The organism is Rathayibacter sp. VKM Ac-2927 (assembly GCF_022815525.1).
In the GTDB taxonomy this organism is placed as follows: Bacteria; Actinomycetota; Actinomycetes; order Actinomycetales; family Microbacteriaceae; genus Rathayibacter; species Rathayibacter festucae.
Window position 1 is genome coordinate 509436 of record NZ_JALGRT010000002.1, and the last position, 114365, is coordinate 623800.

A 114365-nucleotide genomic window follows, 5' to 3' on the forward strand; every position below is an offset into this window, starting at 1 on the left:
CGGCGTAGAGCGCGCGGAACAGGTCGTTCTCGACCAGGACGTCGAGCCGGCCGTTGCGGACGAAGGCGGGGGCCGAGGTGATCGACTCGACCGCGAGCCGCATGCTCGGCCGGACGGCGGCGGGCGCGCGTCGGCGGGAGCGCAGCGGCGAGCGCTCGGCGGTGCGGGCGAGATCGAAGAGGTGCTCGCGCTCGGCGCGGTCGAGGCGCAGGGCGTCGGCGAGCGCCGTCAGCACCGACTCGGACGCGCCGCGGAGGTCGCCGCGCTCGAGCCGGGAGTAGTACTCGATGCTCACGCCGGCCAGCTGGGCCACCTCGCTGCGGCGCAGGCCCGGCACGCGGCGGTGGCCGCCGGCGGGCAGCTCGACCTGCTCGGGGGTCAGCCGGGCCCGGCGGGAGGTCAGGAAGTCGCGCGCCTCGGGGTCGTTCGTCATGCCAGTCACGCTACGGCGCGGTGGCGCGCGGAGGGATGCCCTGCGGGGGCACCTCCTGCTGATCGAGGTGCGCGCGGAGCAGCCGAAGCATGGGCCGCTGGAGGACGTGGGTCTCGATACGCCCCTTCGGGGCTACTCGACCAGGATGAGCAGGGCTGCGGGGCTGCTCGACCAGCAGGCAAGGGCCCATGGCCTGCTGCGCGTGGCGATGCATGCTGATCGAGTAGCCCGCGGAGCGGGCGTATCGAGATCCACCACCGTCGGACGGCGACTCTGCAGAATCGCCCTGCTGATGACGGCGGGTCTCGATACGCCCCTGCGGGGCTACTCGACCAGCATGCACGGGCCGACGTCGTGCGACGGCGAAGGCGTCAGGGGCGGTCGAGGCGGGGGGCCGCGGCCAGCAGGCGGCGGGTGTAGGCCTCGCGCGGGGCGCCGAGGACGGCGGCGGCCGGGCCGGACTCGACGAGGCGGCCGTCGCGCATGACGGCGATGCGGTCGCTCATGTGCGCGATGACGCCGAGGTCGTGCGAGATCAGGAGCAGGGCGAGGCCGTGGCGGCGCTGGAGGTCGTCGAGGAGGTCGAGGATCTGCGCCTGCACCGAGACGTCGAGGGCCGAGACCGGCTCGTCGCAGATCAGGACGTCGGGGCGGGTGGCCAGGGCGCGCGCGATCGAGACGCGCTGGCGCTGCCCGCCGGAGAGGGTGCGCGGCGAGCGCCGCTCCAGCGACGCGGCGAGGCCGACGCTCTCGAGCAGGGCCGGCACCGACTCCGCCCCGGCGTCGCGGAGCAGCCGGCCGACGCTCCAGCGCGGATCGAACGACGACAGGCTGTCCTGGTAGACCGCGCCGATCCGCGGGCGGAGGGGTCGCCGCGCGCGCTCGGTCGCCGCCGACCACGGGCCGCCGTCGAACTCGACCGAGCCCGCGTCTGGGCGGCGCAGTGCGAGCAGCAGCCGGGCGACCGTGCTCTTGCCCGAGCCGGACTCGCCGACGAGGCCGAGGGTCTCGCCGCGGCGCAGCTCGAGGCCGACGCCGTCGACGGCGGTGCGGGTGCCGCCGCCGGGGCGGGGGAATCGGGTGACCAGGTCGGCCGCGCGCAGCAGCAGCTCGCCGGGCGGCGCGGGCGGGACGACGGGTGCGTCCGGATCGGTCAGCCGCGAGCCGCGCGGCCGCCCGGCCGGGACCGCGGCGACGAGCGTCCGCGCCTGGACCGACTCCGGCGCGCGCAGCACCCGCTTCGCCGGGCCGTCCTCGACCACCCGGCCGTCCGCGAGCACCAGGATCCGGTCGGCGAGCCCGGCGACGACGGCGAGGTCGTGCGAGACCAGCAGCAGCGCCCGGCCGCGCGCCTTCTGCTCGGCGAACAGCTCGAGCACCCGCGCCTGCACGGTGACGTCGAGGGCGGTGGTCGGCTCGTCGGCCACCAGCAGCGGCGGGTCGAGCGCGATCGCGGCGGCGAGCAGCGCGCGCTGGCGGAGTCCGCCGGAGAGCTCGCCGGAGCGGTCGCGCATCCGCTCCTCCGGGTCGGGCATGCCGACGCTCGCGAGCACCTCGGCCACCCGCGCCGACGCCTCCGCCGCGGACAGCCGGGAGTGCAGGCGCAGCACGTCGCCGATCTCGCGGCCGACCGGGCGCAGCGGATCGAGCGAGAGCAGCGCGTCCTGCGGCACGAAGCCGACTCCGGCACCGCGGAGGCGCCGGAGGGTCCGCGCGCCCGCGCCGATCACCTCCTGGTCGCCGACCCGGACGCTCCCGGTCGCCACTCCCCCGCTCAGACCCAGGAGCGCCCGCGCGGTGACGCTCTTGCCCGAGCCGGACTCGCCGACGATCGCGACGCACTCCCCCGGCTCGATCCGGAAGGACACCCCGTGCACGACCTCGACGCCGTCGAAGGCGACGCGGAGGTCCTCCACCACGGCGGCACTGCCCGCGCGCCCGGCGCTCATCGCGCACCCCGCAGTCGGCCGCCGAGGACCGTCGTCGCGAGCGTGGTCAGCACGATCGCGAGACCCGGGAAGACCGTCAGCCACCAGGCGCTCGAGAGGTAGGTGCGGCCCGCGGAGAGCATCGCGCCCCACTCCGGCGCCGGCGGCTCGGCCCCCAGGCCGAGGTAGCTGAGCGCCGAGGCCCAGACGATCGCCTGCCCGACGCCGAGCGTCGCCAGCACCGCGAGCGGGCCGAAGGTGTTCGGCAGGACGTGCGCGAGCAGGATCCGCGGCGCGGAGTGGCCGAGCACGCGCGCCGCCTCGACGTAGCCGGAGTCGCGGATGCCGAGCAGCTGGGTCCGGAGGATGCGCGCGTAGCCGGGCGCGGTCGAGAGGCCGACCGCGACCGTCGCGGGGACGACTCCGGGGCCGGTGACCACGATGACCAGCAGCGCGAGCAGCAGCGCGGGGAAGGCGAAGAGGACCTCGAGGACCCGGTCGATCACGCCGTCGACGAAGCGGCCGCCGAACGCCGCGGCGACGCCCAGCACGGCGCCGAGCACGAGGCCGATGGCGGTGGCGCTGACGCCGATCAGGAGGGAGGCTCCGGCGCCGGAGATCAGGCGGCTCAGGACGTCGCGGCCCGACTCGTCGGTGCCGAGGAGGTGCGCGGCGGAGGGCGGGTCGAAGGCGTCGCGCGGGGCGATCGCAAGCGGGTCGAACGGGGCGAGGAAGCCGGGGGCGACGGCCGCGAGCAGCAGGAGGACGACGAAGGCGAGGGCGAGCAGCTCGCCGACGCGGAGGCGGCCGGCGGCCCGGCGCGCGGGGCGGGCGGCGCGCAGCTCGAGCTCGCTCATGCGCGGGCCTCCTGCGGGCGGGCGGCAGCGAGGCGCGGGTCGACGAGGCGGGCGACGAGGTCCGTGGCGAGGGTGACGACGATGTAGGCGAGGGCGGTGACGAGCACGACGCCGGTGACGACGGGCACGTCGCGGACGGTCACCGCGGCCAGCAGCGTCCGGCCGAGGCCGGGTCGGGCGAAGATCGTCTCGACCACCACCGCGCCGCCGATCAGGTAGCCGAACGCCCAGCCCGAGAGCGAGACGCCCGGCAGCACCGCGTGCCGGAGCGCGTGCCGGAGCCGGATGCCGAGCTCGCCCTCGCCGCGGGCGCGGGCCGCGAGCACGAACGGCGACTCCAGCGCGTCGAGGAGGGAGCGGCGCATCACCTGGCCGAGGAAGCCGGCGAGCGGGATCGCGAGGGTCAGCGCGGGCAGCACGAGGCCGTTCGCGGAGCCGGTGCTGACCGGCGGGAACCAGCGCAGCGCGGTCGCGAAGACGGCGATCAGCACGGTCGCGAGCCAGAAGTGCGGGAGGGCGGCGGCGGTCAGCTCGAGGCCGGAGCCGATCGCGGCGGCGACCCGGCCGCCTCGGGTGGACCAGAGCGCAGTGGCGAGGGCGAGGATCCAGGCGAGGGTCAGCGCGAGCGCGGCCAGCAGGAGGGTGCCGGGCAGCTGCTGGGCGAGCAGGTCGGCGACGGGGGTGCGCAGGGAGTAGGACGTGCCGAGGTCGCCGCGGGCGAGGCGGCCGAGCTGGGTGAGGTACTGCACGAGGAGCGGCTGGTCGAGGCCGTACTGCTCGCGGACCGCGGCGAGCGCCTCCGGCGATGCCTGCGAGCCGGGGCCGCCGAGGATCGCCTGCGCGGGGTCGCCGGGGATGAGGCGGATGAGGAAGAACACGGCTGTCGCGACCGCCCAGAGCACCACGAGCGCGCCACCGAGGCGGAGGAGGAGGCGGCGGATCATCGGGGCTCCTCTCGGGGTGCGGGTTCTGGCGGGTGGGTCTCGATACGCCGCTTCGCGGCTACTCGACCAGCATGAAGGAGGAGGCTGCGCCGCTGCTCGACCGGCAGGCGACCCCTGCTGATCGAGTAGCCCGCGGAGCGGGCGTATCGAGATCCACCGTGCTGGACACGGCGGGTCTCGATACGCCCGCGGCGCGGCTACTCGACCAACATGGGGGCCGCTGCGGGGCTGTCCGACCAGCACGGGGGCCGCCGCTCGACCGGCGTGCGGATCATGCTGATCGAGTAGCTCTCGCAGAGGGCGTATCGAGATCCACCGTCCGACGGGCGCCGAGCGTCAGAGCCAGGCGTCCGCGAACCAGGGGGTCGAGACGGTGGCCAGGGCGGCGACGCCCTGGACGGCCGAGCGGTGCAGGTAGTGGTTCTGCTGGTCGTAGAGCGGCAGGATCCAGTAGCCCTCGAGCACGATCCGCTGGGCCTGCGAGTAGAGGTCGGCGCGCTCGGTCTCGTCGACGGTCGCGCTCGCCTGCTCGAGCAGGGCGTCGAGGGCGGGGTCGTTCACCTGGGCGTGGTTGGCGAAGTAGCCGCTCGGAGCCGGGGTGATGCCGGAGGACGCGTAGAGGGTGCGCAGGACGTCCGGTCCGACCTTCGTGTACGGCGCGCTGACCAGCTCGTACTCGTTCGCCGCGAGCGCGGTGTACCAGCTGGAGAGGTCGAGCAGGCTGATCTGCACGTCGAAGCCGGCGACCTTCGCCGACGCCTGGATCTGCTCGAACAGCGACTGCTCAGCCGGGATCGACTGGTTGGTGCTGACCGGCAGACGCAGGACGAGCGGAGCGCCGTCCTTCTCGCGGATGCCGTCGCCGTCGGAGTCGACCCAGCCCGCGGCCGTGAGGAGGTCCTCCGCGGCGGCGATCTCGTCGTCCGAGCCGGCGTCCTCGAAGAGCGACGGATCGGAGTAGGCGGTCGCCTCGCTGCTCGACAGCGGCGAGTACGAGCGCTCGGCGGTGCCGAAGAAGAGGGAGTCGATGGCGTCGTTGACGCCGACGGCGCGGATGAACGCCTCGCGCACGCTCTGGTCGTCGAACGGCGCCTGGCCGGAGTTGAGCTCGAGGCGGTTCACCGAGCCGGGGCGGGGCGCATCGATCTCGACGAGGTCGGAGGCGTCGGTGGCGGCCGCGAGCGTGTCGGGCTGGGCGTTGTCGATCACGTCCACCTCGCCCGCCTGCAGTGCCGCGTAGCGGGTGGCGGAGTCGGGGATGAAGCGCCAGGTGATGCTCGAGAGGTAGGCGGGGCCGTCGTGGCCCTCGCCGGTCGGGCCCGTGGCGGCGTCGTAGTCGTCGTTGCGGGTGAGGGTCACGTGGTCCTGCTTGACCCACTCCGTCACCGTGAACGGGCCGGTGCCGACGGGCGCCTCGCAGTTGGCCTCCTCGCCGCGGGCGATGCCGGTGGGCGACTCGATCGCGGTCCACGGCTGCGAGAGCGACTCGAGCAGCGCACTGTCGGGGGCGCTGAGGGTGAAGCGGGCGACGGTCGGCGAGACGGCGGTGACCGACTCCACCTTCGCGACGGCGAGGTAGCCGGTGGAGGACTTGGTCGCCGGGTCCTGCAGGTGCTCGATGTTGGCGGCGACCGCGTCGGCGTCGAGCGGGGTGCCGTCGGTGAAGGTGAGGCCCTCGCGGAGGGTGAAGTCGTAGCTGAGCGCGTCGTCCGAGACGGTCCACGACTCCGCGAGCCACGGGGTGATGGTGCCGTCGTCGCTGCGCGAGACGAGCGACTCCAGGACCTGGGTCGCGAGCAGCGCCTGCGGGTAGTTGCCGCCGACGTGCGGGTCGAGGCAGGTGGGCTCGGCGTCGCCGGTCGCGTAGGTGAGGACGCCGTCGGCGACCGGGGTGCTGGAGTCTCCCCCGGCGTCGCCGTCGGAGGCGGCGGTGCAGCCGGTCAGCAGGAGGGCGGAGGCCGCGAGGGCGGCGAGGGCGGAACGGCGCAGAGTCATGGCGGCTTTCGTCAGGAGGGGGAAGCCGCGTTTCTTGGACCCGGCCCACTAAACGCTACCAGCGCGCTCAGCCTCTGGGCGGAGGTCCCCCCGTTCTGCCCGTCTCCGCGAGATGCCACTTATGAGCGCGACACGCCGTGAGAAGTGCACACAACTGGCATCTCGCGGGGAGGGGCGGACGCGGGGGTCAGCCGGAGGTCGAGGCGCGGACGACGAGCTCGGGCTGGAAGACGACCTGGCGAGGCTCGGACTCGAGGAGCAGCTCGACGGCGGTCGCGCCGATCAGGGCGCTCGGCTGCCGGATGCTCGACAGCGGCACGATGGTCGCGGTCGCGAAGGCGATGTCGTCGTAGCCGATCAGCGCCACGTCCTCCGGCACCCGCACCTCGCCCAGCAGCATCAGCCCCTGCAGCACGCCGACGGCGAGCAGGTCGTTCGCGCAGAAGACGGCGTCGGGGCGGTCGGCGGGATCGCGCTCGGCGAGCGCCCGGCCCGCGGCCCGGCCGTCCAGCACGGTCAGTCCCGGCGTCGGCAGCACCTCGAGCGTCGCGCCCGGCACCGCCGCCACGGCCTCGCGCGCGCCTGCGAACCGGTCCGCGACCTGGCGGATCGACTCCGGCCCGCCGACCACCGCGATCCGGCGCCGCCCGAGCCCGAGCAGGTGCTCGACCGCGAGCCGCCCGCCGGCGACGTCGTCGACCGCGACCGACGAGAACGCGCTGTCCCCCGACTCCCGGTCGACCAGCACGCAGGGGATGCCGTGGGCCCGGAGCCGGTCGAGCCGCGCCGACCCCTCCCCCTGCGGCGAGATCAGCACCCCGCTCACCCGCTGCTCCTCGAACAGATCGAGGTAGGAGTCCTCGCGGTCGGCCTCGGCGTCGGTGCTCGCGAGAAGCACGGAGAGCCCCGCCTCGGCGGCGCGGGCCTGGGCTCCGCGGGCGAGCTCGGCGAAGAACGGGTTGCCGGCGTCGAGCACGACGAGGCCGATGCTGCGGCTGCGCCCGGCGCGGAGCTGGCGGGCCGCGTCGTTGCGGACGAAGCCGAGCTCGGCGATCGCGGACTGCACCCGGCGGACGGACTCGGCGCCCACCTTCTCGGGGCGGTTGAGCACGTTCGAGACGGTGCCGACCGAGACACCGGCGCGAGCGGCGACCTCGCGGACACTGATGGACGGCACATCGTCTCCTCGGGTCGTCGCGGGTCGCAGGGCTGCGCGCGATCCGGGAATCATCTCATCCGGCGGCACCGCAGGCGTGCCCCCTCTCTGCAGGCCTTTGACAGCCCGGGAAGCGGAGCGATACGCTCGGCCCACGGCGCTGTGAAACGATTCATACGGTGCCGCCCGGTCGGCGTCCGCCGCACGGCCGGATCGCCCCGCACAGAAGGACCCCGCCGTGACCGACCTCAGCCCCGACATCCTCCGCCAGCTCGAGCAGCAGGCGATCGAACTGCCCTCGTGGGCGTTCGGCAACTCCGGTACCCGCTTCAAGGTGTTCAGCACGCCGGGCACCCCGCGGACCATCGAGGAGAAGATCTCGGACGCGGCGAAGGTCAACGAGCTGACCGGCCTCGCGCCGAGCGTCGCGCTGCACATCCCGTGGGACAAGGTGGACGACTACGCGGCGCTGGGCGAGTTCGCCGCGTCGAAGGGCGTCGCGCTGGGCACGATCAACTCGAACACCTTCCAGGACGACGACTACAAGTTCGGCTCGCTCACGCACTCCGACCCGGTGATCCGCCAGAAGGCGATCGACCACCACCTCGCCTGCATCGACATCATGGACGCGACCGGCTCGCGCGACCTCAAGATCTGGCTCGCCGACGGCTCGAACTACCCGGGCCAGCAGGACATCCGCGGCCGTCAGGACCGCCTCGCCGACTCGCTCGCCGCGATCTACGAGCGCCTCGGCACCGAGCAGCGCCTGGTCCTGGAGTACAAGTTCTTCGAGCCCGCGTTCTACCACACGGATGTTCCGGACTGGGGCACCTCCTACGCTCACGTCGCCGCGCTCGGCGACCGCGCGCTGGTCTGCCTCGACACCGGACACCACGCGCCGGGCACCAACATCGAGTTCATCGTCGCCCAGCTGCTGCGCCTTGGGAAGCTCGGCTCGTTCGACTTCAACTCGCGCTTCTACGCCGACGACGACCTGATCGTCGGAGCGGCCGACCCGTTCCAGCTCTTCCGCATCCTCTACGAGGTCGTGCGCGGAGGCGGCTACGGCCCGGACTCGCCCGTCGCCTTCATGCTCGACCAGTGCCACAACGTCGAGGACAAGATCCCCGGCCAGATCCGCTCGGTGCTCAACGTGCAGGAGATGACGGCGCGCGCGCTGCTCGTCGACCGCGCGGCCCTCGAGGAGGCGCAGCTCGCCGGCGACGTGCTCGGCGCGAACGGGATCTTCATGGACGCCTTCTACTCCGACGTCCGCCCGGCCCTCGCGGCCTGGCGCTCGGAGCGCGGGCTGCCGGCCGACCCGATGGCGGCGTATGCGGGGTCCGGCCACGCGCAGGCCATCGCGGAGGAGCGCGTCGGCGGCACGCAGTCGAGCTGGGGCGCGTAGGTCTCGGCGGGAACGCGTGCACAACTGAGGATGGAAGGGCCGATCCGACCGTTTCTCGAGGGATTCGGGGCTTTCAGCCTCAGTTGTGCACGGCGGCGGGGTGTGACCGGCCGGCGAGCCGGGTCCTTAGCGCCGTCGGGTGCGGGATCCGGGGGGCCGATCGGGCCGTCCGGCTGACAGAGATGAACTCCGGCTCGCGGAACGAGCTCCGGCACGCTCCTTCGCGGCGTTTCGACGAGCCGAAGGTGCTTCCGCGAGCCCGACGTCGCTTCCGCATGACCTCCGGCACGCGGAACGCGCTCCGGCACGCGAAGTCGCGGCGTTTAGACGAGCCGGACGTGTTTCCGCGAGCCTGAGGTGGCTCCGGCACGTTCCGGCACGCGGAACGAGTGCCGGCACATGGAATCGCGGCGTTTCGACGAGCCGGAGGTGTTTTCGCGAGCCCGACGTCGCTTCCGCATCCTCCGGCACGCGGAACGAGCCTCGGCACGCAGAATCGGCCCGTTTCGACGAGCCGGAGGTGTTTCCGCGAGCCCGACGTCGCTCCGACGCCTTCCGGCACGCAGAAGCAGCTCCGGCTTGTGGAATCGCGGGATTCTCGCGAGCCGGAGGCGATTCCGCGAGCCGGAGGTCGTGCCCGGGGTCAGAGTGCCGCCCGGAGGCCGTCGACCAGGTCGTGCTGCGCCTCCCGGCCCGCGCGGGTCGGCACCAGCGGGTACACGTGCAGCTGGCCGACCGCCTCGTGCAGCTCGAACGGCACACCGGCCGCCGCCGCCTTCTCGGCGAGGACGTGCGCGTCGGGGTTCAGGACGTCGCGGGTGCCGGTGTAGACGCTCAGCGGTCCGAGGCCGGCGAGGTCGCCGAAGAGCGGACTGACGATCGGGTCGAGCAGATCGAGCTCGCCGCGCCACTTCTCGGCGAGCACGCGGCCGCCCGGCGTGCCGAGCCACGGATCGCTCGGCTGCACCTCCGGGATGCGCGGGTTGCTCCAGGAGAGATCGAGCGCGGGCGAGATCAGCGTGGTCGACGGCAGGACGACGCCCTCGTCGCGGAGGGCGAGGGCCGTCGACAGCGCGATCTGGCCGCCCGCCGAGTCGCCGGCGAGCGCCGTCGCGCCGTACCGGTCGAGACTCCGGTGCACCAGCGCGCGGACGCCGTCGCGCGCCTCGAGGGCCGTGCCGAACGGGACCAGCGGGTAGATCGGCAGGGTGACCGCCGCAGAGGCCTCGTCCGCGATGCGCGCCGCCAGCCACCAGTGCTGCGGCGCGATCTCGTTGACCCAGCCACCGCCGTGGGCGTAGACGACCCCGCCGCGGATCCGCTGCGGGCGGATCGTGTAGACCGGCCAGCCGCCGACCTGCTCGACGTCGACGCGCACTCCGGGCCGCAGCCGCGGGGGCGGGCCGAAGCGGGCCGGCCGGAGGGCGTTCTGGCGGATCCGGCGGCGAGCGCCGTCCGCGCTGACGAACGTGCGGTTGGCGCGGGCCAGGCGCAGGGCGAGCGGGACGAGGGCGTCGGGGACGGCGAGGGGCATGCCCCAGCATCTCCCGCAGGGATCAGCGGAGCCTGGGCGCTCCGGCGAGCGGCGGATGCGGGCGCGGGTCCCCTCGGGGCGGGAGCACTGTCCGGCACGGGTGACGAGCGTCGGCTCGGAGGAAGCGGTCGGAACCACGAGCCGGAGGTGATCTCGCGAGCAGGAGGTGGGGAGGACTCCGGTGTCGACGACCGGTGCCACGCCTCAGTCGCCGCCGCCGTCCGCGCCGCCGCCGTCCGAGGAGCCGCCGTCCGAGGAGCTGCCGTCGTCGGCACGGCCGTCGCGGGTGTCCGACCCGCTCGAGGTGCCGTCGGCCGTCGCGGCGGTCGAGCCGCCGTCCCGTGAGGCCGGGCGCGTTCCCGGTGCACCCGCGCGCATCCGCAGGACGGTCGCGATGACCGATCCGACCACCGCGATGGCGACGACGAGGGCGACGAGCGCCGCGATCTGCTGGTTCTCCACGTCCGGCTCCTGACTGCGTGAGTGAATCCTCAGCGTCACCGTAGCGAGCGGGGCTGGACGAGGGCGACGGGACGGAGGCCGCGCAGAACATCAGCCAGGAGTGATTCTCGTCGCCGATGGGCGATGACGGACGCTCTCGGCTGATGTTCTGCCGAGCGGCGGGTCTCGATACGCCCCTGCGGGGCTACTCGACCAGCATGCAGAGGCGCCTGCGGGGCTGCTCGACCAGCATGCGGAGGCCGCTGCGGGGCTGCAAGACCAGCAGGGTGGGCCGACGCGACCGACTGCGCCGGGCGCTACGGTGACCCCATGCCGAGACAGCCGACGATCCGCGACGTCGCGGTCAGCGCGGGCGTCTCGTATCAGACGGTGTCGCGCGTGCTCAACGACAGCCCGCAGGTCCGGCCGCGCACCCGCGACAAGGTGCTCGCGGCCATCGACGACCTCGGCTTCCGGCGCAGCGCCGCAGCCCGGGCTCTCGCGGCCGGCCGCTCCGGGCTGATCGGCATCCTCGCCGCCGAGAGTCACAGCTTCTACGGCACCGCCACGGCGATGGCCGCGATCGAGCAGGCCGCGCGCGACGCCGGCTACCGGGTGCCCGTGGTCAACGCGGCGCCCGACGCGGAGTCGCTGGCCGCCGCGCTCGAGCACCTCCAGCGCGAGGCGGTCGAGGCGATCGTCGTGCTCGCCCCGCAGGAGCGCGCGCTCGAGGCGATCGAGAGCCTCGCGATCGGAGTGCCGTTCGTCACCCTCGGCGCGGCGGGGCGCGGCGCGGATCCTCGGCTCCTCGTCGACCAGGCCGCGGGTGCGCGGCTCGCCGCCGAGCACCTCCTCGCGCTCGGCCACACCCGGATCGCCCACCTCGCAGGCCCGCAGCACTGGGTGGAGGCGCACGCCCGCCTCGACGGGTTCACCGCACGGATGGCGGAGGCGGGGCTGGAGCCGGCCGCGGTGATCGGCGGCGACTGGACGGCGGAATCCGGCTATCGGGCGGGACTGCGGCTGCTCGACGAGGTCGCCGACCTCACCGCGGTCGTCGCCGGGAACGACCAGATGGCGCTCGGGCTGCTGCACGCCTGCGCGGACCGCGGCGTGCGCGTGCCCGAGGACCTGAGTGTCGTCGGCTTCGACGACGTGCCCGAGGCCGCGCACTACCGGCCGCCGCTGACGACGATCCGGCAGGACTTCGCCGAGGTCGGCCGCCGCACGATCGGCGTGGTGCTGGCGGAGCTGCGCGGCGAGCCGGCCGCCGTCGACCGGCCGGTGCCGCCGGTGCTGGTGGAGCGGGACTCGACGCGGGCGGTCTGAGGCGGAGCGCCGGCGACGCCGGGTCTCGATACGCCCCTGCGGGGCTACTCGACCAGCATGAGCACGCCGGGTCTCGATACGCGCCCTGCGGGCGCTACTCGACCAGCATGAAGACGGCGGATCTCGATACGCGCCCTCCGGGCGCTACTCGATCAGCGTGGGACGCCGGGCCTCCTGGGAAAGCTCACCTACTGCGGAGGGGGAAGCCATGTTGATCGAGTAGCCCGCACAGCGGGCGTATCGAGATCCACCCGCGTCAGAAGACAAGTCTGCAGACCGCCCGGCCGGCGACGCCGGGTCTCGATACGCCCCTGCGGGGCTACTCGACCAGCATGACTGAAGACCGCCGCGTGCTTTCCCTCACCGCCGAGACGCGAAGCGGCTTCGCCGGACGGTGGATCTCGATACGCGCCCTGCGGGCGCTACTCGATCAGCAATGGACGCGCCCTGCGGGCGTCCGCTACCGGCGGGCGAGAGCTCCGCGCTTGCCGTCCGCAAGACACTTCGCCTACGCTGGCCCGTGGCTTTGTGAACGGTCACATGGCCCTCAGCGAGGAGTGCAATGGACCAGCGACGGCCCCCCGCCGAGGCGATCACGAGCGGCGCGACCGCCCTCGGGATCGAGCTCGGCTCCACCCGCATCAAGGCCTGCCTCGTCGACGCGGCCGACCCGTCCGTGGTCCTCGCCGTCGGCAGTCACGAGTGGGAGAACCAGCTCGTCGACCGCCGCTGGACCTACTCGCTCGACGCCGTGCACGAGGGGCTCCAGGCCGCGTACGCCGACCTCGTCGCCGACGCCGAGAAGCGCCACGGCGCGCGCCTCACCACGGTCGGTGCGCTCGGCGTCTCCGCGATGATGCACGGCTACCTCGCCTTCGACGCGGACGGCGAGCTGCTCGTCCCGTTCCGCACCTGGCGCAACACCAGCACCGGCCCCGCGTCGGCCGAGCTGACCGAGCTGTTCGGCGCGAACATCCCGCTGCGCTGGTCGCTCTCGCACCTGCACCAGGCGGTCCTCGACTCCGAGCCGCACGTCGAGAGGATCGACTTCCTCACCACTCTCGCGGGCTACGTGCACTGGCGCCTCACCGGCGAGAAGGTCCTCGGAGTCGGCGACGCCTCCGGCATGGTCCCCACCGACCCGGCGACCCGCGACTACGACGAGACCGTCCTCGAGCGCTACGACGCCCGCGTCGCCGGAACCCTGCCGCCGCTGCGCGAGCTGCTGCCCGCGGTCCTCCCCGCGGGCGCCGCGGCCGGCGAGCTCACCGCCGAGGGCGCGCTCCTGCTCGACCCGACCGGCGCGCTCCAGGCCGGCGTCCCGTTCTGCCCGCCCGAGGGCGACGCCGGCACGGGCATGGTCGCCACCAACTCCGTCGCCCCGCGCACCGGCAACGTCAGCGCCGGCACGAGCATCTTCGCGATGGTCGTCCTGGAGCGCCCGCTCGAGAGCGTGCACCACGAGCTCGACCTGGTCGCCACTCCGGCCGGCGACCTCGTCGCGATGGTGCACTGCAACAACGGCGCGAGCGAGCTCGCCACGTGGGTCGGGCTGTTCTCCCGGTTCGCCGCGGCCTCGGGCGGACCCTCCGACAGCGACGCCGTCTACGGCACGCTCTTCGTGGAGGCGCTGGCCGGCGAGCCCGACGCGGGCGGGCTCCTCGCCTACAACCACCTCGCGGGCGAGCCGATCGCCGGGCTCGTCGAGGGCCGCCCGCTCGTCGTGCGCACCCCCGACTCGCGCCTCACGCTGGCCAACTTCATGCGCGCGCAGCTCTACGGCGTGTTCGGCACGCTCGCGCTCGGCATGCGCGTGCTGGCCGGCGAGGGCGTCGTGATCGACGAGATGTTCGCGCACGGCGGCATGTTCCGCACGGCCGGAGTCGCCCAGCGCTTCCTCGCCGGTGCGCTCGACGCCCCCGTCTCGGTCGCCGCGACCGCCTCCGAGGGCGGCCCCTGGGGCATGGCGGTGCTCGCCGCCTTCCGCCTGCAGGAGGGGACGACCCTCGACTCCTACCTGACCGAGCAGGTCTTCGGCGACGCCGGCTTCGAGACGGTGGCGCCCGACAGCGCCGACGTCGCCGGCTTCACCGCCTACCTCGAGCGCTACCGCGCCGGCCTCGCCGTCGAGCAGACGGCCGTCGACACCCTCACCACGCAAGGAGACACCGCATGACCGACAGCACGACCGCTGCGCCCACCGGGTTCGGCCCCGAGGTCGAGGCGGCGATCGCCCGCGTCCGCGAGGACGTCGCCCGCCTGCACGCCGAGCTCGTCCGCTACGGCCTCGTCATCTGGACCGGCGGCAACATCTCCGGCCGCGTGCCCGGCGCCGACCTGTTCGTGATCAAGCCGAGCGGCGTCTCCTACGACGACCTCGCGCCCGAGAACATGATCCTCTGCGACCTCGACGGCACCGTCGTCCCGGGCAGCCTCGGGTCCGAGCGCAGCCCGTCCAGCGACACCGCCGCGCACGCCTACGTCTACCGCGAGATGCCCGAGGTCGGCGGCCAGGTGCACACGCACTCCACCTACGCCACCGCCTGGGCCGCTCGCGCCGAGGCGATCCCCTGCGTCATCACCGCCATGGCGGACGAGTTCGGCGGCGAGATCCCGCTCGGCCCGTTCGCGATCATCGGCGACGACTCGATCGGCCGCGGCGTCGTCTCGACGCTCACCGGGCACCGCTCGCGCGCCGTCCTGATGCAGAACCACGGCGTCTTCACCATCGGCAAGGACGCGAAGGACGCCGTCAAGGCCGCGGTGATGACGGAGGACGTCGCCCGCACCGTCCACATCGCGCGCCAGGGCGGCGAGCTCGTCCCCATCCCGCAGGAGTCGATCGACGCCCTGTTCGACCGCTACCAGAACGTCTACGGACAGAACCCCACCGGAGCACTCGCATGACCCGTTACCAGAGCATCGTCCCCGACCTCGCGACCCGCACCGTCTGGTTCCTCACCGGCAGCCAGGACCTCTACGGCGAGGACACCCTCCGCCAGGTCGCCGAGCAGTCGCAGGCCGTCGTCGCGCAGCTGAACGAGTCCAGCGACATCCCCGTCACGATCGAGTGGAAGCCGGTGCTGAAGAGCTCCGACGCGATCCGCCGCACGATGATCGAGGCGAACTCCGACGACTCCGTCGTGGGCGTCATCACCTGGATGCACACCTTCAGCCCCTCGAAGATGTGGATCCACGGCTTCGACGCGCTCGCCAAGCCGCTGCTGCACTTCCACACCCAGGCGAACGTCGCCCTGCCGTGGCAGGACATCGACTTCGACTTCATGAACCTCAACCAGGCCGCGCACGGCGACCGCGAGCACGGCTACATCCTTAGCCGGATGAGCGTGCCGCGGAAGACGGTCGTCGGCCACGCCAGCGACGCCCGCGTCACCGAGTCGATCGGCGTCTGGTCGCGCGCCGCGGCCGGCTGGTCGGCCTCGCAGAGCATGAAGGTCGCCCGCTTCGGCGACAACATGCGCAACGTCGCCGTCACCGAGGGCGACAAGACCGAGGCCGAGATCCGCCTCGGCGTCAGCGTCAACACCTGGGGCGTCAACGAGCTCGTCGAGCGCGTGGACGCGGCGACGGACGCCGACATCGACGCGCTGGTCGCGGAGTACGTCGAGAGCTACGACGTGGTGCCCGAGCTGCTCCCCGGCGGCGAGCGCCACGAGTCGCTCCGCTACGGCGCGGCGGTCGAGATCGGCCTGCGCTCCTTCCTGGAGGAGGGCGGCTTCGAGGCGTTCACCGACAGCTTCGAGGACCTCGGCGGGCTGCGTCAGCTCCCGGGTCTCGCCGTGCAGCGCCTGATGGCCGACGGCTACGGCTTCGGCGGCGAGGGCGACTGGAAGACCGCCGTCCTCATCCGCATCGCCGCGGTGATGGGCGCCGGCCTGCCCGGCGGCACCAGCCTGATGGAGGACTACACCTACGACATGACGCCCGGCGAGGAGCTCATCCTCGGCGCGCACATGCTCGAGGTGTCGCCGTCGCTGTCGTCGAAGCGCGCGTCGCTCGAGATCCACCCCCTGGGCATCGGCGGCCGCGAGGACCCGGTGCGCCTGGTCTTCACCGCCGACGCCGGCGACGCGGTCGTCGTCGCGCTGAGCGACGTGCGCGAGCGCTTCCGCCTGGTCGCGAACAAGGTGACCACCGTCGAGCCGCCGCAGACACTGCCGCACCTGCCGGTCGGCCGCGCCGTCTGGCAGCCCGCCCCCGACTTCGGCACCAGCGCTGCGGCCTGGATCACGGCCGGCGCCGCGCACCACACCGTCATGACGACGCAGATCGGCCTGGAGGCGTGGGAGGACTTCGCCCGCATCGCCGGCGTCGAACTCCTCGTCATCGACGAGTCGACCACCCTCCGCGGCTTCGAGGCCGACATCCGCTCGAACGCGGCGTACTACCGCCTGGCTCAGGGGCTGTAGCGACACTGCACGACCGACGGCCGGCTCCCCGCGGGGGCCGGCCGCTCGTGTGTCTGCGACGGCTCGCGCCAGACGCCGCCGGAGGATGCTCGGCTGGTACCGTCATCGCAACAGTTCAGCCCGCCCGGTGCATCCGGTGCGGGCTGGATCTCTTTCCGGGGGCGGAACGGGACACACGACGTGGCGACAGAGCAGACGATTCCGGAACAGATCGACACCCTGGTCAGCAGAGGCATGACGATCGACGACGATGCCGATCGATGGCTCCGATATGTCGGCTATCACCGCCTCAGCGGCTACTGGCTCGTCTACCAGCGGCTTGCCGACTCCGCGTGCTCCCCGCAGCGGTCGGAAGAGTTCGATCCCGGCTGTCGCCTGTCCGAAGTCGTCGCGCTCTACGAATTTGACCGTCGACTCCGGACGCTCACGCACGATGGGATCGAGCGGGTCGAAGTGGGGCTGCGTCGGATGATCGTCGAGGTGGTCGTCCGGCGCGATCCACTCGCTCACCGTGACCCGCTCTTCTTCCGGCCCGGCTTCGATCATCAGAGCTGGATGCGCCGAGCCGAGTCCCGGATCGATCGGTCCGCGCGCCGCTCCCGGTCGCTCCAGTCGGAGCTCCGGCATCACGACCGACGCGTGCCGATCTGGGTGCTCGTCGAGCTGCTCGACTTCGCAGATCTGTCTCTGCTCTTCCAGGGGATGAGGGCTGAGGAGCAGTGGGCGATCGCCGGCGAGCTCGGGATCGCGATAGCACCGGAACGTCTTACCGGCAACCAGCGAGCAAAGGCTCTGCGGCACCACCCGCTCGCCAATTGGCTCGAACAGCTCACCCTTGTGCGCAACATCTGTGCGCACCACGCGCGACTGTGGAATCGGACTCTCATCCCTGCGGGGACTTCGGCGATGCGCACCGTCCCCGGGCTCGAATCACTGCCCACTGGCCAGACCGAGAAGGTCTACGGGTCACTCCGTCTGATCGCGTCGGTACTCGCGACTGTCTCGCCCGGCTCGCGGTGGTGGAGCACGATCACTGAGCTCGTCGACTCTCGTCTCGTACTGGCAGCGAGAAGAGCACCGGAAGAAATGGGTTTCCCTCGCAGGGGCGCGGCAAAGCAGTGAAGACGACGCAGATCGGCCTGGAGGCGTGGGAGGACTTCACCCGCATCGCCGGTGTCGAACTCCTCGTCATCGACGAGTCGACCACCCTCCGCGGCTTCGAGGCCGACATCCGCTCGAACGCGGCGTACTACCGCCTCGCGCAGGGGCTGTAGAGACACTGCACGACCGACGGCCGGCTCCCCACGGGGGCCGGCCGTCCGTGCGTTCCCGGGGTCGCCTCATCAGCGGAGGCCGCCCTGCATGCTGGTCGAGTAGCCGCGGAGCGGCGTATCGAGACCCGACGTCGTCGAGAGGGCGGGTCTGCCGGCCCGCGTCCTGATGACGGTGGATCTCGATACGCCGGCTGCGCGATCAGCATGAAGGACCCGTTGCGCGGGCTGCTCCGTCCGCAGGGAGCCTGCGGCGCTGCAGAACATCAGCTGAGAAGGGGTGGCCTCCGCTGTCAGACGAGGGACCCTGCTCTCAGCTGATGTTGTGCGGACCGCATGCTGGTCGAGCAGCCGCGGAGCGGCGTATCGAGACCCGACGTCGTCAGCTCGGGGCTGCAGACCGAGGTCTCGGCGATGGTGGATCTCGATACGCCCGCTTCGCGGGCTACTCGATCAGCATGGAGTGGCCCGCGGCGCGGGCTGCTCCATCAGCATGAGAAGAGGGGCGCGGCGTCAGCCGCTCGATCACCGGCGCCGGCCGCTCGATCACCGGCGCCGCGCCACTCAGCGGGAGGTGGAGAAGGCCGCGTCGAAGGCGTCGGCCGGGGGCGTGATGGCGTTCAGCTTGCGGACGAAGGCGAGGGCCTCCGGGGCGCCGTCGAGACGGTCCATGCCGGCGTCCTCCCACTCGACGCTGGTCGGGCCGGTGTAGCCGATCGCGTTGAGGGCGCGGAAGACGGGCTCCCACGGGACGGCGCCGTGGCCGGTCGAGACGAAGGTCCAGCCGCGGCGCGGGTTGGCCCAGGGCAGGTGCGAGCCGAGGACGCCGTTGCGGCCGTCGAGGTTGGCGATCGACTCCTTCACGTGGACGTGGAAGATGTGCTCGGCGAAGTCGAGGATGAACGCGACGCTGTCGAGCTGCTGCCAGACGAAGTGCGACGGGTCGAAGTTGAAGCCGAAGGACGTCCGGTGGCCGATCGCCTCGAGGGTGCGCTTCGCGGTCCAGTAGTCGTAGGCGATCTCGCTCGGGTGCACCTCGAGGCCGTAGCGGACGCCGACCTCCTCGAAGACGTCGAGGATCGGGTTGAAGCGGTCGGCGAAGTCCTGGTAGCCGGCGGCGATCCACTCGTCGGACGCGGGCGGGAACATCGCCACGCCCTTCCAGATCGACGAGCCGGAGAAGCCGTTGACCTGCTTCACGCCGAGCGCGGCGGCGAAGCGGGCGGTGTCCTTGAGGTCCTGCGCGGCCCGCTGGCGGACGCCCTCGGGGTCGCCGTCGCCCCAGACGCGGTCGCTGAGGATGTCGCGGTGGCGCGCGTCGATCGGGTCGTCGCAGACGGCCTGGCCGGTGAGGTGGTTCGAGATCGCGAAGACCTGGAGGCCGTTCTTCTCCAGGATGTCCTTCCGGCTCTGCACGTACGCCGCGTCGTCCCAGCGGGCGACGTCGATGTGGTCGCCCCAGCAGGCGATCTCGAGGCCGTCGTAGCCCCACTCGCCGGCGAGACGGGCCACCTCCTCGAACGGGAGGTCTGCCCACTGGCCGGTGAAGAGGGTGATCGGTCGCGTCATCGCGGAGTCCTTACTCTCGACTCCCGTGCGCCGTCGCACCGGGAGAGGTAATTTGAAGTTCCAGGCAACATATCAGGCGCTCCCTCGAGCCCGAAAGGAACCGATCATCTCCTCGATCGACAGCGCATCGTCGCGCACCGACCTCCTCGTCACCGCCACCGCCGCTCCCACCTGGGAGGAGGGGCTGATCGTCGGCAGCGGCCGCGTCGGCGCCGTCATGCACGGCCCCGCCGACGCGCTCACGGTCTCGCTCGCGCACGAGCGGTACTTCCTGCCCGTCAATGCGCGGCCCGCCGCACCCGATCTCGCCGGGGTGCGGGAGGAGCTGCGCAGCGCCCTGCTGGCCGGCGACGCCGATGCGGCGAGCGAGGCGCTGACCCGCGGCGCGCGCTCCAGCGGCTACGACGGCGGACTGATCTGGACCGATCCGCTCGGGATCTGCGCGACCGTCTCGATCCGCACGGACGGCGGCGTCGCGTCGAGCCGCCGGCTGATCGACCCGCGGCTGGGCGAGGTCGCGGTCGAGTGGACCGACCTCGACGGCGGGCGGCACGCGGTGCGGCTGCTCGCCCCGCACGGCGGCGAGAGCGTGCGGCTGTGCGTGGAGTCCGACCGGGACGGCCAGAGCGTCGTCGAGCTCGGGCTGGGCGCGGGCGACGCGACCTCGTTCGACACCGGGGTCCCGGACGCGTCGGCGGTCGTCGAGGCGAGCATCGAGGGCGGGGTGGTCGGGCGGCTCGTCGCCCTGGCCGGCACCGGCAGCGCGGAGGCCGGGGGCGAGCGCGTCCGCGCGGTCGTGACCGCCGCCACCGGGGCGCCGTGGGAGGTGGAGGGAGCCGTCACGCGCTCCGTTGCGCCGGTCGCGGCCGGGGCGCCCCGACTCCTCCGCCTCGACCTCTCGCTCCCGGGCGGGGAGCCGGTGGCGGACGACCTGTCGTGGACCGACCTGCGCGCGGCGCAGCGCGACGGTCACGGCCGACTGGTCGGCGCCTCCGCGCTCGACCTGGCCGGCGCCTCCTCCGCCGTGCTCACCGAGGACCTCTGGGACGAGGCCCGCGCCGGCGACGAGGGCGCGCGCCGCCGCGTCGTCGAGCTCGCCTACCTCAGCGGCCGGGCGAACATCGTCGCCTCGACGGGCGAGCTGCCGCCGACGCTGCAGGGCGTCTGGCAGGGGACCTGGCGGCCTGCCTGGTCCGCCGACTACACGCTCAACGGCAACGTGCAGAACGGGGCGATGGCGGGGATGATCCCGACCGGCACGCCCGAGCTGGCGCTGTCGATCCTGGAGCTGGTGCTGCCGCACCTCGACGACTACCGCGAGAACGCGCGCCTCGTCTACGGGGCGGAGGGGATGCTGCTGCCGTCGCGGATGTCGACGCACGGCCGCGCGGACCACTTCGCCGCGAGCTACCCGCACCTGTTCTGGACCGGCTGCGGCGGCTGGGTGCTGCGCCTCGCTGCCGACGCCGTCGCCGCGACGGGCGACCGCGGGATCGTCGACGACCGACTGTGGGAGCTGGCGGAGGGCGTGCTCCGCTTCGCCGAGACCGGGACGACCGTGATCGACGGTGTCCGGCGGATCGTGCCCTCCTACTCCCCCGAGAACACCCCCGGCGGGGCGCGCTCGCCGCTGGCGGTCGACGCGACGATCGACGTCGCGGTGCTGCGCGACGCCGCGCAGGCGACCGCGCTGCTCGGGCAGGCCCGCGGCGACGACTCGCTCGACGAGCGCTGGACGCGGGTGGTCGCCGAGCTGCCGGAGTACCGCGTGGCGGAGGACGGCACGCTCGCGGAGTGGATCGATCCGCGGTTCTCGGAGGAGATCGCGCACCGGCACGCCTCGCAGCTGTACCCGCTCTGGTACGGGGGCGACGCGGCCTTCGAGGGCGACGGTGCGGCTGCCGTGCGGCTGCGGGCCGCCGCGGCGGCGACCGTGGCCGCGAAGATCGCGTGGCGGGCCGAGGCGCCGACCGCTCCCCCGGGGCGGATGGAGATGGCGTTCGGGCTGGTGCAGGTCGGCACGGCGGCCGCGGCGCTCGGAGATGCGGAGTCGGCACTGACCTGCGCGGAGTGGCTCGCGGTCGAGCACTGGTCGCCGACGCTGACGACCCGGCACGACGCGGGGCGGATCTTCAACCTCGACGCGAGCGGCGGGCTGCCGGGACTGGTGGCCGCGATGCTGCTCGGGTCGGACGACGAGTCGCTGACGGTGCTCCCGGCGCTGCCGTCGGTGTGGGCGCGCGGTGCGGTGACGGGGCTGCGGGCGCGCGGCGGGCTCGTGGTGGACCGGCTGGAGTGGTCGCCGGGGCGCGCGTCGCTGACGGTGCGCCGGGTGCCGGGCGCGGAGTGGCTGGTGCTGGCGGGCGGGACGCGGCTGCGGACGCTCCGCGACGCGGTGCTGCGGGTCGACGGGCGCGAGGTGTCGGGCGGGCTGGCGATCGGCGCGGAGGCGGTGCGCGTGGACGTGGAGTGGCGCGACTGAGGGTGCTGGGGTGACCTCCGGCTCGCGGAACGCGCCTGGGCACGCTGAACCGGGCGGATCCGGCGAGCCGGACGCGGAACCGCGAGCCGGAGGTCCCCCGGAGGTCCGCCGGAGTGACCTCCGGCACGTGGAACATGCTTGGGCACGCAGGAACTGGCGGATCCGGCGAGCCGGACGCAGAACCGCGAGTCGAAGGTCCACCGGGGGAACCTCCGGCACGCGGAACACGCCTCGGCACGCCGAAACCGCCGGATCCAACGAGCCGGACGCGGAACCGCGAGCCGAAGGTCGAGCCGGAGTTCAGCCGGGATGACGTCCGGCACGCAGAACACGCCCCGGCACGTGAGAACTGGCGGATCCAGCGAGCCGAACGTGATTCCGCGAGCCGGACGTGCCTGCCGGTCGCCGCCCGGCGTCAGGCGCCGAGCCGCCCGTACCGGTCGTAGATGCGGTTGTGGGCCGCCAGCTCAGCCGGGGGCAGGCGCTGCGCGTCGGCGATCTCGTAGACGCCGAAGGTGTCGCGCAGGCGCGAGGACGGGTCGACCTCGACGAAGGTGCACCAGGGCAGCCAGTGGTGGTGGCTGCGGAGGGTCTGGCTCGCGAAGTCGCCGCTCTCGTGGCCGAGGCCGGGCATCGCGTAGCCGATGCTGCCGTCGACGTCGGTCGACTGGCGGGTGTTGCGGTGCAGGAACTCGGCGACGTCGCGATAGTGGTCGTCGCCGGTGATCAGGGACAGCCGGTAGTAGCTGTACGAGCAGGCCGCCATGTACACGTCCGCCCCGCCGCCGAGGGTGATGATGCTCTGGCCGCTGATCGAGTACCGGTTGAACGGATGCGGCCAGGGTGCGACCACCGGGAAGGACCAGGCGTAGGTCCAGGTCTCCGTGTAGTCGGCGGCGCGGACCGCGCCCTCCAGCCAGCGGTGCTCCTCGGTCAGGTCGTAGAGCGCGAGGAAGCCGAACAGGCCGTAGATGCCGGCCTCCTTGTCCTGGATGTCGGCGTTGTCGCAGGTGCCGCCGCGGTACTCCAGGGTGCGGTGGATGTTCGCGAACGACCACTCGCCGGCGCGCACGGCGGCCTCGCGGTAGCGCGCCTCCCCCGTCACCAGGTGCAGCTGCACGAGGAAGCGGATGACGCTCGGGGTGTTCGAGCGCGAGTCCATCCGCACCGAGCCGTCGGCGTTGTAGGCGCGGTGGAAGCTGCCGTCGTCGTCCTGCACCTCGAGCAGCCAGTCGGCGGTCCGCCGGCAGAACTCGAGCCAGGACGCGCGCTCATCGCCGAGGCCGCGCAGGTGCAGGTAGGCGTCGAGGATCGCCTCGACACCGTCGGCGAGCATCCGCAGGTAGTGCGGATACGGCTCGAAGCCGCCGAGGGAGGGGTTGAAGCACATCCGCGGCGGGCCCGACTCGGGCAGGGCCGTCCGCGTCCAGAAGTCGACGATGCCGACGCCCTGCTCGAACGCCTCGGGCACGCCCTCGCGGTCGCCGTAGCGCAGCAGCTGGTAGCCGATGCCGGGCTGCTGGCCGACGAAGCCGAACTGGAACGAGACGCTCGAGACGTCGAGGTCCGGCAGCTGGCAGGCGAACGGCAGCCCCCAGGAGTCGCCGTAGCGGCGGGTGAGCCGCTGCAGGATCGCCATCCCGTGGTGGAAGTGCCGCTCGTTGTCGACCTCGAACAGGTCGTCGCGGAGGCGCGCGTAGGCGCTGCGCCAGGTGGCGCGCATCATCGTCGCGAAGTCGTCGTGCCGGCCGAGGTCGACGGCCACCGCGTAGCGCTGGCGGAAGCCGACCTCGACCGGGTGGTTGACCCGCTGGAGCGACTTCGGCGCCGCGTCGTAGTCGAGCCCGGAGTAGGGGTTGTCGATCGGTCGCTCGCCGTCGGCGCCGGGGTAGACGTAGTCGATCGAGAGGCCGGCCGGCTCCTCGTCGAGCGGGGTCCGCACGCCGAAGCCGTAGTAGAGGTAGTTCAGCGTGGTGCCCTGCGGGCGGCTCAGGCCGATCGAGCCGACGGTGCACTCCGGGTCGGTGAAATTCTCCGAGCGGACCACGTCCAGGCGCGGCAGCGTGACGTCGGCCGCCCAGCGCGAGAGCGCTACGGTCTCCCCGGTGGCGAGGCTCTGCGCGGCGAACAGCGGCAGCGCGTAGTGCGTCTCGGTGCGCCAGAAGTACTCGCTGCCGGGGTCGCGGCCCATCGCGTCGGCCGGGCCGAAGGCGTTGTCGCGGTACCAGGCGCCGGGCGCGAAGCACTCGTAGTCGCGCAGGTCGGCGGACCCGGTCAGCCCGAGCGAGATCGCCGTCGAGAAGCCGAGGTCGCCGCCGGCCGCGAGCACCTCGACCTCGCGGTGCACGGAGAAGCCGGAGCCGGCGACGCGCCAGACGTCGGTGACGGCGAACGACGAGCCCGAGCGCACGGTGACCGTGCCGGTGGCGGTGAGCGCGCCGTCCGCGATCGAGACGTCGTCGTAGGGCGCGCCGGAGTACTCGCTGATCGCGGTGACGGTCTTCACCGTGACGCGCAGCGGGCGGTCGTTGGCGTAGAGGACGTGCTCGCCCGCGAGCACCTCGAGGCCGCCCGCGCGGGCGCGCAGGGTGTAGTCGCCGGAGCGGAGTTCCACGGTGGTTCCTTCCTGGAGGGTCATGTCAGTGCTTCTCGTCCGCGGGGCTGGTCGACTCCGCCGGCCCCGGCTCGTCCTCGAGCCGCCGCGCGCCCGGATCGAAGCGCCGCGAGCCCGGCCGGAACAGCAGCGCGACTCCGCCCTCGACGAGCGCCGCGACGAGCAGGAGGATCGCGAACGGGATCAGCGAGATCTCGGCCCACGCGCCCATCACCGGCATCACCAGGCCGGCCGCGGTGAAGCTGACCGTGCCGAGGATCGCGGTGACGCTGCCCGCCTCGCTCGACGGGCCCTGGAGCGAGAGGTACTGCACCGGCGCGAAGCCGAGTGAGCGGCCCGCGAGCGCGAAGGTGAGCGCGCCGACGACGACGAGCAGCGGCTGCGTCCCGGTGAGGGCGAGCACCGCGACCACGACGGCGCCGAGGCCCGTGACGATCGCGGACGCGAACATCGCGAAGCGCGGCCCGAACCGCGGCACGATCACCCGACCCGTCGTCTGCCCGACCGCGATGGTCACGAGCGAGGTGACCAGGAACAGCAGCCCGTAGAGGTCCGGCCCGACCGCGTAGACGTTGGTGTAGAGGAACGGCGCGGTCGCCAGGTAGGCGAAGCCGACCGACCAGCCCGCGGCGGACGCGGCGGCGAGCGCCAGCACCCGCGGCCGCCTCAGCATCCCGAACGAGTTCCGCAGCGACGGGCCGAGTCCGCCCTGGTGCCGCCGCTCGCGGGGCAGCGTCTCGGGCAGCACCAGCAGCGCGATCACGGTGGCGAGCGCCCCCCAGGCGGCGACCGCGAGGAAGGAGCCGCGCCAGTCGATCACCTTGGTCAGCTGCGCGCCGACGGAGGGCACCAGGATCGGGAAGACCGACACGATCACGGCGAGGTTCGCGAGCATCGTCACGAGCCGCTTGCCGCTGTAGAGGTCGCGGACGATCGCGGTGACGACGACGCCGGCCGCGGTGCAGGCGGCGCCCTGGACGAAGCGGGCCGAGAGCAGCACCGCCGTGTCCGAGGTCATCGCCGCGACGAGGCTCGCCGCGATGTGCAGCGCCGCCGAGACGCCGAGCGGCCACTTGCGGCCGACCGCGTCGCTGAGCGGACCCGAGATCAGCTGGCCGGCCGCGAAGCCGAAGGTCGCGCCGGTGACGACCAGCTGGGCGGTCGCGACCGAGACGCCGAGGTCGTCCTGCAGCGTCGGCAGGAAGGGCAGCACCAGGTCGATGGTGAGCGGCCCGAAGCCGACCAGCATCGCGAAGATCGGCAGCAGCAGCCGGCCGCGGGGCATCGCCCGGGTGGCGGAGGCGGTGGTGGCGGAGGCGGTCATGAGCGCGGAGCGCAGGTCACGGAGGGGGTCCTGTCCATCAGCTCCCGGCCGAGACCGGGAAGTAGAGCGAGAAGGGTTCGTCGACGACCTCGTGCAGAGGCCGGAAGCGGATCGCGGCAGGCTGGCCGAGGGTGCGGTAGCCGCGGAGCCACTGGGTCCACTGCCGCTCGTTGTCGGGGGCGAGCAGCGCGGGGGCGTCCTCGAGGCGGCCGCGGAGGCTCACCTCGCGGTCGACGAGGCCGGCCAGCACGACCGGCCCCTCGACGAACGCGACGGTGCCGGGCTCGTCCGGGATCGGCACGGCGCGGATCTCGGTGCCGAAGGCGAGGTCGACGCCGGTGCGGCCGCCGGGGTGCGTCAGCAGGAGCTCGCCGTCGAGGCGCTGGACCCGCTCGGTGTCGCCCGCGACGCCCGGCTCGCCGACGGTCCACTCCGGCACCCGGATCCGCACCTGCAGCGCGACCCCCTCCGCCGACTCCACCTCGATGCGGATCCGCGAGGTGGAGGGCCGGTGCGCGTCGCCCGCGGCCCCCGCGTTCGCGTCCGGCCCCACGTAGCCGGCGTTGTCGAGCACCTCGACCCGCACTGATGCCTCGCCCGCGGCGGTCGGCACGCGGACGCTCGCGTCGACGTGCTGCGCGATCGTCAGCTCGGCGTCGCCGCCGCGGTAGAAGACGAGACCGGAGTGGCGGGTGTGCGCCTGCACCAGCGTGCCGTGGCAGCACCAGAAGTCCTCGGTCGGGCTGCCCCAGTCCTTGCGGGCGCCGCCCTCCAGAGGGAGGAAGTAGGCGACCATCCCGGTCCTCGGGTTCTGCTGGGCGAGCAGGCCGTTCCAGAGGTTCCGCTCGATGTAGTCGGCGTAGGCGAGGTCGCCCGTCCAGCGCAGCAGCACGTCGGCCAGCCGGATCATGTTGTAGACCGTGCAGTGCTCCTGCGTCTTCTCGCCGCGGCGGGCGGCGAACTCGAACGGCGGCGTCCAGATCTCGCCCGAGGTCTGGCCGCCGGTGCAGAAGGTGCCGCGGTGGACGACCGCCTGCTCCCAGTAGGCCTCGACGATCCGCCGCCAGCGCTCGTCGCCGGTGACCTCGTAGGCGCGGGCGGCGCCGAGCACCTCGGGGATCGTGGTGTTGGCGTGCATGTTGGTGAGCACGTCGCGGCCCGCGAGCAGGCCCTCGAAGAGCGAGCGGCGGTCGTAGCGCTCGAGCAGCTCCGTGTAGACGGGGTCGCCGGTGATCGCGAGCAGGTCGGCCCAGACCTCGAGCATGCCGCCGGTCTCGACCTCGAGGATCTCCTGGAACGCGGCGTCGTCGAAGCCGCGGACCCACTCCAGCAGCGGGGTCGTCGCCGCCCGGGCCATCCGCAGCGCCCGCTCGTCGCCGAGGTCGAGGTGCAGGTCGACCAGGCCCATCAGCAGCTTGTGCATCGCGTACTGCGGCGCCCAGATCGGGCGGCCGGTCGCCAGGCGGTCGAGGTAGCCGCGCGGGATCGCCCAGATCCAGCCACCGCCGTTCTCCTCCTGGCAGCGCTCGAGGCCGTCGAGCACGGAGTCGATCCGGACGCGGAGCAGCGGGTCGCCGGTGACCGCGACCTCGCGGGCCGCTGCCGAGAGCCAGTGGCCGAGGAAGTGGCCGCGCAGCTGCGAGCCGGGCGTCTCCCAGCCCCAGTGCCGGTCGAGACCGCGGGCCTCGCGCGACTCCTGGGACGGGTGCAGGTGCCAGCCCTGATCGCCGATCCCGGCCTCGATGCGGAAGTTCTGCAGCAGCCCCTCGTCGGTCAGCGAGAGCAGGTAGTCGCGGTTGAGCCGCCGCCGGGCGTCGAGCACCCCGCGCTCCAGGCGGGACTCGTGCGGGGCCGGGTGGGTCAGCGGCATGGATGCTCCTCGGCGGTGAGTGGTCGGGGTGGGTGGATCGAAGCGGGGTGGATCTGCAGTGAGCGGGACGGCGACGGGATCGCCGGTGGTCGAGATCGATCTCTCACTGTACTCAGACCAGGATCGACGGTAGGAATGTCATCATGCAATCCCCGAGAGTGATCCATCTCGTCGCCGATGACGTGTCCGCCCTCCTCACTCAGTCGGGAGGTGACCTGCCCGTCCTGCTGCACTGGGGTCCGCGGATCGAGGCGAGCGACGACGACCTCGCCGGTTTCGCAAGAACCCCCGAGAGGACGGGGATGGACGGCGGTTCCGACGTGCCCTACGAGCCCGGGATCCTCCCCGAGCACTCCTTCGGCTGGGCCGGCCTGCCCGGCCTCCGGGTGCACCGCGAGGGCGCCGGCTGGTCGCCGCGGCTCACCGTGGACGCCGTCTCTGTGGCCGGCGAGGCCCTCGCGGAGGGCGCCGTCGTGCAGCCCGGGAGCGCCGCCGTCACCGTCGAGGCGCACGACGCGCAGGCCGGAATCGGGGTCGTGCTGGAGATCGTTCTCTCGCCCGCGGGACTGCTCCGGACGCGCGTCTCCGTCCGCAACGACGGCACCGGGCACCTCGAGGTGATCGGCGCCGACCCCGCCCTGCGGATCCCGAACGAGGCCCGCGAGATCCTGGACTTCTCCGGCCGCTGGGGCACCGAGAAGATCCCGCAGCGCCACCCCGTCGTCACCGGCAGCCACTCGCGCTCCTCGCGGCGCGGCCGCACGGGCCTGGACGCGACGACGGTCGTCGCGATCGGCACCCCCGGCTTCGACGCGGCCGACGGCAAGGTCTGGCTCTGCCACGTCGGCATCGGCGGCAACCACGAGCACGCCGTGGAGCGCGGCGACGGCTGGCTCGCCTTCCGCGGCGGCGAGCTGCTCCTGCCCGGCGAGGTCCGCCTCGCGAGCGGCGAGAGCTACTCCTCCCCCTGGATCTCCGGCAGCTTCGGCCACGGCCTCGACGCCGCCGCCGCCCGCTTCCACGCCTACCTTCGCGGTGTCTCCCGCTCCTCGCTCCGCCCGCGCCCGGTCACCCTCAACGTCTGGGAGGCGGTCTACTTCGAGCAGGACTTCGCGACCCTCGCCGAGCTGGCCGACCGCGCCGCCGCCCTGGGTGTCGAGCGCTATGTGCTCGACGACGGCTGGTTCCTCGGCCGCAGCGACGACCGCGCGGGCCTCGGCGACTGGACGCCCGACCCCGTCTGCTGGCCGGACGGCCTCCTCCCCCTCGCCGAGCACGTCCGCGGCCGGGGCATGGAGTTCGGCCTCTGGGTCGAGCCCGAGATGATCAACGAGGACTCCGACCTCGCCCGCGCGCACCCCGACTGGATCCTGCGCGCCCGCGAGGAGCTGCCGCCGCGCTTCCGGTTCCAGCAGGTGCTCGACCTGACGAATCCGGACGCGTTCGCGCACATCCTCGGCGTGCTCGACGGGCTGGTCACCGACCTCGGCGTCGCGTACCTGAAGTGGGATCACAACCGCGATCTGATCGACGCCGGCCACCCCGCCACCGGCGCCGCCGCCGTGCACGAGCAGACGCTCGCGCTCTACCGGCTGATCGACGAGCTGCGCGAGCGGCACCCCGAGCTCGAGATCGAGAGCTGCGCCTCCGGCGGCGGCCGCGTCGACCTCGGGATCCTCGAGCGCACCGACCGCGTGCACACCTCCGACAACCAGGACCCGCTGGACCGCTCGCGGATGCTGCGCTGGACCGGGCTGCTCGTGCCACCGGAGATGCTCGGCTCGCACGTCGCCTCGCCGGTCAACTCCGTCACCGGCCGCACCAGCGACCTGCACACCCGCTGCGCGATCGCCTTCCTCGGCCACTTCGGCATCGAGTGGGACCTCCGCGAGCTGGACGCCGAGGAGGAGCCGGTGCTGGCCGGCTGGATCGCGGCGTACCGCGAGCACCGCGGGCTTATCGCGACCGGGCGGGTCGTCGGGAGCGGCGACTCCGATCCCGACGCGCCGTCGCTGCGCGGCGTCGTCGCGACCGACGGCTCCGAGGCGCTCTACACCTTGGTCACGCCGTCGCTGACGGCGGACTCGCGCCGCCGCGTCCGCCTCCCGGGCCTGGACCCGCTCGCCCGCTACCGCGTCGAGGCCGCGCGCCCCGGCTCGCTCGGCCCGCCCTGGCAGAGCCCGCGCTGGCTGGAGGCGACCGTGCCGCTCGACTCCGACGCCCCGGCCCCCGCCTACTCGGGGAGCCTGCTGGGCGAGGCGGGCCTGGACCTGCCGACCTTCCACGCCGACCGCGCGATCGTCCTGCGGCTCGTCCGCGCCGACGCGTGAGCGCCGCCGCCCCGACCACTGCCGACTCGCCCGCCACCACCCTGGAGCACCCCGTGAACACCACCGTCACCGTCGACCTCGACCGGCCCGGCGCCACCATCAGCAAGCACGTCTACGGCCACTTCGCCGAGCACCTCGGCCGCTGCATCTACGACGGCTTCTGGGTCGGCGAGGACTCGCCCCTCCCGAACGCCGGCGGGATCCGCCTGGACGTCGTCGAGGCCCTGCGCGCCCTCGACATCCCCAACCTCCGCTGGCCGGGCGGCTGCTTCGCCGACCGCTACCACTGGACCAACGGCATCGGCCCGCGCGAGGAGCGCCCCGGCCTGATCAACACCCAGTGGGGCGGGGTCGCCGAGGACAACTCCTTCGGCACTCACGAGTTCATGGCGCTCTGCGAGCTGCTCGGCGCCGACGCCTACATCTCCGGCAACATCGGCTCCGGCACCGTGCAGGAGATGGCCGACTGGGTCGAGTACCTCACCGGCTCCGGGAAGTCGCCGATGGCGGACCTGCGCCGCTCGCACGGCCGCGAGGAGCCGTGGACCGTCCGCTACTGGGGCCTCGGCAACGAGACCTGGGGCTGCGGCGGCAACATGCGCGCCGGCGCCTACGCCGACCTCGCCCGCCAGTTCGGCACCTTCGTGCAGAGCGGCAACGACGTGCCGCTGCACCGCATCGCGGCCGGCGCCGACGGTGCGGACACGCACTGGACGCAGACGCTGATGGAGGTGATCCCCGAGATCGAGGGGCACCCCTTCTCCTCCGTGCCGTGGGAGTCGGTCTCGGTGCACTACTACACGATCGGCGGCAGCTGGCACGCGAAGGGCAGCGCCACCGACTTCGACGCGGACACCTACTGGAGCACGATCGTCGCCGCGCAGGGCATCGAGGAGCTGCTGCGCTCGCACGCCGCCGTGATGGACGTGCACGACCGCGAGAAGAAGTACGGGATGGTGCTCGACGAGTGGGGCACCTGGTGGGACGTCGAGCCGGGCACGCACCCGGGCTTCCTCTTCCAGCAGAACACCATCCGCGACGCGATGGTCGCGGGGATCCACTTCGACGTCTTCCACGCCTTCGCCGACCGGCTCTCGATGGCGAACATCGCGCAGACCGTCAACGTGCTGCAGGCGATGCTGCTCACCGACCCCGACGGCGGTGAGATGGTGCGGACGCCCACGTACCACGTGTTCGAGATGAACAAGGGGCACCAGGACGCGACGGTGCTGCCGACCACGGTCGCCGGGCCGACCCACGCGGTCGACGGGCGCGAGATCGCGCTCGCCTCAGCCTCCGCCTCGGTGAAGGACGGGCGCGTGCTGGTCTCGATGACCAACGTCGACCTGGACGAGCCGCTGGAGATCGAGCTGTCCTTCCGCGGCGGTTCCGTGACCGGAGCGACGGGGCGGCTCCTCACCGCCGACTCGCCCCAGGCGCACAACCGGCCGGGCGATGCCGACGCGGTCAGCCCGGTCCCGCTCGAGGGGCTGGAGACCACGGCGACGGGGCTGCGTGTGACGCTGCCGCCGCACTCCTTCGCGACGGTGTCGCTGGAGCTGGCCGACGACGCGGCTGGCTCGCTCGTGGCAGGGTCGGACGCATGATCGCGACACGCACCGAGGCCGCCCGCCGCCCGCCGATGGGCTGGAACAGCTGGGACTGCTTCGGCTCCTCCGTCACCGAGGACGAGGTGCTGGCGAACGCCGAGTACCTCGCCGAGCACCTGCTGCCGCACGGCTGGGACACGGTCGTCGTCGACATCCAGTGGTACGAGCCGGACCCCGGCACGAGCGACTACCAGGAGGTGTCGGAGCCGGTCCTGGACGACTGGGGCCGGCCGCAGCCCGCGGTGGGGCGCTTCCCCTCCGCGGTGACCGGAGGCTTCACCGCGCTCGCCGCGCGCGTGCACGCCCTCGGGCTGCGCTTCGGCGTGCACCTGATGCGCGGCGTGCCCCGCCGGGCCGCCGAGCTCGGGCTGCCGGTGCTCGGCTCCGACGCGACCTGCGCCGACATCGCCGACCGCGGGAACGTCTGCCCGTGGAACCCGGACAACTACGGCGTGGACATGACGGTGCCGGGCGCGCAGCAGTACTACGACTCGGTGATGGCGCAGCTGGCGTCGTGGGGCGTCGACTTCGTCAAGCTCGACGACGTGCTCTACCCGCCGATCCAGACCGACGAGATCGCCGCGCTCTCCCGCGCGATCGACGCGACCGGCCGGCCGATGGTGCTGAGCCTCTCGCCGGGCAAGCAGCTCTCGCTGGAGAACCTGGAGCTGCTCCGGGACACCGCGCAGATGTGGCGGATCTCGGACGACTTCTGGGACGACTGGGGGCACCTGCAGGAGCAGTTCCAGCGCGCCGCGCGCTGGGCGCCGCACCAGCGGCCGGGCGCGTGGGCCGACGCCGACATGCTGCCGCTGGGCCGGATCGGCGTGCGGGCGCACGTGGGCGAGGACCGCCTCTCGCGGTTCACCCCCGCCGAGCAGCGGACGCTCGTGACGCTCTGGTGCCTGCTGCGCTCGCCGCTGATGATGGGCGGGCACCTCCCGGACACCCCGCCCGAGACGCTGGCGCTGCTGACGAACGACGACGTGCTGGCCCTGCTGTCCAGCGAGGGCAGCCGCGAGATCGTCCGCGACGGCGACCTCGTCGTCTGGAGCGCCTGGCAGGGCGACGTCCAGTGGCGCGGCGTCTTCTGGCTCGGCGACGCCCCGCGCGAGTACTCCGCGCACCTCGCCGACCTCGGCTGCACCGGCACCCCCGTCGACGCCTGGACGGGCGAGCCCCTCCCGGTCGTCGACGGCGCGGTCGCCCTGACCCTCGAGCCCCACGGCGCGCACCTGCTCCGCTTCGCCTGACGCGCCGCGCCCCTCCATGCTGATCGAGTAGCGCCCGCAGGGCGCGTATCGAGATCCACCACCGCAAGCACGCGGGGTCTCGATACGCCGCTCCGCGGCTACTCGACCAGCGCGCCGCCGCCAGTGCGCAGAAGTCGCGGTAGTCGGGCGCGACTACCGCAACTTCTGAGTTCTGGGGGCGGGTCAGGACTCCGTGTCGGTGAGGGCGTCGAGGCGGGCGACGTCGTCGGCCGAGAGGGCGAAGTCGACCTGGGCGTTCTCGCGGATGCGCGCGGGCGTGGTCGACTTCGGCAGGGGCAGGACGTCCTTCTCGAGGAGGTAGCGGATGCAGAGCTGCGCCACGGAGACGCCGTTCGCCTTCGCGATGTCGGCGAGGTCGGAGTTCTCCAGCAGGCCGCCGGTCGCCAGCGGCGAGTAGCCCTCGACGAGGATGCCGTTGGTGCGGCAGTAGTCGGTCGTCTCGTCCTGAGTGTTGCCGACGAACCAGCGGATCTGGTTCGCGTGCGGCTTCACGTCGGTCGCCGCGATCAGCGACTCCAGGTCGTCGACGGAGAAGTTCGAGACGCCGATCGCGCGGGCGCGGCCGGAGTCGTAGATCTCCTCCATCGCCTTCCAGGCCGCGATGTTGCCGTCGCGGTGGTCCGAGCCCATGTCCGACCACGGCCACGGCGCGTGGATCAGGTACAGGTCGACATGCTCGAGCTCGAGCGCCGCCATCGTCGTCTCGAAGCTGTCCTTCGCGCCGGCGTGGTCCTTGACCTCGGCGGGCAGCTTCGTGGTGATGAAGACCTCGTCGCGGGGGATCCCGCTGTCGCGGAGGGCCCGGCCGACGCTCGCCTCGTTGCCGTAGCCGCGGGCGGTGTCGATGTGGCGGTAGCCGGCCTCGAGCGCCGTGGTCACCGCGTCGTAGGCGTCGGCGCCGTCCTCGATCTGCCAGGTGCCGAAGCCGATCTTGGGGATCTCGACGCCGTTGGACAGGGTGAAGGTGTCGGTCAGTGCAGGCATGTCTCTCCTCGAGAAGTCCGGCCCCGCGCGCGTCCTCGCGCCGGGGGTGCTGCTGTTCACGGTAGGCGCGCGGGGCGGCGGGCGCAGGCCCCTTGCGGAGCCGCCCCATGCTGATCGAGTAGCGACCGCAGGGCGCGTATCGAGATCCGGCGTCTCCTGAGCGGCGGGTCAGCCGCGGGTCACCGACCAGGGGGTGCGGAGAGCGCGCTCGGCGAGCACGCGGCGCGCGCCCGTCAGGGCGACGTCGGCGGTCTGCGCGGGGTCGGCGGCCGACGGGCCGGCGATCAGGCGCAGCGGGCCCGGGTCGACGCTGAGCGCGCCGTCCTCGCCGGTCGCCGCGAGCCGCGCCGCCTCGACGTGGAAGTGCACGGTGAGCGACTCCCCCGCGGCGATCGGCACGCGCGCGTAGCCGAGCAGCTGCGCGGCCGGCCGCACCACGGGCGAGGTCGGGTAGGCGGCGTACAGCTGCACGACCTCGACGGTGTCCTCGCCGCTGTTGCGGATGGTGACCGCGGCGTCGAGCGCCCCGTCCACCGCCAGCACCGAGGGCGCCGACAGCGCCTCGTACGTGATCGCGCCCCGGGTGAGCCCGAAGCCGAACGGGTGCAGCGGCGTGTTGTCGAGCGCGGTGATCCCGGGGTTCGAGAGCCCGAGCGACGGCTGCAGGTACGTCGTCGACGCCGACGGGAGCCGCGGGATCTGCACGGGCAGGCGCCCGGTCGGCGAGACCCGCCCTGAGAGCACGCCGGCGACCGCGGCCGCCCCGTCCGCCCCGGGGAAGAACGCCTGCACGACCCCGCGCGCCGCTCCGTAGGCGCCGAGCGCGTAGGGCCGGCCCGAGAGCACGACGAGCACGGTCGGCACGCCGGTCGCGAGGACCGCCGCGACCAGCTCGTCCTGAGCGCCCGGCAGCCGCAGGTCGGCGGCGTCGCAGCCCTCGCCCGAGGTGCCGTCGCCGAACAGCCCGGCCACGTCGCCGACGACGACCACGGCCGCGTCGCTGGAGCGCGCCGTCGCGATCGCCTCGGCGATCGAGGAGGTGTCCGCGGAGGTGATCGACCCGCCGGCCGCGAAGCGCACCCGCTCCTCGCCGAGCTCCGTACGCAGGGCGCTCAGCACGGTCGGGATCTCGATCCCGAGGTCGTGCCCCGGGTGCTTGGAGAGCACGTGGTTCGGGAAGGCGTAGCAGCCGACCAGGCTGCGGAACTGGTCCGCCGCGGGGCCGACCACCGCCACGGTGCCGGAGGCGAGCAGTCCGCGGACGTCGTCGTCGCGCAGCAGCACGACCGACTCCTCCGCGATCCGGAGCGAGATGGCCCGGTTGCGCGCGCTGTCGAGGTCCACCGACTCGGCGCCCTCGGGGACGAGCGGTCCGCCGTCGAGCAGCCCGGCCTCGAACTTGTGCCGGAGGTGCCGCTCGACCGAGCGGTCGAGGTCGCGCTCGTCGACGACGCCCTCGCGGATGAGGTGCGGCAGCTCGCCGTACGCCGCGGTCTGCGGCAGCTCGACGTCCACGCCGGCCCGGATCGCCAGCCGCCCCGCGTCGGCGGTGTCGACCGCGACGTGGTGCATCGCCTGGAGGAACGGCACGGCCCAGTAGTCGGCCACGACCGTCCCCTCGAAGCCCCACTTCTCCCGCAGGATCGTGGTGAGCAGGTGCCGGCTCGCGCTGCTGGGCACGCCGTCGATGTCGGTGTACGAGGTCATCACGCTGCGCGCGCCGCCGTGCCGCAGCGCGGCCTCGAACGGCGGCAGCACGGTGTCCGCGATCTCGCGCGGCCCCATGCTCACCGGAGCGTGGTTGCGGGCACCGCGGGAGGCCGCATAGCCGGCGAAGTGCTTGAGTGTCGCGATGATCCCCGCCGACTCGAGCCCGGCGACGTACGCGGTGCCGAGCTGCGAGACCAGGTACGGGTCCTCGCCGAGGGTCTCCTCGACGCGGCCCCAGCGGTAGTCCTTCACGACGTCGACCACGGGCGCGAGCCCCTGGTGGATGCCGAGGGCGCGCATGTCCGAGCCGATCGCCTCCGCCATCTCGCCGACGAGGACCTCGTCGAAGGTGGCCGCCCAGGCGAGCGGCGTGGGGAAGGCGGTCGCGCCGTACGCGGCGAGCCCGGTCAGGCACTCCTCGTGCGCGATCGCCGGGATGCCGAAGCGCTGCGAGCCGACGACCCGCTCCTGCAGCTCGCGGAGCCGGCGCACGCCCTCCGGCACCGAGACGGGCTCGGTGCCGAAGACGCGGGTGAGCTGGCCGAGGCCGCCGTCGAACGGGTCGGCCGCGGTCTCGGGGCCGCCCTCGAGCTTCGGGGCGAAGTCGTCGGCGGAGTCGGTGAGCCAGACGGAGCCGAGCTGGGCCGCCTTCTCCTCGAGCGTGAGCTCGGCGGTGAGGAGGCGGGCCCGCTCGCTCGCGGAGAGGGAGCGGTCCCGCCAGTCGCGACCACCGCTCCGATCCCCGGTCTCGTCGGTGCGGTCGGAGGGGACGAGAGTGGTGGAGGCGTCGTGCATCAGCCCTTGAACGCTCCGTCCATGATCCCGGACACCATGCGGCGGCCGACGAAGAAGAACGCGATCAGCAGCGGCAGCGTGGCCATGAACGAGCCGCCCATCGCCAGGGCGACGTCGATCGAGCGGTTAGCCTGCAGCTGCTTCAGCGCGATCTGCACCGTGAACAGCTCCGGCGACTTCAGCACGATGAACGGCCACATGAAGTCGTTCCAGACCGCGGTGAACGTGATCAGCCCGAGCACGAACGCCGCCGGGCGGACCACCGGGAAGGCGATGCGCCAGAACAGCTGCCAGGAGTTGGCGCCGTCGATGCGGGCCGCCTGGATCAGCTCGTCGCTGACCGTGGTGGACATGTGCTGGCGCATCCAGAAGATGCCGAAGGCGCTGGCCAGACCCGGGACGATGATCGCCTGGAGGGTGTCGACCCAGTCGAGGGCCGAGACGATCAGGTACTGCGGGATGATGCTCAGCTGCGCCGGCACCGTCATGGTCAGCAGCACGATCAGGAACAGCACGTTGCGGCCCGGGAACTGCAGCTTCGCGAAGGCGAAGCCGGCCATCGCGCAGAGGATCGCGGAGAGGACCGCGACGCTCAGCGACACGATCAGCGAGTTGAACAGCGACGCGATGAACGGCACGGTGTCGAACACCTTCTCCGCGATGGCGAAGAAGTTCGTGCCCGGGTACAGGCGCGGCGGGATCGACGTGACGGCGGTCGCTCCGACCGACGCGATGACGAACATGTAATAGAGAGGGAACACCGAGACGAGCACGGCGACGACGAGGAAGACGTACGTCGGCCAGCCGACCCCGCCGCCCTTGCCGCGGCGCTTCGGCAGTGTCTTCGGGGTGTCGCCGGTGGCGACGGCCCGGGCCTGCGGGAGGGCCTGATCGATCACATCGGACATCAGACGGACGCCTTCCGGGTGCGGGTGGACAGGTAGAAGTTGATCAGCGAGACGACCACGACGATCACGAACAGCACGACGCCGATGGCGGAGCCGTAGCCGAACTTGAACTGACCGAAGCCCTGCTCGTAGAGGAACAGCGCGAGCGTCTGGCACTGCCGGCCGGCGCCGCAGGTGAGGCCCGATTCGGGAGCCACCAGGAGCGCCTCCGTGAAGATCTGCAGACCGCCGATGGTCGACATGATCACGGTGAAGACGATGATCGGGCGCAGCGCCGGAATGGTGAGGTGGCGGAACTGCTGCCAGCTGGAGGCGCCGTCGACCGAGGCGGCCTCGAACATCTCGCGCGGGAGCGACTGGAGCCCCGCCAGGTAGAGGAGCGTGTTGTAGCCGAACCAGCGCCAGAAGACCATCGTCGAGATGACGATCCAGGAGCCGTAGTTGGTGGCCAGGAAGTTGATCGAGGGCAGTCCGAAGATGCCGAGGAACCAGTTGATCAGACCGAAGTTCTTGTCGAAGATCTGCGCGAAGACGATCGCGGTCGCCGCGACGGAGGTGATGTAGGGCACCAGCAGCGCCATGCGCCAGAAGTTCGCCCAGCGCAGTCGCGCGTGGTTGAGCAGGTGCGCCAGGAAGAGCGCGAAGAGCAGCTGCGGCACCGTCGAGATGATGAAGATGCCGAAGGTGTTGACCAGGGCGTTCCAGAACCGGCTGTCCGCGAAGAGCTGCTGGAAGTTCGCGAGTCCGACGAAGGTCTGCTCGCCGATCGGGTTCCAGTCGAAGAGCGAGACGTAGAACGTGAAGAGCAGCGGGAAGAGCCCGAACACGATGAAGATGAGGAAGAAGGGCGCGACGTACGCGTAGGGGGCGATCCGCTCCGAGAGGGAGTTGCGGATCTTCGCGGCCTTCTGGACCGGAACACTGGGCTGCTTGCGCTGCCTGGGGGGACGTATGGCTGTCGCCGTTGACACGTGGGTTACCTCCGTCGAAGGGGCGGCCCGGCGCGCGAGGCGCCGGGCCGCTCGGGTGGGTGGGGCGATCAGCCGCCGATGGCCTGCTTGGCCGTGTCGAGGGCCGTCGTCCACGCCTTGTCGGAGGTGACGTTGCCCGCCTCCAGCTCGACGAGGGTGTTCAGCAGGGCGCCGTTGATCGGCGTCGTGTCGGGACCGTTGTAGAAGGAGGGGAACTGCTCGACCGAGGTGGCCATGACCTCGCCGATCTTCGAGTCGCCGAAGAACGGGTCGGTGTAGTTGCGGACCTCGTCGCTCGCGACCGCCTCGGTGGCGGCGGGCAGGGTGCCCGAGGCCGCGAAGTGATCGGTCTGGCCCTCGGCGGACATCATCGTCTTGATGTACTGCCAGGCGGCCTCGGGGTGCTCGGCGCGGGCCGGGATGGCGATGACGCTGCCGCCCCAGTTGCCGCCGACGCCGGGGACGCTCGTGACGCGCCAGTTGCCGGCGGTGTCGGGGGCGTCGGTCTTGATGCCGGCGAGGATCCACGACGGCGCGATGGTCACGGCGAAGGCGCCGTTGGCGCGGCCGGGGGCCCAGCCCGAGGACCAGGCGGCGATGCCGGCGCTGATGCCGGCGTCCTTGGTGTCCACGGCGACCTGGAACGCGTCCTTCACCTGCGGGTTGGTGTCGTAGACGAGCTCGCCGTCGGGCGAGTAGTACTTCTCGGAGACCTGGTTGACGGTCGAGAAGAAGACGCTGGTCTCGATGTTGTCGACGAACGGCTTGCCGGTCGCCTCGGTGTACTTCTCGCCCATGGCGATGAAGGACGGCCAGTCTTTCCACATCTCGGCGACCTCGGCCGGGTCGGTCGGCAGACCGGCGGCTTCGAAGAGGTCGGCGCGGTAGGCGAAGCCGAGTCCGCCGACGTCGGTGGGCACGCCCACGACGGAGCCGTCGTCGGCGGTCGCCGCGGAGGCGGCCCACGGGAGGTAGGCGGAGGCGACGTCGTCGCCGCCGAGCGTGCGCAGGTCGAGGAAGTTCGAGCTGTTGGCGACGAACTGGGGCAGGTCGTCGTTCTGGATCATGACCAGGTCGGGCACCTTGCCGCCGGCCAGCGCCGCGGTGAGGGCGGTGGCGGTCTCGGTGGTGCTGCCGACCTCGGAGAGCTTGATCTTCGCGTCGGGCATCTTGGCGAGGTACTCGTCGACGCTGTCCTTGGCGTTGATGCCGGTGAAGGACCAGAAGGTCGCCTCGGCGTTCGGGTCGTCGGACGCGCCGCCACCGCTTCCGGACGAGCATCCGGTGAGGGCGAGGGCCACGGCGGCGGCTGCTGCGGCCACGGCCGTCAGTCTTCTTTTCACGATTGTTCCTCTTCGTCGGGGATTCGCGGGGGGTCTCGCTGGAGGAGACCGGGAGCAAGAGAACGATCTCTTGGACGCCAAGGTAGCTGGCCTTTCCCCCTCGTGCAAGCGCGATCTCGGAGTCGTTACCGCAGCGTGAGATATCGATCTCCCCTAGTATCTGTAAGAAGTTTCGCAAATCGGACCGCCACGGCCCCGGGGGAGGCGTCCCCGTGGGACTCTGGAGATCGAGCATCCGGCGCCCCGGCCGGCTCCCCTCCTCGTTCAGAAGGATGCAGCCATGACCCGACCCACGCTCGTGGACGTCGCACGGGCCGCGGGCGTGTCCCGCGCCACCGCCGCCCGGGTTCTCGCGGGCGGCACGAACGTCGACGTCCGCATGTCGGCCGCCGTCGAGCACGCCGCGAAGCAGCTCGGCTACGAGGCCAACAGCGCCGCGCGGATGCTGCGCGGCGGCCGCTCCGGCGCGATCGCGCTGATCGTCGCCTTCAACGAGCTCGACAGCCTCACCGGCACCTTCTTCACCTCGGTGCTCAAGGGCGCCGCGAAGGGGCTCTACGCCGCCGAGGTGCAGCCGGTGCTGCTGCCCGCGGACCACGACGACGGCGACCGCATCCCCAAGTTCCTCCGCTCGCGCGCGGTCGACGGGGCGATCGTGATCCTGCAGCACGAGATCACGCACCTCGCGCAGGCACTCGCCGACTCCCCCGTGCCGATCGCCTGGGTCGGCCGGCCGCGGGTCGCGCTGGCCGAGGACGCCATCGTGATCGACTCCGACAACTACGGCGGCGGCCGGCTCGCCGCCCGCGCGCTCGCCGACTCCGGCCGGCGCCGGCTCGGCATCATCGCCGGCCCGCACGACATGGAGCCGGCCCGCGACCGCATCCGAGGCTGGCGGGACGAGCTGACCGAGCTGGGGCTGGACCACAGCCCGATCGTGCACGGCGAGTTCACTCTCGAGAGCGGCTCGGCCGCGATGGCGCGGCTCCTGCAGCGCCACCCCGACCTCGACGGCGTCTTCGCCTCCTCCGACCTGATGGCCAACGGCGCGATCCGCGTGCTGCAGGCGTCCGGCCGGCGCGTGCCCGCCGACATCTCGGTCGTGGGCTTCGACGACGTGGTCATCGCGACCACCTCGGATCCGACGCTGACCACCATCCGCCAGCCGCTCGAGGACATGGGACGCGTCGCCGCGGAGACCGTGGTGGCCGTGGTGGCGGGCCGCGAGGTCGACCGGCAGCCGATCCTCGCGACGACGCTCGTGCAGCGGGAGTCGGCGTGATGCCGCCGCCGCACCGCGTGATCGTCAGCACCGACGCCGCGAACGAGGCGGACGACCAGTTCGCGATCGTGCAGGCGCTGCTGAGCGCGACGCTCGACGTCCGGGCGCTCGTGGCCGCGCACTTCGGCCGACCCGGCAGCCTGCGGGAGTCGCGCGCGGAGATCGATCGCGTGGTCGCCCTCGCGGGGGCCGACGTGCGGGTCGTGGACGGGGCGTCCGCGGCGCTGGTCGCCGGCGGTTCCGCGGAGTCCGTGGCGTCCGAGGGCTCGCGCGTGATCGTCGAGGAGGCGCTGCACGGCGAGGGCCGGCTGTGGATCGCCGTGCTCGGCCCGCTCACGGACGTCGCCGCGGCCCTGCTGGCGGAGCCGTCGATCGCCGAGCGCGACGTCGTCGTGGTCTGGGTGGGCGGCCCGCCCTACGAGGGCATCGCGGCCTACCACCCGGAGTTCAACCTGATCAACGACGTCGCCGCCGCGAACGCCGTGCTCGCCTCCGGAGTCGCCGTCTGGCAGATCCCGATGCCCGTCTACACGATGGTCGGCGTCGGCCACGCCGAGCTGCGCACGCGGCTGGGCGGCTCGAGCCCGCTCGGCGACTACCTCGTCGACCAGCTGATCGCCTTCAACGCGACGATCCCCTACGGCCCGCTCGACTTCCGCTCCCTCGGCGACAGCCCCGCGATCGGCGCCGTGATGAACCCCGCCGGCGGCCGCTGGCGCGCCGTCCCCGCCCCGCGCTTCACCGCCACCGGCGACCTCCAGCCCGGCGTCGGCCCGCACCCGATCCGCGTCTGCGAGTCCTTCGACACCCGCTGGCTCCTCGAGGACCTCTTCGCGAAGCTCCTCGAGTTCGGCCGCGCCGGCCGCTGACCGGCGCGTGCTGGGCCGTCCGCGAGACGTCTCCGAGGAGCCGAGGCCGCCCGTTGCACGGGGACGCCTCGGCCGTTCGAGGACCTCTCACCGGCGACGGCACCGGCTCCGGCGCACAACATCAGCTGAGAGCACCCGGCCTCCCCTGTCAGAGGAGGGACCCCCGTCTCAGCTGATGTTGTGCGCGACTTCGGCGGCAGAGCAGCAGCCGGATCGGGCGCAGACGGGGCGACGGTCAGGCGCGGGCCGCCTTGACGTACGCGACGAGGGCGTTCGCGTGCCCGTGGCCGAGACCGTGCTCGGTCTTCAGCCAGGAGACGACCTGCATGTGCGTCTCGGAGTCGAGCCGCTCGTTCACCAGGTCGAGCCACTCCTGAACGGGACGGCCGTAGGTGGTCTCGATGCTCGGGAAGTACGACGCGGGTCCCTTCGGCTTCGAGCCGTCGGCGGGGGGCTCCGGTGCGAGGACGCGCGAGGGGGTCATGCCGGTCACTGTAGCGGCGCCGGGGCGCCGGGTCTCGATACGCGGCTGCGCCGCTACTCGACCGGCATGAACGGCCCGCCCCGCCCCACGGCAGCCCGCCGGCCGCAGCATGCTGATCGAGTGGCGCCCGCAGGGCGCGTATCGAGATCCACCCCTCCGGGCACGACGGGTCCGGCCCGCGCCCGCTCCCCTGCACCCTGAGCCGCTGACGCGACGCGACGCGGCTGCGACACTCGTTCCGCGTCACGCCCTTGCCGACCCCGGCGATTCGGAGGACGCTCGTGACCATACACAGAAGGGCATGCCGATGAGGCCTGACATCGGTCGGTCCTTCTTCGACGAGGAGGAGAAGACGGATGCAGAGGACGGGCGGAGGAGCGATGAGGTCCCTGGGCGGCGAGGTGCGGAGGGAGCTGCGCGGTGCGGTCGCCTCCCGGCTCCTCCTCGTCGTCCTGCTCGCCGGTGCCGTCTTCGCGGTCTGGAGCGCGGTGACCGACGTCGGCAACGCGCGGTCGACGGCGGCGCTGTTCGAGAGGACCGCCGCGGAGTACCGCTCGGCCGGGCACTCCGTCGAGGAGGCACTGGCGGAGCCCGTGAGCGTGACCACTGACGAGGACGGGCGGACGGAGATCGACAATCCGCTGCGCTACGACTTCGAGGCGGCGACGGCGGCCTCGGCGGCGCTGACTCCGCTCGGTGCGGTCGGCACGGGGCTGAGCCTCGCGGTGTTCCTCGTGACCCCGCTCCTCGGCTACGCGACGGGGCTCTTCGCGGCGACCACGGATCTCCGCGGCGGGTCGATCATCGTGCGATGGCCGCAGGTCCGCCGGGCGCGCACCTTCGTCGCGGCGAAGGCAACGCTCCTCGTCGTGGCCGTCCTGGCCTTCGGCGCGGCGCTCGTGCTGACGGCGGCCGTCGCCGGACTCGTCACCGCGCAGCTGAGGCCGTTCCCCGTCGACGTATCGTCGCCGCCGCCGTCCGCGGATCCCGCGGCGATCGGCGCAGTGGCGGCCGCCTTCGTGCTGATCGGGGTCGCGTTCGCTGCGCTGGGCTTCCTCGTCGCCACGCTGACACGGGAGCGCGCGTTCTCGCTCACCGTCTTCGCCCTGGCCTACTACCTGCTGCCGATCCTGGGGCCGGGCGACCCGCGGAACCTCGTCCCGAGCGCCGCTGCGCCGTGGCTCGTCTTCCACGGCGGGTTCCAGCCGCGGGCCGTCGGCGACCTCGGCGTTCCGCTGAGCGCGCTCGCCCTCGGCGGCGGGGCCCTCCTGCTCCTCGTCGCGAGCGCGGCGGTGTGGTCGCTGCGCGACAAGACGCCGCGGGGCGTCTGAGCGGAGACGTCCGGTCTCGATACGCGGCTGCGCCGCTACTCGACCAGCATGCGGGGGGCGGGGGCGCCGCTCTGCGGCTCCGCTCGGGCGGCGGCGCCGCGCGTCAGAGCCAGCCGCCGTCGACGACCCAGTTCTGGGCGGTGCACATGGCGGAGTCGTCGGCCGCGAGCCAGAGGACCAGGCGGGCGACGTCCGCCGGGACGAGGCGGCCGGGGAGGCACTGGCTGCGGTCGATCTGCTGCTCCGCCTCGGGGGTGACGACCTGCTCGAGCTGCCGCTCGGTCATGATCCAGCCGGGGATGACGCAGTTCACCCGGACGCCGCCGGCGCCGAGCTCGCGGGCCAGGGCGCGGGTCATGCCCTCGATCGCGGCCTTCGCCGTGATGTAGCCGACCAGCTCGACGAGGTCGATGTGCGCGCTGATCGAGCCGAGGTTGATGATCGAGCCGGCGCCCGCGCGCAGCATCCCGCGCGAGACGAGCCGCGCGGCGAAGAACTGGTGGCGCAGATTCACCGCCATCCGGTCGTCCCAGTACACGGGATCGAGGTCCTCGACGGTGTGCCGGGCGTCGTTCGCCGCGTTGTTGACGAGCACGTGAGCCGGGCCGAGCTCGGCGGTGAGCCCCTCGATCGCGGCCTCGAGCGCCGCGACGTCGCGCACGTCGCAGGCGGCGAAGCGGACGGCTCCGCCCAGCTCGCGGGCGAGCGCCGCGCCCTGCTCGGCGTCGATGTCGAGGAAGCCGACCCGCGCGCCCTGCGCCGCGAACTGCCGCACGAACTCCGCGCCGAGCCCGGACGCGCCGCCCGTCACGACCACGGTCCGGCCGTCGAGGCTCGGGTACCGGGCGAAGGCGGTCACCGCACACCCGCCCGACCGGGGACGACGATCGAGCGCCCGACGCTCCCGTGCTCCAGCGCCTCGAAGGCCGCGCCGATGTCCTCGAGGGCGAACCGCTCCCCCACCAGCTCGTCGAGCGGCAGCGCGCCCCTGCGGTACAGCTCGAAGATCCGCGGCAGATCCAGCTGCGGGATCGAGGACCCGTAGAGGGAGCCGACCACGCGCTTCTGCTTCTGCACCAGGTCGTTCACCGGGATGCCCGCGCTCTGCCCGACCCGGCCGAGGCCCACGGCGACGGCCGTCCCGCCCGGCTGCAGCATCGCGACGGCGGAGGCCAGCGTCTCCGGCCGCCCGACCGCCTCGACCACCCAGGGCACCCCGCCGGGGACGAGGGTGAGCAGCTGCTCGACCGTGTCGCCGCCGCCGATGGAGCCGGAGGACCCGTCGATCACGTGGGTCGCGCCGAGCCGCCTCGCGAGCGCGAGCCGGTCCGCGTCCACGTCGACCGCGACGACGGTGGTCGCCCCGGCCGCCCGGGCGCCCATCACCGCGGAGAGGCCGACGCCGCCGGCGCCGATCACCACGACCGCGTCGCCGAGGCACGCGCCGATCACGTTGAGCACCGCGCCGACCCCGGTGATCACCGCGCAGCCGGCGATCGCCGCGATCTCGGCCGGCACGTCGTCCGGCACGCGCACCACGCTCCGCTCGGGCACGACCACCCGCTCCGCGAAGCAGGACACCCCGAGCAGGTGGTGCACGGTCTCGCCCGCGGCGCTGAGCCGGCTGGTGCCGTCGAGGAGCCCGCCGGACGCGGCCTGCACCGGTCCGTACTCGCACATGATCGGCCGCCCGGCGACGCACTGCCGGCACCGGCCGCAGTTCGGCCGCCAGAGCAGAGCCACCCGGTCGCCGACGGCGAAGCCCTCGCGGAGGTCCGGGCCGAGGGCGACGATGCGGCCGGCGCCCTCGTGGCCGGGCACCACCGGCAGCGGACAGCGCAGATCACCGCGCAGGTAGTGCAGGTCGGAGTGGCAGACGCCCGCCGCGTCGATCTCGACGAGCAGCTCGCCCCGGCCGGGATCGGCGACGTCGAGCTCCTCGACGGCCAGCGGCGCGCCGGACTCCCGCAGCACCGCCGCGCGCATCCGCGTGCTCATCGCGGTCCTCCTGTCGTGCCGGTCGTCGTGGTCCCCTCGTCGTGCATCGGGCGGTCCCGCCCCGCCCCGCTCAATGCGACTCCCGCAGCACGCCGGGCCCGGTCGCGCCGGTCAGGAAGTCCAGGTCCGCGCCGCGCTCGGCCTGCTCGACGTGGTCGACGTACAGCCGCTCCCAGCCGCGGACGGGCGCCGCGTAGGCGGCCGTGGTCGCGGCGGAGGGACGGCGGGCCGCGAGGTCCTCGTCGGTCACCAGCAGCGTCAGCGTCCGCGCCGGGACGTCGAGCTCGATCAGGTCGCCGTCCTGCACCAGCCCGAGCGCGCCGCCGACCGCCGACTCCGGCGTGACGTGCAGCACGATCGTGCCGTAGGCCGTACCGCTCATCCGTCCGTCGCAGATCCGCACCATGTCGCGCACGCCCGCGTCGAGCAGGCGCTTCGGCAGCGGCATGTTCGCGACCTCAGGCATCCCCGGGTAGCCGCGCGGACCGCAGCCGCGCAGCACCAGCACCGAGTCCGCGCTGACGTCGAGCTCCGGCGAGTCGATCCGCGCGTGCATGTCCTCGACCGAGTCGAAGACGACCGCCGGACCGCGGTGCCGCAGCAGCGCCGCCGTGGCCGCGGCCGGCTTGATGATCGCGCCGGTCGGCGACAGGTTCCCGCGCAGCACGGCGATGCCGGCCGCGGGCAGCAGCGGCGACTCGGCCGTGCATATCACGTCGCGGTCCCAGACCTCGTGCCCCGGCAGCTCGTCGACGAAGGGCGTACCGAGCACGGTCACCGCCGTCGGATCCAGCAGCGGCCGCACCTCGTTCATCACGGCGAGGAAGCCGCCCGCGCGGAAGAGGTCCTCCATCAGGTGCGCGCCGGCCGGCTGCAGGTTGACCAGCAGCGGGACGTCGGCGCCGATCCGGTCGAAGTCGTCGAGGTCGAGCTCGACGCCGAGGCGGCCGGCGATCGCGAGCAGGTGCACCACGGCGTTCGTCGATCCGCCGATCGTGGCGAGCGCCACGATCGCGTTGTGGAACGCGGCCTTCGTCATCACGTCCGCCGGCGCGAGCTCCTCCGCCACCATCGCGACGACGCGGTTGCCCGTCGCGTGCGCGAACTGCAGCAGCCGGCTGTCCGAGGCGGGGACGCCCGCGACGCCGGGCAGCGTCATGCCGAGCGCCTCCGAGACGCAGGCCATCGAGGACGCGGTGCCCATCGTGTTGCAGTGCCCGCGGCTGCGGATCATCGAGGACTCGGACTGCACGAAGTAGTCGCTGTCGAGCGCGCCCGCCCGCACCTCCTCGCTCAGGCGCCAGACGTCGGTGCCGCAGCCGAGCGTGCTGCCGCGGAAGGTCCCGTTCAGCATCGGCCCGCCGGGCACCACGATCGCCGGGATCCCCACGCTGGCGGCGGCCATCAGCAGCGCCGGGATGGTCTTGTCGCAGCCGCCGAGCAGCACCAGACCGTCGATCGGGTTGGCGCGGAACAGCTCCTCCGCGGCCATCGCGACCATGTTGCGCCAGAGCATCGCGGTGGTCCGGACGGTCGTCTCGCCGAGCGAGATGACCGGCAGGTTGTAGGGGATCCCGCCGGCCTCGTAGACGCCGTTCTTCACACTCTGCGCGACCTCGTCGAGGTGCGAGTTGCACGGCGAGAGGTCGGAGGCGGTGTTCGCGATCGCGATCTGCGGCCGGCCGTCGAAGGCGTGGTCGGGCGTGCCGCGGCGCATCCACGCCCGGTGCAGGTAGGTGTTGCGGTCGTCGCCGCCGTACCACTGGGCGCTGCGGACGGCGCGGCCGGTGCGGATCACCGGGCCGAGGCCCGTGGGCCGGCCGGGGGTCTCGTCGTTCATCGGGGGACCGATCTGCCGTCGCGGCGGTGAGGGAGGCGGGCCAGGCCCGCGTCGGTGAGGTCGGCCGGCAGCGCGGAGGCCGGTGCCCCCTGGTAGGCGATCGGCCGGAGGAAGCGCCGGATCGCGGTCGCGCCGACCGAGGTGTGCTGCGAGGTCGTGGCGGGCCACGGTCCGCCGTGGTGCTGGCCCCAGGTGACGCTGACGCCGGTGGGCCAGCCGCCGAAGACGACGCGGCCGGAGCGCTCGGCGAGGACGGCGACGAGCCCGCCGATGTCCTCGCCCGGCGCGCTGTGCACGGTGGCGGTCAGCGATCCGTCCAGGTGGGTGAGCGCGGTGAGCACCTCCTCCGGCGCGCGGTACTCGACCAGCAGCGTCAGCGGGCCGAAGCACTCCTCGAGCAGGACGTCGCTGTGCCGGACGAAGTCGTCGACGGTCGTCACGAGCACCACGGGCGTCGTCCCGTCGGCCTGCGCACCGCGGGCGAGGACTCGGACCCCGTCCGCCGACTGCAGCCGGCCGGCGACCGCGGCGAAGGAGTCGGCGATCCGCTCGGTGAGCAGCACCGTCCCCGGCAGACTCTCGACCCGCTCGGCCACCGCCTGGCGGAACGCGGGTCTCGATACGCGCTGCGCGCTGCTCGACCAGCATGGAGGGGCGCCGCCGCCGGCCCATGCTGATCGAGCAGCCCGCTCCGCGGGCGTATCGAGATCCGCCGCCGGCACGAAGACCACGCCGGGCTTGGTGCAGAACTGCCCGCCGCCGAGCGTGAAGGAGGCGACCAGCTCGGCCGCGAGCGCCGATCCGCGCTCCTCGGCCGCGCCGGGGGTGATCACCACGGGGTTCACGCTGCCGAGCTCGCCGAAGAACGGGATCGGCTCGGCGCGCTCGGACATCGCGTCCATCAGCGCGGTCGCCCCCGGCAGCGAGCCGGTGAACGCCACGGCGCGCACCTCGGGCGCCGCGACCAGGACGAGCCCGGCCTCGCGCCCCTCCACGAGCTCGAAGGTCCCGCGCGGGGCGCCGGCCTCCTCGAGCGCCCGGTCGACCACGGCGGCCGTGCGCCGCGACAGCTCCGGATGCCCGGGGTGCGCCTTCACCAGCACCGGGCAGCCCGCGGCGAGCGCCGACGCGGTGTCGCCGCCGGCGACCGAGAAGGCGAACGGGAAGTTCGAGGCCGAGAAGACCGCGACCGGCCCGAGCGGGCGGAGGAAGCGGCGGATCTCCTGCGAGCCGTCGCCGCCGATCGTGCCGGCGACGTCGATCGAGGCCTCGAGGTACGAGCCCTCCTCGAGCACGTCCGCGAAGAGCCGCAGCTGGCCGGTCGTGCGCGCCACCTCGCCCCGCAGCCGCTCGACGCCGAGGTGCGTCTCGGGCTCGGCCACCTCGACCAGCTCGTCGCGCGCCTCGTCGAGCCGCGCCGCGATCCGGCTGAGCCAGCCCGCCCGCTCCTGCCGGGAGGAACCGAGCACCGCCGGAGTCGCGGCCGCCGCCGCCGCGACGCGCGACTCGGTGAGCCGGGTCCCGGCCGCGGCCTGCACGCGCTCCTCGTCCGCCTCGATGCTCATCGCGGCACCACGACCGCGATCGGGCCGCTCCCGGCCGACACCTCGACCTCGACCGACGCGCCGCCGGCCGTTACCCGGTAGCGCCCGGCGAAGCCACGGAGCGGCACGCAGCCGTCCGCCCCGGTCCTCGCGGTCGTCGCGGCGTGCCACCACTCGCGGCGGATCAGGTCCTGCAGCGCGTCGTAGCCGGGCTTCCGGCTGCCGTCGCGGCGGAGCAGCCCGGAGGGCGCCCCGAGCCAGGCGCCGTCGTCGGTCAGCCCCCAGTAGGTCAGCGACTCGACCGCCGGATGCGCGAGGACGCTCCGGTAGTGCCGGACGAGCTCGTCCGCCTGCCGCGCCTCGCCCTCCTCGGTGCTCGGCCAGGAGTCGACGACGTAGTCGTTCAGGTCGCCGATCTCGGGCGGCATCAGGTCGCCCGAGAGCAGGGTCGTCTCGGTCATCTGCAGCGGCAGGCCGAAGCGGGAGAAGCGCTCGATCACCTCGGCGATCCGGTCCTCGCCGCGGTAGCCCTGGTGCATGTGGGTCTGCAGGCCGATCGCGTCGATCGCGATCCCCGCGTCCAGGCACTCCTCGATCACGTGCTCGTACTCGCTGGAGAGGTCGAAGTCGTTGAGGACGAAGCGCCCGCCCGAGCCGACCGAGCGGGCCTCCTCGAACGCCAGCCGGATCATGCCGACCCGGCCGAGGCGCTGCGCGAGCCGGGTGATCGCGTTCGGCTCCGCCGTGAAGCGCGGCAGGATCACCGTCTCGTTGATCGCGTCCCAGACGTCGACGACCCCGGCGAAGTCGGCGACCTCGCGGCGGACCCGCGCGCGCAGCACCTCCTCCACCTCGGCGTCCTCGAGCGGCAGCAGCCACTCCGGCGCCAGCGTGTGCCAGACCAGCGGGTGGCCCTTCACCCGGACGCCGCGCGCGGCGAACCACTCGGCCGTCCGGCGCAGCCGCTCGGTCTCGGGGCGCCCGCGCTCGGGCTCGAACGCCCGCCAGTAGAAGGGCAGCGTCACCGTGTCGAAGACGCCCAGCCAGGCGTCGGCGAGCAGCTGCGGATCGGAGTCGACCCTGCCGCCGAAGAACTCCGAGGCGTCGCCGCCGGTGGAGAGCGGCGGGCCGCCCAGCCAGTCGAGGAAGTCGAAGCCGATGCTGCCGAAGCCGAACGCGTGCCGCAGCTGCTCGGTGGTCACGTCCACGCCGGCGACCGGCCGGCCCTGCTCGTCGACGACCCGGACGTCGGTCGTGAGGGTGCGCGCGCCGAGGTCAGCCACGCTCGCCCCGAGCGCCGGGGTACCAGTCGTCCAGCGTGTTCTCGGTGATCGCGATGAACACGTCGTCCGGGCGGACGCCCTCGGCCTCGAGCCGGCGGGCGACCGCCTCGAACATCGCGGCCTTGGTCTCCTTGTCGTACATCCGGACCATCAGGACGCGCACGTAGACCACGTCGCGGCGGTCGCCGCCGAGGTAGTGCGGGTCGGCGACGAGGTGGCTGGCGGGCAGCGGGTGGATGACCTGGAAGCGGTCCTCCGCATCCATGCCCAGGCCCTCGACGAGGCCCGCGTTGACGGCCTCCGCGTAGGCGAACCGGGTCTCCTCGGGGACGGTGTCGGCGACTTCGATGGTGACGAGAGGCATCAGGCCCACGCTTCCTTGCTCACGCGCACATCGGCGCTGGTTCGTACGGACTCCTCGATCGCGAGACCGAGGAGATGGTCCTGGCAGGCCTCGGCCAGCGGGTAGGGCGCGGGGCCGGCGTCGCGGGCCCACCGCCCGGTCGCCTCGAGGAGGTCGGCGACGGCGAGGTCGTCCTCGGACAGCCGGGTCCCGACCCACTCGTTGCGCCAGACGATCCGGCCCTCGAAGGAGGCGGTGACCACCTCGTTGCCCTCGAGGTTCATGTCGATGCCGGTGCGCCGGTAGGAGATCGGCGAGACGATCACGCCCTCCTCGGTGAGGTGGGTGACGCTGTCGTCGGCGATCTCGCCGAGCGAGCCGCGGATCACGATCCGCCGGCTGAGCAGCGGGTTCCACCACTGGTTGTCGACGAAGTCGTAGAGGCCCATCCGGCCGTCGCCGAAGTCGAGGGTGCCGATCGTCGTGGTCCGCGGCTCGGGCGACGGGTCCTCGCGCCAGCCGTCGAAGGTCAGCGGATCGGCCTGGGGCGCGGTGAAGGCGCGGGCGCTCACCACGGCCTCGGCCATGCCGGCGCCGAGGAAGCCGCGGATCAGGCTGGTCGCGTGGTACAGGTGCGTGGACGCGATGTGCACGGCGGTGGCCTCGCCGATCGCGCCGCTCCGGACGACCGCCTGCCGCGCCGCGTGCCCGGGCATCAGCATGTACTGCTCCGCGACCTGCACCCGGGCCGAGGCGCCGAGCGCGCTCCACAGCTCGCGCAGCCCGTCGGCGGTCGGCGCGGGCGGGGTCTCCGCGAGCACCGGCACGCCGAGCTCCGCGAGCCGGATCGTCACGCCCGGCATCGACGGCCAGGAGACGGCGGCGATCACGAAGTCGGGCCGGTGGGCGAGGGCCTCCTCCAGCGTCCGGACGACGGGGGCGTCCCAGCGGGCGCTCATCCGTTCCTCGGCGGCGGACGAGTTCGCCACGATCGCCACGGCGCGCAGCCGCTCGGGGGCGGTGCGGGCCAGGCGGAGGTAGAACTCGGAGCGCCAGCCGGTCCCCACCACCGCGAACGTCATCGGCTCAGTCATGTCGGACCTTCTCTCTGTCGATACGGGGTCGTGCTCGATCGTGCCGTCGTGCTGCGGAGGGGATCGGGTCGTCGTCGCTGTCACGCCTGCGTCATCCCGCCGTCGACGACGAGCTCGGCGCCGGCGATGAAGCTCGACTCCGCGGTCGCGAGGAAGAGGACCGCCGAGGCGACCTCCTCGGGTCGGCCGATGCGGCCGACCGGGATCTGCGCGGCGACCGCCTGCTCGACGGCTGCAGAGCCTCCGGTGAACTTGTCGAAGCCGGCGGTGGCGATCGGGCCGGGGCTCACCGCGTTGGCGCGGATCCGCCGGTCGGCGAGCTCGGCCGTCAGGGTGCGCGCCAGCGAGCGCACGGCCGCCTTGGTCGCGTTGTAGACGGAGTGCCCGGGCCCGCCGTTGTGCCCGGCGATCGAGGAGACGAGGACGATGCGCCCGCCGTCCGCCATCGCCGGCACGATGCTCCGGGCGGTCAGGAAGGTGCCGCGGAAGTTGAGGTCGCTCACGTGGTCGAACATCTCCGGAGTGGTGTCGACGATCGGCGTCGCCTCCACGTCGCGCCCGGCGTTGAGGACCAGGACGTCGACGGCGCGGCCGTCCTCGCCGACGGCCCGCGCCAGCTCGTCCAGGTGCTCGAGCGTCGAGCCGTCGCCGACCACGGTGCGCACGGCACCGCCGCCGTCCTCCCGCAGGGCCTGCGCCCGCTCCTCGCTCGTGCCGGTCGCGATCACGTCGGCCCCCTCGGCGACCAGGCGGAGCACGATCGCCCGCCCGATCCCCGCGGTGCCGGCGGTGACGACGGCGAGCGCCCCGTCCAGCCGGGCGCTCACTTGAGCGCTCCGGCGGCCAGGCCGCGCTCGAAGGAGCGCTGCAGCAGCAGGTACGCGACGATCACCGGGACCGCCGTGATCACCGAGGCGGCCAGGACCCCCGTCTGGTCGTTGGTGTACTGGCTGGTGAAGAACGAGGGCAGCAGGGTCACCACCTGCTTGTCCGGGTCGTTCAGCATCAGCAGCGGCAGCAGGAACGCGTTCCAGCTGTTGATCAGCGTGAGCACCACGATCGCGCCGGCGATCGGCCGGGTCAGCGGCAGGACGATGTACCAGAAGACCTTGACGATGCTCGCCCCGTCGACGCGGCCGGCGTCCATCAGCTCGGTCGGGATCCCGGCGAAGAAGCTCCGGGCCAGCAGGACCGTGAACGGCACCTGCAGCGCGGCCAGCGGCAGGATCACCGCGATCAGCTGGTTGTAGACGTCGAGCGTCGACGCCGTGACGAACAGCGGCGTCAGCAGCACCGCCTCCGGCATGGTCAGCGCCGCGATCAGCAGCCAGAACCACACCTCCTTGCCGCGGATGCGCAGCTTGGCGAAGCCGAAGGCCGCCAGCATCGTGAGGACGTAGACGATCGCGACGGTCGAGACCGCGACGATGATCGTGTTCCGGAAGTAGGTGGGGACGACGCCGGTCGCGAAGACCTTGCCGTAGTTGCCCCAGCCGGCGCCGGCCAGCGAGCCCTGCACCATCGCGACGAGCGCGAAGAGGAACGGGAGGACGATGACGGTCGCGAGCAGCTGCACGCCGATGCGCGAGCGGACCGTGCGGAGTTCGAACACGTCGGGCCTCAGCTCTCGTCGGCGCGGCGCCGCAGGTTCATCAGGACGCCGCCGCCGACGGCGAGGACGAGAAGGGCGATCGAGATCGCGGCCGCGTAGCCGAAGTGCTTCTCCGCGACCATGGTCTGGTAGATGTACGTGCCGAGGAACTCGGTCGCGTGGTTCGGGCCGCCCTTGGTCACCAGGTACGGCACGTCGAAGGTCTTCAGCGCCCCGATGATCCCCAGCGTGGCGAGCGCGATCGTCGTGCCCTTGCACATCGGCCAGACGATCGCGACGAGGGTGCGGAGGTTGCTCGCCCCGTCGATCCGGGCCGCCTCGAGGATCTCCGGCTCGATCTGCGCCATCGCGGCGTAGAAGAGGATGAAGGTGAGTCCCGTCCACTGCCAGACGGTGACGGCCATCACGACCGGCATCGCCGTGGCCGGATCCGCGAGCCACGGGTGGGCGAGCCCGCCCAGCCCGACGCCGCGCAGCAGCTGATTGAACTGCCCGTCGACGTCGAAGATCGAGCGGAAGACCGGCGCCATCGACGCCGGAGCGAGGACGGTCGGCACGAAGATGAGCACCTTGTAGAGCGGCGCGAGGGCGATCCGCGAGTGCATGATCGCCGCGAAGGTGAAGCCGACCGCCGTCTGCACCGCGAAGGTGACGACGAAGAAGACCGCCGTGTGCCCGATCGCGCCCCAGAACACGCGGTCCTGGAACATCTGCACGAAGTTGTCCGCGCCCACCGACTCCGACGGGCTCAAAATGAACCCGTTCCAGTCGAGCGTCGACACGTACCCCGTGTAGCCGATGGCGAAGTAGATCATCCCCAGCACGAGGACGATCGCCGGGAGGATCCAGATCATCCCGGGCCCGAGGAGCATCCGCTTCCGCCGGCGCTGCGGGGCGGGCTCCACGCCCCGAGCGGCGCGGTCGGGCGCTCCCGCCCCGGATCTCGCGATGGCCGTTGTCATCTCAGCTCCCTTGCCTGATGCCCGTCGCGGGCGGCCCGGTCGGCCGCCCGCGAGGAGGGTTCGGTCCTACTTCTGGTCGTCGACGACGGACTGCAGACCCTGGAGGGCCTGGTCGATGTCCGTGTCACCGGAGGCGACGCCGATCAGCGCGTCCCGGAAGGCGGTGTTGAGATCCGCGCTGACCGTCGCGAAGCGCGGATCGGTCGCGGCGCTCGCCGTCGCCGTGTACTCCTTCAGCGCGTCCAGCTGCGCGTCCGGCGCGACGAGGTCGATGCCGTCCCAGTCGGGCTGCACCCCCGCCAGCGACGGGATGTCGTTCAGCGTGTTCGCGACGGCGGTCTGACCGGCCTCGGAGGTGGTCAGCCAGACGGCGAAGGTGGTCGCCGCGGCCTGCGCGTCGGACTTGGTGCTCACGGCGAGGCCGTAGTCCGCGTCGCCGAACATCTCGCCGACGTTCCCGGTGCCCGCGACGTCCGGGAACTGGATCGGCACCATGGTGAACGGCTCGGGGTCGGCGACTCCGGCGGCCTCCATCGCGGTGATCATCGAGTCGCGGACGGTGTACTGGGTGTACCAGCTGCCCATCATCACCATCGCGTACTTCTCGGACATGAAGGCGTTGTTGGCGTCCGGGTACTGCTGCAGGCCGATGGCGCCCTCCTGCATGATCCCGTCGTCGAAGAGGTCCTTCCAGATCTGCAGGCCCTGCTCGAAGGCGGGATCCGTGTAGTCCATCTCGCCCGCGGCGGCCTTCGCGTAGGCGCCGGGCTCGATGTTCTGCATGATCGCCTCGAAGGTGTCCATGTCGAAGGCCCACTGGCCGGCGCCCTGGACGAAGCAGCCCTTGCCGGCCGCCTCGAGGGTCTGGCAGACCTGGACCCACTCGTCGTAGGTGGTCGGCGCGGTGACGCCGACCTCGTCGAGCATGTCCTGGTTGACCCAGATGCTGCCGGAGTAGACGGCGCCGGCGGAGAGGCCGACCACCTTGTCGTCGACGGCGAGGCCCTCGACGCCCGAGGCGGCCAGCTTGTCCTGCCAGTCCGCGCCGAGCTCCTCCTCGACGGCGGGGCCGAGGTCGATGGCGCCCGCCTGGAAGGTCTCGACGCCGCCGTTCGCAGAGCCCGGTGCGACGTTGAAGACGTCGGGGCCGTCGGCCGAGGTGATGGCCGGGCCGAGCACCGAGTCGTAGCTGTCGATCGGCTTCGAGACGAACTCCACCTCGATGTCCGGGTACTCCTCGTTGAACGAGGCGATCAGCTTGTCCGCCAGCGGCTTGTCCGGGGTCCAGCCCCACCAGGTGATCGAGCCCTCGGTGGCGGAGCCGGGATCGCTCGAGGCTCCTCCCCCGCCGCCGCTGCAGGCGGTGAGCGAGACCGCCAGGACACCGGCCGCGACGAGCGCGGCCCTCCTCGGCCAACCGAACGTCTTCTTCGACATCGCGCTACTCCTTCGCTCCGCGTCGTCGCGGAGTGTCCGTGGATCGAGGTGCGGCGCCGCCTCCTCGGGCGACTCGCAAAACTTGCTTGCAACTTACTGCGCAAGTTGCGCACGAGTTGCAGTGTAAAGTGACGAGGACCGAGAGGTCAAGACCTCGGGAGCTGAGCAGGAAGGCGGTGTCGCATGACGGAATCCGGCGCAACTCTCGCGCAAATCGCCGAGGCGGCGGGCGTCTCCATCCCCACGGTGTCCCGCGTCCTCAACGGCAAGCCCGGCATCTCGGCCCCCAAGCGGCACGAGATCGAGCGCCTGATCGAGGACCACGGCTATGCGCGACGCAAGGCCAAGCGATCCGCGACGCTGATCGACTTCGTCGTCTCCAGCCTCGAGACGCAGTGGGCGACGGAGCTGCTCCGCGGCGCCCAGGCGGAGGCCTCCCGGTCGGGCGTCGACCTGGTGCTCAACGTCACCCACGACGGCGGGGCCGGCGCGCCCGACTGGATCGACCGCATCGCCTCCCGCGGCTCGGACGGCATCGTGCTCGTGGTGTCGGACCTCACGGCGGAGGCGCGCGAGCGGCTCGGGAAGCTGAAGGTGCCGGTCGTCGCCATCGATCCGCAGGGCAGCGACACGGAGTCGTTCGCGACCGTGTCGGCCACCGACTGGGTCGGCGGCCGGGAGGCGACGGAGCACCTGCTCGCGCTCGGCCACCGGCGGATCGGCTTCGTCACCGGCCCGATGGAGCTCGAGTGCCACCAGGACCGCCTGGACGGCTTCACCAGCGCGCTCGGCCGCGCCGGCGTCGAGGCGGCGAAGGAGCTCGTCCGGAACGGCGACTCGCTGATCAGCGGCGGCGTGCGCTTCGGCGGCGAGCTGCTCGACCTCCCGGAGCGCCCCACCGCGATCATCAGCGGCTCCGACGAGCAGGCCTACGGCGTCTACCTCGCGGCCCGCGACCGCGGCCTCCGCGTCCCCGAGGACCTCTCCGTCGTCGGCTTCGACGACGTCGACCTCTGCCGCTGGGTCAGCCCGCAGCTGACCACCGTCCGCCAGCCCCTCTCGAGCATGGCCTCCGAGGCCACCCGCCTCCTGCTCAAGCTCGCGGCCGGCGACCCCGTCGACACCCCCACCGTCCGCCTCGCCTCCACCCTCATCGTCCGCGAGTCCACGGCCGCCCCGGCCGCCTGACGCCCACCCCACGCCGACCGACGCCGCGCCGCCCGAGGAGCGCCCACTGGGCGCGCCCCCTTTTTCATGCTGATCGAGGCGCGGCCTCAGGGCGCGCCGTTCCGTGCTGATCGAGTAGCCCGCTCCGCGGGTCCTCCATGCTGATCGAGTAGCCCGCTCGCGGGCGTATCGAGATCCACCCCTGCACGCCCCCGGTCTCGATACGCCGCTCCGCGGCCACTCGACCAGCATGAACGCGCCGCACCCGCACTACTGCCGATCGAGGAGCCCGCGCTGGGCGCCCGCCTCAGGCTGATCGAGCAGCCCGCCCCGCAGACGTCTCGAGATCCACCCCCGGAGGCATCGCCGCGCACAACATCAGCTGAGAGCACCCGCCCTCCCTCGACAGCGGAGGGACCCCCTTCTCAACTGATGTTGCGCGCGGCACCTGCAGAAAGCGGCTCATCCCGCCCAGGGCACGACCACGTCGATGATCCAGGTGACCCCGAAGCGGTCGGTCAGCTTGCCGTAGAGCGGCGAGAACACCGACGGCCCGAACGGGACGTGGACGACCGCCCCCTCCGACTCCGCCAGGGCGGTGCCGAGGCGCTCGATCTCCGCGCTCTCGTTGCCCCGCAGCGACACGTAGAACGCGTTCTCGCCGGCCGCGTACGGCAGCGAGTCCTGCACGTCGTACGCCATGACGTGGAACCCGTTCGGCGCCGTCACCTGCCCCCAGGCGATCTGCTCGGACTGGGCGGAACTCTGCCCCGCCTCGACGTCCCCGTAGGGAGCGAGGACGAGGTCGCCCCCGAAGACCGAGTGATAGAACTCGAGCGCCTCCTTCGCGCGGCCGCGGAAGTTGAGGTGCAGGGTGCTGGTGATGCTCACGACGGGTCTCCTCCAGAGATGCGAGTCGCTCCGAACCGCTCGGAGCACCTGCAGTCCACCGCCCGTACCGGTCGGGGATCGTCCGGATCCGCCGGCGCGACCCCCGATCGCTCAACGGCGACCCATCCCCCCCGGCGGCGCTCGTTAGGGAAGTTAGAGCGTTTTAGGAGATCTGGATAAAACGCTCTAACACTCCTAAAATCGAGCCATGGACGCCGTCGACAACCCCTACACCCCGAACGCAGGTGCGAGGCCCGAGATCCTGATCGGTCGCGATGAGCAGACCGAGGCGTTCCGCACTCTTCTTCGCCGCCTCCGACGCGGCAGGACCGATCAATCGATGATCATCACGGGACTGCGCGGGGTCGGCAAGACGGTCCTCCTCAACAGCTTCCGATCGATCGCCCTGCAGGAGAAGTGGGAGGTGATCGAGTTCGAGGCCGTGAAGCACGGCGAAGGCCGCTTCCGTCAGGTCATCGCCTCTCAGCTGAAGGCCGCTCTCCTGCGACTCTCGCCGCGCGCTCGATGGACCGACAGAGGTCGGCACGCCGCGTCCGTCCTGAGTGCGTTCGCGATCTCGGTCGGGGCTGACGGAGCGTGGTCCATCGGCTGGGACGTCCCGCCCGCGGAAGGACTCGCCGACCACAGTGATCTCGGCCTCGATCTGACCGATGTCCTCGTTGCCGTTGGTGAAGCGGCGGGAGAGCAGGGCGAGGGCATCGTCCTCCTGATCGACGAGGTGCAGTTCCTCGATTCGCCGCAGCTCGAAGCGCTCATTCAGGCCATCCACAAGACGGTGCAGCGGAGCCTGCCCGTCACCTTCGTCGGCGCTGGCCTGCCGCAGATCGCTGAACTCGTCGGAGACGCCAAGTCGTACGCGGAACGGCTGTTCAAATTCCCCCGAATCGACTCGCTCGACCACGACGACGCCGCTGCCGCACTGCGAGAGCCGGCCGCCGCCGAGGGAGCCGTCTGGGACGACGACGCGGTCGAGCTCGCCGTCGCGATCACGAGCGGTTACCCGTACTTTCTGCAGGAGCTGGGCTACCAGGTCTGGACAGTCGCAGAGAACGACCGGATCCACGGGGAGGACGTCGAACTCGCTCGTGACGCGTACGAGGCCAAACTTGACAGCTCCTTCTTCCGCGTCCGGCTCGACCGGGCCACGCCACTGCAGACCGCCTACATGCGCGCCATGGCGGAGCTGGGACCGGAACCGCAGAAGGCGGGCGACGTCGCCGTCCTCCTCGAGCGATCGTCGCAGCAGCTGGGACCCACCCGTGCCGAGCTGATCGAGATGGGGCTCCTGTTCACGCCTCAGCACGGCTACGCCGCTTTCACCGTTCCCGACTTCGACCGCTTCATGAAACGGGCTGTCCCGACCCTCGAGGTGCCGCCTCTCGTCAGTCGAGGTTCTCGACGGGCTCAGCCCAGCGACGGTTAGGCCGGCTCTCGCTACCGGCGGCCGGCTGAACAGCGTCTCTCAGCGCTGCTGTTCGACCGCACTCTCGCCCGGCGCCGGCTCACGGCGGTCGAAGGCCGGATCAGGCCGCGCATCGGGCTCCCCGGGCTCGACCTCTAGGTACTGCGCCGAGATCGTGCGGTACGAGCGGGTGAGCATCGCCGCGCCGGCCGCGACCACCATGACCGCCCCGCCGATCAGGAACACGAGCGCGATCCCCCGACCGACCCCGTCGCCCAGCAGCCAGCCGTACGCCGCCCGCCCGTCCGCCGACTCCATGTACGGGATCAGCGCGAACTCCGCGATCGGCGCGATCAGGAACGCGGTGATCGGCGCCGCCGCCGACTCCAGCGCCGCCGCGAAGCCGAAGACCCGCCCCTGCGTCTCGAACGGCACGACCTTCTGCACGACGGTCTGCTCCGCCGCCTCGACCGCGGGGATCAGCGTCATGTAGACCCAGATGCCGCCGGCGTACAGCCACCACCAGTCGCGGAGGGTGAAGACCGCGCCGATCACGCCCATCGCCATGACCAGCAGCAGCATCGTCCGGATCGGGTTCCGGCCGAGCCCGAGCTTCGCCACCAGCAGCCCGCCGATGATGAAGCCGGTCGCGGTCACGCCGAGCACGACGCCCCACAGCTCCACCGGGAACAGCTCGAGTCCGTAGGGATCCATCAGCGCCAGGTACACGCCGCCGATCAGGTTGTTGAAGGTCGAGAAGACGATCAGCGCGAAGAGCCCGGTCGCCGCCCGCACCGCCGTGATGCTCCCCCGCAGATCGATCAGCGGGGCCCTCGAGCCCGCCGCCGCGGGGATCGCCTCGGCGATCCGCAGGAGCAGCAGGTGCACGAGCGCCGCGGCGGAGACCCCGATCGCGATCAGCAGCGTCCAGCCCATGCCGAGCAGGCCGATCGAGAGCCCGCTGAACACGCTCGTGACCACGAAGGCGAGCCCCTGCACCGTGCCGACCAGGCCGTTCGCGTTCGCGTGGCGCTCCACCGGCACCATCAGCGTCACGGTCGTGGACAGGGCGATGTTCCGCATGTTCTCGATCACCGCGCCGAACAGGACCGTGCCGGAGAAGACCCAGAACCAGGGCCCGCCGAAGTCCAGCAGCGTCGCCTCCGGCAGCGCGAGGTACAGGCCGCCGGCGACGCCGAACGACACCAGCGTCACCGCCCCGGCGAACACCATCACCCGGTGCTTCCGGTGCCGGTCCACGATCGTGCCGAAGGCCATCGCGAAGACCGCGACGAGCAGCATGTACGCGCCGCCGATGATCCCGGTGGCGAGCACCGACCGCGTCTCGAGGTACACCCAGAAGGTCAGCGCGAACCAGAGGAAGCTCGTCGTCACGTTCGCGACCGCGGTGTTGACGAGGATCCAGCCGAAGGTGCGCAGGCTCGCCGCGCTCGGCTCCGCGGCGGGTGCGCCGGCGGCGTCGGGGACGGTCGAGGACATGGCTTCCCTCCGCTCGGCGACGGCCTGTCCGGAGTCGTCCCGGACCGCCGTCGCAGCCACTGTAGGCCCGCGCCGCCGACCGGTCGAGAGGCGACAGGGAGAGCAACGCGACCTCTCCGCGGACGCCGTCGCGTCACTCCGCTCGCGGCAGCGCCACCCCCATCCGGTAGAACCGGTCCGCCGTCCCCGCGAACACCGCGAGCCGCTCAGGCGGCGAGAGCTGCGCCGTCAGCGTGTCGAACGCCGAGTACAGCTCGGTGAAGGAGCTGTAGAGCCCGTCCACGGGGAAGTTGCTGCCGAACATCGACCGGTCCGGCCCGAAGACCTCCAGGGTCTCGAGGACGAACGGCGCGATCGACTCCCGGGTCCAGGAGTGGTCGTTGGTGCCGAGCGCCGAGATCTTGACGACGGTGTTCTCCTGCGCGGCGACCGCGGCCAGGCCCGCGCGCCACTCGGCGACCGACTCCGGATCGCGCCCGATCGGCATGCCCAGGTGATCGAGCACGATCGCCGTCTCCGGGAAGTCCGCGGCGAGCGCCGCCGCCTCCGCGAGCTGCGAGGGGAACACCTGCAGATCGAACGAGAGCCCCAGCCCCTGCAGCCGGCCGAAGTTCGCCCGCCAGACCGGATCGCCGAGGACGTCGCCCCGGTCCCGGTGGCTGTAGACCGGGTCCGGATGCCAGTTCAGGATGTCGCGGACACCGCGTGTGACCGAGAACGCGGCGTGCTCCTCGAGCAGCCGCGGCGCCTCCGGATCGAGCAGCGACACGTGCGCGACGTGGACGGTGGGCACCGTGCTCTCCCGGGCGAGCGCGTCGATCCACGCGGTCTCGGCGAGCGCGTCGGCGGCACCGTTCTCGACGTGCACCGAGGCGAGCAGCGTCACGTCGCAGGCGTCCGCGCGGTAGTCGTCGACGCTGTAGGAACGGCGGAGCGGGCGGTCGTCGCCGTGGTAGCGGAACGGCTCGGCGGGTCCCTCCAGCCACGGGTACGAGCGGCGCAGGTCGGTGAGGTGGTGGTGCGCGTCGATGACGACGAGGTCAGGCATGCGGCTCCTCCGGTCGGCGGGCGAGCCCGGCGAGCGTGCGGTGCACGCCGGTGTGGTCGAGGTCGCCGTCGCCCTCGGCGATCATCCTCTCGAACAGCGCGGTCACCGCGGCGGTGGTCGGCAGTGCGACGCCCTCGGCGGCGGCGGACTCGGCGACGAAGCGCAGGTCCTTGAGCTGGTTGCGGGCGCTGCCGCCCGCGGCGAAGTCCTCGTCGAGCCACTTGCGGCTCTTCTGCTCCAGCACCGCGGTGCGCGCCAGCCCGCCCTGCAGCAGCTCGACGACCGTCGCCGGGTCGAGACCGGCGCTCCGGGCGAGTAGCAGCGCCTCCGACACCACGGCGACCGTGCCGGCGACGACGATCTGGTTGCAGAGCTTGGCGGTGGCACCCGCTCCGCTCGGCCCGAGGTGGCGGACCGTGCGGCCGAGCCGCTCGAAGACGGGGAGCACGCGGGCCACCGGCTCGTCGGCACCGCCGACCATGATGCTGAGCGTCGCGTCGCGGGCGCCGACCGTTCCCCCGCTGAGCGGGGCGTCGACCACCTGCACGCCGTGCTCCGCGGCGAGGCGGCGGGCGAGAGCCGCGACCGCGATCGGTGAGACGGTGCCGTGCACGACGAGCACCGGAGCGGCGATCCCCGCCGCGCGCCAGCCCGCGAGCAGGCCGTCCTCGCCCTCGAGCAGCGACTCGACCTGCACCAGATCGGGCAGCACGGTCAGCACGACGTCGCCGGCCGCCGCCGCGGGGGTCGGCGCGACCACGGCGCCGAGCTCCGCGAAGGGGGCGGCCCGCGACGCCGTCCGGTTCCAGACCGTCAGCGACGCGGCCGCGAGCAGGTTCCGCGCCATCGGCGCGCCCATCGGCCCGAGGCCGAGCAGCGAGAGCCTCATGCGCCGGACCCCGCGGGCGCCACGTCGGCGAGCTCCTGCGGTGCGACGTCGTCGAGGAGCACCCGCGCCTCGAAGCCGAGCAGCTCGCGGGAGCGGGTCAGGTCGAGCCCGACCGCGCGCCCCTCGAGCCGCCCGCGCGGGACGTCCGGGGCGATCGCGTCGAGCGCGTCCGCGGTGCTCCCGCGCAGATAGGTGAGCGGAGCGGCCACCAGGATCCCCGGCGCCGGCGGCGTCTCGTGCAGCAGCGCCGCGAGCACGGCCCGCGCCGAGTCGGCGGCGTCGAGATAGCTCCAGCCCTCCGCCGCCTGCCGTCGCGGGTCGGCCGCCAGCACCGCTCGCAGATGCGCGCCGAACACGCGGCCGCCGTCCACGGTGATGTCGCGGACCAGCGGGTAGCGCAGCCCGGTGAGGCTCAGCCCCCAGGTCGCGTGCGCCATCCGCGCCGCGTCCTCGGTCGCGAGCTTCGACAGCGAGTACTCGTCCGAGATCCGCGGCTGCGCGTCCTCGGAGTAGGGGAAGACGGGCGGCAGCACCTGCTCGGCGCCGAGCGGGTAGCCGTTCGCGTTGATGCTCGAGGCGTAGACGACCTCCGCGACCCCGGCCGCGGCGGCGGCGGCGAACACCGCGAAGCTGCCCACCGCGTTCACCCGGTAGGTCTCGACCGCGTCCGCCATGCCCAGCCCGGCGTAGCCGCCCAGGTGCACCACCGCGTCCTGCCCGGCCACCGCCTCCGCCAGCACGGCCGGGTCGGTCACGTCGCCGACGATCGAGCGGACGTCCGCGTCCGACGCGACCCGGTCCAGGACGGTGACCATCGCCCCCTCCGCCAGCAGCGCCGCGACCGTGGGCCGGCCGATCAGGCCGCAGCCGCCCGTCACCAGGACGCGGGCCCCGTCGAGCGTCGTCAGCCGCGCCGTCGCGCTCCGGCGCGCCGTCATGCGCGCACGGACGGCGTCGACTCGGTGGGCGGCGCCGCGACGTCCTCGCGCTGCTTCTTCCGGCCCCGCGAGAGCATCGGCCAGCCCTTGCTGCCCTGGTCGAGGGTGACCGCGATGAGGACGACGAGTCCGGTCACGATCTGCTCGTAGAAGCTCGGCACGTTCAGCAGCACCAGGCCGTTGGTGAGAGCGCCGAGGATCAGCGCGCCGACCAGGGTGCCCGCGATGCGGCCCTCGCCGCCCATCAGGTTCGCGCCGCCGATGACCGCGGCCGCGATCGCGGTCAGCTGGTACGGGCTGCCCGCGTCCGGCTGCGCCGCGTTGATCCGGGCGACGATCACCAGGCCGGCCAGCGCCGAGAGACCGCCGGAGATGCAGTACACCGCGATCTTCACCCGGTGCACCCGCACGCCCGAGAGCCAGGCGGTCTCCTCGCTGCCGCCGACCGCGATCACGTTCTGACCGAAGACGGTCTTGCGCAGCAGCAGCCAGGCCGCGATGCCGACGACCGCCACGATCAGCACGACGACGGGCACACCGCCGACGTAGCTGTTGAGCAGCAGGATGAACTCCTTCGGCACGTCGTAGACCGGCTTGCCGTTCGTGGCGACGTACGCGCCGCCCTGGAAGACGCTCATCGTGCCGAGCGTCGCGATGAACGGCGGCAGGTTCAGCTTGGTGACCAGCAGCCCGTTGATCCCGCCGCAGACGAGGCCGAGGACGACGCCCGCGGCCAGCCCGAGCAGCGGCGGCACCCCGCCGTTGACCAGCAGCGACGCGCTGACGATGCCGACGAAGCTGGCCATCGCGCCGACCGCGAGGTCGATGCCGCCGGTGATGATGACGAACGTCAGCCCGATGCCGATGATCGCGTTCACGCTCGCCGACACCGCGACGTCGCGGAGATTGCCGAGGGTGAGGAAGTTGGGGTTCAGGACGCCGAGGACGACGAAGAGGACGACCGCGGCGAGGTAGATGCCGAAGGCCTGGAGGTTGAAGGAGCGGCGGGGCGGCGTGGCGACGCCCCCGGTCTCGGGGGAGGTCATGAGATTCCTTTCGCGACGCCCATGGCGTTGGTGACGATGCTGTGCTCGGTGATGTCGTCGCCGACGTGCTCGGAGACGAAGCGGCCCGCCCTCATGACGAGGACCCGGTCGCTGAGGGAGATGATCTCGGGCAGGTCGCTCGAGACGACGATCACGGCGTGCCCCTCGGAGGCGAGCTGGTCGATGAGCTCGTAGATCTCGACCTTGCCGCCGACGTCGACGCCCTTGGTCGGCTCGTCGAAGAGGAAGACGCTCGCGCCGAGCCAGATCCACTTCGCGATCACGATCTTCTGCTGGTTCCCGCCGGAGAACTGGCGGGCGTTCAGCCGGACGTCGGCCGGGCGCAGCGACATCCGCCGGCCCATCTCCTCCGCCGTCGCGATCTGCCGCTTCGTGCTGATGAACGGACCGAAGCCGTTGAGCTGCCGATCGGAGGTGAGGGCGACGTTCGCGTAGGCCGGGGTCTGCAGCACGAGTCCCTGGTGCTTGCGGTCCTCCGGGATGAAGGCGATCCCCGCGTCGCGGCTGTCGCGCGGCGAGCGCACCTTGAGCGTGCGGCCGGCGAGCCGGACCGTGCCCTCGCTGCCCTCGTCGGCGCGGATCAGCGCGCGGAGGAACTCGGTGCGCCCCGAGCCGACCAGGCCCGCGATGCCGACGACCTCGCCGCGCCGCACCTGGATCGACTCCGGCCCGACGCCGCTCGGGTGCGTGACGCCGGAGGCCTCGAAGTGCACCTCGGCGTCCGCGGCGACCGGGTGCCGCCGCTCGAACGAGAGCAGCTCGCGCCCGACCATCCGCCGGACGATGTCCTCGGAGGACGTCTCGGCGATCGGCGCGTCGTAGGCGGGCCGCCCGTCGCGGAGGACGACGACCGTGTCCGAGACGCTCATCACCTCCGGCATCTTGTGCGAGACGTAGATCACGCCGACGCCCCGCCCGTGCGCGATCTCGCGCACCCGGGTCAGCACGCCCTCGACGTTGTGCTCGAGCATGCTGGTCGTCGGCTCGTCCAGAGCGACGATCTTGGCCCCGAAGGCGAACGCCCGCGCGATGGTGAGCGCGTGCCGCTGCGCCGGGCTGAGCCGGCCGACCGGCGTCCGCCCGTCCATCGGGAAGCCCATCCGGTGGACGTCCTGGAGGGCCTGGTCGATGTCGTCCTGGGCGGAGGCGCGCTGCGCGCGCGTGCGCCCGAGCAGCAGGTTCTGCGTCACCGTGAGCTGGGGCACGATGGCCGGCTCCTGGTGCGCGATCCGCACCCCCTCCGCGAGGGCCTGGCGCGAGGTGTACTCCATCCGCCGCACGCCGTCGATGGTGATCGAGCCGCGATCGGGGCGGAGGGCGCCGCCGAGGATGTTGAGCAGGGTGCTCTTCCCCGCGCCGTTCTCGCCCGCGAGCGTGCGGATCTCCCCGCGTTCGAGGGTGAAGCTCACGCCGTCCAGGGCGCGGACGCCGGGGAACGACTTCGCGATGCCGCGGACCTCGAGCAGATGCTCGGCCATGTTCCGTCTTCTTTCCTGATCGAGAGGGACCTTGCCGGGAGCGCACTCCGCCGGAGGGGTCTCCGGCGGAGCGCGGTGGTCAGCCGCGGGTCACGGCATCCCGGTCTCGTAGTCGGCGACGTTCTCGCTGTCGATGATGAAGGCCGGCACGTCGATCCAGCCCGGGACCTCCTTGCCGGCGAGGAGCCAGAGCGCGGCGTCCACGCCGGTCGCGCCCTCCGTCGTCGGCAGCTCGCTGACGGTGGCGGTGTAATCGCCGGCCAGGATCTGCTTCTTCGCCTGCGGGATGCCGTCGGTGCCGACGAGGATCACCTTCCCGGTGAGGCCCTTCGCGTCGATGGCGGCCTGCACGCCGAGCGCCATGCCGTCGTTCTGCGAGTAGAACGCCTTGATGTCGGGGTTCGCGGTGAGCATCGTGGTCGCGATCTCCTGCGCCTTGGTCTGGTCCCACGAGGCGGTCTGCGAGGCGACGAGCTCGAGGTTCTCGTGCTTCGCGAGCGCGGCCGTGAAGCCGTCGCCGCGGTTGATCGCGTTGGAGGAGCCGGGGTCGCCCTCGATCATCGCGACCTGGCCGCCGTCCGGCAGCAGGTCGGAGATGTAGTCCGCGGCCGTGGCGCCGATGGTGCTCGCGTCGGGGCCGACGTAGACGACACCGGGGACGTCGCTCTTCGCGTCGTTCAGCACGACGGCCGGGATGCCGTCGGCGAGGGCGGACTCGAAGACCGAGTCGAGGCCGGTCGCCGAGATGGGCGAGGCGAGGATCGCGGTGCAGCCCTGGTTCATCGCGCTCTTGGCCTTGTCGAGCTGCTCGGTGATCGAGGACTCGTCCGTGACGTCGAAGGTCTGGTAGTCGACGCCGAGCTCCTTCGCGCGGTTCTCGAAGCCGTCGCGCTCGTAGCCCCAGAACTCGTTCGAGAGGGTGCGGGTGATGTAGCAGAGCTTGGCGCCGTCGGGCACGGCCGGGTCGCCGAGCGAGGAGGTGACCTCGTCGACCGGGGTCTGCGCGGAGGAGTCGACGAGCGACACGATGTCGGCGCCGGAGCCGCCGGCAGCGGCACCTCCACCGTCGCCGTCGGGCGAGGCCGAGCAGCCGACGAGGAGCGTCAGGGAGGCGAGCCCGGCGAGGGCGGCGCCGGTGGCGCGGGTGGGGAAGGACATGGGAGGGGGCCTTTCGTCATCGGAAGGTGGGGCGGGGTCGTGCGGGGTCGCGGATCGCGAGGGTGGTGCGGAAGCGGGCCGGGCGGAGGACTCGCCCGGCCCGAGGGGGTCAGGAGGCGAGCAGCGCCTCGGTCTCGCGGCGCAGCTCGAGCGCCTCGGCGAGCGACTCGTCGATGATCACGTCGTCCCAGCCGACCGTCGCGCCCTGCGCGATGTCGTGGCGCAGCTCGACGTGGTGGGCCAGGGCGACGGGGAGCGCTCGGATGGCGACCGAGTGCTTCGCGGAGACGAGCTTGCCGTAGACAGTGAAGCCGCCCTCGCCGTCGAGGAACTCGCCGGCCTTGAGGTCCTTCTTCGCGGTCGCGACGACGTCGCCGTAGAAGCCCTCGGGGTGCCCGGTCGAGATGCCGCGCAGCGCCGCGTTGGCGATCGACACGTTCAGCTCGAGACCGACGTAGTGGTACGGCCGGTAGAGCGCCGCGTACTGCTTGGTCGGGTCCGGGTGCCACGGGTACTCGTCGAAGCAGGTGGACACGTAGGGGTTCGTCGCCTTGACGACGACGTAGACGCCCTCCTGCGTGTTGTGCGGGATGAGGGAGCCGTCGCGCCGGACGCTCGACATCACGTCGACCGTCCCCTCGTGGTCGAGGGCGCCGCCGATCGAGCTCGGCCGGCTGATCGTCGCGATCTCCTCGACGTCGCCCGGCGTGAAGGTGAGGCCGGAGTCGGAGGGCACCAGGCCCGCCGCGTTCGCGACCGCCGCCATCTCGATCGCGGCCTTCGTGCCGTCGCGGAACGAGGTGTGCATGTACGGGTTGAGCTGTCCGGAGTCGGTCAGCTCCTTGCTGAACTCCCAGTTCTCCCAGACGTTGTCGGGGTTCATCTGGTGGTAGTGCTCGAGGTACTTGGCGCCCTTGCCGGCGCAGACGACGTCGAAGCCGCTGGTGCGGGCCCAGTCGACGAGCTCCATGATCAGAGCCGGCTGGTCGCCGTAGGCCATCGAGTAGACGATGCCCGCGGCCTCGGCGCGCTTGGCGAGCGCGGGGCCGGCCAGCGCGTCGGCCTCGACGGTGACCATGATGATGTGCTTGCCGGTCTCGATCGCCCGGAGCGCGTGGTGCACGCCGACGATCGGGTTGCCGGTCGCCTCGACGATGACGTCGATGTCGTGCTCGAAGAGGACGGCGGCGTTGTCGACGATGGTGGTCGTCCGGTTCGCGAGCGCCTCAGGGATGTCCGCGGCCATCGCCTCGGCCGGCCAGTCGACCAGCTCGAAGGCCCCGCGGGCCCGGGCGACGTTGACGTCGGCGATGGCGACCACGTGGACGCCGGGGATGTTGCGCGCCTGCGAGAGGTACATGGTGCCGTAGCGCCCGGCACCGATCAGCCCGATGCGGATGGGGCGGCCCTCTCGTTCGCGATCGCCGAGGAGTTTGTACAGGTTCACGTTGACCTCTCTGGTCCGGGGGCGCACGGACGCAGAGGGCCGCCTCGGGGGCGGAGGACGTCGTCGTCGTGCGCAGTCTTCGTCGGGGAAGTGCTGCTCGCCGGCTCCCAGTGGAACCGGTACCAGTTTTGTACCAGCAACGATTAGAGTGTGTCAACAGCGGGCGCGGCGGCCCGGTCCCGCGCCGATACGATTGCCCGACAGCTGGGGAGGAACCGTGCAGAAAGCACCGACGATCCGCGACGTCGCGCGCAGTGCGGGCGTCTCGGTGTCCGTGGTGTCGCGCGTGCTCAACGACGGGACCGGCCCGGTCGCCGTCGACACCCGGCGCCGCGTGGTCGAGGCGATCGAGCAGCTCGGCTTCCGGCGGCGCGCCGCGGCCCGCGAGCTGAGCCACGGTCAGACCCTGTCCATCGGTCTGGTCCTGCCCGACCTCACGAACCCGTTCTTCGCCCGCCTGGCCGACAGCGTCGTCTGGGAGGCGCGCGCCCGCGGCGCCCAGGTTCTCCTGATGACGACGCAGGAGGACTCGCACGTCGAGGGCGAGTCGCTCACCAGCCTGCTCGACCGCTCGGTCGGCGGCGTCATCGCGACCCCGTCCGGCGAGAACCTCGAGAAGTGGTCGCGGCTGCGCCGGGCCGGGATCGACGTCGTCTTCGTCGACCGCACCACCCCCGGTCTCGACGACGTCGACGTGGTCAGCATCGGCAACTCCGCCTCCGCCGCCCGCGCGACCGATCACCTGCTCGCGCTCGGCCACCGCCGGATCGCGATCGTCTCGGGGCCGCTGCGCACCTCGACCGGCCAGGCGCGCGTCGCCGGCTACCGCGCCGCCCTCACCGCCGCCGGGCTGCCGATCGACGGGACGCTGATCCGCGAGGTCCCGTTCCGCGGCGACATCGGCGGCGAGGCCGTCGCCGCGCTGCTCGCGCTTCCGGAGCCGCCGACCGCCTTGATCGTCGCCAACACGGCGCAGGTGCGCAGCGCTGTGCACCGCCTGTTCCAGCTCGGCGTCGCGATCCCCGAGGCGCTCTCCGTGGTCGTCTTCGACGACAACCCGTGGAGCGAGCTCGTCACCCCGCCGCTCAGCGTCGTCCGCCAGCCGATCGACATGCTCGCCCGGCACAGCGTCGACCTGGTGCTGGCCCGGATGCAGGGCCGGATCCCCGACACCCCCCAGCACATCGAGGTCCAGGCCGACCTCGTCATCCGCTCCAGCTGCGCCGCCCCGGCGCAGCACTGACTCCGCCCCACCACCCCTCCACGAAAGGCACTGCCATGTCCGACCCCGTCGTCGTCACCGCGATCTTCACCCCCGCCGAGGGCGAGCACGACGCCCTCGTCGCCGCCCTCTCCCCCGCCATCGCCGAGGTCCACGGCGAGGAGGGCTGCGAGCTCTACGCGATCCACGACTCCCCCGACGGCACCATCGTCATGCTCGAGAAGTGGACCAGCGCCGAGGCCCTCGACGCCCACGGCGCCGGCGACCCCGTCGTCCGCCTGAACGCCGCCATCAAGGGCCTCGTCGCCGCGCCCCCCGTCGTCACCCGCCTCTCCCCGATCCCCGCCGGCACCGCCACCCAGGGCGCCCTCTAGCCCCGGACCCTCGCCGACTCGCCCGACTCCACGCTGGTCGAGCAGCCCCGCAGGGGCGTATCGAGACCAACGTCCTCCGAGCATCCAGCCTGCGGACCCGCCGTCCGGCGCAGGTGGATCTCGATACGCCCGCTCCGCGGGCTACTCGATCAGCATGCGGGCGCCCGCTCCGCGGGCTACTCGACCAGCAGGCGCTCGCGTCGCGAAGGTCGCTCGCTCCTACCGGAGGGCGGGCCGCCCGCACCGACTCGCCCGAGAAGGCTCGTTCTCCACCCCGAGAACGCGCCTTCTCGGGCGACTCGGCGCGCTCCCGGCACTCAGAGAAGAATCGGCCCTGGCGAGGGCGGCTTCTCCGGCAGCCCCGCCTCGAGAATCCGGGTCACGATCGCGACGGCGCGGTCGGCGAGCGCGTCGCCGGGGTAGAAGCTCTCGAACAGGTCTTCAGCGGCCTCCAGAGTGCCGACCTCGCAGAGACTCAGGAGCTGACGGATGTCGTTGGTATCGCGACCGGGTCGATTGGCGCGAAGCTTCATCGCGAGAAGAGCATCAGCTGATGCGACCTGGATCACGACCCCCGCACGGTCGTACACCGTCTCCCACTCGACGACCCGCTCGCCGAGAGTCGGCACCGATCCGGTCTGCTCCACCGCGAAGTTCAGCCAGTCGTCGCTCCACCCGTGCCTGCGCGCCACCTTCGCAGCCGCCCCTTTCACCACGTCATCACTGCCCGGGTTCACGTGGAGCGAGTCCAGATCCTGCGTCGTGCCCCTGTCGAAGTAGCGGAGAGCGAGGGCGGCACCGCCGACGAGCCGGATGCCCGCCGTCTCCCGCAGCTGATGGAGCTCAGCGACGAGTTCCGCGAGACCCGCGATGATGTCGTCGCGGTCGAGCGAGACGGCCACGATCACACGCTCGCGAAGGTGTCTCGCCACACGTGCACGCCGCGCCGCAGGAACTCCTCGGGCACCTCCGACTCGGGCGGCGCCGGATCCGCGGGGTCGATCTCGAGGACGACGGCGACAGGGAGGTAGCGCAGGGGCCGGGTCACCCAGGCCGGGAGAGGCAGCCCCTCCTCGCCCAGACGCCAGGCGACGAGCGCGGCGATCGCCGCGTCCCACGCGCGGTTCCGCGTCGGCTCGGGCTCCGCCAGCCCCAGCACACCTCGGAGGAGCCCGCGCTCAGCGACGAGGTTGTCGTTGAGCTGCAGGAGTGCCCGCAGGGCGCGATCCCGATCCCCCACTCGCAGCCGTCCGCGGATCTCGACAGCCGCGGCCGCGGCATCGTCCCGCTGGAGGGGCAGTGCGTAGAGCCGGTGCCCCGCGCCCGCCAGGACGCGCTGCACCGTGCTGAAGTCCGCGTCCCGGCCGTTCTCGATGCGCGAGATCCGGGCCTGATCGACATCGGTCAGGTCCGCCAGCTGCTGCTGTGTGAAGCCGCGGCTGGCACGGGCCGAGCGCACGGCGGTCGAGCTCTCCGTCATCAGCGCACCTCCCCGGTCATGTCCTGAGAGACATAATCTACTCGCCTCGATGGCGTCACAGGGAACAGCGCGGTTCGACTCCTTCGAGGAGCAGTACGCAGCCCGCCCGCCGCACCGCCCTCAGCGCGGCCGGCCCACCGACGCGCGCTCGATCAGGCGCGTCTCGAGCTCCAGCCGTGTCGCGCTCGAGGACAGCGGCCGGGCCGCGCGGTGCGCCTGGTGCAGCATCCGGAAGGCGGCGGCGCCCATCTGGGCGATCGGCTGCTGGATCGTGGTCAGCGGCGGCGTCGCCCACGCCGACTCCTGCACGTCGTCGAAGCCGATCACGCTGAGGTCGTCCGGGATGCGCAGGCCGGCCAGGTCGGCCGCGTCGTAGACGCCGAGCGCCATGGTATCCGAGAGCGCGAAGAGCGCCGTGGGCCGGATCAGCGCGTCCGCCAGCATCGCGGAGGCGACGACCCGGGAGCGGTCGCGGTTCCAGCCGGCGTAGACCACGCGCTCCCGCGGCAGCGGCACCCCCGCATCGCGCAGCGCCGTGCTGAAGCCGTCGAGCCGGGCGCTGCTGTAGAGCTGCCCGCGAGCGCCCGCGATCACGCCGATGCGGGTGTGACCCTGGGCGAGCAGGTGCTCCGCCGCCATCCGGCCGCCGTCCCAGTTGGTCGCGCCGACGCTCGCCACGTCGGCGGGCGGGCGGGTGATCGGGTCCACGATCACCACGGGCAGCTCGGCCGTGGTGAGCAGGTGCAGCTGCGCCGCCGTGACGTCCACGAGGACGACGATCGCGCCGAGGGACGAGCGGCGCAGGAGCCGGTTGACCCATTCCCCGTCGGGCCGCGCGCGGGTGAGCACCAGGTCGACGCCGGCCGCCGCGGCCTCCTCCTCGATCCCGGCGAGGACGGGACCGATCCAGGTGCCGTCCAGGTGGCCGACCACGACGTCGACGATGTGCGCGACGTGCGGGTCCTCCGCCGGCGGACGCAGCCGCGGCCGGCGCCGGTAGCCGAGCTCGTGCGCGGCCTCCATCACCCGCAGCCGGGTCGCCTCGGAGACGTCGGTCCCGCCGCTCAGCACCTTCGAGACCGTCGGCACGCTCGTCCCGGCGCGCTCGGCGATGCGCGCCATCGTCGGCCGGGGAGCGGCACCGCTGTCGTCCATGCCCCCACTGTAGAGCAGAACGAGTTGCGAAACCCAGCCGGGAAACGACCGTCGCGAGAACCCGGATCCCGCCTTGCCCACGACTCTCCACGGGTGCAGACTGGACACACACGGGCGGCAACGGCAACAGAGTTGCGCAACTACCGTTCGATGACGAACCGCGGAGCGATCCGCCGAGCACCCCGAGGACACCGATGACCGACCTCCCCCCGTCCACTCCCGCCAAGAGGGCGCTCGTCGTCCGCGGCGGCTGGGACGGCCACCAGCCCGTCGAGGCGACCGAGCTGTTCCTCCCCTTCCTCGCCGAGAACGGCTTCGAGGTGCGCGTCGAGGAGTCGACCGCCGTCTACGCCGACGAGGACTACCTGCGCACCGTCGACCTGATCGTGCAGTCCAACACCATGACCTCGATCGAGTGGCCCGAGTTCCTCGGCCTGCGCGCGGCCGTCGAGCGCGGCACCGGCCTGGCCGGCTGGCACGGCGGCATCGCCGACTCGTACCGCAACAACTCCGACTACCTGCAGCTGATCGGCGGCCAGTTCGTCTCGCACCCGGGCAAGCACCCGGACGAGCGCACCGGCGAGCAGTCGGACAACTACGTCCCGCACACGATCGAGATGACGGCCCTCGCCGCCGATCACCCGATCACGCAGGGCATCACCGACTTCGAGCTCACCACCGAGCAGTACTGGGTGCTGCACGACGACTACAACGACGTGCTCGCGACCACCACGCAGGCCGTCCGCGAGTGGGACCCGTGGCACCGCCCGATCACCTCCCCCGCCGTCTGGACCCGCCAGTGGGGCGAGGGCCGCATCTTCGTCTCGACCCCGGGCCACCGCGTCGAGATCCTCCAGGACGCCAACGTCCGCACCATCATCGAGAGGGGACTGCTGTGGGCCTCCCGCTGAGAGTCGGCATCATCGGAGTCGGGAAGATCAGCGAGCAGTACCTCGCGAACCTCCCGACCTTCCCCGGCCTCCGCCTCGTCGCGGTCGCCGACCTGAACACCGCGCGAGCGCAGGAGGTCGCCGACGAGCAGGGCGTCCGCGCCCTCTCGGTCGACGAGCTGATCGCCGACCCCGAGGTCGACGCGGTGCTCAACCTGACCATCCCCGCCGCGCACGTCGAGATCGGCACCCGCGCGCTGAAGGCCGGCAAGCACGTCTTCGCGGAGAAGCCGCTCGGCCTGAACCCCGCCGAGGCCGCGCCGATGCTCGACCTGGCCGAGGAGCTGGGCCTGCGCTTCGGCAGCGCCCCCGACACCGTGCTCGGCACCGGCGTGCAGACCGCGCGGCAGACGCTCGACTCCGGAGTGATCGGCACGCCGATCGCCGCGCAGGTGCACTGGGCCGCTCCCGGCCACGAGCGCTGGCACCCGGCGCCGGAGTTCTACTACCAGCCCGGCGGCGGCCCGCTGCTGGACATGGGCCCGTACTACCTGACCGCGCTGGTGCACTTCTTCGGCCCCGTCGTCCGGGTCACCGGTCTCGCGACCCGCTCGGACCGCCCGCGCACCATCGAGTCCGGCCCGCGCGCCGGCACGCCCATCCCCGTCTCGATCGACACGCACATCAGCGCGCTGCTCGAGCACGAGAACGGCGTCACCTCGACGGTGATGGTCAGCTTCGAGGTCTGGCGCACCCGCGCGCCGAAGTTCGAGATCTTCGGGACGGAGGGCACCATCGCCGTCCCCGACCCGAACATGTTCTCGGATCCGGTCGAGGTCGCGGTGCGCGACGAGGACTGGCGGGTCGTCCCCGACTCCGCCGGCGTCGTCGACACCGGGCGCGGCGTCGGTCTCGCCGACATCGCCGAGGCGATCGAGGAGGACCGGCCGCACCGCGCCTCCGGCCGCCTCGGGCTGCACGTCCTCGAGATCATGGACGCGATCCTCCGCTCGAGCGCCGAGAAGGCGGTCGTCGAGATCGAGTCCAGGGTGGAGCGGCCCGAGCTGCTCCCGCTGCGGACGGCCGCCGGCGAGCCGGTCGGCGACCCCGTCCGCGCCTGACACCGCCCGCGCCCGCAGGCACCACCCGAACCGTCCCGCGCCGGCCGCGACCTCTCCCTGGTCGCGGCCGGCGCGCCCCTTCCGAGGAGACCCCCGATGACAGCACCCCTCCGCGTCGCCATGATCGGCCACGCCTTCATGGGCCGCGCCCATGCCCAGGCCTGGCGGACCGCCCCGCGCTTCTTCGACCTGCCGCTGCAGCCCGAGCTCGCCGTGGTCGTCGGCCGCGACGCGGGCCGCGCGCGGGCCGCCGCCGAGAACTTCGGCGCTGCCGAGTCCTCGATCGACTGGCGCGCGGTGATCGCCCGCGACGACATCGACCTGATCGACATCTGCACCCCGGGCGACCAGCACGCCGAGATCGCGATCGCCGCCCTCGAGGCCGGCAAGCACGTGCTCTGCGAGAAGCCGCTCGCGCGCTCCGTTCCCGAGGCGCGGACGATGACCGAGGCGGCCGCCGCCGCGACCGGCTTCGCGATGTGCGGCTTCAGCTACCGCCGCACCCCGGCGCTCGCGCTCGCCAAGCGCTTCCTCGAGGAGGGCCGGCTCGGCGAGATCCGGCACGTCCGCGCGCAGTACCTGCAGGACTGGCTGAGCGACTCCGAGGGCCCGCTGACCTGGCGCCTCGACAAGGAGAGGGCCGGCTCCGGCGCCCTCGGCGACATCGGCGCGCACAGCATCGACACCGCGCAGTGGCTCACCGGGCAGACGATCGACGGCGTCTCGGCGATGCTGCGGACGTTCGTCACCGAGCGCCCGGTCCTGTCCGCGCAGGCCGGCCTCGGCGGTCGCGCCGAGGAGGGTGCCGAGCGCGGCCCGGTCACCGTCGACGACGCCGCGCTGTTCACCGCGACGCTCAGCGGAGGCGCCGTCGGCGTCTTCGAGTCGACCCGCGTCGCCACCGGCCGGAAGAACGCCAACCGCATCGAGATCAACGGCGAGACGGGCTCGATCGCCTTCGACTTCGAGCGGCTGAACGAGCTCGAGTACTACGACGCCCGCGACCCCGAGGACGCGCAGGGCTTCCGCACCATCCAGGTGACGGAGCCGGTGCACCCCTACGCCGCCGCCTGGTGGCCGACCGGGCACGGGCTCGGCTACGAGCACGTCTTCAGCCACCAGGTCGTCGACCTCGTCACGGCGATCGCCGAGGGCGTCCAGCCCACGCCGTCGTTCGCCGACGCCCTGCAGGTGCAGCAGGTGCTCGACGCCGTGGAGCGCAGCGCCGCGGACGGCTCCCGCCTCACGGCCGTCGCCTGACCGGGGCGTCCTGACGGAGACGCCCTGACGGAGGAGTCCCGACCGAGGAGTTCCGACGAGGCCGCCTCTCCGGGCGGTGGCTGCAGGGTCACCGCCCGGGGAGGCGGCCGATCGCGCCTCCGTCGAGTCCGTTCGCGGCCGTCCGACCCGACGCGTCGGCCCTCCTCCGATTCCCGACACGGCCGCGGACCCCTTTCGGGGGGAGGGAGGCCAGGGGACCCCGTAAACTGGGGACCTGGGGGGTCGAGTGGGTCCCCCGAGTGGGGGAGTGCTGCAGTGGGGATCGGTTTCCGGACCGCAGGAGAGCTGCGCGTCCTCGCGGGTGCTCGCCTGCACCCCGTCGTGGGCCCGGCCCTCAGCCGCTCCCGAGACCGCTCCCGGCTCTCGGCCGGGCTGTCGATGCCCAGCGGCCCCGGTCTCGTCCGGCCCTCGCCGCTGGCGCAGCCGTGGGAGGCGCCGCTCATCCGCCTGATCCGCGCGGGCGCCCCCGCCGCCGAGCTGCACGAGGCGACCGCCGCCTCCCCCGAGGGCTCGAAGCTCGCCGCCGTGATCGAGCTGGTCCGCGACGCGCTGTCGCGCCGGGAGGACGACCGCGCCCTCCGCCTCGCCGGCTGGCTGGTGCGGATGCGCTACGACCCGGCCGCCGATCCGTTCCTCCGCCGCTACGGGATCGTCCTCACGGCCCATCTGCCGCTCAGCGCCGGACTCGACATCGACGTCCCGCTCGACGCGACCGCGCTGCGCCTGCTCTTCGCCGAGCTCGCCGCCGCGGACGACCCGGCCGGCGCCACGGCCGCCGTCGAGACGCTGCCGCCGTCGACGCTGGCGGCCTCGACGCTCGCCTCGCTCTACTCCGCCCGGCGGCGCTGGGGCGACATGGCGCAGTTCTCGGCGCCGGTGGTCAACGTCGACGCCCCGTCCGCCGCGGTCCTCATCCGCCGCGGCGTCGCCCTGCGCGAGCTCGGCCTGATCGAGAGCGCCCTCGAGGCCTTCGACCGCGTGGTGCGCCCGAACGTCACGACCGCCCGCCCCGTCGAGCTCCGGATCGAGGCCCTCTACGAGCGGGCCAGCACCCACCTCGCCGACGGCCGGCGCGCCCCGGCCCGCCGCGACCTCGAGCGCGTCCTCGCCCAGTACCCCGAGAGCCCCGAGGCCCACGAGCTGATGGCCGCCGTCGGCCGCTGACCCGGCCGTCTCCGCCCCCACTCCTCAAAAGTTGCGGTAGTCGCACCCGGATACCGCAACTTCTGCTGAATAGGTGCCGTCCCCGGAACGTGTCGGCGAGTGACCCGCGCAGCGGGCAGCCCATGCTGATCGAGTAGCCCGCGCAGCGGGCGTATCGAGATCCCCCCGCCACGGACAACAGCAGGAAGGGGCGCCCCCGCGAACGGGAGCGCCCCTCACGCCGAGCCTTCGGCTCAGCCCTCGGCCTTCGAGGGCTTGCCCTCGGCGGGCAGCACCTCGACCGGGGTGTCGCGCGGATCCTCGCCCTCGGCCTGCGAGGGCTTGTCGGCCTGGTCGTCCGGGTCCTCGACGGGGCTCGGGGTCTGGTCGCTCATCGCAGTCCCTCCGGCTCGTCCGAGGTGGCGGACGGCTCGGGGTGCGCCTCGAACTCCATCCAGGCCCGGTCGAGCGAGGCCTGCGCCGAGGCGGGCTCGCTCGCGAAGTAGCCGTCGTAGATGGCGCGTCCGCCGTGCTCCGGCAGGTCGCCGCGGCCGGCGTAGGTCTGGGCGAGCTCGCCGACCTCGTCGTCCCTCTTCTCCTGGTCCCGCAACCACGCGGGGAAGGTCTGCGTCATGGTGACACCTCTCTCTCCTGCCTCCAGACAATCCCTCCGATCGGCGGGCTGCAAGCCCTTGCCCCGGACGTTCGCCCGCCGCGATCAGGGGCCGCGAGCACTGCGAGGATTCCGGTATGGACAGCAGCGAGCACCCCCGGCCGGACGTCACGACCGTCGACATCGTCGGTGGTGCCGAGCCGCTCGCGGTCGGGCTGCACGCGTACGACGGGGGCTGGGCGGAGGCGTTCCGCGAGCACCAGCGGCGGATCGCGCAGGCCCTCGCGGCGGTCGACGTCGCGATCGAGCACATCGGCTCCACCGCGGTGCCCGGCCTCGCGGCGAAGCCGATCATCGACGTCGCCGTCGCGGTCCCCGACATCACCGCGGAGGAGGACTACCTGGCCCCACTGCTCGCGGCCGGTTACCGGCTGCGCGTCCGCGAGCCCGGCCATCGCCTCGTCCGCACCCCGGAGCGGGACGTGCACGTGCACCTCTACGCCCGGGGCGACGCCGCGATCGAGGAGTACCTCCTGCTCCGCGACCACCTCCGGCGCGACGCGGCCGACCGCTCCCTCTACGAGGCGACCAAGCGCTCGCTGATGGAGCGGAGCTGGGCCGACATGAACGCCTACTCGGACGCCAAGACCGAGGTGATCGAGGCCATCAAGGCGAGGGCTCGAGCCGCACGCGGCGTCACAACGACGTCGGTCTCAACGCCGGCCTGAGCCCCGGTGCGTCGCCTCGCGCCGGTTCGCCGAACGGCGTCGCCCACCGCGCCGCCGTCGCGTGAGGCTGGACGGATGCATGCCGACGAGTACGCGTCCCCCGAGGAGCTCCCCGAGCCGCCGACGCTGGACGTCGTGACGCGGTTCTTCCGAGGTCCGCTCTTCACCCTCACGCCGCAGCCGTCCCTGGAGGAGTGGGTGTCCTCGGCCTCGGCGCGCGATGCGGGCGGGGTGATCCTCTTCGACGAGGCCTCGATCGGCTACACCTTCTGGCGCAACCCGGACGACCACGACGACCCCGCGAATCTCGAGGAGCTCGGCGGCCAGCCGAGGCCCTCGCTCGACGTCTCGCCAACGCATCCCGTGCCCGAGTGGATGGCGGAGATCGCCGCCCGGATGCCGTACCCCCAGCTCTGGGACGCGGTGCGGACGAGCGTGGCGGAGGAGCACTCGCCGTGGCAGAGCATCGAGTTCGCGCTCCTCGAGCACGTGAACCGCGTCCTGAGGAGCCGCCTCCGCAGCGAGCGCGCCGGTGGGAGCGACCCCGGCGAGCTCCTCGGCCCCGCGATGGACCTCGGCGTCGAGCACGGCGTCCCGCTCCTCCTCGACGGGCGGTGGGTCCCCGGCATCCGGATCGACACCGACCCGCACGTCCTCGGCGTCGGCGCCCACCTCGGCGACCGCTTCCTGACGGCCGTCGTCGAGCGCGACCGCCTCCCCCTCCTCGACTTCACCTTCGTCACCCGCCACGCCCGCACCTGAGCCCCTTTGCTGGTCGACCAGCCCGCTCCGCGGACCACATCATGCTGGTCGAGCACCCCGCTCCGCGGACCCCCCTCATGCTGGTCGAGCACCCCGCTCCGCGGGCGTATCGAGACCCGCCATCGCCGGACCTCCGCTCGCCGGCCCCCGCCCGCCGCCGCTTCGCGCCGGGTCACCGCCCGCCGTTGCGCCCGCTGCGCCGCCGCGGCACCCTCGGAGGATGTTCGCCGACGAGAGCGCCCGCCTCGAGGACGTCCCGGTCCCGCCGACCCTCGACGAGGTGGCGCGCGCCTTCCCGGGCCCGCTGTACGGCTTCGTTCCTCAGCCGTCGCTCGAGCCGTGGACGTCCGGCACGTCGTCGAGCTCCTCCGGCGGACGCGTCGAGATCGAGTCCGTGGCGATCGGCTACACGCTCTGGCTGAACCCGGACGACCACGACGACCCCGCCGACCTCGCGGAGCTCGACGACGAGCAGCGCGCCTCGCTCGACGCCCCGCCGGTGCGCCCGCTGCCCGACTGGATGACCGCGATCAAGGCCCGGATGCGCTACCCGTGGCTGTGGGAGGCGGTGCGGACGACCGTCGCGCACGAGCCCGCCCCGCCGTGGCACTCGGCCGAGAGTGTGCTCGTCGAGCACGTGAACCACGTCCTGAGGAACCGGTTCCACGCCGAGCGCGTCCGCGGCCGGCTCCCCGGCGAGCTGCTCGGCCCCGCGACCGAGAAGTGCGTCGAGCACGACGTCCCGCTCCTCCTCGACGGCCGCCCGGTCCCCGGACTCCGGATCGACACCGACGCGCACGTCCTCGGCGTCGGCGCCGACCTCGGCGACCGCGTCCTGACGGCCGTCGTCGAGCGCGACCGCCTCCCCCTCCTCGACCTCGCCTTCGCCACCCACCGCGCGCCCGCCTGAGCGCCCCTCTTCTGCTGGTCGAGCGACCCGCTTCGCGCCGGTCGAGCAGCCCGCTCCGCGGGTGCATCGAGCGGGGAAGCCGCTTCGCGTCTCGGTGGTGAGCGAAAGGACGCGGCTGCGCCCCGTCATGGTGGTCGAGTAGCCCCGAAGGGGCGTATCGAGACCCGCCGTCATCAGCAGGGCGGATCTGCAGACTCGTCCTTCTGGCCCTGGTGGATCTCGATGCGCCCGCTCCGCGGGCTACTCGATCAGCACGGCTTCCCATCACCAGGAGCCGTCTCCGCGGAACGCACGTGCCTGCGAGTTCGGGTCTCGATGCGCCCCCGCGGGCCCGCTCAGCCGCCGTGCAAGCGCATACCCGCCCCCTCCCCGCGCTCGGCGGCCGGAACCGCCCCCGCGCGGGAGTACCGTGACGCCATGACAGCGCAGGACGACATCGGTGCGGAGCAGGCGCCCGCCAAGGACTTCTCGCACGAGCAGGAGGGCTACCAGCACGGTCTGAAGCCCCGCCAGCTCCAGATGATCGCGATCGGCGGAGCGATCGGAACCGGGCTCTTCCTCGGCGCCGGCGGCCGCCTCAACTCCGCCGGCCCGGCCCTCGCGATCGCCTACCTCGTCGCCGGCGTCTTCGCCTTCTTCATCCTCCGCGCCCTCGGCGAGCTGGTCCTGCACCGCCCGTCGTCGGGGTCGTTCATCTCCTACGCCCGCGAGTTCTACGGCGAGAAGTTCGCCTACGCGGCCGGCTGGATGTACTTCCTCAACTGGGCGATGACCTCGATCGTCGACACCACCGCCGTCGCCGTCTACCTCAAGTACTGGTCGGCCTTCACCGCGGCGCCGCAGTGGCTCCTCGCCCTCATCGCGCTGCTCGTCGTCCTCGCCGCGAACATGGTCGCGGTCAAGGTCTTCGGCGAGCTCGAGTTCTGGTTCGCGCTGATCAAGGTGACGGCGCTGGTCGCCTTCCTCGTCGTCGCGCTGATCTGGCTCGTCTTCGCCTTCCCGGTGCAGGCCGGCGGCGAGACCGTGCAGACCGGCGTCTCGATCCTCTCGGACAACGGCGGCATCCTCCCCAACGGCCTGCTACCCGCGGTCCTGGTGATGCAGGGCGTCGTCTTCGCCTACGCCGCGATCGAGCTGGTCGGCACCGCCTCCGGCGAGACGCAGGACACCGAGAAGGTCATCCCGCGCGCGATCAACTCGGTGATCTTCCGGATCGCGATCTTCTACGTCGGCTCGATCGTCCTGCTCTCGCTGCTGCTCCCCTACACCGCCTACAAGGAGGGCGAGAGCCCCTTCGTCACCTTCTTCTCCTCGATCGGCGGGCCCGAGGTCGGCACCATCGCGGGCTCGATCATGAACTTCGTGGTGCTCACCGCGGCCCTCTCCTCCCTCAACGCCGGCCTCTACTCCACCGGTCGCGCGCTGCACTCGATGGGCATGAACGGCTCCGCCCCGAAGTGGACGACGCGGATGTCGAAGGGCGGCGTCCCCTACGCGGGCATCCTGCTCACCGCGACCTTCACGGTGGCGGGCGTGGTGCTCAACTACTTCGTGCCGAGCCAGGCGTTCGAGATCGCGTTGAACATCGCGAGCCTGGGCATCATCACGGCGTGGGGCACGATCATCCTCTGCCAGATGCGGCTGCGGCAGTGGGCGAAGAAGGGCCTCGCGAAGGAGCCGTCCTTCAAGCTCCCCGGCGCTCCGGTCACCTCCTGGCTGACCCTCGTCTTCCTGGCCGTGGTGCTGGTGCTGATGGCGATCGACTTCCCGGTCGGCACGCTCACCATCGCCTCGCTGGTGATCATCGTCCCGCTGCTGGTGGCGGGCTGGTTCCTGCAGCGCGGCCGCATCCTGCGGATCGCGGAGCTGCGCGACGGAGTGACGGGGCCATTCCCGGTGACCGGTCGCGACCCGTCCGCCCAGGTGCGGCGCGACCGCGACGGCGAGAGCTGAGGCCCGCCGGACCGGCGCCCCGCCCGCGCGCCCACCGTTACTCTCGATCGCGCGGGCGCCCACGCGCCGGCGGAACGGGAGCGGCATGGCCACGGTGGACTCCGCGGAGCGGCGCGCGCGCCTGATCGAGCTGCTCGAGCGCGACGGCGCGATCCGCCTCGACGACGCGGCGGCCGAGCTCGACGTGTCGACGATGACCGTGCGCCGCGATCTGGCCGACCTCGAGGCGGAGGGCCGGCTCAGCCGGGTCCGCGGCGGCGCGGTCGCCGCGCTCCGCCCCCGCCCCTTCGCCGAGCGCCTGGCCGCGGGCGCCGCCGCCAAGCGCGAGATCGCGCGCAAAGCCGTCGCGCTGCTGCCCGACTCCGGCGCGATCGCGGTCGACGCCTCCTCGACGGCCGGAACCCTGCTCGCCGCCGCCCCGGAGTCGCCGCGGCTGCTGATCGCGACCAACTCACTGGAGAACCACGCCTCGGCCCGCGCCACCCGCGCCCGGGTCGTCCTGATCGGCGGCGAGCTCCAGGCCGAGACCGACAGCTTCGTCGGCCCGCTCGCCTGCGCCGGCGCGGCCGAGCTGCACTACGACCGCTTCTTCACCTCCGCCTCGGCCGTCACCCGCGCGGGCACGAGCGAGGTGACGCTCGAGGAGGCGCAGGTGAAGCGCGTGCTCGTCGCCGCCTCGGCCGAGACGGTGCTGCTGGTCGACTCGTCCAAGCTCGAGCGCACGGCCCTCGCCCGCGCGCTCGACTGGGACGCGATCGCGGTGCTCGTGACCGAGCTCGACCCCGCGGACGAGCGACTCGACCCGTTCCGCGGCCTCGCCGACGTGCGCTGACGAGCATTGACCGGAACGAGTCGGCCTGTTAGCTTCTGTGATAGTTAACACACTCGTTCAATCAGACGGAGAAGTCATGGCAGCCTCGACCGCCGCAGAGCTCATCGCCCGCTCGAACCGCCTCGGGGCCGACCCGCGCAACACGAACTACGCGGGCGGCAACACCTCCGCGAAGGGCGTCGAGACCGATCCGGTCACCGGCGAGCCCGTCGAGCTGCTCTGGGTCAAGGGCTCCGGCGGCGATCTCGGCACGCTGAAGGAGTCGGGCCTCGCGGTCCTCCGCATGGACCGCCTCCGCGCGCTCGTGAACGTCTACCCCGGCGTCGACCGCGAGGACGAGATGGTCGCCGCGTTCGACTACACGCTGCACGGCAAGGGCGGCGCCGCCCCCTCGATCGACACCGCGATGCACGGCCTCGTCGACGCCGCGCACGTCGACCACCTGCACCCCGACTCCGGCATCGCCTTCGCGACCGCCGCCGACGGCGAGCGCCTCACCGCGGAGGCCTTCGGCGGCACCGTCGCCTGGGTCCCGTGGCGCCGCCCCGGCTTCCAGCTCGGCCTCGACATCGCCGCGATCAAGGAGGCGAACCGCGAGGTCATCGGCGCGATCCTCGGCGGCCACGGCATCACCGCCTGGGGCGACACCAGCGAGGAGGCGGAGGCGAACTCGCTCCGCATCATCGAGACCGCGAGCGCGTACATCGCCGAGCACGGCCGCCCCGAGCCCTTCGGCCCCGCCCTCGACGGCTACGCCGCCCTCCCCGAGGAGGAGCGCCGCGCCAAGGCCGCCGCCCTCGCCGCCCACCTGCGCTCGATCGCCTCGCACGACCGCCCCCAGGTCGGCCACTTCACCGACTCCGCCGAGGTCCTCGACTTCCTCGCGAGCACCGAGCACCCGCGCCTGGCCGCGCTCGGCACCTCCTGCCCCGACCACTTCCTCCGCACCAAGGTGAAGCCGCTGCTCGTCGACCTGCCGGCCACGGCCACCGTCGAGGAGATCGTCGAGCGCCTCCCCGCGCTGCACGAGGCCTACCGCGCCGACTACCAGGCCTACTACGACGCACACGCCACGCCCGAGAGCCCCGCGATCCGCGGCGCCGACCCGCTGATCGTGCTCGTGCCCGGCGTGGGCATGTTCTCCTACGGCGCGAACAAGCAGACCGCCCGCGTCGCCGGCGAGTTCTACGTCAACGCGATCAACGTGATGCGCGGCGCCGAGGCCATCTCGACCTACGCGCCGATCGACGAGGCCGAGAAGTTCCGCATCGAGTACTGGGCGCTCGAGGAGGCGAAGCTGCAGCGGATGCCGAAGCCCAAGCCCCTGGCCTCCCGCATCGCGCTGGTCACCGGCGCCGCCTCCGGCATCGGCAAGGCCATCGCCACCCGCCTCGCCGCCGAGGGCGCCTGCGTCGTCGTCGCCGACCTCGATCTCGCCAAGGCGCAGGCCGCGGCGGCCGAGCTCGGCTCGACCGACGTCGCGGTGGGAGTGGCGGCGAACGTCTCCGACGCCGCCGCCGTGAAGGCCGCGATCGACGCCACCGTGCTCGCCTTCGGCGGTCTGGACCTGGTGGTCAACAACGCCGGCCTCTCGCTCTCGAAGTCGCTCTTCGACACCACCGAGGCCGACTGGGACCTCCAGCACGACGTGATGGCGAAGGGCTCGTTCCTCGTCTCGCAGGCCGCGGCCCGCGTGCTCGTCGACCAGAAGCTCGGCGGCGACATCGTCTACATCTCCTCGAAGAACTCGGTCTTCGCCGGCCCGAACAACATCGCCTACTCCGCGACCAAGGCCGACCAGGCCCACCAGGTGCGCCTGCTGGCCGCCGAGCTCGGCGAGCACGGCATCAAGGTCAACGGCATCAACCCCGACGGCGTCGTCCGCGGCTCCGGCATCTTCGCCTCCGGCTGGGGCGCGAACCGCGCCAAGACCTACGGCATCGACGAGGAGGACCTGGGCGCGTTCTACGCCAAGCGCACCATCCTCAAGCGCGAGGTCGTCCCGGAGAACGTCGCCAACGCGGTGTTCGCGCTCTGCACTTCCGACTTCTCGCACACGACGGGGCTGCACGTTCCCGTTGACGCGGGCGTGGCTGCGGCCTTCCTGCGATGACATCGTCATCGCGGGAACGCCGCAGCATCGCCCGAAAGGCGGCAGCCCTCGGCCCGGAAGACCGTGGAGCCCGACGGCGACCCTCAATGGGTCGCATCCCGCCGAAGGCGTCCATCGAAGGGACCCTCCGATGAAGGCCGTCGCGGCGGTCGACCTCGGCGCCACCAGCGGGCGCGTCATCCTCGGCTACGTCGGCCACGACGAGCTGCGGATGCGGCACGTCGCGCGCTTCCCGAACCAGCCGGTCCGCGTCCAGGAGGGCGCCGAGTCCGCGCTGCACTGGAACATCCTCGAGCTGCACCGCTCGCTGACGACCGGGCTGACCAACGCGCTCCGCGACGAGCCCGAGGTCGTCTCGATCGGCGTCGACTCCTGGGCCGTCGACTACGCCCTGCTCCGCCGGGGCCGGATGCTCGGCGCGCCGTACCACTACCGCGACGAGCGGACCGCGCGCGGCGTCGCCGACGTGCACGCACGGATCGGCGCCGAGGAGCTCTACGCGCGCAACGGACTGCAGCACCTGCCGTTCAACACGCTGTTCCAGCTCGCCGCCGAGCGCGACGTGCTCGCCCTCGCCGACCAGGCGCTGCTCGTCCCGGACCTGATCGGCTACTGGCTGACCGGCGTGGCCGCGACCGAGATCACCAACGCCTCCACCACGGGTCTGCTCGACCCGCACACCCGCGCGTGGGACCACGAGCTCCTCACGCGCCTCGATCTGCCGCTCGGGATCCTCGCGCCCCTGATCGAGCCGGGCTCCCGGCTCGGCTCGCTCCTGCCCGCCGTCGCCGCCGAGCTCGGCGCCCCGGCCGGGCTCGGCGTCGTCGCCGTCGGCTCGCACGACACGGCCTCGGCCGTCGTCGCCGTGCCGGCCGCTGACGAGGACTTCGCGTACATCTCCAGTGGCACCTGGTCGCTCGTCGGCGTCGAACTCGAGGAGCCGGTGGTCTCGCTGGAGGGTCGGGCCGCCAACTTCACCAACGAGGGCGGCGTCGACGGGCGAGTCCGATTCCTGAAGAACGTCTCCGGGCTGTGGCTGCTCTCGGAGTCGATCCGCACCTGGGAGCGCAGCACCGGCGAGCAGATCGACCTCGCCGAGCTGCTGCGCCAGGCCGCGGCGATCCGCGGACCGATCACGACCTTCGACCCCGCGGACGAGCGCTTCCTCGCCCCCGGCAACATGCCCGGCCGGATCGTCGAGTGGTGCGTCGAGCGCGGTCTCGCGCAGCCGCGCACCCGCCCCGAGTTCGTCCGCTCGATCCTGGAGTCGCTCGCCGAGGCCTACGCGAGCACCCTCGCCGATGCCGTCCGGCTGAGCGGCAAGCACGTCCGCACGATCCACGTCGTCGGCGGCGGCTCGCAGAACGAGCTGCTCTGCCAGCTGACCGCCGACCGCACCGGGCTCCCGGTCGAGGCCGGTCCCAGCGAGGCCACGGCGATCGGGAACATCATCGTCCAGGCCCGCGCGCAGGGTCTCGTCTCCGGCTCGCTCGAGTCGCTGCGCGCCCTCGTGCGCCGGGCGTTCCCGCCGACGCGCTACGAACCCCGTCCCTCCTCCCCCGAGAAAGGCTGACCAGCATGGTCCAGCGCCAATTCCCGAAGCCCGTCGAGCTGCTCGAGTACCTCAGCTTCAAGAAGCCCGAGCTCGACGGCCGCAAGCGCCGCCTCGACGCCGCTCTCACCATCGAGGACCTCCGCTCGATCGCGAAGCGCCGCACCCCGAAGGCCGCGTTCGACTACACCGACGGCTCCGCGGAGGGCGAGATCTCGATCGCCCGCGCCCGCCAGGCGTTCGAGGACGTCGAGTTCCACCCGCAGGTGCTCCGCGACGTCGCCGCCGTCGACACCACCGCGACCGTCCTCGGCGCGCCCTCCGCCATGCCGTTCGGGATCGCGCCGACCGGCTTCACCCGCCTGATGCAGACCGAGGGCGAGACCGCCGGAGCCGGAGCGGCCGCCGCCGCGGGCATCCCGTTCACCCTCTCCACGCTCGGCACCACCTCGATCGAGAACGTGAAGAAGGCCAACCCGCACGGCCGGAACTGGTTCCAGCTCTACGTCATGCGCGACCGCGAGATCTCCTACGGCCTCGTCGAGCGCGCCGCCGCCGCCGGCTACGAGACCCTGTTCTTCACCGTGGACACCCCCGTCGCCGGCGCCCGCCTGCGCGACAAGCGCAACGGCTTCTCCATCCCGCCGCAGCTCACCGTCGGCACCGTCCTCGACGCCCTCCCCCGCCCGTGGTGGTGGTTCGACTTCCTCACCACGCAGAAGCTCGAGTTCGCGTCCCTCAGCGCGACCGGCGGCACCGTCGGCGACCTGCTCGACCTCGCCATGGACCCCACCATCAGCTTCGAGGACCTCAAGGTGATCCGCGAGATGTGGCCCGGCAAGCTCGTCATCAAGGGCGTGCAGAGCGTCGAGGACGCCCACAAGTTCGCCGACTTCGGTGTCGACGGCATCGTCCTCTCCAACCACGGCGGCCGCCAGCTCGACCGCGCCCCCATCCCCTTCCACCTCCTCCCCAAGGTCGTCCGCGAGGTCGGCACCGACACCGAGGTCATGGTCGACACCGGCATCATGAACGGCGCCGACATCGTCTCCTCCATCGCCCTGGGAGCGAAGTTCACCCTCATCGGCCGCGCCTACCTCTACGGCCTCATGGCCGGCGGCCGCCAGGGCGTCGATCGCACGATCGCGATCCTCTCCGACCAGATCGTCCGCACCATGAAGCTCCTCGGCGCCCACTCCCTCGAGGAGCTCACCCCCGCCCACGTCACCCAGCTCGAGCGCCTGCAGCCCCGCCCCCGCGCCTGACCCGGGAAGCATGCTGGTCGAGTAGCCGCGGAACGCGGCGTATCGAGATCCGCCGTCGCCAGCAGAGCGGGTCTGCGGACCTGTCTTCTGACGGTGGTGGATCTCGATACGGCCGCAGTGCGGCCTACTCGATCAGCATGCATGGACTGACACCTTCGGCGCTGCAGGCCCTCTCTTGCTGGTCGAGTAGCCGCCGCAGGCGGCGTATCGAGACCCACGCGGTCAGCACGGAGGATCTCGATACGCCCGCTCCGCGGCCTACTCGATCAGCAGAAGGGGCCGACCCGCACTCAGCCTCTTGCCAGGTACACCCGCAGCCCGCTACGGTCGACGAACGCCACCACGAAAGGAGCCGACCATGACGAACGCGCCGCACTTCACCACCGCCGGCTTCTTCGGCGCCCTCTCCGACTGACCGGTCGAGCCTCCCGCTCGTCATCGCTCAGACGGTGACGGCGCAGAAGAAGCTCCCGGTCCCGCGGCACCGCCGCACGGACCGTCGTCCCGTCCCCGACCCGATACCGGGTCCTGCGCGCCGCCCCTCCGGCGGCCGCTCCGCGCGCTCCGAGCGCGCTCCTCGCCGCGCCCACCAGGCGCTCTCCGGCGCGCCCGCGCGCCAGCCGCCCGGCACCGACCGGGCCCCGCACGAAGGACACCATCGTGAACACCGCAGCGACACTCGTCGCCCGCCTCCCCCGACCCCGACTCGCCCGCCTGCTCGACCGCCTCGCGCTCCGCGCGGGCATCGCCCTCGTGGCGTGGAGCACCCGGGAGCGCCGCCTCCCGCCCACCCACGCGGAGGTCGCCGCCCTCCGCCACGAGCGCGCCGCCCTCGAGGACCGCGAGCGCCGCACCGCACTCCTGCGCACCCCGCGCTGACCCCGCCACAACGCAGAAGTTGCGGTAGTCGCACGCGACTACCGCAACTTCTGCGTTGTGAGCCGGGTGGCCTAGAGCTGCTGGTCGAACACCTTCGCCTTCCGAAGCGCGTCGTCGAAGCCGAAGCCCAGCACGCCCTCGTACTCCCAGACCTCCAGCCGATCGCCGGGATCCACACCATCGATGAGGAAGGTCGTCTCCGCGTCCTCGGTCGACTTCGAGACACCGGCGACGCCGCGGGCATCGTTCTCCCGGATCTCGGCGACGGGCTTCCCGCCGACCACGACCACGAAGCGCCGATCCGACTCGACGATCGCGTCCGGCAGGGTGACCAGAGCACGACCGTCCGAGATCGACGCCTTCACGAACGTCGGCTCCACCGGGGCGGGCGCGGGAGGCGCAGGCGGCGTGGCCGTCAGAACCTGGTCGAGCAGCTTCTCCTTGCGGTGGGCCGGATCGCGCGAGTCGTACCACGTGCCCTCGTACTCCCAGACCTCCAGGTGCTGACCGGGCGACACCGTGCTGAACTCGAACAGCTTGGCGTCACCCTCGCGCCACACCTTCACGGGCCCGTACGCCGCGTCGCCCTGGATCTCACCGAGGTCCCTTCCGCCGGTGGAGACCACCAGCCGCTTGTTCGTCCGGAGGACCTCATCGGGCACGGACAGCACGGCGTTCCCGTTCACCAGGGACACCGCCATGCCCGGCTTCTCGCCCACCTGCTGGTCGAACAGCTTCGCGATCCGCTTGACGTCCTCCACCCCGAAGTCGAACCCGGCTCCCTCGTACTCCGAGACCTCCACCCGGCTGCCGGGCTTCACACCGAGGAGCTGGATCCTCGTCCGGTCGCCGTCGATCCGCTTGCTGCCGAGGAACGCGGTCCGCCCGTCCTGGCCGCCGCCGATGAACGTCTTCCCGCCGTAGCTCTGACCGACCTCCACCCCGTCGGCCCGGAACACGAGCCTCCTCTCCGCCGCGATGACGGCGGTGGGCACGCTCACCACCGCGAAGCCGTCCACGAACGACGCCGTCAGTCCCGACTCGACCGGAGCGTCCGACGCTCGGAAGTCGGCCAGCTTCTTGATCCAGTGGGCGTCGTCGACGTCATCGCCCAGCGATCCCTCGAGCTGGAAGACCTCCAGCCGCTCACCCGCCTGCGCGGCACCGAACTCGATCTTCATCCGGCCGTCCAACGCGTAGTACGACGTCCCGCCGAGGACGACGCCGTTCTGGATCTGACCGAGGACCCTCTCCCCGGCGCGGACCATGAGCCACGTGTCCGACGAGGAGATCTCGCCGGGGAGGCTCACGATCACGTGACCGTTCACGAGGGACGCCGTCACAGCCGAGCTCGGCGCAGGAGCGGGCACGGCCGGCGCGGCCGCGGACCGGGAGGCCCCGACCCCGGCCGGGTCGGCCGGTGCCGCCGTCGCGGGCGTCGCCGACAGCAGCCCGACCAGTGCGGTCGCGGCGACGCAGGCCGCCAGGGTGCGCGTGCTTCTCATGGAATTCCTCTCTCACTGCGACCGGCGACGACGAAGCGGCGCCTTCTGGAGCGGCCCCGGCCGGTCACGAGGAGCCATTGTGTTCGAGGCGCACCGCACCCCTTCTCCCCCTGTCGCGCAGTGCGGGATGCCTGTCCCGACCCGCGAGCGCCGCGCCGCGCTCCGCTCCAGCGCGGCCCGCGCCGATCCCGCCCCCATCACCACGCAGAAGTTGCGGTAGTCGCACTCGACTACCGCAACTTCTGCGTACAGAACCACTTCTCGAGAGAGAGCAGCGCCGGCTACAGCGTCCCCTCGAACAGGACACGCTCCGGAGCGTCTTCATCGACACCGGACCCGTTGCCACCCTCCAGAGTGACCTTCACCTGGTCACCCGGATGCGCATCAGCCGCGAAGTACAGCCGGTGCCCCGAGTAGTAGGCGCCCGAGAGACCGGTGAGCTCGTCGTTCCAGACCGATCCGATCTTCACGCCGTTCACCGAGATCAACACCCGCGCCGTACTGGTAGCGACGTCCTCCGCCAAGGAGAAGACCGCTCGGCGGTCCTCGTACGACACCGTCACCACCGGAGCATCCTTCGCAGTACCGGGCCCCGCGACAGGACCGGGAGTCGGTGCCGCGGTCGAGACCGGAGCCGGCTGCCCGCCCGTCGGAGCCGCATCGCCGAGCTGCGCCGTGTACAGCCTCGTCCGGCGGAGGGTGTCATCGAACCCGTCGTCCAGCGACCCCGCGTACTCCGTGACCGCCATGCGATCGCCCGGCTTCACCCCGGGGATGTAGAGGACCGTCCGACCATCGACGACATCGGGGACCACCCTCACCACACCGCGAGTCCGCTTGTTCTGGATCTGAGCGACGGGCTTCCCCTCGACGATCACCACGAACCGCTTGTCCGTGCGGTAGAGGTCATCGGACACCGACACCAGCACCCCCTCGTCCGAGAGCGTCGCGATCACGAACGGCTGCTGCGCGATCGGCACCGCTCCGGGAGCGGCCTCGGTCGACGCGGGAGCGGCATCGCTGAGCTGCCCCGCGAAGAGCCTCGTCCGGCGGAGCGTGTCGTCGAACCCGTCGTCCAGCGACCCCACGTACTCCGTGACCGCCATGCGATCGCCGGGCTTCACCCCGGGGATGTGCAGGACCGTCCGACCATCGACGACATCAGGGACCACCCTCGTCACACCGCGCGTCTGCTTGCTCTGGATCTGAGCGACGGGCTTCCCCTCGACGATCACCACGATCCGCTTCTCCGACCGGTACAGGTCGTCGGACAGCGACACCAGCACCCCCTCGTCCGAGAGCGTCGCGATCACCGGCGTCGGCTGCGCGGACGGCGCCGCTCCCGGAGCGGGCTCGGCCGTCGGCGTGGGCGCGATGGTCGTCGGAGTCGGGGCCGGCTGACGCGGAACGGCCGTCGGCGTGGGCGCGATGGTCGTCGGAGTCGGGGTCGGCTCGGCCTGCGCCGGCGTCGCCGCCAGCAGGCCGAACAGGGTGGTCGCGGCGAGACAGGCCGCGGCAGCGCGCGTGTTCCTCATGGGTATCCCTTCGATGAAGGCGACCAGAGACGAAGGAGCGGAGCGCTTCGGGACGCCCGCGGCTGGTCGCGACGAGACATTCTCATCCGGCGAGACTCGCGGTCGCTCGGCCGTGGCGCGAGACACCTGTGCGGTCGACCGCGCCTGCTGCGGGCGTCAGGAGCGACCGGGATGCACGCCTCATCCGGCAGTCGCTCACAGTCGCCGCACATATCGCTGAGTATCGTTCGGAGCGACACGGTCGTTCGGAACGGCACACTCGGAAGACACTCGGAGGTCATCATGAAATACCAGTCCTCGACCGGCGCGTTCGGCGCCGGCAACCCCATCGACGGCATCTGGCAGGCGATGGAGCAGGCCCGCGCCGGCTTCGAGAAGCGGACAGGCAGCCGGGTCGGCCGCGGCGACGTCCGCGCCGCCGTCCTCGCGCTCCTCGCCGAGCAGCCGATGCACGGCTACCAGATCATCCACGAGATCGAGGAGCGCAGCGGCGGCAGCTGGAAGCCGAGCCCCGGCTCCGTCTACCCGACCCTCCAGCTGCTCGCCGACGAGGGCCTGATCGCCGCTGACGAGTCGAACGGCCGCAAGACCTACAGCCTCACCGACTCCGGCCGCGCGCAGGTCGCCGCGTCCGGCACCGATGCCCCGTGGTCCGAGTCCGACCAGGTCGACTTCGGCGCGCTGCCGAAGGCCGGCGTCGCACTCGCTCAGGCCGCCGCGCAGGTCGGCCGCTCGGGCACCCCGGCGCAGATCCGGCAGGCCGTCACCGAACTCGAGGACGTGCGCCGGCGCCTGTACGCGATCCTCGCGCAGGACTGACCCGGGTGGCGCCGGTCCGCCCGGGTCCCACGGACCCGGGCCGCCGAGCCCGCAGCGACCAGCGTCGCTACCGCCGCATCCTGCGGTTCGCCTCCTGGCACCTCGCGGTGACCTGGTTCTTCGATCTGCTGCTGCCCCGCATCGGGCTGACGGCGATCGCGTTGCGCACCCGCCCGCAGCGGATGCGGCGCTTCGCGCGCAGCTTCCACGTCCTGGCCGTCGATCTCGGCGGTCTGATGATCAAGGTGGGCCAGTTCATGTCGTCGCGCCTGGACGTCCTCCCGCCCGAGATCACCCGGGAGCTGGAGGGCCTCCAGGACGAGGTGCCGCCAGTCCCCTTCCCGCGGATCCGGGCCCTCGCCGAGGCCGAGCTGGGCATGACGCTCGCGCGCGCCTACGCAGACGTCGACGAGACACCGGTGGCCGCGGCCTCGCTCGGGCAGGCGCACCGCGCGCGGCTGTCGCCGGTGGACGCCGCCGACTCCGGGCACGAGAACGCCATCGTCAAGGTCCAGCGCCCCGGCATCGATGAGATCGTCGAGGTCGACCTCGCGGCGCTCCGGCGCATCGGCGGCTGGCTGACCCACGTGCGGCTCGTCTCCGACCGCGTCGACGCGCCCGCGCTCGTCGAGGAGTTCGCCGTCACGAGCCTCGAGGAGATCGACTACCTGCGCGAGGCGGCCAACTCGGTGCGCTTCGCCGCCGACTTCGCCGGCGACCCCCGCGTCGGCGTCCCGGACGTGATCTGGGAGCGCTCGACCCGCAAGGTGCTGACGCTGCAGGACGTCACCGCGATCAAGATCACCGACGCGGAGGGCCTGGCGGCCGCCGGCATCGACCCGCGCGACGTCGCCCCGGTGTTCGCCGCGGTCATGTTCGACCAGCTCTTCACCAGCGGCTGGTTCCACGCCGACCCGCACCCGGGCAACGTCTTCGTCACCCTGACCCCCGGCGGCGATCTGCCCTGGCGGCTGACCTTCATCGACTTCGGGATGATGGGCGAGGTGCCGTCGTCGACGCGAGCGGGCCTGCGGGCGATGCTGATCGCCGCCGCCTCGCGCGACGGCAAGGGCCTCGTCGATGCGGCGCGCAACGTCGGCGTGCTGCTCCCCTCCGCCGACTCCCGCGAGCTCGAGCGGGCGATGACGCAGCTGTTCGCGCGCTTCGGCGGCATGGGCTTCGCGGAGCTGCGCGAAGTCGACCCGCGCGAGTTCCGCGACTTCGCGATCCAGTTCGGCGACGTGGTGCGCTCGCTGCCGTTCCAGCTGCCCGAGAACTTCCTGCTCATCATCCGGGCCATGTCTCTGACGTCCGGAGTCTGCAGCGCGCTCGATCCGTCGTTCAACCTCTGGGACTCGGTCGAGCCCTACGCGCAGCAGCTGATCCGCGAGGAGCGCGGCAACGTCGCGCAGGACGTCGGCCGGCAGGCGCTCGACACCCTCGGGCTCCTGGTGCGGTTGCCACGGCGCCTGGACGAGCTCGCGACGACCCTCGAGGACGGGACCCTCGCGGTCACCGTGCCGACGGTCGAACGCCGGCTGAACCGGCTCGAGGGGACGGTCCGGCGGGTCGTCTCGGCGGTGCTCTTCGCCGGGCTGCTCATCGCGGGCGCGGTTGTCCGCGCCGATGACACGGTGTTCGGCACGGTGCTGATGGCGGTGTCGGTGCTGCCGCTGCTGCACGCGCTGTTCTCGCGCTCGCGACTGCTCTGACCCCGTCGGCGACTGACCGGTTCCCGCCAGGTCATCGGTCTCCGCCGATCAGTGGAGAGTCGGGCGATCGAGGTCCACGGTGGAACCACGGTCACCCACCACCGGGCGCCCGATCAGGTCCGAGGAAGGGAGCCGTCATGATCTTCGCGTTGATCGCCTATCTCATCTCGATCTTCGACTAGTCCCGCCGCATCGGCCGCGGCCACCCGGACACTCAGGGGTGACCGCGACCACGACGGGGCACGTGGATCTCACCACCGTGGATCCCGCCACCGCGGACCGGAGCACCACGGACTGGAGCACCACGGACCGGAGCACCACGGAGGAGTCCCGGGATCGTCGACCGTCAGCGCTCCGACCCGGGCGTGCTCAGCCGCTCCTCCAGCAGGCTGTACTGGCCGAAGCGGGAGCCGATCGGCTCGCCCGGACGGCCTCCGATCACCGCGACCCGCACCTCGTCGCCGGGCTTCGCGGGCCCCATCCTCATGAAGATCCGATCGCCCGCGGACCAGCGGTGCGCGTAATAGGCGGTGCCGCAGTAGGTCTCGCCGATGTACTCGTCGTTCACCAGGACGACGATCCGGGTGCGCGTCCGGAAGAGCCCGGCCGACACGTCGATCACGACGTCAGTACCGTCCAGGTGGGCCTTGACGGTGGTATCCGCCTTGTAGACGGAGTGGTTCGTGGTGCAGAGGGTCGAGTCCGTCGCCGTCCCGCCCGTGTCGTCCGCTGCTGTCGCCGGGGGCGCGGACGCGAGGCCGAGGAGTACTGCGGCGATCACGCCGATGGTCGTGGTGCGGATGAGCTTCATCGTGTTCCTTTCGCTCGGACTCTCGGCCGACCGAGGAGGACGGCGGTCTCCCCTCGGCCGTGACGAGGGAGGGTCGTCCGATCCTCGTGGAGTGAGCGGTGAAGGACGTCATCGCTGTCGCGGACTGAGGCGGATGGCACGGAGCCTGCCGTCGGCGGCCTCTCGACAAGGAGCGATTCCGCCGCCCAGGACGACGAGCGCCATCGAGTTGAACCCGCGGCCGAGCATCGGTGACAGTGGGCGCCGGTCCCCGTGACCGATCCGTCCGTCCGACACCGCGACAGGAGACAGCCGTGTCGCTCAACGCCCTCGTCGCCATCGTCATCGCCTTCTTCGGCTCGCTCTAGCGAGTCGACGGCGGGGACGAGCCGCTCCCGCGCGAGCGGGCCGCTCCTCGCCACCGAGAGGCAGACCCCCGCCGTCCCGGCGACCCGTCCCGCCCGACCCGATGAGAGGAGCCGACGTGGCCTTCTTCCTGCTGATGTTCAGCTGGCTGTTCCCCAGCTGACGTGGCGCTCCCCTGACCGCAGGGTTCAGGGACGACGACCACGACACGACGGGCAGGGGGAGGCGGTTCTCCATTCCCGCCTCCTCCTGCCTCCTTCCGGCCCTCGACTGCGCTTCGGCTCGTCGGGCGCGGACTCACGCGAGGACGATCACCTTGCCGGTGATGCGGCCCCCGGCCGACTCGGCGTGGATCGCCGGCAGCTCGGCCAGCGGTACCCGGCGGGTGACCTCCACGGTCAGCTCCCCCGCATCGACGAGGGCGACGAGCTGCGCGAGGCGCTCGCGGTCCGGGAGCACGAACACCGTCGCCGCTCGGACGCCGCGGCTGTCGTCGCCGGGCGTGGTCAGGAATGCCGTCGTGCTGACGACGGCCCCGCCGTCGCGCACCGCGGCGACCGAGGCGGCGAACCGCTCCCGCTCGAGCGGAGCCAGGTTGAGCAGCACGTCCACCTGCTCGCCGAGAGCCGCGAGGACGTCGGTCGCCGTGTGATCGATGATCTCGTCGGCGCCCGCCGACCGGACGGCGTCGATGCTGCGCGGACTCGCCGTCGCGATCACGTGCACGCCGGCGCGCTTCGCGAGCTGCACGGCGTACTTCCCGACCACTCCGCCCGCGCCGATGATGAGGACCCGCTGACCGGCGACGAGCCGGCCGTCGTCGAACAGCGCCTGCCAGGCGGTGAGCGCCACCGAGGGCAGCGCAGCCGCGTCGGCGAGCGGGAGGCTCGTCGGAGCGGCGACCACGGCCTCGGCCGGCGCCAGCACGAACTCGGCGGCGCCGCCGTCGCGCTCCATCGGCAGGAACGCGAGGACCGCATCGCCGACCGCGACTCCCTCGACCCCGTCGCCGACCGCGTCGACGGTGCCCGACACGTCGTACCCGGGGACGTGCGGGAGCTCGACCGGGATCGGCAGGAAGCCGGCCCGCATGCCGGCGTCGGCCGCGTTGAAGGCCGACGCCGCCACGCGGAGCCGCACCTGCCCGGTGCCGGGAGCCGGGACCGGGATCTCCTCCTGGACGAGGACCTCGGGCCCGCCCACCTCGTGGAATCGCACTGCCTGCATGATCGTCTCCCTCACCTCATTGCTTCCAATTCGAAGCACTGGGGAGACGGTAACACTGCTTTGAATTCGAAGCAATAGTAGGATCGAGAACATGACGGACGCCCTCACCCCGACCCAGCTCTCGGCCTACCTGGCCTTCACCGAGGTCGGCAGCCTGCTGCGGCCGGCGGTCGAGCAGCAGCTGCGCGAGGCGGGCGATCTGAGCTACCTCCAGTTCCAGCTGCTGGCGCGCTTGGGCGACGCTCCGGACGGCCGGCAGCGGATGACCGACCTCGCCGACGGCGTCGTGCACAGCCGCAGCGGCCTCACCTACCAGGCGCAGCTGCTCGAGCAGCGAGGGCTCGTCACCCGCTCGCCGTCGCCGGACGACGAGCGCAGCACCGTCGTCGCGCTGACCGCCGCGGGGCGGGAGGTCCTCCGGGCCGTGTTCCCCGGGCATATCGAGACCGTGCACGGGCTGCTGTTCGCCCCCCTCACCGACGCCGACGCCGGCGAGCTCGCGCGCATCCTCGGGCGGGTCGGCGAGCACCTGCGGGCGGCGCCGCCGAGGTCGGCGCGACGACGACGGACGAAGCCCGCCGACGGCTCCGCACCGACCGGACCCCGAGAGGCCTAGAGCAGGCCGGTGAGCACGCCGCCGTCCGCACGCAGGGCTGCGCCGTTGGTGGCGGAGGCGCGCGGGCTGGCCAGGTAGGTCACGAGCGAGGCGATCTCGTCCGGCTCGAGGAAGCGCTCGACGAGCGAGGTCGTGTTGCCGCCGATGATCGCGGCCCGGAGGGCGTCCACCGGCACGCCCTGGGCGGCGGCGACGCCCTCGACGCTGCCCGCGACGCCGTCGGACCAGGTCGGGCCGCCGAGGACCGAGTTGACCGTGACTCCGGTGCCGCGGGTCAGCTTGGCCAGGCCGTTGCCGAAGGCGAGCATCCCCGCCTTGGTCACTCCGTAGTGCGTCATGTCGCCCGGCACGTTCACGCCGGACTCGCTGCTGACGAAGACGATGCGGCCCCAGCCCGCCTCGAGCATCGGGTCGAGGACGTGCCGGGACAGGCGGACGCCGCTCATCACGTTGACCGTGAAGTAGCGCAGCCACTGCTCGTCGGTGATCGCCGCGAAGGGCGCGACCTCGAAGAGCCCGACGTTGTTGACCAGGACGTCCACCCGGCCGAGGCGCTTCAGAAGGCGGTCCACGGACTCCGCATCGGCGAAGTCGGCGGCGAGGCCGGAGACGACGGCGCCGGGGACCTGCGCGTCGAGACCCTCGACCGCCGCTCGGACACCGGCGTCGGTGCGGCCGTTCACGACGACCTCGACGCCCTCCCGCAGCAGCGCAAGAGCGATGGCGCGGCCGATGCCCTGCGTCGAACCGCTCACGAACGCGCGCTTCCCTGTCAGTTCCAGATCCATCCCGGTCGTCTCCCTCGTCTGCCGCAGGCGATTGCTTGCCTGGGAAACTGTAGCCGGTTCACTTTCCTGGTCAAGTGAGTCGGCGGTACGCTGATGAGGTGACCGGCCCTGATCCCGCCCCGCTGAGCGGCGACGACCTCGCCGCCTGGAGCGCGCTCGCGACCGTGCTCGAGTGGCTCCCGGCGACGCTCGACGCGCAGCTGCTGCGCGACTCCGGCCTGAGTCACTTCGAGTACGGCGTCCTCTACGCCCTCGCGACCGCGCCGGAGCGGACCCTGCGGATGAGCGCACTGGCGGGCTTCGCGAACAGCTCGCTGTCGCGGCTGTCGCGCGCGGTCTCGCGGCTGGAGGCGCGCGGCTGGGTGGAGCGGCGACCCGATCCCGGGGACGGGCGCACGACCCTCGCGACACTGACCGCTACCGGTGCCGCCCAGCAGGAGCAGGCGGCGCCCGGCCACGAGACCCTGGTCCGCGCCGTCGTCCTCGATCCGCTCAGTGCACGGCAGCGCCGGGAGCTGCAGGCGATCGCGGCGACCATCGCGGGGGCCATCCGCCCGGACGGCTCCTGGACGGCGCCGCCGGAGGACCGCGCCGCGCGGTGACCCGGCGCGGCGCGGCCCTCCTCAGGCGCTACCGGACCACGCGAAGGTGTAGCCGGGGAGGCGGAAGTAGCTCGACCGCTCCCAGTAGACGTGAGGATCCCCTGCGGGCATCTCACCGGGTTAGCTCCTCTCGGCGACGATAGCGCCGGACGCGGCGTGCACCTGGATGTCGACGTCCCGCGCATCACCCGGAATCACGGCCCTCCAGGACGGGCCTCCGGGCTGCACGAGAGGAGAGACCTCTTCGACGAACTCGCCCGAGCCCGCCTGGTAGCGGATCTCGAGGGAGGCGGCGAGCGGTGCGCCGTCGTTGTTCGAGAAGGTGAGGTCCCGCGCGGGCGCGGGAGTCTCGGATCCCTCGACGATTCGGTAGGAGACCGTCCTGTCCTCGGTCTGGACGAGCTCGTAGCCGGGCACGGAGAGGGGCTGCGCCGTCCGCGCTCCGGGGGAGGAGATCTCCTGTGCGATCGAGGCAGCGGCGGCGGCGACGGCCGTCGCGTCGGCGTTCCCGGACGCGAGAGACGCCGCGGCGGCGACGGCCGCGGCGTCAGCGTTCCCGACCGGCGCCGCCATCGCCGGCGACACCGCCGTCACACCCACGAGCACCGCCGCAGCCGCACCGATCGTCATCGTCTTCCAGAGTTCCATCGTGATCCCTTCCGTCGCCGCGAGCAGTGGCGGAAGGGCCCGGGTCACCGGGTCACCGCTCGCGGACCGTGAAGAGGTCATTGTTCTCGTCCAGGCGCGAAAGCCGGGGCTTCCCGTCAGAGAACGATCGCGCTGGCACGGGACGTGCAGAACGGCGTCGATCAGGGACGTCGGACGAGGCCCGGCCGGGGCCGCTCCGAGCGCCGGATCAGCTCACGACGATGCGGATGAAGACGGTCGCCTCGCCGTCGGAGGCGTTCGCGTAGGCGTAGTGCCGGGCGGTCGAGAAGGCGATGTGCTGGCCGAGGGCGAGCCGGACGTCCGGCTCGCCCTCGCGCTCGAGCAGGAGCGCGCCCGCGGTGACGAGGAGGATCTCGTGCCAGCCGTCGGGGTCGGGTTGCGCCCGGTAGCGGTCGCCGGGGCCGAGGGTCCAGGTCCAGAGCTGCGCCTCGGCGCGGGCCGGGACGGACGCGAGCAGGACGGCGACGCTCGCCGCGTCGTCGCCGCGCCAGGCCACCTCGTCGATCGCGGCGGGAACGGAGCCGGGAGCGGAGACGAGGGCGGTGAAGCTGGAGCCGAGCGCGCTTGCGAGGCGGTCGACGCCGGTGAGGCTGATGTTCGCCTCGCCCGCCTCGACGTTGACGATCGTGCGCCGGCTGATGCCGGAGAGCTCGGCGAGCGCCGCCTGACTCAGCCCGGCCTCCAGCCGCGCCCGGCGGAGGTTGCTGCCGACGTGAGCGAGGACGGCGGAGGGCTCTGGCGTGCGCATCGTTCTGCACTCTATAGTGTGCAGAATGCTGCGCACCTCCCCTCTCTCGGCCGTCCGGTTCTCGCGACCCGAGTGGGCGCTGATCGGCATCACGGCGCTCTGGGGCGGCACCTTCCTGGCGGTGCACGTGGCGATGCAGCACAGCGGTCCGCTCTTCTTCGTCGGGGTGCGGTTCCTGGCGGCGGGAGTGATCAGCGCGGTGGTCTTCCACCGGTCGCTGCGCGGGATGCGGCGGATCGACCTCGGGGCGGGGGCGGCGATCGGGGTGATGATCGTCCTCGGCTACGGGCTGCAGACCTACGGACTGCAGACGATCCCGAGCAGCACCTCCGCCTTCCTCACCGCGCTGTACGTGCCGCTGGTGCCGCTGCTGCAGTGGGTCGTGCTGCGGAAGCGGCCCGGCGTCTTCACGCTGGTCGGCGTCGGTCTGGCGTTCGCCGGACTGCTGCTGATCGCGGGGCCGCAGACCGGAGTGGGGCTGGGCCCGGGCGAGCTGGCGACACTGATCAGCACCCTTCCGATCGCCGCCGAGATCATCCTGATCAGCGCGTTCGCCGGCCGGGTCGACCTGGGGCGGGTGACGGTCGTGCAGCTCCTGGTGGCGGGAGGCCTCTCGTTCGCCGGCATGCCCTTCGCGGGAGAGGCGATCCCCGCGTTCTCCTGGGTCTGGCTGATCGCCGCGCTCGCCCTGGGCGCCAGCAGCTGCCTCATCCAGCTGACGATGAACTGGGCCCAGCGCTCCGTCTCGCCGACCCGCGCGACGATCATCTACTCCGCCGAGCCGGTCTGGGGCGGGGTGATCGGGCGGCTCGCGGGCGACCGGCTGCCGGCGCTCGCGCTGGTAGGGGCCGCGCTGATCGTGGCGGGGACGCTGGTGAGCGAGCTGCGGCCGCGGCGGGCGAGCGGGGACGCGGCGGAGGGTGGCGCGCCGGACGGCGCTATGAACACGCCGGACGCCGCCGCGTCCGCCGGCTGATCCGGAGCGCTCCTCCGGCACGAGGGACCGGCTCGGGCTCGCGGGAACCGGCCCGGACGACGAGCCGGAGGTGAGAACACGAGCCGGAGGTGAGAACACGAGCCCGCGCGACCACCTCCGGCACGTGGGCTCGGTGCCGACCCGCCGCTCAGTAGGCGAACTGCCACATGTAGCGGCGGCCCTCCAGGGCGTAGCCGCGCGCCGCCGCCCAGTGCGCGGCGAGGCGCGACACGAGCGTCGAGAACACCAGCGGGGCGACGAAGGCGCGCTGATCGGCGGCCACGCCCGGCAGCTCGATCGACCGCGAATCGACGGTGTGGGTCGTTCCGCTGTACTGGTCGAGGAAGGTCTGCGCTCGCTCGCCCATCGGCCTCGTCGCGTCCTCGGCGAGGAAGAGGATGCTCTGCGTCGCGGCGTCGAAGACCTCGAACGGGCCCTGGAAGAACTCGTCCGCATTGATGGTCGCGGCGTGCATCCACTGCATCTCCTGCAGGTAGCAGGTCGTGAAGGTCTGGCCCGGGCCCATGAGCGAGCCGGAGGTGATCAGGTACGTGACCTGCACGTCCTTCAGCGCCTCCGCCATCGTCCGCGCCCGCGGCTCGAACGCCTCGACGGCGGCGACCATCGCTGCCGGGAGTGCCCGCAGAGCGGCGAGACGCTCCTCGACGTCGACGCCGTCGCGGCGGAGGACGGCGAGCGCGAGGAGCTGCAGGACGACCTGCGTGCCCTGCCCCGTCCGGGCGACGAACGCGGTGTCGAGCGCCACCGCCAGGGGTCCCTCCGCCTTGAGCGTCACGCCGGCGACGGCCGCGCCGCGCTGCTGCGCCCACTCCCCGGCGCGCACCGTCTCGGGTGTCTCGCCGGTGCCCGACAGCACGATCACGAGGGCACCCGGCCCGACGGACGCCGGCGCACGGTGGAAGAACTCGTCGGAGTTGTAGGACGCCGCCGGCGTGATGGCCGCCGAGTCCAGGAGGTACTGCGCGGCCTGGACGCCCATCAGTGAGCCGCCTGCGCCGACGAGCAGCACGCGGTCCACGGCGGGAAGAGTGGAGACGAAGCGGTCGATCGCCGGCCAGAGCGACAGCGCGTGCTCGATCGAGGGGGCGATGTCGTCGGGGACGGGGGCGACGGGGCCGGAGCCCAGGTAGGTGCCATCGGTCATGGGAGTTCTCCTTGTCGAGGGGTCTGGTCAGGGAGCGGGCGTGCCCGCGTGCTCGGTGATGTCGATCGGCGCGCCGTAGCCGAAGGCGCCGTGCTCGGTGCAGGTGAAGGCGGCGGCGACGGAGGCGGCCGCCATCAGCTCGTCCAGCGGCTCACCCCGCAGCAGGCCGATCAGAGTGCGGGCGATGAAGGTGTCGCCGGCGCCGAGGGTGTCCACGACGCGGGTCGCGACCGGAGTGCTGGTCGCGCGCTCGGTGCCGTCGGAGAGCAGGGCGCCGCGCTCACCGCGGGTGACCAGCACCCAGACGGCGCCCGCCGAGAGTGCGGCAGCGAGGAGCCCCTCGACCTCCTCGTCGCTCCGGCCACCGGCCGAGAACGACGCGAGGAAGCAGTGCCGGGCGACCGGCGCGACGGCCGCGGGATCGACGTCGGAGGAGAAGTCGTAGGAGATCCGGGTGCGCTCGGCGAAGGCCGACAGGTGCTCGTCGAGGAAGCTCGAGACGCCGACGTGGAGCGCGTCGGCGTCGGCCACGGCCGCCAGATCGGCCTCGGACGGGGTGAAGAGCGAGACGCCCTTGCCGGAGTGCAGGAACACGCGGTCGCCGTCGACGAGGCCGATGCGGCAGTACGCCGTCCAGCCCTCCTCGGTGCGCAGACGGGAGACGTCGACGCCCTCGGCGACGAGCGACGAGCGGAGGAGGCGGCCCGCGGCGTCGTCCGCCACGGCGCCGATGTAGGTCGTGGCGATTCCCTCGCGGGCGGCGTAGACCGAGACGTTCACGCAGTTGCCGCCGGGGTACATCACGCCGTCGGCGGTGTAGCAGTCGACGACGTTGTCGCCGACCGCCACGATCCGCGGATCGGCGAGCGGGAGCGCGCGCATCAGGCCGGCACCGCGGGCGTGCGCACGGCGCCGAAGCGCGCGGCCCGGAACGGCTCGAGCAGCGGACTCGGCTGCCCGGTGAGCACCTCGAGGGCGATCAGCTCGCCGACGATCAGTCCCAGCGTCGCGCCGCTGTGAGTGAAGATCGCGTGCAGCCCCGGCACCTCGTCGATCCGCCCGAGCACCGGCTCTCCGTCGCCCGGGATCGGCTTGGGGCCGGCGGCGAAGGAGTCGAGCTCGAGTCGCGGGTTGCCCGCGAGGACGGCGGACGCCTCCTCGAGGAGCGTCGCGACCGTCTCGTCGCGGACCTGCCAGGTGCCGTCCGCGGCGACGACGACCTCGCGCTCCGACCAGCCGGAATCGAGGACGAGCGTGCCGCGCGGGGTGGGGCGGACCGCGACGCGGGGCGTGTTCAGCACGGCGCGCAGCGGGACGTCGACGGGCTTGGTGATGACGAGCAGCGAGATCGGGGTCTGCTCGGGCAGCTCGATGCCGAACTCGGCGAGCCCGCGTGGGACGGCCGGGCCGGTGGCGAGGACCACGTGGTCGGCGGGCAGGCGCTCTCCCGCGGCGGTCTCGGCTCCGACAGCCCGGCCGCGCTCGACGGCGACAGTGCTCGGCCCCGCGTTCTCCCGCAGCACCCCGCCCGAGGCGAGGAACTCGGCGAGCAGGTGCTCAGTGAGCATCGGCAGATCGACCCAGCCCTCGCCGGGGTTAAAGATCGCTCCCTCGCTGTGCACGGCCGCCGGATCGACGCCCGGGGTCCACGCCGCGATCTCCTCGGGCGAGAGCCACTCGGAGTCGTAGCCGATCGCCTTCTCGTGCTCGGCGCGCTCCAGGTAGGACCTTCCCGGCTTGGCCCAGCAGAGGCCGCCGTCGAAGCGGAGGTAGCGCGCGGCGCCGGGCGTCCGGGCGAGATGGGTGCGGTAGCGGTCGATCCCGGCGACGCGCAGCGCGTGGTACTCGGCGCTGCGGAATCCGGCCGAGTTGAGCCAGGAGAGCGAGCGGCCGCTGGCGCCGGAGGAGACGGCGGCCTCGGTGACGAGGGTGACCGCCGCGCCCCGCCGCGCGAGCTGAGCCGCGGTGGAGACGCCGAGCACCCCGGCGCCGATGACGACGACGGTGGGAGCGGAGGCGGTGGGTTCAGGCATGGCTGTTCTTTCTGTTGAGGAGCGGGCGCTGTTCAGGAGCGGGCGCTGCCGGTGAGCGGAGGCCGTCCCGGAGCGGGCGCTGTTCCGGGGCGGGCGCTGTTCCGGGGCGGGCGCTGTTCCGGGGCGGGCGCTGTTCCGGGGCGGGTGAGGAAGAAGAAGAGGAAGAAGAGGAAGAGGAGGAAGAGGAGGTGCGGACTCAGCGCGCGGCCGCGCGGATCCGCTCGATCAGGTCGAGGACGCGCACGGCGTCCTCGGGATCGACGGGCAGGGGCGCTCCGTCGAGAAGCGCATCGGCGAGGCCGGAGTAGAAGGCGGCGTACCGGCCGGGCAGCAGCGGCTGCTCCTCCACTGCGGCTCCGGCACCGAGGACGGCGGACGATCCGGCGACGCCGAACCCTTCGTCGGTCGGGAGCGCACCGGCCTTGAGCGCCGCCTCCTGCGGGTCGAGGCCCGAGCTGGTGAAGCCGGCCTCCGAGCCGAGCACGTGGAAGCGCGGGCCGGGGAGGGGTGCCACCGCGCTCATCCAGAGATGGGACAGCACTCCCCCGCGGTGACGGAGAGCGACGAAGACGTCGTCCTCCGCGCCGGCTCCCTCGCGACGGCGGGCCGTCTCGGCGTGCACCTCGTCCACCTCGCCGAAGAGCAGGAGCGCCTGGTCGAGCAGATGCGTGCCCAGATCGAGGAGGATCCCGCCGCCCTGCTCCGCGCTCGCGCGCGCCTTCCACTCCTTCGTCTCCACCGGCTTGAACCACTCGAAGCGCGACTCGAACCGACGCACCTCACCGAGCGCGCCCTGCTCGAGCAGCGCGCGCAGGGTCAGGAAGTCGCCGTCCCAGCGCCGGTTCTGGAACACGGTGAGCGGGACTCCGCGCGACCGGGCGCAGGCGAGCAGCTCTCGAGCCTCGGCGGCGGAGGCGGCGAGCGGCTTGTCGACGACCACGGCGATCCCGGCCTCGATCGCGCGAGTCGCGAGCTCGACATGCGAGGCCGGCGGCGATCCGATCACCACGAGATCGAGGTCGCGCGCGAGGAGTGCCCGAGCATCGGGCACCACCTCCACGCCGGGGTGCAGGGCACGGGCCTCGGCGGCACGGTCGGCGTGTCCGGTCGAGATCACGTCGAGCGAGTAGCGGGGCGACGTGCTGAGGAACGGGGCGTGGAACACCCTGCCCGAGGTGCCGAAGCCGATCACACCGGTGCGGATCGGGCCCTTCTCCGTGCCGACGGCGTTCCCACCGCCGCCGCCGCTCACAGCACCTCCGAGAGGAAGCGCTGCAGACGGGCGCTGCGGGGGGCGTCGAAGATCTGCTCCGGGGTGCCGACCTCCACGACCTTGCCCTCGTCCATGAAGACGACCTGGTCGGCGACCCGGCGGGCGAACTTCATCTCGTGGGTGACGACGAGCATCGTCATCCCGCGCCGGCCGAGTGCAGCGAGGAGGTTGAGCACGCCCTTCACCAGCTCGGGATCGAGGGCGCTGGTGACCTCGTCGAAGAGCATCACCTCGGGCGCCATCGCGAGAGCCCGGGCGATCGCCACCCGCTGCTGCTGCCCGCCGGACAGGTCCCGCGGCCGGTGGTCGGTGCGCTCTGCGAGGCCCACCTCGGCGAGCCGCTCGTGGGCGATGCGGTGCGCCTCCGCCTTCGGCAGTCCCTTCACGGTGCGCAGCGCGAGTGCCACGTTCTCGAGGGCGGTGTGATCGGGGAAGAGGTTGAAGTGCTGGAAGACGAGGCCGACCCGGCGGCGCAGGGCGTCGGGCTTGACCGCGAGGGCGCTCTCGCCGGCGATCAGGACGTCGCCGCTCTTCGGCTCGTGCAGCCGGTCGACACCCCGGAGCATCGTCGACTTGCCCGAGCCGGACGGGCCGATGACGCAGGTGGTGGTGCCGGCCGCGACCGTCAGGCTCACGCCGCGCAGCACCTCGACCGCGCCGTAGGCCATCGTCAGGTCGACCAGCTCGAGGCTGGAGCCCTCGTACACGTGGCCGTCGGCCACCGGGACGGGCGAGGTGTAGGTCATGTGTTGCTCCCGAGGGTGAGGGGGGTGGGCGAGACCTCTGCGACCTCGTCGAGACCGCTCTTGGGCGGCGCCGCCTTCCGGCGGCCGATGCGGAAGCGGTTGTCGAAGTGGTTGACGAGGTGGGTGAGCGGCACCGTGATGACGAGGTAGAACAGTCCCGCCATCACGAGCGGCGACAGGTTCCCGGTGAGCACGGCGGCGTCCTGCCCGACCCGGAACAGCTCGCGCTCGCTGACGAGGAGGCCGAGGAAGTAGACCAGGCTCGAGTCCTTGACGATCGCGATCGACTGGTTGACCAGGGCGGGAAGCACCCGGCGGACGCCCTGGGGCACGACGACCAGGCGCATGGCCTTGCCGTAGCTGAGCCCGAGCGCGCGGCACGCCTCGAGTTGACCGCGGTCCACGCTCTGGATGCCGGCGCGGAAGATCTCGCCGATGTAGGCGCTCGCGATCAGGCTCAGCGCGAGGATGCCGAGCGGGTAGGGGGACGGCCCGAAGATCTCGGCGCTCATCCGGGCGAAGCCCTGCCCGATCAGCAGGATCGTGAGGATCGCCGGCAGCCCGCGGAAGACGTCGGTGTAGACGCGGGCGGGGAACCGCAGCCAGCGCGAGGGCGAGATGCCCATCACGGCGACGATCATGCCGAGCACGATCCCGATCACGGTGGCGGCGATCGAGATGACGAGGGTGTTGACGAGTCCGGTCCCGAGCAACTGCGGGAAGACCGCGGCCATCGCGTCGAAGTCGAGGAAGGTCTGAGTGAGGGTGTCGAGCCAGTCCATGGTGCTCTCTCAAGAGGTCGGGGAGGAGCGCGGGGATGCGACCCCGCGCTCCTTCCGGTCACGGGGTGGGGGTGGGGGAGCTGGTCTGCTCGGCGCTCGGGAGGTACTGCTCGGGCATCGGGGAGCCCGGGAACCACTTCTGGTAGAGCTCCTTCCAGGTGCCGTCCTCCATCGCCTCGTGCAGGCCGTCGTCAAGGGCCTCGCGCAGCGCGTCGTTCCCCTTCGCGACCGCGAAGCCGGCCGGCGCGTCGAAGGAGGGGATGTCCTCCACGTCGACGAGGTCGTACTGCTCGATGTACGCCTTCGTCGACTCGTAATCGAGGAAGTGCGCCTGGATGGTTCCGTTGTTGAGCGCGGCGACGGCGGAGTTGTTGTCCGGGAAGCGGACGAGCTCGGCATCCGGGAAGTTCTTCACCGCGTAGGTCTCCTGCAGCGTGCCCTGCACGACGCCGAGGCGGGTGCCGCTGCCCAGGTCGTCCGCCGAGGTGATCCCGCTGTCCTTCGTGCTGAGCACGGTGAGATAGCCGGCAAGGTAGCCGTCGCTGAAGTCGACCGTCTTCTCGCGGTCCTCGGTGATGCCGATCGCGGCGACGCCCACGTCGTACTGCTTGTTGGCGACGGCGGCGAGCAGGCTCGAGAAGTCCTGTCCGGTGAAGACGACGTCGGTGATGCCCTCGCGCTCGGCGACATCGGTGAAGAGCTCGATGTCGAAGCCGCTGAAGGTTCCGTCGGCATCGGTGAAGGCGTAGGGCTTGATGTCCCCGACGCTCGCGACGCGGATCTGACCGGGGGTGATCAGCCCGTACGGGTTGTCGGCCGCCGAGTCCTCGCCCGAGCCGCCGCCGGCGCTGCAGGCGGAGAGGGTGAGCAGGGCCGCCGCCAGAGTGGCGATCGTGGCGGGGAGGGTGCGCTTCTTCATCGCTGTCCGTTCGTGGTGGGGGGCGGAGGGTGGAGGGGAAACGAGCGTTCTCTTAGGTGAGTCCGGTCTCAATCGGCTACGGTGAGACCGGACTCACTGAGGTGTGCTGAAAGCTACCCCGAGCAGTGAAAGTGTGTCAAGGCCGCAGGGCGACGACCGGAAGGGAGAGCGGATGAGCGACGGCTCCAGGCGCAAGCGCGAGGTGACGGTCGCCGACGTGGCACGGGAGGCGGGCGTCGGGAAGGCGACGGCGGCACGCGCGCTGGGCAACTACGGTGCCGTCAGCGAGAGCGTCCGCGATCGCGTCCTCGCCGCCGCGGAGCGCCTCGATTACCGCCCCAACGAGCTGGCCCGGAGCATGAACACGGGCAAGTCGAAGACGATCGGGGTGATCGTCGGCGACATCGAGAACGGCTACTTCGGTCTCGCGACGCGGGGAATCTCCGACGCAGTGACCGGCGCCGGCTACGACGTCGTCCTCATCAACACCTCCGAGGACGTGCAGGCGGAGGAGGACGCCGTCCGGGTGCTCCTCGACAAGCGCGTCGACGGCATGATCGTGGCTCCTGCATCGCTGTTCGAGACGCAGCATCTCCGGGACGTCCACGCTTCGGGGCGCCCCCTGGTGCTGCTCGACCGCCGGATCGACGACCTCCCCGTCCCCTCCGTCGGCGTCGCGATCGCCGCGGCGGCGGAGCAGGCGGCGGCAGCCCTCGTCGCAGCGGGCCACCGTCGGATCGCCTTCGTGACGGCGCTCGCACACCCCGGCGAATGGACGCCGGGCGAGCCTCTGCGGGTCTCCTCCGTCACCGAGCGCCTGGCGGGGATCGCGGCCGCTCTGATCTCGGCGGGCATCGCGCCCGACCGCGAGCTGATCGCGTTCGGCGCGAACGGGCTCGACGCCACGGGCGCGATCCTCGACGATCTTCTCGCCCTGGCCGAACCGCCGACGGCGATCCTCGCCTCCGACAGCCTGATCGCTCTCGACCTGCTCCGCGCCGGCCGCGCTCGCGGGCTCCGCATCCCGGAGGACCTCTCGTTCGTGATGTTCGACGACTTCCCCTGGGCCGAGCTCATCGATCCGCCGCTGTCGGTGGTCGCGCAGCCGATCTACGAAGTCGGACTGGCGGCCGGGCGGATGCTGCTGCGGCTGCTGAGCGGGCAGCAGGAGACCGGCGCCGAGGTGCTCGACGCGAGCTTCGTGGCGCGGGAGTCGGTGGGGCCGGTGCGCGCGCAGGGCGGGGCGACGTGACGGGCGGGGGCTCGGGCTGCCGATGACGCGAGCCGGAGGTGCGTCGCCAGCGACTCCGGCACGTGGAAGCCGCTCGGGCACGCCGGAAGCGGCGGTTCGCGCGAGCCGAAGGCGATTTCGCGAGCCGAAGGTGCACCTCCGCACGGGCCGCGAGCGGAGAAGGGGCAGGAGGACGGGACTGGCCCACGGTCAGGAAGTTAGGTTAGGTTAACCTTCGCAACCCCGTCACCCCCTCCGAAGGATCGCCGTGCCCGTCTCCCGCACCCCCCTCCGCCGCACGCCTCTGCGCGTCTCCGCCGTCGCCGCGCTCGGCCTCTCCGCCCTGCTGCTGACCGGCTGCTCCGCGGGGGCCGACGCCGCCGGCACCGACGGCGGCACCGATGCCGCCGCGACCGGCGCGGGCTTCCCCGTCACCGTCGAGCACGCCTTCGGCGAGACGACCGTCGAGTCGGCGGACCGCGTGGTCGCGACCAGCTGGACCAACCAGGACGTGGCGCTCGCCCTCGGCGTGACCCCGGTCGGCTTCGCGAAGGCCTCCTACGGCGACGAGGACGGCGACGGCCTGCTCGCCTGGACCAAGGAGGCGCTCGACGCGAGCGGCGCCGAGACGCCGACCCTCTTCGACGAGACCGACGGCGTGCCGTTCGAGGCGATCTCGGACCTCACCCCCGACGTGATCCTCTCCGCCTACTCCGGCATCACGCAGCAGGACTACGACACCCTCAGCCAGATCGCCCCGACCGTCGCCTACCCGGGACTGCCCTGGGCGACCACCTGGCAGGACTCCGCGAAGCTCGACGGTGAGGCGCTCGGACTGGGCGACGAGGCCGAGGCGAAGGTCGTCGAGGTCGAGGACGAGATCGACGCCGCCGTCGCCGCGAAGCCCTCGCTGGCCGGCAAGACCTTCACCTACGGCTGGTACGACCCGACCGACGCCAGCACCTTCACCTACTACACCGGCAACGACGCGCGGGTGAAGTTCGTCGAGGACCTCGGCCTCGAGCTCGCCCCGAGCGTCGTCTCGCTCACCGGCGACTCCGAGCTGTTCAGCGGCACCGTCAGCTCCGAGAACGCCGACCAGCTCGACGCCGACGTCCTCATCGTCTACGGCGACGACACCACCCTCGCGGCGCTGCAGGCGGACCCGCTGCTCTCCAAGATCCCCGCGGTCGCCCGCGGCTCGGTCTACGTCCTCACCGACGACTCCTCCGAGGCGATGGCGACCTCGTCGCCGAACCTGCTGAGCATCCCGTGGGTGCTCGACGAGTACACGACCGGCCTCGCGACCGCCGCCGACAAGGTGTCGTGACCGCCGAGGCCACGGCACCCCACCGGCGCCCCGGACGCGACGACACTCGCCTCCGGGGCGCCGGTGCGCGCTGGCGCGTCCCGGCGCTGATCGCCGTGCTCGCCGCGCTGGTCGTCGCGTCGGTGCTCTCGCTGGTCTACGGCTCGCGCGAGATCTCGCTCGGCGAGATCTGGCCGGCGCTCACCGCGCCCGACCCGGACTCGATCGTCGACGCGGCGGTGCAGGGGCGCGTCCCGCGCACGGTCCTGGCGCTGCTCGTCGGTGCCGCGCTCGGGCTCGCCGGCGCGGTGATGCAGGGGATGACCCGCAACCCGCTCGCGGATCCGGGGATCCTGGGGCTGAACGCGGGCGCGTCCCTCGCGGTCGTGCTCGGGATCTCGACGGTCGGAGCGACGACGCTCCCCCAGTTCATCTGGCTCGCCTTCCTCGGCGCGGCGGCGGCCGGGGCCTTCGTCTACGCGGTCGCCTCGCTCGGACGGGAGGGCGCGACACCGCTCAAGCTCGCGCTCGCCGGCGCCGCGACCGCCGCGGCCCTCGCCTCGCTGATCAGCGCGGTGCTGCTCACCCAGGACGCGACGCTCAACCGCTTCCGGTTCTGGCAGGTCGGCGGGGTCGGCGGCGCCGAGTTCACCAGCATCGTCCAGGTCCTGCCGTTCCTCGCGGTCGGCGGCGCGCTCGCGATCGGCAGCGCCCGCGGGCTCGACGCCCTCGCGCTCGGCGACGATCTCGCCAAGGGACTCGGCCGCCGCGTCGGCCGGACGCGCCTCGTGGCCGGGCTCGCCGCGGTGCTGCTCTGCGGGGCGGCGACCGCCATCGCGGGGCCGATCGGCTTCATCGGGCTCACCGTGCCGCACCTCGCGCGGCGGTTCACCGGGCCGTCGCACGCGTGGCTTCTCCCCTCCTCCGCACTGCTCGGCGCGCTGCTGCTGCTGGTCGCCGACGTGATCGGGCGGGTCGTCGCACGGCCGAGCGACGTGGAGGTCGGCATCGTCACCGCCCTGATCGGGGCGCCGGTGCTGATCGCGATCGTGCGGCGCTCGAAGGTGCGGGCCCTGTGAGCGCCGCCCCGTCACTCCGTTCTCCTGCGGGTGCTCCGCCGCTCGGCGTCGCCGCGGGTCGTCGCCGCCGCGCCCGCCGCACCGCGCTGGGCTGCGGGGTGCTCGCGCTTATCGCCCTCGCGCTCGTCGTCGTGTCGCTCACCGTCGGCAGCACCGTCTACTCGCCGCTCGAGGTGCTGCGGGTGATGCTCGGCGAGACGGTGCCCGGCGCCTCCTTCACCGTCGGCACGCTGCGGCTGCCGCGCACGCTGACCGCCGTGCTGGTCGGCCTCGGCTTCGGGATGGGCGGCGTGATCTTCCAGACGATGCTGCGGAACGCTCTCGCCAGCCCCGACATCATCGGCATCACCTCGGGTGCGAGCGCGGCGGCCGTCGTCGCGATCGCGTTCTTCGGACTCTCGGGGGGCGCGGTCTCGGTGATCGCGGTCGCGGCGGCCCTCGTCACGGCGCTGCTGATCGCCTGGCTCGCCGACGGCAGCGGAGTGATCGGCGCCCGGCTGATCCTGATCGGCATCGGGATCGCGGCGATGCTGCAGAGCGTCATCGCCTACGTGCAGACGCGCGCGCAGTTCGAGGACGTGCAGGAGTCGCTGCGCTGGCTGACCGGCAGCCTCAACTCCGCGTCGTGGGCGGGGGTGCCGGCGCTCGCGCTGTCGATGCTGGTGCTCGTGCCGCTCGCGCTGCTGCTGGCCGGGCGGCTCTCGATGCTGCAGCTCGGCGACGAGTCGGCGACCGCGCTGGGCGTGGACGTGCGGCGCAGCCGGCTGGGGCTGCTCGCGGTGGCGGTGTGCCTGGTCGCCGTCGCGACCGCGGCCACCGGTCCGATCGCGTTCGTCGCCTTCGTCTCCGGGCCGATCGCGCGGCGGCTCGTGCCGGACGCGCGCGTGCCGCTGATCCCGTCCGCGCTGGTCGGGATCGTCGTCGTGCTCGCGGCGGACCTGGTCGCGCAGCACGTCGCGGGGCTCGCCTTCTCCGGCGCCCGCTTCCCCGTCGGAGTGGTGACCGGTGCGCTCGGCGCGCCGTTCCTGCTCTGGCTCCTCGCTCGCCGCAACCGCACCGGAGGATCCCTGTGACCGCCCCGACCTCCCCCGTGGCCGCCGGTCACTCCACGCTGTCGGTCGAGGGTGTGACGCTCGCCTACGACGAGCGCGTGGTCGTCGACGGGCTGTCGCTGACGGTGCCGACCGGGGCGATCAGCGTCATTGTCGGGGCGAACGCCTGCGGCAAGTCGACGCTGCTGCGGGCGATGGCGCGGCTGATCACGCCGAGCGCGGGGGCCGTGCTGCTGGACGGCGAGGCGATCCACCGGCTCCCGACGCGGCAGGTCGCGCAGCGGGTGGGACTGCTGCCGCAGACGCCGATCGCGCCCGAGGGGATCGCCGTGGCGGATCTGGTGGCGCGCGGGCGGTACCCGCACCGCGGCTGGTTCGGGCGGGGCGCCTCCGCCGACGACGACGCGATCGTCGAGGACGCCCTGCGCGCGACCGGGACGCTGGAGATCGCGGACCGGCCCGTCGACGAGCTGTCCGGCGGGCAGCGGCAGCGGGTGTGGATCGCGCTGGCGCTCGCGCAGCGGACCGACGTGCTGCTGCTCGACGAGCCGACGACCTACCTCGACGTCTCGCACCAGATCGAGGTGCTCGACCTGCTGACCGACCTCAACCGGGAGCGCGGCACGACGATCGTGATCGTGCTGCACGACCTCAACCTCGCGGCGCGCTACGCGGACCACCTCTTCGCAGTGCGGGCCGGCGCGCTCTACGCCTCGGGCACACCGGCCGAGGTGGTGACCGCGGAGACGGTGCGCGCGGTCTTCGGCATGGAGTCGCGCGTGATCGCGGACCCGGTGTCGGGGACGCCGCTGGTGCTGCCGATCGGGCGGCACCACTCGGGGTGACGGGTCCCGAGACGCCCCTGCGGGGCCACTCGACCAGCATGCTGCGGCGAGGTGCACTCCATGCTGATCGAGTAGGCCGGGCAGCGGGCGCATCGAGATCCACCACCGCCAGAACGCGAGTCTGCAGACCCGCCCTGCTGATGACGGCGGGTCTCGATACGCCCCTGCGGGGCTACTCGACCAACATGATGCGGCGCAGCCGCGTCCTTTCTCCCGCCACCGAGACGCGAAGCGCCTTCCCCCGCTCGACACGCCCCTCCGGAGCTGCTCACCAGCGTGCGGTGTGCGGTGGGAGCGGTTTCCTGGGGCCGGTGTCGGAGGCGTGTGGCACCCTCCTCCGAGGAGTCCGCAGGCGGCGGACGGAGCGGAGCGGCATGATCGAGCTGGACCTGAGCGGACGGACGGCCCTGGTGACGGGGTCAGGCCAGGGCATCGGACTCGCGATCGCTATCGGGCTGGCACACGCCGGCGCCGAGGTTGTCGTCAACGCGCGATCGGAGCGGTCGGTGCGCCGAGCGATCAAGGACGTGCGCGCGGCCGTGCCCGACGCCTCCGTCCGCGGTGTGGCGGCCGACGTCTCGAGCGAGGCCGGGACGGCGAAGCTGCTCGAGTCGGTCCCGCGGGTCGACGTGCTGGTGAACAACCTCGGCATCTTCGGCAGCACCGAGCCGCTCGACATCACCGACGACGAGTGGCGCCGCTACTTCGAG

Annotated in this window: 98 protein-coding genes and 1 pseudogene (2 of these 99 cut by a window edge); 42 read left to right on the forward strand and 57 right to left on the reverse strand. The window is 72.5% G+C overall.

Annotation, left to right across the window (positions count from 1 at the left end; genetic code table 11):
- From MT353_RS07615 to MT353_RS07640, 6 genes are all read right to left on the reverse strand, one after another.
- Positions 1–433 carry the beginning of a helix-turn-helix transcriptional regulator gene (locus MT353_RS07615; protein ID WP_243624018.1) on the reverse strand. It extends 464 nt beyond the left edge of the window, so 433 of the gene's 897 nt are visible here — the first part of the coding sequence; the start codon lies at positions 431–433; its stop codon lies beyond the left edge, outside the window.
- Positions 434–804: 371 nt separating this feature from the next.
- A complete protein-coding gene (locus MT353_RS07620; protein ID WP_243624019.1) occupies positions 805–2382 on the reverse strand; it encodes an ABC transporter ATP-binding protein in 1578 nt (525 codons plus the stop codon).
- The gene (locus MT353_RS07625) at positions 2379–3218 is read right to left on the reverse strand and encodes an ABC transporter permease (protein ID WP_243624020.1); all 840 of its coding nucleotides are present in this window, start codon (positions 3216–3218) and stop codon (positions 2379–2381) included. Before MT353_RS07625 ends, MT353_RS07620 begins: the two co-directional genes overlap by 4 nt.
- Entirely contained in the window at positions 3215–4162 is a 948-nt protein-coding gene (locus MT353_RS07630; RefSeq protein WP_243624021.1) for an ABC transporter permease, read from the reverse strand. Before MT353_RS07630 ends, MT353_RS07625 begins: the two co-directional genes overlap by 4 nt.
- Before the next feature lie 336 nt (positions 4163–4498).
- Positions 4499–6157 (reverse strand): ABC transporter substrate-binding protein, encoded by a 1659-nt coding sequence (locus tag MT353_RS07635; RefSeq protein WP_243582065.1) that lies wholly within the window; start codon positions 6155–6157, stop codon positions 4499–4501.
- A 187-nt stretch (positions 6158–6344) separates the two neighbouring features.
- Positions 6345–7334 carry a LacI family DNA-binding transcriptional regulator gene (locus tag MT353_RS07640; protein ID WP_243624022.1) on the reverse strand — a complete coding sequence of 330 codons (990 nt, stop codon included), beginning with the start codon at positions 7332–7334 and terminating at the stop codon, positions 6345–6347.
- A gap of 217 nt (positions 7335–7551) precedes the next feature.
- Between MT353_RS07640 and rhaI the strand changes: the two genes are divergently transcribed.
- A complete protein-coding gene (rhaI, locus tag MT353_RS07645; RefSeq protein ID WP_243624023.1) occupies positions 7552–8721 on the forward strand; it encodes an L-rhamnose isomerase in 1170 nt (389 codons plus the stop codon).
- Between the two features lie 643 nt (positions 8722–9364).
- Here rhaI and MT353_RS07650 read toward each other — a convergent pair.
- Together MT353_RS07650 and MT353_RS07655 are read right to left on the reverse strand one after the other, a co-directional pair.
- Positions 9365–10255, reverse strand: a complete 891-nt coding sequence (locus MT353_RS07650; protein WP_243624024.1) for an alpha/beta hydrolase fold domain-containing protein — start codon at positions 10253–10255, stop codon at positions 9365–9367.
- A gap of 204 nt (positions 10256–10459) precedes the next feature.
- On the reverse strand, positions 10460–10717 hold the full coding sequence (locus MT353_RS07655; protein ID WP_243624025.1) for a hypothetical protein: 258 nt from the start codon (positions 10715–10717) through the stop codon (positions 10460–10462).
- A 309-nt stretch (positions 10718–11026) separates the two neighbouring features.
- On the opposite strand from MT353_RS07655, the gene MT353_RS07660 reads away from it, so the two are divergent.
- From MT353_RS07660 to MT353_RS07685, 6 genes and pseudogenes are all read left to right on the forward strand, one after another.
- A complete protein-coding gene (locus MT353_RS07660; protein WP_123736321.1) occupies positions 11027–12025 on the forward strand; it encodes a LacI family DNA-binding transcriptional regulator in 999 nt (332 codons plus the stop codon).
- Between the two features lie 562 nt (positions 12026–12587).
- On the forward strand, positions 12588–14201 hold the full coding sequence (locus tag MT353_RS07665) for a xylulokinase (protein ID WP_243624026.1): 1614 nt from the start codon (positions 12588–12590) through the stop codon (positions 14199–14201).
- Positions 14198–14932: an L-ribulose-5-phosphate 4-epimerase gene (locus tag MT353_RS07670; RefSeq protein WP_123732647.1), complete on the forward strand. Its 735-nt coding sequence runs from the start codon at positions 14198–14200 to the stop codon at positions 14930–14932. Before MT353_RS07665 ends, MT353_RS07670 begins: the two co-directional genes overlap by 4 nt.
- Positions 14929–16455 carry an L-arabinose isomerase gene (gene araA / locus MT353_RS07675; RefSeq protein WP_243598104.1) on the forward strand — a complete coding sequence of 509 codons (1527 nt, stop codon included), beginning with the start codon at positions 14929–14931 and terminating at the stop codon, positions 16453–16455. Before MT353_RS07670 ends, araA begins: the two co-directional genes overlap by 4 nt.
- A gap of 234 nt (positions 16456–16689) precedes the next feature.
- A complete protein-coding gene (locus MT353_RS07680; protein ID WP_243616215.1) occupies positions 16690–17577 on the forward strand; it encodes an Abi family protein in 888 nt (295 codons plus the stop codon).
- Positions 17574–17729 (forward strand): annotated as a pseudogene (locus MT353_RS07685) (L-arabinose isomerase); the annotation flags it as partial. The gene MT353_RS07680 and the pseudogene MT353_RS07685, both read left to right, overlap by 4 nt.
- A gap of 561 nt (positions 17730–18290) precedes the next feature.
- On the opposite strand, the gene MT353_RS07690 reads toward MT353_RS07685, so the two are convergent.
- Positions 18291–19295 (reverse strand): sugar phosphate isomerase/epimerase, encoded by a 1005-nt coding sequence (locus MT353_RS07690; RefSeq protein WP_123732644.1) that lies wholly within the window; start codon positions 19293–19295, stop codon positions 18291–18293.
- A 25-nt stretch (positions 19296–19320) separates the two neighbouring features.
- Between MT353_RS07690 and MT353_RS07695 the strand changes: the two genes are divergently transcribed.
- Positions 19321–21777 (forward strand): glycoside hydrolase family 95-like protein, encoded by a 2457-nt coding sequence (locus tag MT353_RS07695; RefSeq protein WP_243624027.1) that lies wholly within the window; start codon positions 19321–19323, stop codon positions 21775–21777.
- A gap of 415 nt (positions 21778–22192) precedes the next feature.
- Here MT353_RS07695 and MT353_RS07700 read toward each other — a convergent pair whose 3' ends face one another.
- Genes MT353_RS07700 through MT353_RS07710 form a run of 3 tightly spaced genes read right to left on the reverse strand, consistent with a single transcriptional unit; the run spans position 22193 to position 27585 of the window.
- Positions 22193–24415 (reverse strand): hypothetical protein, encoded by a 2223-nt coding sequence (locus MT353_RS07700; RefSeq protein WP_243624028.1) that lies wholly within the window; start codon positions 24413–24415, stop codon positions 22193–22195.
- A 1-nt stretch (position 24416) separates the two neighbouring features.
- The gene (locus MT353_RS07705; RefSeq protein ID WP_123446863.1) at positions 24417–25715 is read right to left on the reverse strand and encodes a multidrug effflux MFS transporter; all 1299 of its coding nucleotides are present in this window, start codon (positions 25713–25715) and stop codon (positions 24417–24419) included.
- Between the two features lie 37 nt (positions 25716–25752).
- Positions 25753–27585, reverse strand: coding sequence for a beta-L-arabinofuranosidase domain-containing protein (locus tag MT353_RS07710; RefSeq protein WP_243624029.1), 1833 nt, complete (start codon positions 27583–27585; stop codon positions 25753–25755).
- Positions 27586–27728: 143 nt separating this feature from the next.
- Between MT353_RS07710 and MT353_RS07715 the strand changes: the two genes are divergently transcribed.
- The 3 genes from MT353_RS07715 to MT353_RS07725 are packed head-to-tail and all read left to right on the forward strand — an operon-like array spanning position 27729 to position 32778.
- Positions 27729–29915, forward strand: a complete 2187-nt coding sequence (locus MT353_RS07715) for an alpha-galactosidase (RefSeq protein ID WP_243624030.1) — start codon at positions 27729–27731, stop codon at positions 29913–29915.
- Complete coding sequence (locus tag MT353_RS07720; protein ID WP_374204692.1) at positions 29912–31522, forward strand: alpha-N-arabinofuranosidase; 1611 nt, start codon at positions 29912–29914, stop codon at positions 31520–31522. Before MT353_RS07715 ends, MT353_RS07720 begins: the two co-directional genes overlap by 4 nt.
- On the forward strand, positions 31519–32778 hold the full coding sequence (locus MT353_RS07725) for an alpha-galactosidase (protein WP_243624031.1): 1260 nt from the start codon (positions 31519–31521) through the stop codon (positions 32776–32778). Before MT353_RS07720 ends, MT353_RS07725 begins: the two co-directional genes overlap by 4 nt.
- 183 nt (positions 32779–32961) lie before the next feature.
- Here the strand turns inward: MT353_RS07725 and MT353_RS07730 are convergent, their stop codons facing one another.
- The 5 genes from MT353_RS07730 to MT353_RS07750 all read right to left on the reverse strand — a co-directional run bounded on the left by MT353_RS07730 (position 32962) and on the right by MT353_RS07750 (position 39489).
- Positions 32962–33783 (reverse strand): aldo/keto reductase, encoded by an 822-nt coding sequence (locus MT353_RS07730; RefSeq protein WP_243616098.1) that lies wholly within the window; start codon positions 33781–33783, stop codon positions 32962–32964.
- Between the two features lie 168 nt (positions 33784–33951).
- Positions 33952–36288: a glycoside hydrolase family 3 N-terminal domain-containing protein gene (locus MT353_RS07735; RefSeq protein WP_243624032.1), complete on the reverse strand. Its 2337-nt coding sequence runs from the start codon at positions 36286–36288 to the stop codon at positions 33952–33954.
- Complete coding sequence (locus MT353_RS07740; RefSeq protein ID WP_123446868.1) at positions 36288–37196, reverse strand: carbohydrate ABC transporter permease; 909 nt, start codon at positions 37194–37196, stop codon at positions 36288–36290. The genes MT353_RS07735 and MT353_RS07740 overlap by 1 nt, the downstream gene beginning before the upstream one ends.
- Complete coding sequence (locus MT353_RS07745) at positions 37196–38167, reverse strand: carbohydrate ABC transporter permease (protein WP_243624033.1); 972 nt, start codon at positions 38165–38167, stop codon at positions 37196–37198. The genes MT353_RS07740 and MT353_RS07745 overlap by 1 nt, the downstream gene beginning before the upstream one ends.
- Positions 38168–38235: 68 nt before the next feature.
- Positions 38236–39489, reverse strand: a complete 1254-nt coding sequence (locus tag MT353_RS07750; RefSeq protein ID WP_243587822.1) for an ABC transporter substrate-binding protein — start codon at positions 39487–39489, stop codon at positions 38236–38238.
- Positions 39490–39790: 301 nt separating this feature from the next.
- On the opposite strand from MT353_RS07750, the gene MT353_RS07755 reads away from it, so the two are divergent.
- Positions 39791–40792, forward strand: coding sequence for a LacI family DNA-binding transcriptional regulator (locus tag MT353_RS07755; RefSeq protein WP_123446870.1), 1002 nt, complete (start codon positions 39791–39793; stop codon positions 40790–40792).
- A complete protein-coding gene (locus MT353_RS07760) occupies positions 40792–41661 on the forward strand; it encodes a nucleoside hydrolase (protein WP_243624228.1) in 870 nt (289 codons plus the stop codon). Before MT353_RS07755 ends, MT353_RS07760 begins: the two co-directional genes overlap by 1 nt.
- 235 nt (positions 41662–41896) lie before the next feature.
- Here the strand turns inward: MT353_RS07760 and MT353_RS07765 are convergent, their stop codons facing one another.
- A complete protein-coding gene (locus MT353_RS07765; RefSeq protein ID WP_243624034.1) occupies positions 41897–42145 on the reverse strand; it encodes a DUF4287 domain-containing protein in 249 nt (82 codons plus the stop codon).
- A gap of 380 nt (positions 42146–42525) precedes the next feature.
- On the opposite strand from MT353_RS07765, the gene MT353_RS07770 reads away from it, so the two are divergent.
- Positions 42526–43476 carry a hypothetical protein gene (locus MT353_RS07770; protein ID WP_243624035.1) on the forward strand — a complete coding sequence of 317 codons (951 nt, stop codon included), beginning with the start codon at positions 42526–42528 and terminating at the stop codon, positions 43474–43476.
- Between the two features lie 103 nt (positions 43477–43579).
- Here MT353_RS07770 and MT353_RS07775 read toward each other — a convergent pair whose 3' ends face one another.
- From MT353_RS07775 to MT353_RS07825, 11 genes are all read right to left on the reverse strand, one after another.
- Entirely contained in the window at positions 43580–44335 is a 756-nt protein-coding gene (locus tag MT353_RS07775; RefSeq protein WP_243624036.1) for an SDR family NAD(P)-dependent oxidoreductase, read from the reverse strand.
- Positions 44332–45474 carry a zinc-binding dehydrogenase gene (locus MT353_RS07780; RefSeq protein WP_243624037.1) on the reverse strand — a complete coding sequence of 381 codons (1143 nt, stop codon included), beginning with the start codon at positions 45472–45474 and terminating at the stop codon, positions 44332–44334. Before MT353_RS07780 ends, MT353_RS07775 begins: the two co-directional genes overlap by 4 nt.
- 70 nt (positions 45475–45544) lie before the next feature.
- Complete coding sequence (locus MT353_RS07785; RefSeq protein ID WP_243624038.1) at positions 45545–47314, reverse strand: IlvD/Edd family dehydratase; 1770 nt, start codon at positions 47312–47314, stop codon at positions 45545–45547.
- On the reverse strand, positions 47311–48879 hold the full coding sequence (locus MT353_RS07790; protein WP_243624039.1) for an aldehyde dehydrogenase (NADP(+)): 1569 nt from the start codon (positions 48877–48879) through the stop codon (positions 47311–47313). The genes MT353_RS07785 and MT353_RS07790 overlap by 4 nt, the downstream gene beginning before the upstream one ends.
- The gene (locus MT353_RS07795) at positions 48876–50141 is read right to left on the reverse strand and encodes an endo-1,4-beta-xylanase (RefSeq protein WP_243624040.1); all 1266 of its coding nucleotides are present in this window, start codon (positions 50139–50141) and stop codon (positions 48876–48878) included. Before MT353_RS07795 ends, MT353_RS07790 begins: the two co-directional genes overlap by 4 nt.
- Positions 50134–50505, reverse strand: a complete 372-nt coding sequence (locus MT353_RS07800; RefSeq protein WP_243624041.1) for a tautomerase family protein — start codon at positions 50503–50505, stop codon at positions 50134–50136. The genes MT353_RS07795 and MT353_RS07800 overlap by 8 nt, the downstream gene beginning before the upstream one ends.
- Positions 50505–51578: a Gfo/Idh/MocA family protein gene (locus tag MT353_RS07805; RefSeq protein WP_243624042.1), complete on the reverse strand. Its 1074-nt coding sequence runs from the start codon at positions 51576–51578 to the stop codon at positions 50505–50507. Before MT353_RS07805 ends, MT353_RS07800 begins: the two co-directional genes overlap by 1 nt.
- Before the next feature lie 80 nt (positions 51579–51658).
- Entirely contained in the window at positions 51659–52405 is a 747-nt protein-coding gene (locus MT353_RS07810) for an SDR family NAD(P)-dependent oxidoreductase (protein ID WP_243624043.1), read from the reverse strand.
- Positions 52402–53190 carry a carbohydrate ABC transporter permease gene (locus MT353_RS07815; protein WP_123446885.1) on the reverse strand — a complete coding sequence of 263 codons (789 nt, stop codon included), beginning with the start codon at positions 53188–53190 and terminating at the stop codon, positions 52402–52404. Before MT353_RS07815 ends, MT353_RS07810 begins: the two co-directional genes overlap by 4 nt.
- A gap of 8 nt (positions 53191–53198) precedes the next feature.
- The gene (locus MT353_RS07820; protein ID WP_208110594.1) at positions 53199–54152 is read right to left on the reverse strand and encodes a carbohydrate ABC transporter permease; all 954 of its coding nucleotides are present in this window, start codon (positions 54150–54152) and stop codon (positions 53199–53201) included.
- A 66-nt stretch (positions 54153–54218) separates the two neighbouring features.
- Positions 54219–55589 carry an ABC transporter substrate-binding protein gene (locus MT353_RS07825; protein WP_243598085.1) on the reverse strand — a complete coding sequence of 457 codons (1371 nt, stop codon included), beginning with the start codon at positions 55587–55589 and terminating at the stop codon, positions 54219–54221.
- Between the two features lie 183 nt (positions 55590–55772).
- Between MT353_RS07825 and MT353_RS07830 the strand changes: the two genes are divergently transcribed.
- Positions 55773–56777 carry a LacI family DNA-binding transcriptional regulator gene (locus MT353_RS07830; RefSeq protein WP_243598084.1) on the forward strand — a complete coding sequence of 335 codons (1005 nt, stop codon included), beginning with the start codon at positions 55773–55775 and terminating at the stop codon, positions 56775–56777.
- A gap of 441 nt (positions 56778–57218) precedes the next feature.
- Here MT353_RS07830 and MT353_RS07835 read toward each other — a convergent pair whose 3' ends face one another.
- Complete coding sequence (locus MT353_RS07835) at positions 57219–57647, reverse strand: VOC family protein (RefSeq protein WP_243598083.1); 429 nt, start codon at positions 57645–57647, stop codon at positions 57219–57221.
- A gap of 208 nt (positions 57648–57855) precedes the next feature.
- Here MT353_RS07835 and MT353_RS07840 point away from each other — a divergent pair, with 208 nt between their 5' ends.
- Entirely contained in the window at positions 57856–59091 is a 1236-nt protein-coding gene (locus tag MT353_RS07840; protein ID WP_243598082.1) for an AAA family ATPase, read from the forward strand.
- A gap of 39 nt (positions 59092–59130) precedes the next feature.
- On the opposite strand, the gene MT353_RS07845 is transcribed toward MT353_RS07840, so the two are convergent.
- The 8 genes from MT353_RS07845 to MT353_RS07880 form a co-directional block, all read right to left on the reverse strand.
- Positions 59131–60570 (reverse strand): MFS transporter, encoded by a 1440-nt coding sequence (locus MT353_RS07845; RefSeq protein ID WP_279400582.1) that lies wholly within the window; start codon positions 60568–60570, stop codon positions 59131–59133.
- 133 nt (positions 60571–60703) lie between these two features.
- Positions 60704–61618 carry an amidohydrolase gene (locus MT353_RS07850; RefSeq protein ID WP_243616110.1) on the reverse strand — a complete coding sequence of 305 codons (915 nt, stop codon included), beginning with the start codon at positions 61616–61618 and terminating at the stop codon, positions 60704–60706.
- On the reverse strand, positions 61611–62507 hold the full coding sequence (locus MT353_RS07855) for an NAD(P)-dependent oxidoreductase (protein WP_243624044.1): 897 nt from the start codon (positions 62505–62507) through the stop codon (positions 61611–61613). The genes MT353_RS07850 and MT353_RS07855 overlap by 8 nt, the downstream gene beginning before the upstream one ends.
- On the reverse strand, positions 62504–63445 hold the full coding sequence (locus tag MT353_RS07860; RefSeq protein WP_243616111.1) for an NAD(P)-dependent oxidoreductase: 942 nt from the start codon (positions 63443–63445) through the stop codon (positions 62504–62506). The genes MT353_RS07855 and MT353_RS07860 overlap by 4 nt, the downstream gene beginning before the upstream one ends.
- The gene (locus MT353_RS07865) at positions 63442–64491 is read right to left on the reverse strand and encodes an ABC transporter permease (RefSeq protein ID WP_243616112.1); all 1050 of its coding nucleotides are present in this window, start codon (positions 64489–64491) and stop codon (positions 63442–63444) included. Before MT353_RS07865 ends, MT353_RS07860 begins: the two co-directional genes overlap by 4 nt.
- Complete coding sequence (locus MT353_RS07870; RefSeq protein ID WP_243616113.1) at positions 64488–65990, reverse strand: sugar ABC transporter ATP-binding protein; 1503 nt, start codon at positions 65988–65990, stop codon at positions 64488–64490. Before MT353_RS07870 ends, MT353_RS07865 begins: the two co-directional genes overlap by 4 nt.
- Before the next feature lie 90 nt (positions 65991–66080).
- A complete protein-coding gene (locus MT353_RS07875) occupies positions 66081–67148 on the reverse strand; it encodes a substrate-binding domain-containing protein (protein WP_243624045.1) in 1068 nt (355 codons plus the stop codon).
- A 109-nt stretch (positions 67149–67257) separates the two neighbouring features.
- On the reverse strand, positions 67258–68595 hold the full coding sequence (locus MT353_RS07880) for an NAD(P)H-dependent oxidoreductase (protein WP_243616115.1): 1338 nt from the start codon (positions 68593–68595) through the stop codon (positions 67258–67260).
- Between the two features lie 217 nt (positions 68596–68812).
- Here MT353_RS07880 and MT353_RS07885 point away from each other — a divergent pair, with 217 nt between their 5' ends.
- Together MT353_RS07885 and MT353_RS07890 are read left to right on the forward strand one after the other, a co-directional pair.
- A complete protein-coding gene (locus tag MT353_RS07885; protein ID WP_243598077.1) occupies positions 68813–69838 on the forward strand; it encodes a LacI family DNA-binding transcriptional regulator in 1026 nt (341 codons plus the stop codon).
- A 35-nt stretch (positions 69839–69873) separates the two neighbouring features.
- Positions 69874–70191, forward strand: a complete 318-nt coding sequence (locus tag MT353_RS07890; protein ID WP_243616116.1) for a putative quinol monooxygenase — start codon at positions 69874–69876, stop codon at positions 70189–70191.
- A gap of 317 nt (positions 70192–70508) precedes the next feature.
- Here the strand turns inward: MT353_RS07890 and MT353_RS07895 are convergent, their stop codons facing one another.
- The 3 genes from MT353_RS07895 to MT353_RS07905 form a co-directional block, all read right to left on the reverse strand.
- Complete coding sequence (locus MT353_RS07895; RefSeq protein ID WP_243624046.1) at positions 70509–71093, reverse strand: hypothetical protein; 585 nt, start codon at positions 71091–71093, stop codon at positions 70509–70511.
- Positions 71094–71095: 2 nt separating this feature from the next.
- Positions 71096–71671 carry a helix-turn-helix transcriptional regulator gene (locus tag MT353_RS07900; RefSeq protein WP_243598075.1) on the reverse strand — a complete coding sequence of 192 codons (576 nt, stop codon included), beginning with the start codon at positions 71669–71671 and terminating at the stop codon, positions 71096–71098.
- A gap of 120 nt (positions 71672–71791) precedes the next feature.
- Positions 71792–72826, reverse strand: coding sequence for a LacI family DNA-binding transcriptional regulator (locus tag MT353_RS07905; protein ID WP_243598074.1), 1035 nt, complete (start codon positions 72824–72826; stop codon positions 71792–71794).
- A 194-nt stretch (positions 72827–73020) separates the two neighbouring features.
- Here MT353_RS07905 and MT353_RS07910 point away from each other — a divergent pair, with 194 nt between their 5' ends.
- The 4 genes from MT353_RS07910 (at position 73021) to MT353_RS21915 (ending at position 77282) form a co-directional block, all read left to right on the forward strand.
- Positions 73021–73737: a ThuA domain-containing protein gene (locus MT353_RS07910; RefSeq protein ID WP_243624047.1), complete on the forward strand. Its 717-nt coding sequence runs from the start codon at positions 73021–73023 to the stop codon at positions 73735–73737.
- Complete coding sequence (locus MT353_RS07915) at positions 73722–74837, forward strand: Gfo/Idh/MocA family protein (protein ID WP_123736351.1); 1116 nt, start codon at positions 73722–73724, stop codon at positions 74835–74837. Before MT353_RS07910 ends, MT353_RS07915 begins: the two co-directional genes overlap by 16 nt.
- Positions 74838–74933: 96 nt before the next feature.
- Positions 74934–76097, forward strand: a complete 1164-nt coding sequence (locus MT353_RS07920; protein ID WP_243624048.1) for a Gfo/Idh/MocA family protein — start codon at positions 74934–74936, stop codon at positions 76095–76097.
- A 276-nt stretch (positions 76098–76373) separates the two neighbouring features.
- Positions 76374–77282, forward strand: a complete 909-nt coding sequence (locus tag MT353_RS21915) for a tetratricopeptide repeat protein (protein WP_243598072.1) — start codon at positions 76374–76376, stop codon at positions 77280–77282.
- Positions 77283–77515: 233 nt separating this feature from the next.
- On the opposite strand, the gene MT353_RS07930 is transcribed toward MT353_RS21915, so the two are convergent.
- Both MT353_RS07930 and MT353_RS07935 read right to left on the reverse strand, forming a co-directional pair.
- On the reverse strand, positions 77516–77656 hold the full coding sequence (locus MT353_RS07930) for a hypothetical protein (protein ID WP_159421935.1): 141 nt from the start codon (positions 77654–77656) through the stop codon (positions 77516–77518).
- Entirely contained in the window at positions 77653–77895 is a 243-nt protein-coding gene (locus tag MT353_RS07935; RefSeq protein ID WP_123706469.1) for a hypothetical protein, read from the reverse strand. The genes MT353_RS07930 and MT353_RS07935 overlap by 4 nt, the downstream gene beginning before the upstream one ends.
- A 116-nt stretch (positions 77896–78011) precedes the next feature.
- On the opposite strand from MT353_RS07935, the gene MT353_RS07940 reads away from it, so the two are divergent.
- The 9 genes from MT353_RS07940 (at position 78012) to MT353_RS07980 (ending at position 88868) form a co-directional block, all read left to right on the forward strand.
- On the forward strand, positions 78012–78602 hold the full coding sequence (locus MT353_RS07940) for a GrpB family protein (RefSeq protein WP_243616121.1): 591 nt from the start codon (positions 78012–78014) through the stop codon (positions 78600–78602).
- A gap of 75 nt (positions 78603–78677) precedes the next feature.
- A complete protein-coding gene (locus MT353_RS07945; RefSeq protein WP_243624049.1) occupies positions 78678–79364 on the forward strand; it encodes a hypothetical protein in 687 nt (228 codons plus the stop codon).
- A gap of 220 nt (positions 79365–79584) precedes the next feature.
- Positions 79585–80274: a hypothetical protein gene (locus MT353_RS07950; RefSeq protein WP_243624050.1), complete on the forward strand. Its 690-nt coding sequence runs from the start codon at positions 79585–79587 to the stop codon at positions 80272–80274.
- 417 nt (positions 80275–80691) lie between these two features.
- On the forward strand, positions 80692–82227 hold the full coding sequence (locus MT353_RS07955) for an amino acid permease (protein ID WP_243616124.1): 1536 nt from the start codon (positions 80692–80694) through the stop codon (positions 82225–82227).
- Positions 82228–82312: 85 nt separating this feature from the next.
- On the forward strand, positions 82313–83059 hold the full coding sequence (locus MT353_RS07960; protein WP_243598067.1) for a DeoR/GlpR family DNA-binding transcription regulator: 747 nt from the start codon (positions 82313–82315) through the stop codon (positions 83057–83059).
- A gap of 76 nt (positions 83060–83135) precedes the next feature.
- Complete coding sequence (locus tag MT353_RS07965; RefSeq protein ID WP_243624051.1) at positions 83136–85172, forward strand: bifunctional aldolase/short-chain dehydrogenase; 2037 nt, start codon at positions 83136–83138, stop codon at positions 85170–85172.
- A gap of 130 nt (positions 85173–85302) precedes the next feature.
- On the forward strand, positions 85303–86745 hold the full coding sequence (locus MT353_RS07970) for a rhamnulokinase family protein (RefSeq protein ID WP_243624052.1): 1443 nt from the start codon (positions 85303–85305) through the stop codon (positions 86743–86745).
- A 5-nt stretch (positions 86746–86750) separates the two neighbouring features.
- Positions 86751–87989: an alpha-hydroxy acid oxidase gene (locus MT353_RS07975; RefSeq protein WP_243624053.1), complete on the forward strand. Its 1239-nt coding sequence runs from the start codon at positions 86751–86753 to the stop codon at positions 87987–87989.
- Between the two features lie 660 nt (positions 87990–88649).
- Entirely contained in the window at positions 88650–88868 is a 219-nt protein-coding gene (locus MT353_RS07980; RefSeq protein WP_243600615.1) for a hypothetical protein, read from the forward strand.
- Between the two features lie 71 nt (positions 88869–88939).
- On the opposite strand, the gene MT353_RS07985 is transcribed toward MT353_RS07980, so the two are convergent.
- Complete coding sequence (locus MT353_RS07985) at positions 88940–90373, reverse strand: hypothetical protein (protein ID WP_243624054.1); 1434 nt, start codon at positions 90371–90373, stop codon at positions 88940–88942.
- Positions 90374–90654: 281 nt separating this feature from the next.
- Positions 90655–91908 (reverse strand): hypothetical protein, encoded by a 1254-nt coding sequence (locus MT353_RS07990; RefSeq protein ID WP_243624055.1) that lies wholly within the window; start codon positions 91906–91908, stop codon positions 90655–90657.
- Positions 91909–92190: 282 nt separating this feature from the next.
- Here MT353_RS07990 and MT353_RS07995 point away from each other — a divergent pair, with 282 nt between their 5' ends.
- Positions 92191–92727, forward strand: a complete 537-nt coding sequence (locus tag MT353_RS07995; protein WP_243600618.1) for a PadR family transcriptional regulator — start codon at positions 92191–92193, stop codon at positions 92725–92727.
- Between the two features lie 5 nt (positions 92728–92732).
- Entirely contained in the window at positions 92733–94439 is a 1707-nt protein-coding gene (locus MT353_RS08000) for an AarF/ABC1/UbiB kinase family protein (protein WP_243624056.1), read from the forward strand.
- 346 nt (positions 94440–94785) lie between these two features.
- Here MT353_RS08000 and MT353_RS08005 read toward each other — a convergent pair whose 3' ends face one another.
- Complete coding sequence (locus MT353_RS08005; RefSeq protein ID WP_243624057.1) at positions 94786–95250, reverse strand: hypothetical protein; 465 nt, start codon at positions 95248–95250, stop codon at positions 94786–94788.
- A gap of 642 nt (positions 95251–95892) precedes the next feature.
- Complete coding sequence (locus tag MT353_RS08010) at positions 95893–96822, reverse strand: NADP-dependent oxidoreductase (RefSeq protein WP_243624058.1); 930 nt, start codon at positions 96820–96822, stop codon at positions 95893–95895.
- A 91-nt stretch (positions 96823–96913) separates the two neighbouring features.
- Between MT353_RS08010 and MT353_RS08015 the strand changes: the two genes are divergently transcribed.
- Positions 96914–97438 carry a MarR family winged helix-turn-helix transcriptional regulator gene (locus MT353_RS08015; RefSeq protein ID WP_243616131.1) on the forward strand — a complete coding sequence of 175 codons (525 nt, stop codon included), beginning with the start codon at positions 96914–96916 and terminating at the stop codon, positions 97436–97438.
- Here MT353_RS08015 and MT353_RS08020 read toward each other — a convergent pair.
- Positions 97435–98226 (reverse strand): SDR family NAD(P)-dependent oxidoreductase, encoded by a 792-nt coding sequence (locus tag MT353_RS08020; protein WP_243624059.1) that lies wholly within the window; start codon positions 98224–98226, stop codon positions 97435–97437. The two genes, MT353_RS08015 and MT353_RS08020, sit on opposite strands and share 4 nt — an antisense overlap.
- A gap of 98 nt (positions 98227–98324) precedes the next feature.
- On the opposite strand from MT353_RS08020, the gene MT353_RS08025 reads away from it, so the two are divergent.
- The gene (locus MT353_RS08025) at positions 98325–98828 is read left to right on the forward strand and encodes a MarR family winged helix-turn-helix transcriptional regulator (RefSeq protein ID WP_243600624.1); all 504 of its coding nucleotides are present in this window, start codon (positions 98325–98327) and stop codon (positions 98826–98828) included.
- 120 nt (positions 98829–98948) lie between these two features.
- On the opposite strand, the gene MT353_RS08030 is transcribed toward MT353_RS08025, so the two are convergent.
- Both MT353_RS08030 and MT353_RS08035 read right to left on the reverse strand, forming a co-directional pair.
- A complete protein-coding gene (locus tag MT353_RS08030) occupies positions 98949–99476 on the reverse strand; it encodes a hypothetical protein (protein WP_243624060.1) in 528 nt (175 codons plus the stop codon).
- A 208-nt stretch (positions 99477–99684) separates the two neighbouring features.
- Positions 99685–100245 (reverse strand): XRE family transcriptional regulator, encoded by a 561-nt coding sequence (locus MT353_RS08035; RefSeq protein ID WP_243600626.1) that lies wholly within the window; start codon positions 100243–100245, stop codon positions 99685–99687.
- Positions 100246–100270: 25 nt separating this feature from the next.
- Here MT353_RS08035 and MT353_RS08040 point away from each other — a divergent pair, with 25 nt between their 5' ends.
- Positions 100271–101221, forward strand: coding sequence for a DMT family transporter (locus MT353_RS08040; protein WP_243624061.1), 951 nt, complete (start codon positions 100271–100273; stop codon positions 101219–101221).
- 148 nt (positions 101222–101369) lie between these two features.
- Here the strand turns inward: MT353_RS08040 and MT353_RS08045 are convergent, their stop codons facing one another.
- The 7 genes from MT353_RS08045 to MT353_RS08075 all read right to left on the reverse strand — a co-directional run bounded on the left by MT353_RS08045 (position 101370) and on the right by MT353_RS08075 (position 108139).
- Positions 101370–102386, reverse strand: a complete 1017-nt coding sequence (locus MT353_RS08045) for an SIS domain-containing protein (protein ID WP_243624062.1) — start codon at positions 102384–102386, stop codon at positions 101370–101372.
- 27 nt (positions 102387–102413) lie between these two features.
- Complete coding sequence (locus MT353_RS08050; RefSeq protein WP_243624063.1) at positions 102414–103268, reverse strand: PfkB family carbohydrate kinase; 855 nt, start codon at positions 103266–103268, stop codon at positions 102414–102416.
- The gene (locus tag MT353_RS08055; protein WP_243624064.1) at positions 103268–104419 is read right to left on the reverse strand and encodes an FAD-binding oxidoreductase; all 1152 of its coding nucleotides are present in this window, start codon (positions 104417–104419) and stop codon (positions 103268–103270) included. Before MT353_RS08055 ends, MT353_RS08050 begins: the two co-directional genes overlap by 1 nt.
- A 196-nt stretch (positions 104420–104615) precedes the next feature.
- Entirely contained in the window at positions 104616–105671 is a 1056-nt protein-coding gene (locus MT353_RS08060; RefSeq protein WP_243624065.1) for a Gfo/Idh/MocA family oxidoreductase, read from the reverse strand.
- Positions 105668–106438, reverse strand: a complete 771-nt coding sequence (locus MT353_RS08065) for an amino acid ABC transporter ATP-binding protein (RefSeq protein ID WP_243624066.1) — start codon at positions 106436–106438, stop codon at positions 105668–105670. The genes MT353_RS08060 and MT353_RS08065 overlap by 4 nt, the downstream gene beginning before the upstream one ends.
- A complete protein-coding gene (locus MT353_RS08070) occupies positions 106435–107220 on the reverse strand; it encodes an amino acid ABC transporter permease (protein WP_243624067.1) in 786 nt (261 codons plus the stop codon). The genes MT353_RS08065 and MT353_RS08070 overlap by 4 nt, the downstream gene beginning before the upstream one ends.
- A 58-nt stretch (positions 107221–107278) precedes the next feature.
- A complete protein-coding gene (locus MT353_RS08075) occupies positions 107279–108139 on the reverse strand; it encodes an ABC transporter substrate-binding protein (protein WP_243624068.1) in 861 nt (286 codons plus the stop codon).
- A gap of 172 nt (positions 108140–108311) precedes the next feature.
- Here MT353_RS08075 and MT353_RS08080 point away from each other — a divergent pair, with 172 nt between their 5' ends.
- The 6 genes from MT353_RS08080 to MT353_RS08105 form a co-directional block, all read left to right on the forward strand.
- Positions 108312–109391, forward strand: a complete 1080-nt coding sequence (locus MT353_RS08080; RefSeq protein ID WP_243624069.1) for a LacI family DNA-binding transcriptional regulator — start codon at positions 108312–108314, stop codon at positions 109389–109391.
- A gap of 247 nt (positions 109392–109638) precedes the next feature.
- Positions 109639–110700 (forward strand): iron-siderophore ABC transporter substrate-binding protein, encoded by a 1062-nt coding sequence (locus MT353_RS08085; protein WP_243624070.1) that lies wholly within the window; start codon positions 109639–109641, stop codon positions 110698–110700.
- Positions 110697–111758 (forward strand): FecCD family ABC transporter permease, encoded by a 1062-nt coding sequence (locus MT353_RS08090; protein WP_374204693.1) that lies wholly within the window; start codon positions 110697–110699, stop codon positions 111756–111758. The genes MT353_RS08085 and MT353_RS08090 overlap by 4 nt, the downstream gene beginning before the upstream one ends.
- Positions 111755–112831: an iron chelate uptake ABC transporter family permease subunit gene (locus MT353_RS08095; protein ID WP_243624071.1), complete on the forward strand. Its 1077-nt coding sequence runs from the start codon at positions 111755–111757 to the stop codon at positions 112829–112831. The genes MT353_RS08090 and MT353_RS08095 overlap by 4 nt, the downstream gene beginning before the upstream one ends.
- Positions 112828–113655, forward strand: a complete 828-nt coding sequence (locus MT353_RS08100; RefSeq protein ID WP_374204694.1) for an ABC transporter ATP-binding protein — start codon at positions 112828–112830, stop codon at positions 113653–113655. Before MT353_RS08095 ends, MT353_RS08100 begins: the two co-directional genes overlap by 4 nt.
- Before the next feature lie 377 nt (positions 113656–114032).
- Positions 114033–114365, forward strand: the start of a protein-coding gene (locus MT353_RS08105) for an SDR family NAD(P)-dependent oxidoreductase (protein ID WP_243624232.1). It continues 462 nt past the right edge of the window; only the first 333 of its 795 coding nucleotides appear in the window; its start codon is at positions 114033–114035; its stop codon lies off the right edge, out of view.

Excerpts from the sequence above, each read along its gene's own strand:
- MT353_RS07905 (WP_243598074.1), bottom strand. The coding sequence starts at position 72,826 with ATGGACGACAGCGGTGCCGCTCCCCGGCCGACGATGGCGCGCATCGCC.
- MT353_RS07840 (WP_243598082.1), top strand. The coding sequence starts at position 57,856 with ATGGACGCCGTCGACAACCCCTACACCCCGAACGCAGGTGCGAGGCCC.
- MT353_RS07630 (WP_243624021.1), bottom strand. The coding sequence starts at position 4,162 with ATGATCCGCCGCCTCCTCCTCCGCCTCGGTGGCGCGCTCGTGGTGCTC.
- MT353_RS07650 (WP_243624024.1), bottom strand. The coding sequence starts at position 10,255 with ATGCCCCTCGCCGTCCCCGACGCCCTCGTCCCGCTCGCCCTGCGCCTG.
- MT353_RS07740 (WP_123446868.1), bottom strand. The coding sequence starts at position 37,196 with ATGTCCGATGTGATCGATCAGGCCCTCCCGCAGGCCCGGGCCGTCGCC.
- MT353_RS07930 (WP_159421935.1), bottom strand. The coding sequence starts at position 77,656 with ATGAGCGACCAGACCCCGAGCCCCGTCGAGGACCCGGACGACCAGGCC.
- MT353_RS07985 (WP_243624054.1), bottom strand. The coding sequence starts at position 90,373 with ATGAGAAGCACGCGCACCCTGGCGGCCTGCGTCGCCGCGACCGCACTG.
- MT353_RS07635 (WP_243582065.1), bottom strand. The coding sequence starts at position 6,157 with ATGACTCTGCGCCGTTCCGCCCTCGCCGCCCTCGCGGCCTCCGCCCTC.
- MT353_RS07920 (WP_243624048.1), top strand. The coding sequence starts at position 74,934 with ATGACAGCACCCCTCCGCGTCGCCATGATCGGCCACGCCTTCATGGGC.
- MT353_RS07710 (WP_243624029.1), bottom strand. The coding sequence starts at position 27,585 with ATGCCGCTGACCCACCCGGCCCCGCACGAGTCCCGCCTGGAGCGCGGG.
- MT353_RS08015 (WP_243616131.1), top strand. The coding sequence starts at position 96,914 with ATGACGGACGCCCTCACCCCGACCCAGCTCTCGGCCTACCTGGCCTTC.
- MT353_RS07715 (WP_243624030.1), top strand. The coding sequence starts at position 27,729 with ATGCAATCCCCGAGAGTGATCCATCTCGTCGCCGATGACGTGTCCGCC.
- MT353_RS07845 (WP_279400582.1), bottom strand. The coding sequence starts at position 60,570 with ATGTCCTCGACCGTCCCCGACGCCGCCGGCGCACCCGCCGCGGAGCCG.
- MT353_RS07830 (WP_243598084.1), top strand. The coding sequence starts at position 55,773 with ATGACGGAATCCGGCGCAACTCTCGCGCAAATCGCCGAGGCGGCGGGC.
- MT353_RS07790 (WP_243624039.1), bottom strand. The coding sequence starts at position 48,879 with ATGAGCATCGAGGCGGACGAGGAGCGCGTGCAGGCCGCGGCCGGGACC.
- MT353_RS08050 (WP_243624063.1), bottom strand. The coding sequence starts at position 103,268 with ATGCGCGCGCTCCCGCTCGCCGATCCGCGGATCGTGGCGGTCGGCGAC.
- MT353_RS07670 (WP_123732647.1), top strand. The coding sequence starts at position 14,198 with ATGACCGACAGCACGACCGCTGCGCCCACCGGGTTCGGCCCCGAGGTC.
- MT353_RS07700 (WP_243624028.1), bottom strand. The coding sequence starts at position 24,415 with ATGACCCTCCAGGAAGGAACCACCGTGGAACTCCGCTCCGGCGACTAC.
- MT353_RS07770 (WP_243624035.1), top strand. The coding sequence starts at position 42,526 with ATGAGGTCCCTGGGCGGCGAGGTGCGGAGGGAGCTGCGCGGTGCGGTC.
- MT353_RS07805 (WP_243624042.1), bottom strand. The coding sequence starts at position 51,578 with ATGACTGAGCCGATGACGTTCGCGGTGGTGGGGACCGGCTGGCGCTCC.
- MT353_RS08020 (WP_243624059.1), bottom strand. The coding sequence starts at position 98,226 with ATGGATCTGGAACTGACAGGGAAGCGCGCGTTCGTGAGCGGTTCGACG.
- MT353_RS07680 (WP_243616215.1), top strand. The coding sequence starts at position 16,690 with ATGACGATCGACGACGATGCCGATCGATGGCTCCGATATGTCGGCTAT.
- MT353_RS07975 (WP_243624053.1), top strand. The coding sequence starts at position 86,751 with ATGGTCCAGCGCCAATTCCCGAAGCCCGTCGAGCTGCTCGAGTACCTC.
- MT353_RS07940 (WP_243616121.1), top strand. The coding sequence starts at position 78,012 with ATGGACAGCAGCGAGCACCCCCGGCCGGACGTCACGACCGTCGACATC.
- MT353_RS07620 (WP_243624019.1), bottom strand. The coding sequence starts at position 2,382 with ATGAGCGCCGGGCGCGCGGGCAGTGCCGCCGTGGTGGAGGACCTCCGC.
- MT353_RS07870 (WP_243616113.1), bottom strand. The coding sequence starts at position 65,990 with ATGGCCGAGCATCTGCTCGAGGTCCGCGGCATCGCGAAGTCGTTCCCC.
- MT353_RS07900 (WP_243598075.1), bottom strand. The coding sequence starts at position 71,671 with ATGACGGAGAGCTCGACCGCCGTGCGCTCGGCCCGTGCCAGCCGCGGC.
- MT353_RS07660 (WP_123736321.1), top strand. The coding sequence starts at position 11,027 with ATGCCGAGACAGCCGACGATCCGCGACGTCGCGGTCAGCGCGGGCGTC.
- MT353_RS07875 (WP_243624045.1), bottom strand. The coding sequence starts at position 67,148 with ATGTCCTTCCCCACCCGCGCCACCGGCGCCGCCCTCGCCGGGCTCGCC.
- MT353_RS07730 (WP_243616098.1), bottom strand. The coding sequence starts at position 33,783 with ATGCCTGCACTGACCGACACCTTCACCCTGTCCAACGGCGTCGAGATC.
- MT353_RS07955 (WP_243616124.1), top strand. The coding sequence starts at position 80,692 with ATGACAGCGCAGGACGACATCGGTGCGGAGCAGGCGCCCGCCAAGGAC.
- MT353_RS07855 (WP_243624044.1), bottom strand. The coding sequence starts at position 62,507 with ATGAGGCTCTCGCTGCTCGGCCTCGGGCCGATGGGCGCGCCGATGGCG.
- MT353_RS08030 (WP_243624060.1), bottom strand. The coding sequence starts at position 99,476 with ATGGAACTCTGGAAGACGATGACGATCGGTGCGGCTGCGGCGGTGCTC.
- MT353_RS07625 (WP_243624020.1), bottom strand. The coding sequence starts at position 3,218 with ATGAGCGAGCTCGAGCTGCGCGCCGCCCGCCCCGCGCGCCGGGCCGCC.
- MT353_RS08075 (WP_243624068.1), bottom strand. The coding sequence starts at position 108,139 with ATGAAGAAGCGCACCCTCCCCGCCACGATCGCCACTCTGGCGGCGGCC.
- MT353_RS07765 (WP_243624034.1), bottom strand. The coding sequence starts at position 42,145 with ATGACCCCCTCGCGCGTCCTCGCACCGGAGCCCCCCGCCGACGGCTCG.
- MT353_RS07995 (WP_243600618.1), top strand. The coding sequence starts at position 92,191 with ATGAAATACCAGTCCTCGACCGGCGCGTTCGGCGCCGGCAACCCCATC.
- MT353_RS07760 (WP_243624228.1), top strand. The coding sequence starts at position 40,792 with ATGCCGCCGCCGCACCGCGTGATCGTCAGCACCGACGCCGCGAACGAG.
- MT353_RS08010 (WP_243624058.1), bottom strand. The coding sequence starts at position 96,822 with ATGCAGGCAGTGCGATTCCACGAGGTGGGCGGGCCCGAGGTCCTCGTC.
- MT353_RS07945 (WP_243624049.1), top strand. The coding sequence starts at position 78,678 with ATGCATGCCGACGAGTACGCGTCCCCCGAGGAGCTCCCCGAGCCGCCG.
- MT353_RS07820 (WP_208110594.1), bottom strand. The coding sequence starts at position 54,152 with ATGACAACGGCCATCGCGAGATCCGGGGCGGGAGCGCCCGACCGCGCC.
- MT353_RS07690 (WP_123732644.1), bottom strand. The coding sequence starts at position 19,295 with ATGACGCGACCGATCACCCTCTTCACCGGCCAGTGGGCAGACCTCCCG.
- MT353_RS07970 (WP_243624052.1), top strand. The coding sequence starts at position 85,303 with ATGAAGGCCGTCGCGGCGGTCGACCTCGGCGCCACCAGCGGGCGCGTC.
- MT353_RS08055 (WP_243624064.1), bottom strand. The coding sequence starts at position 104,419 with ATGCCTGAACCCACCGCCTCCGCTCCCACCGTCGTCGTCATCGGCGCC.
- araA (WP_243598104.1), top strand. The coding sequence starts at position 14,929 with ATGACCCGTTACCAGAGCATCGTCCCCGACCTCGCGACCCGCACCGTC.
- MT353_RS07850 (WP_243616110.1), bottom strand. The coding sequence starts at position 61,618 with ATGCCTGACCTCGTCGTCATCGACGCGCACCACCACCTCACCGACCTG.
- MT353_RS07825 (WP_243598085.1), bottom strand. The coding sequence starts at position 55,589 with ATGTCGAAGAAGACGTTCGGTTGGCCGAGGAGGGCCGCGCTCGTCGCG.
- MT353_RS07865 (WP_243616112.1), bottom strand. The coding sequence starts at position 64,491 with ATGACCTCCCCCGAGACCGGGGGCGTCGCCACGCCGCCCCGCCGCTCC.
- MT353_RS07780 (WP_243624037.1), bottom strand. The coding sequence starts at position 45,474 with ATGAGCACGCGGATGCGCGCGGCGGTGCTGCGGGAGTCCGGCGCGCCG.
- MT353_RS07990 (WP_243624055.1), bottom strand. The coding sequence starts at position 91,908 with ATGAGGAACACGCGCGCTGCCGCGGCCTGTCTCGCCGCGACCACCCTG.
- MT353_RS08070 (WP_243624067.1), bottom strand. The coding sequence starts at position 107,220 with ATGGACTGGCTCGACACCCTCACTCAGACCTTCCTCGACTTCGACGCG.
- MT353_RS07860 (WP_243616111.1), bottom strand. The coding sequence starts at position 63,445 with ATGACGGCGCGCCGGAGCGCGACGGCGCGGCTGACGACGCTCGACGGG.
- MT353_RS08045 (WP_243624062.1), bottom strand. The coding sequence starts at position 102,386 with ATGACCGATGGCACCTACCTGGGCTCCGGCCCCGTCGCCCCCGTCCCC.
- MT353_RS07785 (WP_243624038.1), bottom strand. The coding sequence starts at position 47,314 with ATGAACGACGAGACCCCCGGCCGGCCCACGGGCCTCGGCCCGGTGATC.
- MT353_RS08005 (WP_243624057.1), bottom strand. The coding sequence starts at position 95,250 with ATGAAGCTCATCCGCACCACGACCATCGGCGTGATCGCCGCAGTACTC.
- MT353_RS08035 (WP_243600626.1), bottom strand. The coding sequence starts at position 100,245 with ATGCGCACGCCAGAGCCCTCCGCCGTCCTCGCTCACGTCGGCAGCAAC.
- MT353_RS08065 (WP_243624066.1), bottom strand. The coding sequence starts at position 106,438 with ATGACCTACACCTCGCCCGTCCCGGTGGCCGACGGCCACGTGTACGAG.
- MT353_RS07705 (WP_123446863.1), bottom strand. The coding sequence starts at position 25,715 with ATGACCGCCTCCGCCACCACCGCCTCCGCCACCCGGGCGATGCCCCGC.
- MT353_RS07960 (WP_243598067.1), top strand. The coding sequence starts at position 82,313 with ATGGCCACGGTGGACTCCGCGGAGCGGCGCGCGCGCCTGATCGAGCTG.
- MT353_RS07910 (WP_243624047.1), top strand. The coding sequence starts at position 73,021 with ATGACCGACCTCCCCCCGTCCACTCCCGCCAAGAGGGCGCTCGTCGTC.
- MT353_RS07965 (WP_243624051.1), top strand. The coding sequence starts at position 83,136 with ATGGCAGCCTCGACCGCCGCAGAGCTCATCGCCCGCTCGAACCGCCTC.
- MT353_RS08080 (WP_243624069.1), top strand. The coding sequence starts at position 108,312 with ATGAGCGACGGCTCCAGGCGCAAGCGCGAGGTGACGGTCGCCGACGTG.
- MT353_RS07890 (WP_243616116.1), top strand. The coding sequence starts at position 69,874 with ATGTCCGACCCCGTCGTCGTCACCGCGATCTTCACCCCCGCCGAGGGC.
- MT353_RS07800 (WP_243624041.1), bottom strand. The coding sequence starts at position 50,505 with ATGCCTCTCGTCACCATCGAAGTCGCCGACACCGTCCCCGAGGAGACC.
- MT353_RS07935 (WP_123706469.1), bottom strand. The coding sequence starts at position 77,895 with ATGACGCAGACCTTCCCCGCGTGGTTGCGGGACCAGGAGAAGAGGGAC.
- MT353_RS08040 (WP_243624061.1), top strand. The coding sequence starts at position 100,271 with ATGCTGCGCACCTCCCCTCTCTCGGCCGTCCGGTTCTCGCGACCCGAG.
- MT353_RS07755 (WP_123446870.1), top strand. The coding sequence starts at position 39,791 with ATGACCCGACCCACGCTCGTGGACGTCGCACGGGCCGCGGGCGTGTCC.
- MT353_RS07950 (WP_243624050.1), top strand. The coding sequence starts at position 79,585 with ATGTTCGCCGACGAGAGCGCCCGCCTCGAGGACGTCCCGGTCCCGCCG.
- MT353_RS07725 (WP_243624031.1), top strand. The coding sequence starts at position 31,519 with ATGATCGCGACACGCACCGAGGCCGCCCGCCGCCCGCCGATGGGCTGG.
- MT353_RS07735 (WP_243624032.1), bottom strand. The coding sequence starts at position 36,288 with ATGCACGACGCCTCCACCACTCTCGTCCCCTCCGACCGCACCGACGAG.
- MT353_RS07665 (WP_243624026.1), top strand. The coding sequence starts at position 12,588 with ATGGACCAGCGACGGCCCCCCGCCGAGGCGATCACGAGCGGCGCGACC.